Raw genomic sequence first — 115,343 nt, 5'->3', positions numbered from 1 at the left:
GGGAATGACTCCTAAAGAAGCTGATTCAGTTTTAGGAAAAGGCCCTCAAATTATTATTTTTGATGCGTCTATGATTCCTCACAAAAAATTACGTGATTTTGTGATTGGCGTTGCAGAAGAATTAGAAATTCCATTCCAATATACTGTGATCACAGGTGGAGGAACAGATGCAGGTACTCAACATATCACAAGAGATGGAATTCCTTCATTAGCAATTACTGTCGCAACTCGTTACTTACATTCACATACATCAATTATCCATGAAGATGACTACTTAAACACAGTTAAGTTAGTGACAGAAGTTGTGAAACGCTTAGACGACGAAAAAGTAAAAGAATTACGTGGTTATTAATAAATAAAACTAAAAGCTCAAATTTCTATAAATGAAATTTGAGCTTTTTTTGTTTAAAATAATAAACTATATTGACTTTAAAATATTTTAAAATTGTTGAATAACTATTTATTAAACTTTATTAAACAGTTGTATGTTATTGATATAGAAAATAACATAAGTTGATGATATGATGAAATTGTTAAATAAAAAAAAGGAGAATGAAGGATGAAAAAAGTTAAGTTTTATTTGGTTGTATCTGGCTTATTTCTTAGTGTATCTGTTGGTAGCGTTTACGCAGAAGAGTTAAAAATTCCAGAAATAGGAGAAGATGAGGTTGAAATCACTAGTTTAGATGTTGCTAATTATTCTTTAGCTGAAAGTTCAAGTGAAGCAGTTTATTTACCTAAAAAAGAATTAGCTAAAGTTAAATCGCTTCAAGAAAAATATAAAAAAGAAGTAACTTATTATGCAAATGATATGTTTACTGAATACCCTGTTTTTGAAAATGGAACATATAAACTAGGGAAATTTAATAAGGAAGCATTGATATCAGTAGAGAAACAATTAAACTTTTATCGAAATTTAGCTGGTCTTTCTAGTATTCCACTTACTGAAAAAGATACGGAATTTGCACAACATGGAGCGATTGGTCTAGCTGCTACTAATCAATTTACACATTATTTAGGAGAGTATGACAAGCCGGCTGATATGCCTCAGAGTTTTTGGGATATAGCAACAAGTGCAACAGAATCCTCTAACCTTCATTATTTTAGTGGAACAGGTTATTGGTATTCATTGAATTATGTTTTAGATTCTTTTATGGAAGATTCAGGGTCTAATAACCGACAAACAGGACATAGAGCTCATATTATGGGATTACCTATAACGTCATTTGGTGTGGGATACGCCTCAAATTCAGCAACATATTCATCTTTGTATCCTAACCTAAATTATGGAACAATTGATAGTCACTATAGTAAAGATTTTGTTACTCAATGGCCATCTAGTGGTTACTTCCCAATCCAAACTTATAATAAACAAAGTAGTACAAATATGAGATGGTCTGTTTTTTTCAATACAAAAGAATATGAGGTTGGAGATAATGTTTCTGTAGAAATTAAAAATAATAAAACAGGACAAAAGATGAATGTAGTTGATGATTCAAATGGTGGTGAATTAACAGCATTTAATTCTGATTCTGGTTACTATTCATTAGGTGGTTATGCAATTGTTAACTTTAAGCCTAATGATAATTTTAAAATTGAAAAGAATACAGAATATACTGTAAAAGTTGCGGGTATGTTAAGGGATGGCAGACCTTCTAATTATGAATATAAGATTCATATGATTGATGTTGAAGGAGAGTACCGAGATGAAGAGCTATTAGTTAAGGAATTAGAGGCATATAAAGTTTCATCAAAAGCAGCATTAAAAAATTACAAGAATCCTAAAGAGTATCGTCAAACTCAACAGAATGAACTAATTGCTATTTTGAATGAAGCAAACAGCAAGATAGAAGCATCAAAAGATAAAGCAGCTGTTGATGTTATCGTAAAGGCAAGTAAAAATAGAATAGATAAAATAAAAACAAATAAAGAATTAACTGAAGCAGAGAACCAATTAAATAAAAAAGAGTTAGAGAACTACAAAATTACATCAAAAAAAGCATTGTCTAGCTACAAAAATTTAGCCAATTATCGCTCAGCTCAACAAAATGAAATTAAAACTATCTTAAATGAAGCAAACGGTAAAATAGAAACAGCAAAAGATAAAGCATCAATCGATACAGTTTTAAAGACAAGTAAAGCGAAAATGGATGCAGTAAAAACAAATCAACAATTGACTGAAGCTGAAAAAGAATTAACTGCAAAAGAATTGACGAATTACAAAGAAAAGTCTAAAAAAATATTATCCGGTTATAAAAATCCAAATGACTATAAAGAAGAACAAAAACAAGAATTAGCAAAAATTTTGAGTGAAACAAATCAAAAAATTAATAAAGCTTCTTCAAAATTAGAGGTTGATTCAATAAGTAAAGAGGCCAAAATAAGACTAGATAAAGTTAAAACAAATAAAGCAGAAGGACCATATATCGAAGATGGTCGTTTTGTGACAATTAGTAAAAAAGGCTACAGTACTTGGTCTAACTTTAATTGGAAAAAACGAAATGAATCGACTAAATTATTGAATAAAACATATCAAGCAAGAGGTAAATATATTCATAACAATGGTTCAACTTACTTGTCGTTATATGATAACCAAGGTAAGTGGCAAGGTTATATTAATGAAAAGGCTGTTAAGGCAGGAAGTGGCAAGCAAGGAGCCTATATAAATGATGGAAGATATGTCACAATTTCTAAAAGTAACTATGATGTATGGTCTAATTTTAGTTGGAAAAGAAAAATAAAAAGTAAAAGCATCTTTAATAAAACTTATCAAGTCAAAGGTCGTTATGAACATTTCAACGGCTCAACATATTATTCTCTATATGATAGTAAAGGAAAATGGCAAGGATACATTAATTCAAATGCTACAAAGATGGGACAAGGTAAACAAGGTGCATATATTAGCGATGGACGTAAAGTAAAAGTTACGAAGACTAATTATAATACCTGGTCTAATTTTAATTGGAAAAAACGTCACTCATCAAAAGACATAGCAGGTAAAACATTTATAGCACGCGGCAAGTATAATCACATAAATGGTTCAACATATTATTCTCTATATGATAATAAGGGTAAATGGTATGGTTATATCAGTCAACACGCGGTAAAATAAAACTAAAATCAGCACACTTCTTAAAAAGGTGTGCTGATTTTTTTGAGTTTATTTATTTAATTCCTTTAGTAATCCATTTAACTCGGTAGCGATAATCCTTAACTAGTTCTTCTGTGGACCAATCATTGGCTATGTAACCAGTTAAGGCGTTCATAACCAACTCCATAATGAAAAAGAGAAAAGCAATAGATTCATCGTAATCTTCCATCATAATCTGATTAGCTTCCAAGATGTCTGTCCATTTAGTCAAAAGAGGAGAATCTTCTGTTAAAGGAAATCTTTTATAGGCTGATAGATCATTTGATTCAGTTAAAAGGCGTAAACTTTTCCAATAGTCACTCTCATGATTTAGTTCACTACACCAAATTAAGTATTTTTCGATTCCTAAAAAGAATTGATTTTTATCATTTTGGATGTAGGTAATAATATCTTGATGGATAATCAAGGCATACTTGTTTATTACGTAGGTATAAGCATCATCTAAATCAGTGAAATATTTATAAAAAGCACCACGAGACATTTTCATTTCACTTACAATTTCAGATACTTTAACTTGGCTAATTGGTTGTTTGAAAAAAATATTTAATAAAATGTTTTCAATCGAGTTTTTCTTATCATTAGATAGGTTTAAAAAGGTATCGTGAGGCATTCCTTAAACCCCTTTCTATGTTCCTTTGATTTTCTTCACTCTCATTTTAACATAAATTGAATGACTAGAAATCTTTAACTTCTATCAGTTCTCCGTCTTTCATTTCAAACACACGGTCACTCCATTTTATCATTCGATGATCATGAGTTACCATAACAGTTGCTTTATTTTTTTCATGAGCTTCCTTGACTAGTAATTTAACAACCTCATAAGCATGTTCAGTATCAAGGCTAGCAGTAGGTTCATCTGCTAAGATAAGATGGGGATCGTTATACAATGCTCGCCCAATTGCAACTCGTTGTCTTTCACCACCTGATAAATCTTTTGGATACTTATCCTTCAAGTGGCTAATATCAAGAGATGTCAGCAATTCCTCAATTTGTTGATCTGTTTTTTTATTTTTATTGACTTTATCCACTAAATGAAATTGCTCCTTAATCGTTAAAAAGGGAATTAAGTTAGAAGCTTGTAAAATAAAACCAATCTCTTTAAACCTTAGTTTTGCTCGTTCTTTTTCAGATAAGTGAGAAAAAGAGATATCGTTGATTCGAATGTCACCACTTGTGGGTTGCTGTAGACCTCCTGAAATAGTTAAAAAGGTACTTTTACCAGAACCAGAAGGACCAATAATACTAATAAATTCACCTTGTTTAACTGTAAAGTTAACATTTTTTAATGCGTGAATATCAGAGGTTCCTTGTTTAAATGTTTTTCTAATATCTTTCATCATTAACATATCTTTCATGTTCTTAACCTCCAATTGCTTTCATAGGATCAACTTTTGTTACAGTACCAATAGAGAATAAACTACCTAGAATTGTTACCACTAGTAAAATAAGACTATAAATTAACCACAGAGTCATAGCAACATTAAATGGCATAGCGCCAGGTAAGATGAAACTTGTTCCGTAAGCTAAACCAAAACCAATAGCAATTCCTAATAAGCCAATCATGAATGATTGTTTAATAATTGATTGAATGATGAAGCTATTTGAAATTCCCTGAGCTTTCATAACACCAAAAATACTTGTTTTTTGAAGCGTCATGACATACATGAAAATACCGATGATTGCAGTGACGATAAAGAATAGAAAGTAAATCATCGCATTTAATGTTAAATTTTGTGCAGAATAACCAGGTAAATTTTCAATGAAGTCTGCCGTAGCTAAGTGTTTAAGTTGCGGTTTACTATCTTTATTAATTGAAGTAACATTTTTCTTAGTAACAATAGCGTTAACTGGTAATTCTTCAGGGTTTATCGAGAAATCTTTGCCATATTTGATTTTAGCAGTATCTTCCACAGAAGCATAAATGACAGGAGTTACTGTATAAAATGTTTCAGGGAATATACCAACAACCTTCATTGACATGTCATCGCTACCTATTTTTATCTTATCCCCAATAGAAAAGCCTTTATCAGCAAGATTTTGAGAGATAATCATTTCATTTTTTTGTTTAAAAATGTTTCCTTTAGTTAGTTTAGGAAGTAAAAAAGCATTGGATGTGGTACCAAAAAGAGTAACATCTAATTTTTCTTTTTGACTGTCAACAGCACCACTGTAAATAGATAAAGGGGCTTTTGATGAATCAGTAGAAACGTCTTTTAGATTTTTAAGACTTAATTGGGAAGCCGCTAAGTTTTTGTTACTATCCTCAGAAAGAACAATAGTCTCACTATTCCAATCGACAATAACCTGTTTAAATTCATTTGCTAATCCATTTGCTAAACCAGAAAGCATGAAAACTGCATAGGAAATTAACACAATAATCCCAACAATTAATGTGTATTTTAATTTTGAATAATTCATTTCTTTTAAAGCTAAAAACATAAAAATTCTCCTTTACTAAAATAAATTAATAGTGACGAATTGTCACTTTTTTAAAGTATAAAACAAAAGTGACAATTTGTCACTAAAAAAGATTTGAAAAATAAAATAAAGTTTTTGGTAAATACAAGATTGTTCCAAAAGAAGCATTTTAAGACAGTATTTTCACAAAAAAAGGGTGTTCAATCTCTTTTAATTGTGGAATAATCATAATACAAGTAAAGTATAAATAGATTGATTGTTATAGGAGTGACAAAATGAAAGTAACAGTACTTGGCTATTGGGGTGGTTTTCCTTTTAACAATGAGGGGACGTCATCTTATTTAATAGAATCTGATGGTTTTTCTTTATTATTAGATGCTGGAAGCAGTACGTTGATTCAATTAGAAAAAGTAATGGACCCGCTAGAATTAGATGCAGTCATTTTAACGCACTACCATCATGATCATGTGGCAGATCTTGGCGTCTTACAGTATTTAAGACAGTTAAAACCAAAAGAACCTGTAGCAGAATTACCAATTTATGGGCATCAAGAAGATCAAAAGCATTTTGAAGAATTAACGATGGCAGGTATTTCTCTAGGCGTACCATATAATCCAGAAAAAACATTAACAGTTGGTCCTTTTAGTATCAATTTTATTAAAACAATCCATCCAGTCCCTTGCTACGCTATGCGGATTGAGGAAAACACAACTGGAAAAGTTTTTGTATTCACTGCTGATACGGGATATTTTGCTGAATTAGACTCTTTTTGTGAAAAAGCAGATTTATTGATTACAGATACTTATTTTTTAGAAGGAATGGAAAATCATCATGCCCATTTAACTTCTAGAGAAACAGGAGAGTTAGCAAAAAAAGCACAAGTTAAAAAGTTAGTTTTGAGTCATTTAAGACAAGATATTGATTTAGAATTATTAAAAGAACAAACAGAAAAGTATCATGAGAGCAGTATTGAAACATTACTAGCATCGACTCAACTACAAATAATAGTTTAAAAGGAGAATGAATGATGATTTTTGTATCAAATGAAGAAATTACAGACCCACGAATTAACTTAGCAATTGAAACTTACCTAGTACAAGAGATGCCGGTTGAGGAACCAATTCTTTTATTTTATATCAATGAACCGTCTATCATTATTGGACGTAATCAAAATACAATTGAAGAAATCAATACAGATTATGTAGAAAAACAAGGAATCCATGTTGTTCGTCGCCTTAGTGGTGGAGGAGCAGTTTATCATGATGCTGGGAACTTGAACTTTAGTTTTATCATGCCTGATGATGGTGAATCGTTTAGAAACTTTGGAAAAGTTACTCAACCAATTATTGATGCGTTACATGATATGGGGGTTGATGGAGCTGAGCTTAAGGGTCGTAATGATTTAGTAATCGATGGTAAAAAATTCTCAGGTAACGCCATGTATTCAACTAATGGCCGTATGTTTGCTCATGGAACATTGATGTTTGATAGCGATGTGAATGAAGTTGTTAATGCGTTAAAAGTGAGAAAAGATAAAATTGAATCTAAAGGAATTAAATCAATTCGCTCACGTGTAACAAATATCAAACCTTACTTAACTGATACTCATCAAAATATGTCGACTAAAGACTTCAGACAAGAAATTTTATTGAAGATTTTTGAAACAGACTCATTAGATGATGTTAATGTTTATAAATTAACAGATAAAGATTGGGAAAGAATCAATGCTATTTCTGATAAATTATATAGAAATTGGGATTGGAACTATGGTCGTTCACCAGAGTTTGATTTAGTAAGACGAAAAAGATTTACGATTGGTTCAATTGAAGCTAAAATGAATGTTTCAGAAGGTGAAATTAAAGAAATTCGTATCTTTGGAGATTTCTTTGGACTTGGTGAAATTTCAGATGTGGAAAACGTGTTGCGCGGCATAAAATATGATAAAGAAGCTATAAAAGAAGCTGTAGCAACGATTGATGTGAAGAAATATTTTGGAAATATTGAAGCTGAAGATTTAATTGAGTTACTTTATTAAATTTGTACAGTTAAAAGAAGAAACTAGATTTAATAGTTTCTTCTTTTTTTTGATGTGAAATAAATGATACAATTATAATAAAAAATGGAGATTAATCAAAATGGACAAATCATATGCTGAATTATTAACTGGATTGGAAATACTAGAAGTTTCTCCTTTTTTTAATGAGCGTTTAGACAAAGAATATCAAGTGTATTGTCTTTCGACTCGTGAGGGAAAATCGGTCGTGTTAAAAAAAGTGAGTAAAGAAGAATGTGATGCGTATCAATTATTAAATAGAGTTGAAACTTTTCCAGAGTTTATCAATCAAACGAAAGATTCAAGTGGAGAGTACTGGTTAACAACTGAGTATTTTCCAGGGGAAGACTTAAGTATTTTAAAGAAAGAAGCAGCTATCAAACTAGGAGAAAAACTAGCTAAGTTAGCCAATTGTTTTTTTGAAGAAAATGATAGTTTAAGAACTTTTTCTCCTAATCTAAAAAAACAAATAGAATCTAAATATCAATTGCTAGAGAAATTAAAAAGCAATTTAAACTTATATAAAACTTATGAAGAGTACATTATTCGTTTTAAAGAGATGCCTAAAACGATTTGTCATGATGATCTATTACCAATTAATGTTCTTTTTGATGAAAAGGGTACTCAGATTAAGATTCTTGACTTGGAACATGTTAGGTTAAGTAGTTATATATGTGATGTAGCTCGTTTTGGTGCTTTTTATTCAGGTGATGAAGTATCTTTTAAAAAAGGGTTCTCATTTTTAGATGAAGAAGAAAATATTCAGCTATTCTTAAAGACTTATTATTCTTTTTTAACGCCAAAAATAAACAAGCGATTGTCCTTTGATCAATTTATGCAAGATTACGATTTGGAATGTTTGAATCAGTATTTACTCAATATTAGTTATTTAGAAGAAATTTCTGAAGAAGGATTAAAAATAGACTGGGAGTTTTATTTCTATCAATTGGCTATTGAAAGAGTAACGCTTATAAACAAAGGAAGAAAGAAATGAAACTACTAATCGGACAACCTAAATTTGAAGTGGGCGTTAATCAACTTAGAAAAGATTTAGAACAATTTTTTGAACAAACTCTTGATTTGGTGATTTATCCAGAGGGATACTTTAATTCAGAAGCAGCCTTAAAAGAAGCCAGCTTATTAGCAAAAGAGTATTCAGTTTCTATTGTCAGTTCGGTTAGAAAAGATGGTAAAGATATAGCTGTTGCGATTAATTCAAATGGAAAACTAGTCTATTTTAGGGAAAAAACAGAAGCTGATGATCAGTCATGTTTGAGAATGCCTTTAGTTTTCTCATTGGAAGGAAGATCTATGGGGTATTTACTATGTATGGAAGTTTTAAAAGGAATACGGGATTTTCCTAAGGTAACTAATATGGATTTAATCGTGCATCCGATTGGTGTAGGAATGTTTAGTGAAGAACAATTGAATGAATGGGTAACTGAGGCTAAAAAAATAGCGATAAAGAATAAGTGCTTTATTGTAGGGACAAGTCACGCAGATGGCTCTTATAAAAATTGTGGCTACTCCATACCAATAGCTTATTGTTTTGATCAAAACGGAGATGAAATCCTTTTACAAACCAATAAAGTAACATCTAAAATAGTAGAAATTACATACTAAAAAAAAGGAAGACTCTTATGATAAAGTCTTCCTTTTTTGGGGTTATTTAACTTGTTTTGATTTTTCAATAATTTTTGAAACGATACCATATTTAACGGCTTCATCAGCACTCATCCAGAAGTTACGATCAGTATCTTCTGAGATTTTTTCATATGTTTGACCAGTTGCTTTTGCGATTAAGCGGTTGATACGTTCGCGCATTTTAATAATTTCTTGTGCTTCAATTTGGATTTCAGTACTTTGTCCTTGAACGCCGCCAGCTGGCTGATGAATCATGTAGCGTGTGTTAGGTAAAGAATAGCGATCTTTTTTGTTAGCTGCTAAGTAAATAGTAATACCAGCACTGGCTACATAACCAGTACCGACTACCTTCACGTCTGGTTTGACGAATTTAATCATGTCATGAATTGTGTCACCAGCTTCTACATGTCCGCCTTGGCTGTTGATGAAAATGGTAATAGGATCATCACTTAAAGAAGCTAATAATAGCAACTGACTGCTAACTTCTTTAGCTAAATCTTGGTTAATTTCTCCGTAAATTAAGATTGTACGGTTATCAATCATTTTTTGTGTTAATAATGCATTTGCATCTTGTTTTTTTGTTTCTTCCATGGTAGAAAAACCTCCAATATATACTAAATCTATTTTAACATAATTCAAAAAATATGCTCTTTTTAACGCTTTGGTTTACGTCCTAGTCCAACAGCATTCTTCATACGTTGTAATGTCTTATTAGCTACTTTTTGAGCTTCTAGTGCGCCATTATCAAGTATCTCATGTAATTCTTCAGAATTAAGATAGTGATTGTAGCGTTCATGGATAGGTTCAATCCAAGTAACAACAGCTTCTGCTAAATCAGATTTGAATTCAGCATAGCCACTATCTTTGTATTTTAGAGCCAATTCTTCAATAGAATAATCGGTTACTGAAGAGAAAATAACTAAAAGATTTGAAATACCTGGTTTTTCTTCAGGATTATATTCGATAATGCCGCTTGAATCTGTTACAGCTGAGCGAATTTTTTTAGCGATAACTTTAGGCTCGTCTAACATAGAAATGTAACCTTTAGCATTATCATCAGATTTACTCATTTTTTTAGTAGGCTCTTGTAGACTCATAATACGACCGCCACTATTTTTTTCAGGAATTTTAACTTCAGGAACCGTCAAAATTTCTTGGTTTTTACCTGCATAACGAGAATTGAAGCGTTCAACAAAATCACGAGTTAATTCGAGATGTTGTTTTTGATCTTCTCCAACAGGTACTAAATTAGTATTATAAAGAATAATATCAGCAACCATTAATGGTGGATAAGTTAGAAGTCCAGCGTTAACTGAAACTTGTTTTTGAGATTTATCTTTAAATTGAGTCATTCTTTCTAATTCACCAAGAGAGGTGTTACATTGAACGATCCATGCAGCCTCAGCATGAGCTGCTACCTCGGATTGGATAAAGATATCCGCTTGATTAGGATCAATGCCTACAGCAAGGTATAATGCGGCTAATTGTAAAATCTGTTCTCTAAGTTTTAGTCTATCTTGAGGAACTGTAATTGCGTGTTCATCCACAATACAGAAATAGCATTTGTATTCTTTTTGCAAATCAACAAATTGCTTCATTGCTCCGATATAGTTTCCGATAGTGGGAATACCACTTGGTTGGATACCAGAAAAAATTACTTCCATGAATTATTCCACCTTTTTAAATTTGTCATAAGTACATTATACTAAAAAAGTCAGATAAAGACAGAAAATCATCATAGAACATGGGAGTTTAGTACAGCTTACTTAAAATCGGTAGTACACATCTCATAGCTGTTTCATTTTTTTTCTTAATTGTGAATTATTTGTAAATAATGTATTAAGAATTAACTACAGTATCGGAAACGTGGATATGACAAGGTTTTACACGACTATAAAATAGACGTTTTTTGCAAAAAAAATTAAAAAAAATCTAGTATTTTAGAAAGTGTTATAGTATAATTAACTTAAAGTCAAAAACAGCGAATAAAAACTGTTAGTCTGTTAATTTTGAAAGGAAGTGAATCGTATGTTGAAATTATATACTTCACCTAGTTGCACATCATGTCGAAAAGCAAGAGCTTGGCTACAAGAGCACCAAATTCCATTTGTCGAAAGAAATATTTTCTCGGAACCTCTAACTCAAGATGAGCTAATTGAGATTTTGCGCATGACTGAGGATGGAACAGAAGAGATAATTTCTACTCGTTCTAAAGTATTTCAAAAGTTGGACGTTGATTTGGATGAACTATCGCTTCCTACGTTATTGAAGTTAGTTCAAGAAAATCCAGGATTGTTACGTCGCCCAATTATGGTAGATGAAAAACGCCTTCAAGTTGGATTTAACGAGGATGAAATTCGTCGATTCTTACCAAGAGAAGTCAGAGCAATTGAATTAAAACATGCTCAAATGATGGCAGGTATCTAAGTAGATTATTTATATAAACTTCAGCATGTTGATAAAACGATATCGAACATGCTGTTTTTTCGTTTGTTTCTATTAAAGAGTAGCGTTTACTTTACTTTTTAATTTTTTCCGATACAATAAGGCTAAAGATAAAATTAAGAGAAACGAGGTGTAGCGAGATGGAGATGGAGAGGATTAATGAGAATACCATTCGTGTTTCAATTGGAAATGACGACTTGGCTGAAAGAGGAGTTACTTTTTTAGACTTGCTTGGTAATCAAAAACAGATAGAAAGTTTTTTCTACAGTATTTTAGAAGAAGTAGATGTGGACGAACAATTTCAAGAGACAGATTCTGTAACTTTCCAAGTGCTACCCAATCATGACGGACTAGAATTATTCATTAGTAAAAATCTACCGATGAATGATGATGATAATTTAAACATGATGCAAGATAATGTTTTAGGAGATGGCTTTACAGATTTTCTAAAAGAACATATTGCAGGAAATGGCAAACTAAAAGAAGATGTCTTAGATGAAGAAATTGATTTTTTAGGAGAAAGTTTAAACAATGTTTTTGAAACAATCTTCAGATTAGAATATTTTGAAACGATGATTACATTAGCTAAAAATATCCAATTACAAAATGTCTTCAGTTATCTTTATAAGTTTAAAGATGAATACTTTTTAAGAGTTTCTTTTTTCACCGAAGAAAACAATGAAGCACAAGTGAAAAATGATATGGCTCAATTATATGAGTATACTAGTAAAACAAATGTGACAACAGATATTTTAGATGAATATGGTGAAATCATCATGGATCGAAATGCGTTAGAGTTAACAAGATATTACTTTAAGTAACAAGAAAATAAAAGAACGAGTCGGGGAATGTTTCTTAGACATTCCCTTTCTTTATTTGAAGAAAGAGGGTGAGAAATTTGATCAATAGAAAAGAGTTTTTATTGTATACAATCGCAGGGACAACAGGAACGTTCATTTATTTCTTTGCTAGATTTACATCAAAAGGCTTAACAGATAGTGTTTTAATACCTGTTATTGTTGGTCAAATTTGCGCCATCGTTTTTTCTTTTTTTGCGAATAAGTTTTTTGTTTTCAAAAATACAGGAACAGGTTTTAAAAAAGCATGCCATCAATTTTTTGAGTTCTGTATTGGTCGTGCTTTAGTATTTTTACTTGATTTAGGGATAGCTTTCTTTTTTGTGGATAAATATGGAAGATTTTGGATTAATCATTTGGGGCTTCGGTATATTAACTATCAAAATGCTTTTTTTGCTAATCCAATGTTTGCTAGATTTATTGGAAGTGAGAAGTTATTAAATGAATTTATTTTCACTGTCATATCTCAAGTGTTAGCAACTATTATTAATTACTTTTTCTCAAAAAAAATCGTCTTTAAAATACAAAAGAGCCAAGAAGCAATTGCTTCTTAGCTCTTTTTTTTACATACCGATTAAATAATCATCATCGTTCATTGCTTCAACTGTTCCAAGTAAGTAGCCGTTACCTACTTGAGAGAAGAAGTCGTGGTTACTTGTTCCAGTCGATAATCCGTTCATAACGATTGGGTTAACATCATTTGCTGTATCAGGAAACAGTGGATCCATCCCTAAGTTCATTAATGCTTTGTTGGCATTGTAGCGAAGGAATGTTTTTACTTCTTCTGTCCAGCCTAATTTATCATATAAAAGCTCAGTGTACTTTTCTTCATTCTCATAAAGAGTAAAGAGTAAATCATACATCCAGTCTTTTGTTTCTTCTTGTTCTTTTTCAGATAATTCATTAAATCCAACTTGGAATTTGTAACCAATGTAAGTTCCGTGAACAGACTCATCACGAATAATTAATTTAATAATTTCTGCCACATTAGCTAATTTATTGTTTCCTAAGTAGTAAAGAGGTGCATAAAATCCTGAATAGAAAAGGAAAGTTTCAGCATAAACACTAGCTACTTTCTTTTGTAAGTGATTACCATTTAAGTAGATTTCGTTAATGATTTCTGCTTTTTTTTGTAAGTATTCGTTTGTATTAGTCCATTCAAAGATTTCTTCAATTTCAGCTTTAGTATTTAATGTACTAAAGATAGAAGAATAGCTTTTCGCGTGAACAGATTCCATAAACTGAATATTATTTAAAACAGCCTCTTCATGAGGAGTTCTAACATCTGGTCTTAGGGCATCAATAGCACTTTCTGATTGAATTGTATCAAGTAAAGTTAAGCCGCCAAAAACTAAACCAATATTTTCTTTTTCATCTTCTGAAAGGGTACGCCAATCATCTAAATCATTTGATAAGGGGATTCGTGTGTCTAACCAGAATTGTTCCGTTAGTTTTTCCCAAGTTGATTTATCAATAATGTCTTCAATGGCATTCCAGTTGATTGCCTTGTAATAACTATTTGTCACAGTGATTTTCCTCCCTTATTAAATAACGCAGCTTTCACATTGATTGCTACCGATTTCCTCAGCATCATCTGTAAAGGTTCTAACGTAATAAATTGATTTAACACCTTTATGGAAAGCATAGTGACGTAGAATGTTTAAATCACGTGTTGTTTGTTTGGTTGTATCTTTTTTCCATTCGTAAAGACCTTCTGGCATTTCAGAACGCATGAATAACGTTAAACTCATTCCTTGGTCGATGTGTTTTTGTGCCGTTGCGTAAACATCAATGACTTTTCTCATATCCATGTCATAAGCTGATGTGTAATATGGCATGCTTTCATTTGAAAGATGAGGTGCTGGGTAATAGATTTTTCCAATTTTCTTTTCTTGACGTTCTTCAACAAGACGAGTGATTGGATGAATACTTGCACTTGTATCATTGATATATGAAATAGATCCATTTGGTGCCACCGCTAATCGATTTTGGTGATATAAACCAAATGTTTGAATATTTTCTTTTAGACGAGTCCAGTCTTCAGCAGAAGGAATCTCAATTCCTGTGAATAATTCTTTGATTTTATCTGAAGTTGGTAAGATTGGTTCATTAATATAAGAATCAAAATATGAACCATTCGCATAATCTGATTTTTCAAATTGATAGAAAGATTCTTTTCTTTCTTTTGCAATATTGTTACTTTCTACTAAAGTCCAGTAGTTTAATAACATGAAGTAAATATCAGTAAATTCTAAAGATTCTTCAGAACCATATTCCATTTGGTTTTTAGCAAAATAAGTATGTAAGCCCATAGCACCTAAACCAATGGTATGATTTAAATGATTTCCGTTTTGAATAGAAGGCACTACTTCGATATCAGATGCATCTGTAATATAAGTTAAGGCACGAGTCATTGCACGAACAGATTTACCAAAGTTAGGGCTATCCATTAAGTTAACAATGTTAGTAGAGCCTAAGTTACAAGAAATATCAGTTCCTAATTCTTCGTATTCTTGACGATCATTAATCATTGATGGTTCTTGTACTTGTAAAATTTCTGAACATAAGTTACTCATAATAATTTTTCCATAAACTGGGTTAGAACGGTTAGCTGTATCAATATTAATGATATATGGATAACCTGATTCTTGTTGCAGTTTACTGATTTCATTTTCTAAGTAACGGGCACTAATTTTTTGTTTACGAATATTAGGATTTTTCACTAAATTATCGTATTCTTTTGTGATGTCGATGTAAGAAAATGGCACGCCATACTCACGCTCAACACTATAAGGACTAAATAAATACATATCTTCGTTTTTACGAGCTAATTCGTAAAATTTATCAGGAACAACTAATCCTAAAGAAAGAGTTTTGACACGAATTTTTTCGTCTGCATTTTCTTTTTTAGTAGAAAGGAACATTTCAATATCTGGATGGAATACGTTTAAGTAAACCACACCAGCACCTTGTCTTTGACCTAATTGATTACTGTAACTAAAACTATCTTCGAATAATTTCATAACAGGAACAACACCACTTGCTGCTCCTTCAAAACCTTTGATAGGTGAGCCTGCTTCACGTAAGTTTGAAAGTGTAATCCCAACACCACCACCGATACGAGATAATTGTAGAGCACTATTAACCGTTCTACCAATACTATTCATATCATCTGTTACTTGGACTAAGAAACAAGAAACTAGTTCTCCGCGGCGTTTACGACCAGCGTTTAAAAAGGAAGGTGTTGCTGGTTGATAACGTTGATAGATCATTTCTTCAGCTAAATCCATAGCTAATTCTTCATTGCCGTCTGCAAAATAAAGAGCATTGAAAGCTACTCTGTCTTCATACCTTTCTAAATAAGCACTTCCGTCATTTGTTTTTAAGGCATATTGAGAATAAAATTTGTAAGCTGCCATAAATGATTTGAAAGTAAAGTGTTGTTCATCAAGATAAGTATATAAAGATTCGATAAATTCAATAGAGTATTTACTAATGAATTCTGCTTCAATATATTCTTCTTCTATTAAATAGTTTAATTTTTCTTCAATAGAAGAGAAAGTTTTAGTATTTGGTTCTACATTCTCATTAAAGAAAGCAGCTAAAGCTTCTTTATCCTTATATAAAGGGATTTGATCGTTTACTGGCCTGTTAATTTCATTATTTAATTCAAAATAAGTTACGTCTTTAAGGTCTTTTAGACTCAATTTCACTCACTACTTTCTTAAAATTTTCTACATCTTCAGGTGTTCCATTAAATTCAAAACTAAAGACAAGTGGGACATCATAGTCTCTTGCAATATCTTTAGCAGTAAAAATAAATAAATCTGCAAAGTTACGATTTCCTCCACCTGCGACAGCTAACAGGTTGTCTTGATTACTCTTATACTCAATAAAATCGTTCACTACTTCTGTGACTTCAGCGTCATAAGTAGGAACGATTAGAATGTAAGGTTCGTTCAATTCATGAAATGGATTATTTGGATCGATTTCATGGGCAGGTGTAGAGAGGTCTAGTTTTTTGATGAATCGTCTTGTTTGCCCGGTTAAAGAAAAAAAGACTAACTTCATATTAAACAGCCAACGTTCTTAGTTGATCTGGTCTGAAACCTACAATAGTCACTCTTTCATCTGCAGTTGTAATAACTGGAACACTTCTAAAGCCTTGTTCTTTTAGAGTATCTATATATTGTGGTTCATTATCAATGTTGATTTCTTCAAAGTTTAAGTTTTTATCTGCCAAGAATTTTTTAGTCATTTTACATTGTGGGCAGTTATCTTTTGTATATAAAGTAATTGTTTTCATTATTCTCACTCCATTTTTTGTTGATTTCTATAAATATTAGTATAGCTTTTTATAGAAAAATGTCAACGTAAAAACACAAGATATAGTGGCTTATTTTTATGTAAGCACAATCTTTTGTGATTAAGTATTTCACAAAACAATATTATCAAGCTTTCATTTACCTTTTCAAATTAAAAAAAGTTGAAATGAATTTAGAAATGATTATTTTCTGAAAAAAAGCGTTGTTAAATCAATTTTTATGAAATGTGTTAATATTCACAATTAGTTGTTGACTCAAGCTAAGGATGGATTTAGAATGATAATTAATGAGAATGGTTATCAGTATCATTCTAAAAGTGCTGATTAAAAGGAGACTTAATGATGGAGAATGTCACCAATTGTAAAATGAATCACATATATCAGTTTCAGGAGTTTAGGGGATCTAAAAATTATGAGCGTCATTTAAGAAACTTAGGATTAGTGAGTGGAGTAGATCTATATATAGTATCAAAACAAGTTGGTCAACCGATTATTGTTGTTTTTAAAGGGACAAGAATTGGTTTAGATGAAGAAATTGCTCGTGGTATTCAAGTGGTGGAAAAAAGCACAGTTCATGAATCAATGCTAGAGTCAATGGACCAGTTGGGTGTTGGAGACTCAGCTCAAGTCGTGAAAATATTAGGAACAGGTGCTTTGAAAAGAAGATTAATGGATATGGGATTAACTAAAGGAACAAGAATTGAAGTGAAGAAGTATGCTCCTTTAGGAGATCCAATTGAAATTACAGTTCGTAACTATAGTTTGACCTTAAGAAAGAAAGAAGCAGAACTAATTTTAGTAGAAAGAGAGATTAGCTAATGGAGACAGAAAAACATATTGCTTTAGTTGGTAACCCAAATAGTGGGAAAACAAGTTTGTTTAATGAGTTAACAGGTGCTAATCAATCTGTTGGTAACTGGCCTGGTGTAACAGTAGAAAGAAAAAGTGGACGTTTAAAAGAAGATAGTCATGTTGTATTGCAGGATTTACCTGGTATTTATTCTTTATCACCTTATACACCAGAAGAAGTTGTTGCAAGAGATTATTTACTACAGGAACACCCTCATCAACTACTAAATATTGTGGATGGAACTAACTTAGAGAGAAACCTTTATTTAACAACTCAACTTCTGGAAACAGGTATTCCGATGATGGTGAGTGTCAATATGATGGATGTTGTCAAAAAAGAAGGCACTATTATTAATTGCGAAAAATTAGCTTATGGGCTTGGAGTTCCGGTTTATCCAATAAGTGTTGTTAAAAAATTAGGCTTAAAAAAAATAAAAGAAGAGCTAAGTCATGAAAGAGGAGCGATAACAACATCGGATAATTATCCTCTATATGATGATCGTTTAGAAGTAGCTTTAGAAGAAATTAGTCAATTGATTAATAAATACGTACCAGCTCATCAATTACGTTGGTTTTCGATTAAGTTTTTTGAAAGAGATGTCAAAGTTTTAGAAATGACAACTATTACTGAAGAGATTCATAAAGAAATTGAGGAAATCATTCAAATGACTGAAAAAATCATGGGAGATGATAGTGAGAGTATTATCATCAATGAACGCTATGATTTTATCGCTCAATTAGTCGCTCTGAGCACGATTAAATCAAAAGACTTACATTTAACGGCAAGTGACAAAATTGACCGTATAGTGACGAATAAGTGGCTCTCATTGCCTATTTTTGCTGGTATTATGTGGGCAGTTTACTACTTATCAATTCAAACAGTTGGAACTATGGGAACAGACTGGGTCAATGATGTTTTATTTGGAGAAATGATCCCTAATCAAGTAACGCACTACTTAGAATTATGGCAAATTGCTCCATGGCTTCAGTCACTTATTTTAGATGGAATTATCGCAGGAGTTGGAGCGGTTTTAGGCTTCTTACCGCAATTAATTGTTCTGTTTCTATGTCTTTCTATTTTGGAAGATTGTGGTTACATGGCAAGAATAGCTTTTGTAATGGACCGCTTCTTTAGAAAATTTGGCTTATCTGGTAAATCATTCATTCCAATGTTAATCGCAACAGGTTGTGGTGTGCCAGGAGTTATGGCCAGCCGAACGATTGAAAATGAAAAAGACCGCCGAATGACGATTATGACGACAACTTTTATGCCATGCTCAGCTAAGCTACCAATTATTGGTTTAATTGCGGGAGCCTTTTTCCCTAAAAGTAGTTGGGTAGCTCCATCAGCTTACTTTGTCGGAATCGGTGCTATTGTACTATCAGGTATCATATTGAAGAAAACCAAACTTTTTGGTGGTAAAGCAGCACCTTTTATTATGGAGATGCCTTCGTACCATTTACCACGTTTGAAAAATAGTGTGAGACAAACATTTGACCGTTCCTCTGCTTTTGTTAAAAAAGCAGGAACTATCATTTTTGCAAGTTCAGTTATTATTTGGTTCTTAATGGCATTTAATTTTAAACTAGAAATGGTTGATGCAGATAAGAGTATGTTAGCGTTTATAGGTCGCTCAGTTGCCTTTATTTTTGCTCCACTTGGTTGGGGAAATTGGCAAACAACGATTGCGACAGTTACAGGATTAATTGCTAAAGAAAATGTTGTTGGAACATTTGGTATTTTATATGGCCATCAAGAATTAGTAAGTGAAGTAGGACAAGAATACTGGCCACTTCTTAGTGCAAGTTTAACACCATTAGCGGGTTATTCTTTCCTAATCTTTAACTTGTTATGTGCTCCTTGTTTTGCAGCAATTGGTGCAATTAGAAGAGAGATGAATGATTGGAAATGGACAACACTAGCAATTTCTTATCAATGTGGATTGGCTTATATAGTAAGTTTTGTCATTTATCAATTAGGTAGTGTTGTGATTGAAGGAGCACCATTTGGCTTTGGTCAACTACTTGCAAGTCTATGTGTCCTTGGATTCCTAGGAATGTTAGTGATGAAACCACGAGTGAAACGAAATCTAGTCGTTGAAGGAATTGAAATTTTATAGGAGGATTGTTATGGGAACAATTATTTTAGGAGGCATCATTTTTTTAGGTGTAGCTCGAGTAGTTTATAAGTATGGTATAAAAAAAGAATCGACATGTGATTGTTCTTCTGTCGATTGTCCTGTCAAAAAGAAGTAATGTGACAAAATTGTTCGTTCTTTGTAAGCTGAAACTTACGAAAAAACAAGTATCCTTTTGTAAACTGACAGTAATAAATGTCTGTTAATAAAGAGGGAAGAGTTATGAAGAAAAGTCAAAGCTTGTTTTTAGTGTTATTCTTAGCCTTAGGAGGTCTGTTTTTTGGTAGTCCGTTACTAACTAAAAATAGAACATCAAATGCTGCGATGGTGATGGATTTACTTAATCCATTTGTTAAAAATTCAACCGTTTATATCAAAACAACGAATGAATTTATTTCAACATATAAGAGTCAAGGATCAGATGAAGAGAACTATGTCTATGAAACAAATAGTTTTACTGAAAAAGGCAATAATAGAACATTAAAGTATATTTCTTTTGAAAAGAAGTTAACACCTAATAAATTCTTGAAAGTGACTACAAAAGGTCAAGATGTTAGGCGTTGGGAAGAAATAGAAAAGTCAGAAGTTCCAGAAAAAGCATTAAAGAAATTAGAAGAAAAATAATGATTGAAAAAGGAGAAATCGTTGATTTGATGATTTCTTCTTTTTTTGTCGTTTAGTCAGACGAAAGGGATTAAAAAATAGGACGCCATTCATCTTATACTCTTTTTGTAAGCAACACTTTAAAAAGGGAAAGGGATGGTATAAATGATGGAGAATTACAATGAATTAGAAATTGAAGAGATGTTTAATCATGTGATGTCAGTTATTGAAAAGGCTGAAGGTGATTTTGAAAAGACACTTAGTTATAAACAATTAAAATATTCAGAGCAACAAGATGCAAGAGAAATTATCTTAACGTTTGGTGAATGGTTATTTGATTATCATTTAGAAGAGATGGCTTCATGGAGTGAAACTAGCGTAAGAGATATTTTAATCGCTATTTTTCCACATAAAATTTCAGCAGATATTTCATTTTTCAAAAAGATAGTTCCTGTATTAAGTAGTTTCTTAGAATTTGCTTTTTATGCGAATTTACAAAAAAATGGACTAAAATTGATTGGCGTTATTAAAGAGTTAGAACCTCTTATGTTAAATGAAGTTGAAGTATCGCTAAAAGGCAGTTTAGAAGAAAAGCTATATAACTTAGGTAAAGAGATGGGACTTGATCTTTCTTCTTTAGATGATTTAGATAAATTGTATGCTTTTGTTGACCGATTTGAAACACCTGAAAAAAAAAGCTCAAAAAATAATATTATTCAATTATCCGTTGTTAAAAAACAGAAAAATAATGTTTAAATAGCGTTGAAAATAAAAAAAGCAAGTGTTATAATTACCTAGTCGGGGCTGTTAGCTCAGTTGGTAGAGCAACGGACTCTTAATCCGTGGGTCATGGGTTCGAACCCCCTACAGCCCATATACTCGACTATGAAGGAATGTTTAAACGTTGATACATCAATGATGTATGGGTGTTTAAGCATTTTTTATTTTACTTTGAATACGGTTTTGAATACGGTCAGCTAATATCTAGGTATTTAGCGAACTTCAAAGCCGTTTCTTTTTTTGTCTTTTTGGTAACATGCGTGTAGATATTTAACGTTGTTTTTACATCGGTATGTCCAAGTCTTTCTTGTACCTCTGGAATAGCTGCTCCTGCTTCAAAAAGCAAAGAGCAATGAGTATGCCTAAAACCATGAACAGTTATCTTTTTAAGATTGTATTGTTCTTGGATGGCCACTAACCATTTACGAGATTTAGCAGGCGAAAGAAAGCCGTTGTCGATGTTAGTAAAAATAAGCTGGTCTTTACTCATTGTATTAAATCCAACGGTTAAAGCTTCAGTACGTTGAACTTTACGCCAAGTCTTCAAAATTGAAAGAGTACCATCATCAAGTGCCATTGTACGGGCACTTTTTTTCGTTTTAGGAGGTAGCACGATTAAACGTGAGTTTTCCCCCCTTGTGAGTGTCTTACTGACAGTTAAGGTCTTTAGCTCAAAGTTTATATCTGACCATGTTAAAGCTAACAATTCGCCTTGTCTCAGACCAGAGAAAGCTAAGAGGTGGAAAACGGTATAAGCTTTTAAATTGTTACTCTTTTTAATTAAATCCAGGAACTCAATTAATTCTTCTTTGGTGTAATAATTGAATTCTGTTTCCTCTTTCACTTCTTCCATAACCTTTGGACTGTCACCTTTTTAGTTGGGTTATCTGATACTATCCCTAATGAAATAGCATACTCAAATACACTAGAAACATAGTTATGCATCCGTTTATATTTTGTCTTCGTATGATCAAACCATTGATTAATTATCTTCTGACAGTACTTCACATCGATTTTCTCAATTCTTAAATCTCCGTAAGCAGGCAGTATGTGGTTAACAAACATTTCTCCAGTCTTAGCCCAGGTGCTTTCTTTAACAGTATTCTTATACTGAATAAACCACATTTCATAAGCTTCCTTGAATGTGGTTGTGCTTTTCTTTTGAAAACCATTTGTTAAGAAATCATGTTGTACTTTTCTTTCTTCTACTTTGGCTTCTTTTAACGATGAAAAACCTCGTCTAGTAGTTCTTACTTCTTTCCCTGTTACTTCATCGACACCTAAATAAGTTTGGAATAACCAAGCTTTAGTGCCATTTTTCTTTTCATATTGTTCAAATTTTGCCATTTTAATTTCTCCTATCTAACCACGGGCGAGTAGTAGAGGGAGGGAGATTATAACTTGTCTGATATATCCTTCAATTCAGATAATGCATTATTTAAAATTGTATTAATTTCTATAAAAATACTAGGGTCTAAATCATCATATATTCTTTCTGATATTTCATGAATATCAGAAACTTCATACAAGTTTATGTATTCTTCATCAGAAATAGAAGCCTCTTTACTATTATCAGAGTAGTATTCTGGTAAAGAATATTTAATATCTTGTATTGATTCATATACTTGTTCGATAATCCCTTTATCTGTATTACCAATTCCGTTTAAATTTTTAACAGCTTGATATATTAAATCTTGATAGTTGTCTAGAAATCCTGCGTGATTTACACTTTTCATTCTTTTAATTTCATCTTTAATTTCTTCGACTGTATATCCAGATTCTTTGGACCAAAGATCCCATCCTTCCGGATCCTCAATTTCACCCTTAAGATATTCGACTCTAACTTTTAATTTTTTAGATATAGAATGCCAAATTACATCATCGAGTACTCTTGTTACGTTTTCATAATGACTGATTGCTTGCTGGGTAACCATTAGATTTAGACCATCAACGATGGCGAGTATTTTGAAGTGTTAAAAATGTAAAACGGCTATCTGATAGTAGAAGATGACAAACTGTTTAAGTATGATAAGAAAACTAGAAGTTTGGAACCATACACTAGAAAATAGGTAAAGTTAATCAGAGGTATGGATAATAAAAAAGCATTCGCTGATGAACGAATGCTTAAGGTAATTTATTTCTAAAATTTTGCCGTAACTTAGCTAGTGATAATTCTAGAATTATGAATTGTTTTGTTCTAAAAGGTAAATCAGCAAGAATGAATGAAATAATCAAAATTATCACACCTCCCCTTTGGTCAAGAGTAACACGTATTAGATTTAATAGCTCTTAATATCGTTTAAAGGTTATAGAAAGTATAAAACTGTCTGAATTCTGAATTCAACATTCCTAAGTATCTGCTACCTAGAGGAGTTAAAATGCAAGTGTCTTGGTAACTTGTCATATCTGAACCATCTGGTTTTGTTGATAAACTATGTTCCGTTATCATTTCCATAGCAAAAGAAAAGTTATTTCTAGGTGTGTGCATAGGTGATTTAGGACTTGTATACGGTCTGGGTCCAACATTTTTAAATTTATTAATATTGTTGAGCATCATCCTGAGGGTCATATCAATATTATTCATAAAAATCATGTCCTTTCTAGAACAAGTTAAGTGTAACATGAATAACAAGTAATAGCTCGTTATCATAATTATTGATAGATTGAGAAGAGAGAAAATGAGACAAATAAAAAGAGCACTCAACAAATTTCTGAAGAATGCTCTTTCTATGGGGCGCCTCTGTGGTTACGCCATAATTTGGACAGGGATCGATTTAGTGTTTTGAAATTCTTCACCCTGTGTGGAACGATTACAGAGTTTCTAATATTCATCATATCTCCATCTCCTTTCTATACGATAAGTATAACACGAAAACGTTTTAAAAGCTTGTAAATAGACTTTTATATAAAAAATAAGCATCTACCTGTCATGGAAATAGGTAAATGCTCTCAGTACGAATATGAAATATTCATTAGGTAAGTTACTCCTTATGCAATGTTTTGTAATTCAGATACTGCGTTTTGAATCGTTGTACCAGTAGCGAATTTTGATTCATCCTCTTTTGAAAAAACGATGAATAGGTTTAATTCTGTGTCTAGTGTTACACGATATTCTAATTGTTTGTTATTGAATGTCATATACATTCTCCTTTCTGATGTAGATTAAAAGGCGACTTGATAAGTCATAACGAAATTCCATTTATTAATATACCATAAATAAACAAATAATGCAATTTTTAAGAGAAGGACTAACATTTGGAAACAAGAGAAGTAGAAAATATTTTTGATAAGTTGAATTTAAACGAAACGGATTATCAAATTAAATTCGGAGAAGGTTTGCTAATGACGATGTTCTTACAGAATGAATCAGAAGAAGGTTTAGTTATAGCTAAACATGGTGAGGAAACCGAAGCAGGGGAGTTAATCGGTATTGATAGAGCTGAGAGATTATCTCAAAGTAGTGTTCCTCTGACTTTGTTAACTTTTCCCGAGAACCAAGCTGGGTTAAAATCTTTAGATTCTTTAAGTGCGTGGTTGGATATATTGGAGAGAAATATTAAAGGTACTAGAATTGATAACGACTTGATGTTCGATACTATGTGGACGATTGAAACTCATAAAGCGATCAATCAGCTAAAACTTAAAAAGTAAGCTATAACTGAATTGTTAGAAGAATGTGGGATGATACAGAAACAATCATTGGGGAGCTGTATATCAAGAAATTTCCTCAATATACGATACAAGGTTTAGTGAAGCAAAACAAACTAAGTTGTGGAAGGAACAAAGCGTTAGAGTTACGAAAGAAATTTTTCGATGAGTTAGATAAAATGCTTGATATTTAAACACTTTTTAAACTTTTTTGCATATCTAATGGTAGTAAAATAGTATTATCAGAAGTTTAACGATACAGCGACAGTTACACAAATCTAAAAAAAAATTAAAAAACACACTTGTAGGCTGTCGCTTGTTGAAAACTTGGTATTAACACACAGTCGTCGTGACAGGGGAATAGCGATTGTGCTGGTTGGTTAACGAGGTAAAGTTTGCGCTGGTTAAATCGTTGTTAACATTAGCTGTTTTACTGGTATAATGGTTATACAAATGAAACGAGGGGTTAAAAATGAGTATGGCAAGCGCAATAACAAGAATGTGTGAATTAGTTTCAGGAAGTAACGACCCGATTCTATTAAAAGCAGTCATGGAAGTTCAACAAGATTTGATTAAAATACAAGAAGAAAACAGGTTGTTGAGACAACAAGTTTTAGAATTGAAGAACATTGATATAGTAAGAAGTGAATTAGAACATAAAGGTAATGCATATTATCATAAAGGTGATGGACCGTACTGTACGACATGTTTGACAAAGAAGGTAAATTAGTAAGGTTGTCATTGAAAGGTGGAGGATGGGACAAATATAAATCTGGAACTTGTGGTAGTTGTAAAAATAAAGTGTTTACAGATATTATTGATACAGATTTTAGATGGATGTAATTATTTAAAAACTCGCCCGTGATAATGAAGATTTTTTGAATACGTAATTGAATACGGTTAGATATTTATTTATGGTTGCTAGTGGGTAGAAGAAAATGTTAAACAATCAAAAATATAGTAACAAACCACTATTGCTTATTAGTGTAACGTTTCTTTGTAACCCCCTACAGCCCATACGACAAAAACATTGATATATAAGCATTTATTAGGTGCTTGTACATTAGCGTTTTTTCTTTTTCTCTTAATTTCAGCCTCTGGTGGCAGAAAACGTGGCAGAGAATTATTTTTAACCAAATATCAACACATTTTTATACCAAAATTGATAATTAAAATGATTTACAAGAAAATAATCTAATGAGAAAGAAGGATCTCGATGGAAAAGTTTTGTTTGAGTTATAGTACAGGTAAAGACAGTGTTTTAGCCTTAGATCGTATGATTACGGCAGGCTATCAATGTGCAGGATTAGTGACTAGTGTGAGCGAAGATATTAATCGTTCTTGGTTTCACGGTATACCTCTTTCTCTTTTAGAACAAGCGGCTGAAAGTTTACAAATACCATTAGTCATTGTTAAAAATAATCCTGAAAATTATCAAGAACGAATGGTTACCTCATTAAGAAAAATGAAAGAATCTGGAATTGATTATTGTGTATTTGGAGACATTGATATTGAAGAAAACGGGCAATGGGACCGAAATGTTTGTCAAAAGTCTGGTTTAAAACCATTATTACCTTTGTGGGAAGAGTCTCGTGAAGAGATTGTTACAGAGTTTGTAGAAAAAGGGTATCACGCTATTATTAAAACCATTAGTAAGACGTCACGAATTCCTGATAGTTTTTTAGGTCAACCGCTAGATCAAATGTTTATTGATTATTTGAATACTCATAACATTGATGTATGTGGTGAAAACGGAGAATATCATACATTTGTTGTAGATGGCCCCTTGTTTAAATTTCCAATAAACTATCAAACAACAGGAGTTTTTGAGAGTGAATACTCGAAATCTATTATTATTGAAAATTAATCATTTGTTTGATACATTTGTCAATTAATAATACTCAAACATGTATATACTAGAAAACAGCTGTTTTTAAGGCTTTTTTTTAATCATTAGATAACAAAAAATTAATAAAAAAACGAACAAAAAAAGCAGGGACTAGGTCCACTGCTTTTTTGCTTCAGCGCAAGCAAGGTTTTGTAAGGGAAGGGGAAAACAAGACTTGCGCATCAATTATTAGCCGAATAAATTAAATAAATTAATTTATACATTAAGCTTAAAACATAACTGACGAACTGACAATACCAAAATCATTTTATTTATTTGATGCTAAAAAACGCTTCTATAAAAGGCTAGAAATCAACATTTGCTACTTTTCATGTTTTGCATATGCATATGTACTAAGTGATAATAATTATAATTAAAATACAGGGTTAATCAGTTTTTAATAAATTTAATAGAAGGAAAAAAAGAAATATTTTAGAAAGAAGTCAAAATGTTGTATAATAGGTCTGATACAGTAGCATAAAATGTTATTTCTAGGAGGTTCAACATTGAAAAAAATACTAGTTGTTGACGATGAAAAACCGATTTCGGATATTGTTAAATTTAATCTAAGTAAAGAAGGCTATGAAGTATTTACTGCATTTGATGGAGAAGAAGCTGTTGAGATGGTGACAGAAGTGGAACCAGACTTAATATTATTAGATTTAATGTTACCTAAAAAAGATGGATTAGAAGTTTGTCGTGAAGTTAGAAAAAATTACGACACACCTATTATTATGGTAACAGCCAAAGACTCAGAAATTGATAAAGTTTTAGGATTAGAATTAGGTGCCGATGATTATGTCACAAAACCTTTTTCAAACCGTGAATTAGTTGCTCGTGTTAAAGCAAACCTAAGACGTCATGGCAATACAGCAGCAAAAGCTGAAGAAGACAATAACAATGAGTTAAACATTGGGGCTCTTACGATTCATCCAGATGCTTATATTGTGTCTAAACGTGGTGAAACAATCGAATTAACTCACCGTGAATTTGAATTATTACATTATTTGGCAAAACACATTGGTCAAGTCATGACGCGTGAGCATTTACTTCAAACAGTTTGGGGTTACGATTACTTTGGTGACGTTCGTACAGTGGATGTAACTGTCAGACGTCTACGTGAAAAAATTGAAGATAACCCAAGTCACCCTACTTGGTTAGTAACGCGTCGTGGTGTTGGTTATTACTTAAGAAATCCAGAACAGGATTAGAGGGTTTTACAATTATGAATCAGAAAAAATTACGCTTTTTTTCTTCGGTTCACTTTAAAATAGCACTAGTATTCGTTCTTCTTTTGATGATTTCAATTGAGATTATTGGTGCTATTTTTATTCGTGAATTGGAAAGTTCAACCATTAAGACATTTGAGGATAATATGACGTCTCAAGTGGATGCTTTAGCGACCAATTTAAGTAGTGAACTGACGAAGTATCAAGAAAATCCAAAAGAGAATAATTTGAAACGAACTTTAGTTGAGTTTTCAAAAAGTGATATTTTGGAAGCAAGACTAGTAGATGATAAGGGGATTGTGATTGCCACAAGTGATCCTAATTTACAAGGTGATATCGGCAAGAAAAATGACTATGAATCGTTTAATACTTTTACGCAAAAAAGAGAAGAGCGAAGAGATCCGGTAACAGGCGACCGTGTTTACGTGAATATTCAACAAGTGTATTCTCCAACGGGTAACGCAGTCATCGGTTTTCTTTACGTTAAGAGTGACATTGAAAGTAAATATCGCCAAGTAAGTGATATTGCGTTAATTTTCTTTTATGCGTCGATGATTGCTCTTGTATTCTCGCTAATCATAGCACTTTTTGTAGCAAGAACTATAACCAAGCCAATTGGTGAGATGAAGCAACAAGCTGTACGAATTGCGAATGGTGATTACTCAAGGCAAGTGGAAGTTTATGGTAAAGATGAGCTAGGTCAATTAGGAGAAACTTTTAATGAAGTGTCGGCCAGAATTGAAGAAGCTCAGGAAACAATGGATGCTGAAAGACGAAGGTTAGACAGTGTTCTTTCACATATGACAGATGGTGTTATCGGAACTGATCGCCGTGGGAATATTATTTTAATCAATGAAACGGCCCTTAATTTACTTCAAGTTCAAATGGAAGATGTTTTAGGAGAGTCTATACTAACTCTTTTAGATATTGAGGAGGACTATACTTTCAGAACATTATTAGAAGAACAAGAAGAAACATTAATCGATTTTTCTGACAAATTAGGAGAAGCAATGCTGTTACGTGCGGAGTTCTCTATGATACGTCGAGAATCTGGTTTTATTAGTGGTTTGGTTTGTGTACTTCATGATGTAACGGAAAAAGAAAAAGACGAAGAAGAACGTCGTCAGTTCGTATCGAACGTTTCCCACGAATTAAGAACACCATTAACGAGTATGAGAAGTTACATTGAGGCATTAGTTGATGGTGCTTGGCAAGATCCAGAAGTAGCGCCAGCTTTCTTAAAAGTAACACAAGAAGAGACCAATCGAATGATTAGAATGATTAATGATTTACTCCAATTATCACGGATGGATTCCAATAAAATTGAGTTAAAAAAAGAATTGGTTAACTTAAATGAATTGTTTAATTATGTTATTGATCGATTCGATATGGTGATTAAAGATAGTGAGAAAAATTATGAAATCAAACGAGAATTTACGAAACGCTCTATTTGGGTTGAGTTAGACACAGATCGAATGATTCAAGTGTTTGATAATATTTTAAACAATGCAATGAAATATTCCCCATCAGGAGGAACCATTACGTGTCGTCTTCTTGAGACGCACAAAAATGTCATTATTAGCATTTCTGATGAAGGTTTGGGTATTCCAAAACAAAACCTAGGGAAAGTATTTGACCGCTTTTACCGAGTGGATAAAGCCCGCTCACGTGCAATGGGTGGCTCTGGGTTAGGTTTAGCTATTTCAAAAGAATCAGTCAAAGCTCATGGTGGTAATATTTGGGTTGAGAGTGAGGAAAATAGAGGGTCAACATTCTTTATTTCGTTACCATATGAACCCTATGAGGAGGATCTTTGGGAATGAATCAAATAACCGATAAAATAGTTAAAATTAGTCTAATCAGCATGATTTTGCTTAGTTTATTTCTTTCATGGAAAATCTGGACAAAACCAGCCAATCGTTCATTAGCAGAAAAAGATAAGGACAACACCTCAGAGCTAGTACAAACAAAAAAGATGACGGATGTGTATGTACCAACAAAACTTTTTTATCATAAAGATAAAGAAGAGTTACTATACTCAAATAAAGAAACTACTATCGTAGGCGTTCACGATAAATTAAGAAGTTTCGAATTTCAATCAAATAAAGAATTGGATGAAAAAGCAACAAGAGAAGCAATGTATACAACAAATTCTTTTAATCTATTCTTTCCAAAAGAACTTCCGATTTCTGTTTATGCTAGTATTTATGGTTTGAAGCTTAATCTTCCAGGTAATTTAGAAGATTTTAAATTCAACCGAATTCTTTATTCTTTTGAAACTGAAAAAGTAACCTTTACGAATGATTCTTTAAAAAAAGGAATTTCATTTGAAGTAAAAGGTGATAGTAAAAGAATCCAAGACCTTGTTGCTAATGAGAAAAAAAATAATTATTATGAAGTAACTTTAGAACCTGAAAATGTTTCAGGTATTTATTACATGAAAGATGATGTGAAGTTAAAAACATATAGTTACATTGTAGCCACTCAATCTTTTACTACTTTTTCAAAAGCATTTTTCAATCAATCTAATGATTTGTATTCAAACGAGAGTAGTAATGTTAATTTGTCAAATGGTGAAGGAGAATCATTAACAATCCAATCAGATACAGGAGAAGTTAATTATTTTGGTAAACTAAAAACAACTGAAAAAAAACAAAAAAATGCGTTGTATTTTGATACATTCCAATACGTTGAAAATATTGGGAATGCTATGGGAACATTACGTTACTTTGACGCAAAAGATGGAGACGTAACTTATCGTAATTATATTGAAGGATTTCCTGTTTTTGGGAAGAATATGAAGGGACGTTTGGAAGTTGTTGTTCAAAATAAAAATGTCTTTGTTAGAACGAATCAAGAGATGATTCAAATGCCCATCCCATCAGATGAAACGATAACCCTTGTTTCAACAGAGAAATTAATGAGTGAACTTGTAAATATTGGTGTTGAATTAAGCCATGTGGAAGATGTCCAAATAGGTTATGAATGGCAAACAAACTCAGAAACTAAGCAAGCTGTTGACTTAGTCCCAACATGGTACATTAAATATGATGGTATTTGGTTTTCTCATGCAGATTTAGTCAGTAAATTGGAAAAAGGAGGCCTCTAGGAGATGGATTTTAAACGAGTCGAAGGTATTTTTCTAGTAGTCTTCTTATTCTTAAATATGTTTTTATTTTATGTGTATCAAGAAGGAAAATCAGCTCAAGATACAGTATCAACAGGAACGATTTCAGATAATATTGAAAGTCGATTATCAGCTGATGAAATTAAAATCCCTCATGATTTATCTCAAAAACACAAACAAGGGTACTATTTATCTGCTGAAGAAAGTGAACTAGTTGTTGAAGCTAAAGAAGATTTAAGAAACATTGAATGGCAAATTAACGATAATCAATTAACAGCTCGTTTGATTCGAAAAAACGATATGGAAATATCTGATTCAGATGAAGCTAAGAAAATCGATAATTTCGTGTCACAAAAAGAAAATGTTATTAAGGGAAAAGATTATGTTCTTAATTCATACGAAAGTAAACCTGGTAAACAATATATTTATTCTCAAAAATGGGAAGGGATTCCTTTTTATGATGAGACATCTAGACTTGCTGTAAGTGTTTCAAAAAATGAGCTTAACAGGCCAATCATTGAAAGCTATGAGCAAACTTATTTGAATAATATTGAAGCTTTAAGGGAACAACAACCGTTAATTTCAGAAAGAGAAGCAATCATCAGTTTATATACTAATAACAGGTTGCAACCAGGAAATAAAGTAAAATCAATTAGTCTTGGCTATACGCGTATTTTTACGGTTAGAGGAAAAAATGTGTATATTCCAGCTTGGTTTGTTAACGTTGAGTCAGGAAAGAATACAGCACAAGTGGAACGAGTTAATGCCTTCTCAAGTGCTGTTATCTCTTCGAACGTGTCTGAGGTGAAAAATTAAAGGATTTGAGATATACTGTTTGTCAGTATATGGGTTATTAGGAAGGAAGAGTTTTTGTGGGAAATAATGGATTTAAGATAAGCGTTCTTGCCAGCGGTAGCTCTGGAAATTCACTTTATATTGAATCTGGTCAAAAACGATTATTAGTAGATGCTGGATTAAGTGGAAAAAAAATTACGGGACTACTCGCACAGATTGACCGCAAACCAGAAGATTTAGATGCAATTTTAGTGACCCATGAACACCGAGATCATATTCACGGGGTTGGGGTGTTAGCAAGAAAATATAAATTAGATGTTTATGCCAATGAAAAAACCTGGCAAGCAATGGATCCTTTAATTGGAGATGTTAGTTTTGAACAGAAAAATATTTTCAATATGGGCGAAGTTATGACATTAGGGGATTTAGATATTGAAAGTTTTGGTGTGTCTCATGACGCAGCAGATCCTCAATTTTATCAATTCCATAAAGATAATAAATCATTTGTTGTTCTAACAGATACAGGCTATTGTAGTGACCGAGTGCGTGGCATTATTAAAAATGCTGATGGTTACTTAATGGAAAGTAATCATGATTTAGGCATGTTGCGAATGGGGAAATATCCTTGGAGCACAAAGCAACGTATTTTGAGCGATAAAGGTCATTTATCCAATGAAGATGGGGCTCTTGTAGCAACTGATGTTATTGGTGATAAGACAAAACGCATTTATTTAGGACATTTAAGTAAAGAAAATAACTTAAAAGAAATAGCACATATGACCATGACAGATACATTAATGAAACATGACTATGATGCGATTAACCAAATAAAAGTAATGGATACAGATCCAGAAAAAGCTTGCTCATTATTTGCGATATAAAAAAACCATTAGATTTTCGAAAAGTTGAAAATCTAATGGTTTTTATTTGGTCGTTTTATTGTTGGAAATTACTTTGGTCTAAACTTTCTTTTTCTTTTTGTTGTTTTTGTTGTTTTTCTAGCAATTTAGCTGAATCTTGGTCAAGTTTAACTTTTTTAGTTTGTTTTTTACCTTCGTGATAGAAAGTTATATCCATGTCATCACCGATTTTTTTGCGATATAAAACAGATTGTAATTCTGATTTATTATTGATGGCTTTACCATCTAATTCTGTAATGACATCATATTTTTTAATACCAGCTTTTTCTGCAGGTGAATCTTTTTCTACACCACCAACAACTACACCGTTAGTGATATCTTTATCTTTTAATTTAAGAACACTTTCACGTTCTTCAGCACTAACAATGTTTAGGTCAATCATTGACACACCAAGCATTGGACGAGCAACAGGTTTACCTTTTTCAAGTTGGTTAATAATAGAAACAACATCGTTACTTGGAATAGCAAATCCCATACCTTCAGCAGACACACCAGAAGCTGCTTGAGCTATTTTGCTTGAGTTAATACCGATGACTTGTCCACTTGAATTAATTAGAGCACCACCAGAGTTACCAGGGTTAATGGCAGCATCCGTTTGAATCGCGTTACTACTAATTAATTGACCATCTTCAGTTTGGTTATTAATCATACGGTCTTTCGCAGAAACGATACCTTGAGAAACTGAATTAGAGAAGGTAGAACCTAATGGAGATCCCATAGCTAATGCAGGCTCACCAACTTTGATATCATTAGAGTCAGCAAATTCGGCCACAGTTGTTACATTTTTAGATGAAATTTCTAAGACAGCTAAGTCACTATAAACGTCAGTTCCAACAATTTTGGCTTCTGTTTTTTCACCGTTATTAAATAGAATACTTACAGCGTCAGCATTTGCGACAACGTGATTGTTTGTAACGATGTAGGCTTTATTACCATCTTTTCGGTAAATAACACCACTACCTTCACTAGCTTCAGCTAATTCACCATCATTTTTATTATTGTCAGAAGGACCAAAAATACGTTCTAAATCAGATAGCTGACTTTGTTGTTTTTGAAGAGTAGTAACAGAAACAACTGCATCCTCTACATTTTTAACAGCTTTTGTAACATCAGTTGAAACATCTACTTTTGCATTTTGAACTTTTGTTTTACCTGTATCGTTAACTTCACTTTTTGAAGGAGTGACAGAAGTTACTTTGTCGCTACTATTGCTGTTATGATTAATAGCAGTATAGCCACCAACAACTAGCATGCCACCTAGAGCACCAGCTAATAAAGAAACACCAAAACGTTTCATGTAAGAATTATTTTTTGGTTGATTATAAACAACCTTTTCTTTATTTGATTTTGAAGAATTAGGGGTTACGTCTTTTCTCATAATTTTCGGTGATAAACACCTTTCCTCCTTTAATTACTTATCTATATTTATTATAATTTGTTTATTGACTATAGTCTAACCCTCAATTTTGAAAAAAAAGTGAAGAACTTTCGTTAAATTTCAATTTTTTAACTTAAAAATAATGAATTAAACATGAAAAATTAAGAAATAGATGGTCAAATTTATCTAGTTTTCCACACGGTTCATCCACAGTGCGGTGGATAAGTCCGTTGATAACTAAAGAAAAAGGGATATTTATGTGGATAAAACTGTGGATAGATGTGTATAACTTTCCAATTAATAAAAAATAAGTGAAAAGGACGAACATTCATGAAAATAAAAATTATTGCCGTAGGAAAACTAAAAGAAAAATATTTAAAACAAGGAATTGCAGAGTATGAAAAACGATTAGGCAAGTATTGTAAGTTTGAAATCATTGAAGTGCCAGATGAAAAAGCACCAGAGAATCTAAGTGAATTAGAGATGATCCAAGTAAAAGAAAAAGAAGGACAAAAAATACTAGCTAAAATATCAGATAATGATTATGTATTTGCTTTAGCTATTCAAGGAAAAGAAATCACTTCAGAAGGATTCGCCAATCAAATTGACCAACTAAGTACAAGGGGAACAAGTTCATTCACATTTGTTATTGGTGGCTCGCTAGGATTATCAGATGAAGTTATGAAGAGAAGTGACGCACAAATATCATTTGGACGATTAACTTATCCACATCAATTGATGCGATTGATACTGACAGAGCAAGTGTATCGGGCGTTTAGGATAATCCATGGACATGCGTATCATAAATGATGAGGTTATTCTAAAGTTTTATAAATAGGAAGGAATTGATGTATAGATGATTATATTAATTACAGGAACTACGCATACTGGAAAAACTAACTTAGCTCAAAAACTATTGACAAAGTATCACTATCCATATTTATCTATGAATCATTTGAAAATGGGTTTGATTCGTAGTAATCAAACTAATCTGACTCCAGTAGATGATGTGTTACTAATTCCTTATTTATGGAATATTACTTTGGAAACTATTAAAACAGCTATAGAAAACAAACAGAATTTAATTGTAAAAAAATGGGATTAATTGACGCAACCTCTTATAAGATTGATATTGATACATGTACGATTAAATAGAATAATATATATATATAAATTCAAATAATATTGAAGTGAAGCAGAATTTTTATTCTATGCTTCTTTTTATTTTACCAAGATATGTTAATTTTTTTGCTGTGAATATTAGAATGATAATAATAATTATAGTAAATACTGACATAACAAGGCCTCCTTCCAGACCAAAATCTCCTCCGCTTAAAGTAGTTTTAAAGGGGTAGATATTGTACGAAAGAGACTGTTTTCAATAACTTGCCCACTTATTTCAGTTCCAATAAATACTCCAAGAACAATGTTCCAGGCTCCGTGAGCGAAACCTGTCAACCACATGTTGTTTGTAGTGTAATAGATTAAAGAGAACATTATGCCAAACAGAAATAAATTAATTACTGGCAAAGCTGTTACACCAGGAGCAGATAGATGGAATAGAGAAAATATCAGAGAGTTGCTAACTATGGCAATTATGAGATTAGTTTTATTTTGAATTTCTTTCATTATAATCGAACGCATTAAAACTTCTTCAGCCATTCCCTGAAAAAAGAAACCTATGATAAATAGAAGGATGATTAAAGTGTTGGAGTTGCTATTTACCGATATAGTAACAGTTGATAATAGTGTTGAAGAAAGATACAAGCTCATCGCTAAAATAGTTCCTATTACTATACCTTTAGCAATTTTTGAACCGATATTTTTAGTTGAAAAGCCAAATTTAGTGAGATCTTTTTCATACATTTTATTGTTGATGATAATCAAGAAATATAAAATAATTGGATATCCTAACATGCTAATAATCATGTTATATGGTGTTGTTATAATCAATTCACTAAGTCCCATCTCGATGTTTAAAAAAGTAGTAGTTCCATAGACAAGAAAGAGTGATACGATAGGTCCCAATATAAAAGCTGCTAAAGATAGGATGATTATTGTTGTTGTTCTATTAGGTCTAAACCTTCTTTTATTCTGTATTTTAGTTTGTTTTACGCTCATTTGTTACACTCCTTTTTTATATAATGAGTAAACTATACTCTTAATAGTGGTTTAAATTCAACGTTTTAATTTAATTTTGTTTAAAAATTTATTTATTATGCCGAATGTTACATTTAGGTTGTCAGTTATTACCAGACAAGAATATTGATGATTATAAAAGGTATTATAAATATATCGAAAGAGAAATTAACTTTCTGTTTCGCAAAAAAACTTTATAAGAGGTTTAGGAAAGGAGGAAAATATGATGAAAAAAGTTAATGTACGTAAAGCAGACACAGTTGACGCAACAGCATGGTGGATTGTTATCTAATTTGATAACCAAATAACTATTAGGCGAGATAGAGATATCTCGCCATTTTTCTAAATAAGGAGAGAAAAGAATGAAGTATGAATATCCAAGAATTAAACCAATTTATCCGCTGTACCAATTAAATAAAGAGAGATTCAGAGTAGGGGCCCAGCTTGGAATTACTACTGAATTTGATGACGTGGAAGGGCAATTCTGGACATTGTCAAATACTCTTGATGGCGTTAGATCATTTAATGACGTTGTAGTTGAAATGAAAGAAAAATATCCAGAATTAACGGCTAAAGACGTTGAAGAAGGAATAGATTTTTTAAATGAGGAAGGCTTAATTGAAGAAACATACCCTAGTCTGTCGGTTGAAGATAGATACATAGCTAACGTGAATTATTTCAGTAGATACTGTAAAGCTGAAGATAATAGATTCGAAATTCAAAATAAAATTAATAATTTAAATATTCTATTATTAGGACTTGGTGGCGGTGGTTCTAACATTGTAACGTTGCTTGCTGGTCTTGGTCCTAAGATGATCAGAATGGTTGATTATGACCGAGTTGAATCGAGTAATCTTGGACGCCAATTACTATATAGAGAGTCTGATGTTGGAGAGAAGAAAACAGTGGTGGCTAAAAGAGCCATTAATGAAATGAACTCAAACATAATAGTTGAAACTGTAGATAAGAAAATAATGGATGTAAATGATGTTGTTGAGCTAACGGAGGGAATTGATATTGTGATTTGTGCAATTGATGAACCACCTTTTATCATTCATAGAATTGTTAATGAAGCCATTGTTAAAGTTGGACTTCCTTGTGTGTTCGGAGCTTCCCAGGTTAGTAGAGGAAGAGTTTATACAGTAATACCACAAGAAACAGGATGTTTTGATTGCATGAATTTAAACTTTAGTAAAAATGACCCAAAATTCATAGAGCAATTTGTAGGTTTTAGAAACATTCAATTTGACCCACCTTCAATAGCATATGGACCAGGTATATTCCAATTAACAGCCTCTATTGTCGATGAATTAATAAGAGTGACTACTGGGTATACTGAACCGAAAAGTTTAGGAACTCAATACGAAATAAACTATGAAGATGGAAATTCGTTTACTCACAAAACTTGGCCAAGATTCGAAGATGAATGTCCAACTTGCGGTAAAGGAGATGTCTCCCAATGGGAAATATTCCAATACTATCAAGAGAAAAAGTAGAACCAACATATGTTGAAGCTCACTCATTAAAACGCAAGTTAAAGAATGGTGATTGGGTGTACATATCAGAAGGAAATCAACTCTTGATATTAAGTGATGAAGTGGTAAGACAGCTTAATTCACTCGAATTAATTGACGAAGAATCATTCTTGGAGTTGGTCGAAAGTGGAATTTTGGTAGAGAGAAGTTCCTCGATTGATGATAAGATCAAGCTATCGCAAGAACCTAAGGGTGGCCTATTCAAAGCATTGTCCCTCTTAATAATTATTTGCGGTATAGTTGCTTTTTTTATTAGTGTCATTGAAGTCTTTACTAAAGGATTTCCTTTTGAAAGTGCAGTAAATATATTATTTGCAAATCCCTTAAAGTTCTTTCTAATCGCTATTCCTATTTCAATTGTATCAACAGTTTTTCATGAATTTATGCATATTATATTCTCGGGAAGTTCAAATAAAATCAATATTAACATAACCAAAGCCGTTGCGACGGTTCCTATGACTCATGTCTGGACATGGAGCAAACTTGGGAGGATTACTGCTATTGTATCTGGGATGTCATTGGATATAATTTTTTTGGCAGTATTCTTAGTTGCATTTGGTAGTGGTAGTGGATTAGCTTCAATTGGAGCATCAATACTAATAACAAGACTAATATGGCAATTTATCATAACTAAGAAAACTGATATTAATATATTGACATCTTTCCTCGCAGACAATCCGTTTTATTTTGAAGATATTGGTCAAGGAGTGTCATTTATAGTAGAGATAGTTAGTCTTTCTTCACTGATAATGATGTTATTGTTATGGATAATCCCGATTTTCAATCAATTCAATTAAACCAAATTATAGGAGGTCAGTTTTGAATAAACAATTGGAGTTACATTCACTAAGTAAAAAATATAAAAAAGCAAATCATTATGCAAATGAAAACATTAATTTGACCTTTAATCAAGGTGAGATATCAGCTATAACTGGTCATAATGGTGCTGGAAAAACGACAATGTTAAACCAAATAATTGGAATAACAAAACCTACAAAGGGTTCCATTACATTTGATGGAGTGTCATTTGCAACAGATAGCAAAATGGCAAGGGAATACGTATCTATGATGCCTCAATTACACGCCCCATTAGATGGTGTAACAATGGCTCAGTCAGTCGAATCTATCTTAAAGATAAGAGGACTTAATCAGAAAGAGGCAAAAAAAGAATGTAATAAAATATTGGAAGAATTGAAAATAGATGAGTGGAAAGATACACCAGGACAGAAGCTTTCGGGTGGCCTTAGAAGGCTTACGTCATTTGCAATGGCTGTTGCATTTCCATCTCCAATTATAGTTCTTGACGAGCCAACTAACGATGTAGATCCAATTAGAAGACAGATAATATGGAAGCATTTAAAAAAACTCTCAAATGATGGACATATAATCATTGTTGTCACACACAACATATTAGAAGTCGAAAAATATGCTGACAGGTATATTTTGATGAATCGTGGGAAAGTTCTGGAGGATAAAAACTTAAAAGAACAATCAATTGAAATAAGTGAACGAAACCACATGGTCGTAAACTTTATTAATCTAAATGATTTGAAGGATGTAATTATACCGAATGCAATAAAAACAAATATGGACAATGAAGAGTTGGTGATAGCGATGGAATTAACTAACGATCAAGTATCAGATGCTATTAACTGGGTCATGAATTTGATAAGAGAAAGAAAGGTTCAAAACTATAAGATTTCGCCGAAATCCTTAAATGAAACATATGGAGAGATGATAGATGGAGACGATGAAAACTCACGGAAATAAATCAATAATTAAAGAATTATTTGCATTAATAAAATGGAGCTTGTTAAGACACAAATCTTTACTACCTGTTTTCACTTTAACTCAAGCCTTTTTATCAGTAGCGATAGTTTATGGGTTAGCTTTACTCATACCTGATGTAGATAAAGAAACAGCAGTCTATTTATCATCTGGAGCTACTACCCTTGGAATTATTGCAGTTGGGTGCGTACTTGCTGCTCAAATAATAAGTACTGCTAAACAAGATGGAATTGTAAGCTATCAAAGAACTTTGCCTGTTTCAAGGATTAACATTTTGATTGCTGATTTTCTGATTTGGGGAATGGCCTCTCTTCCAGGAGTGTTTATGTCATTCTTAGCAGCGTACTTTAGATTTGGAGTTAAAATTAACTTTTCTATAGAAGCAATAATAATTCTTATATTAATTCAATTGTGCATGATTTCAATAGGTTTTGTATTAGCTTATTGGTTATCTCCAAATGTTGTTGGATTGGCAACTCAGATCATTATGATAGGTGGACTGCTGTTTTCTCCTATTACATACCCTACGGAGAGATTGCCTTCAGGTTTAGTAAGCTTTTTTGAATTTTTACCATTTGTTCCATCCAGTAATTTGATAAGGGCAATGTTTTACGGACAAGGAACTGTTAACGTTAGCAACATTTTAATAATTTGTTTTTGGCTAATATTAACAACTTCACTGTCACTTACTTCACTGTCAAGAAGGGATTGAGTAATACAGTGCAAACAATTAAAATAAATAATTTACATAAAAACTTAAGTGATTCGTTCAATTTAATCGTTAACGATTTGAATTTAGAGGTTGGCAAGATTTACGGGTTGGTTGGGCCAAATGGGGCAGGTAAAACAACTTTAATGAAGTGTTTGTGCGGACTGCTAAGGCCTGATGACGGTATGTTTGAAATAGATGACGAGAAAGTAGAGGTAGCAGATTCAAAAATCTTATCTCAAGTTGGAACAAACTTCGTTAATTCAGATAGTTTAAAGGGATTTAGTTTAGAAGATATTTATAATGATCACGTATTTTATTATGGATTAAATAATTTAATTACAATTGAAAAGCTTTTGGATGAAGTAGGTTTAAGTGTGAATAAAAAAATGAAATTTAATACAATGTCATTAGGAATGAAACAGAGATTTCTGTTGGGGCTATCAACGGTACATAATCCTTCATTGGTTCTTTTAGATGAGCCATTCAATGGTTTGGACCCTGATGGTGTGGATCTATTTATAGAGAATGTAAGATCCTTGTCGAAAGGAAGAGTGCTAATCGTAAGTAGCCATGTATTGAGAGATATGGAAACTTTTCTCGATGATGTAATCTTTATTGAAAGAGGGAAAGTTTTGAAGGCCAAGCCAATGCATGAAATAAGAAATGAGTATAAAGAGGGGTTGAAAGATTATTATGATGAACAAAAACGAAAACGTGATTAATGATGAAAAGGTAAATATATTTAAGTATGAAATGTCTAAAATCAAAAGCACCTGGTCTAAAGTTTTTTTAATCACAATAGTGATTCAATTACTATCATTTATGTTCTTTTCTGTAGTGGGGAAATTTGATGGTAGTTCTGATACCATATCTTCTTTCCAGGGAATAATTGCTCTATCTAATACAGTTACGATGTGCGGAATATCTATTTATGGAGCAGTGCTTCTGAGAAAAGAGTTAGTAAGATTCTATATAGGCGATCAAAGAAATAGAACGTTCTTGTTTCCAGTAGACAGGAAAGATCTAATCATGAAAAAAACAAGTTCATTTTTCACTATTATTTTAACCAGCTTTGGTAGTGCACTCTTCGTTTCATTTATTGTAGAAGTGGTATTAAACTTATTTTTGAAATTTGATAGTTCAAATATAATCTTTGAAATGTATCTTGGTTTTGTAGTGATTGTAACAAGTTGTATCTTATTATTTTTAATTTTGATATTATCAGAATTAATATCAATTTGGAAACAATCAGAAATTACTACTGTAATAACAGCAGTGGTTCTTATGTTAATGTTTTCTAATTTCTCTGCAATGGGGTTGATGAATTTTCCAACTGTTACTTTTGTATCATCTGTGATGATGGGTTTGCTGTTTTCTTGGATATTTATAGAGTTTTCTAAGACACTAAATAAAATGGAAGTATATTAAAAGCGGTGATCTATTAGATCTTACCGCTTTTTTATTTTTTTTGGTAAACATTAAAAATGATCACTGTCACAAAGTATTTATTTTCTTCAGTCCAATGGCGATATATTCCTCCGATTTGTTGCAAAAGACCATCTATATTTTTCATTCCTAATCCTTCATTTTTTCTATGAATTCTTGTGGATACTTCTTCGGGATTAAAGTTGTTTGATACTTCTACTAGGAGATCATTATTAAACTGCTTGATTACAATGTTGAGTTGCCTATTATTAGGGCCGATTCTCATAGATGCTTGAATAGCGTTATCGATGATATTTCCAATTACAATCGTTAAAACATCGTTGTTAATTCTAATGTTTTTAGAGATAAAAATTTGATGATCAACATTTATTTGATTTTTTTCTGCTTCTGCAAGTTTTTCGTTTAATAAATAATTCAAAACACCGTCTGAAGCATAGGTTTTGGTAGAAGGTTCCAAAATATCAAAACTGCTCTTAATGTAGTCTATAGCTTCAGGTAGTTCTTCATTTTCAATAAGTCCAAGTATTATTAAGTATTGGTTTTTTAAATCGTGTTTTAGTTTTAAAACGTTAGTTCTATTTTTTTTTATTTCATTTAGAATTCTATACTCAGATTCAATATTTTTCTTGTTGAGTGATATGTCATATTTTTGTTTTTGATGCTCTATTGTTATTTTGTATAAAAATATTACACAAACGTTTAATATAATGACGCTACTGGTAATTGCGGCTTCTGATACTTGGTTGCTTCCAGAGTATTCATTTTTCATTAACAGTCCAAACAAAATGAATATTGAGAGGATAGGGATGGAAATTAAAAACAGTGTAGAAGTTAGGCTTGTTGATAGCTTAGAATTATTTCCTTTTACGATTGAAAATTTTATTATTATTATTCCAATTAATTCGATTAATGTTGTAAATGTTATTGATACAATAGCGAAAGTAGGGTTATCATACGTTGCAGAATCTGTACTGATTATTATTTTTGTGAGATATAGTGACAATACCTCACATATTAAGTTCATTGAAATGAGTGTTATAGTCCAAACCACAGAATCTAGGTAGGGGACAGAGTTCAACATTGCTACAGAGTAAATCAAGATGACACTTAGTAATAAGTTTATATATGGTAAATTCGTGTTAGTGAAATAGGTACTTGATAAAGTACTGGTAAGTACGACTAAAAATATCAAAGACACCCAGATAACTTTATAAAATTTACTGTGTTTTTTGACAGTTTTTGACCAATTGGAAAAAAAGTAAGAAACAATAAATATGTAAGCTAATAAGCTTAAATTTCGAAGTATTAGGCTAAACATTATATTTTACCTCTCATGGACATTACGATGTTCTCATGTGAAGATGCTTTAAATCTTCTACTAATCGGTATTTCGATGAATTCGCCCTTGAAGTTTAACAAAAGAAAGTTATTCCCCAATTCCTTTATGAAAGAGCAGTTTATTATGAATGAAGAGTGAATCTGAACGAAGTCAGCATCCAGTTGTTCATTCACTTGATTTGTAGACATATATGGTTTATAAGTTTCATTAGTTGTATGAATGATGACCTGCCTTTTGTCTTTTTCAAAATACACAATCTCTTTTGTGGGCACTTTATGAGTTACTTTGTTTATGGAGAAGACAAAATAATTTTCATACTTACCTATATGTTGAATTAGTTTGTCTAAAACTTGGTTCATTCTATCTTCAGACGGGGGCTTTAGTAAGTAATCAAATGTTTGAACTTGAAAAACTTCTTCCATATATTCCTTGTAACTTGTCAAAAATACTATAGGTGATAGGATTCCACGTTCACGGATATTTTTCGCAAGATCGACTCCTTTCATTTCATCCATTTCTATATCTAATATAAAAAAATCAAAACTCTCTGTATCAAGTTGGTTGATTAATTTAGTTGGGTTGTAGTATGTATATGTTTCAAACATATTGTGGTTATAATTAGACAGCATGGTATTTATTTTTTCTGTTAGTGATGGATTGTCATCACAAATAGCAACTTTCAACAATCAAACCTCCATTTTTTTATTTCATAGGTCTATTATGGATTAATTTGTATATAAAAACAATCCTTTGTTAATGGATAGTGAAGTAATAAAGCTGTATATTTTTTTAATTGATTGACTATAAATTTGTTACTTATTTTATATTTTAAGACAATAAGAAAGAAACTAAATTTAAATTATTCATGAAGAATAGGATAGCGTAAAATATTTTGTGTAAATAGAAATTTAGGGTAGAAAAAAAGAAAGTCCATAGGGTTTACGATGTCTGAAATCTCTGAACTGATTGAAAAAATGTACGGACATCACTACACACCACAAACTATTTCTAATATTACTCAAATAGTATCTGAAGATGTTATCGCCTTTAAAGAAAAAAACTTAGAATCTAAATACTCAATTATTTTCATGGATGCCACTCATATTCCTTTAAAAAGACAAACTGTCTCGAAAGAGGCGGTTTATATTGTGATTGGCATTCGATTAGATGGAACCAAAGAGGTTCTTGAATTCAGCATTGCTCCAACTGAATCTGCATATGTTTGGAAAGAGATACTTCAAGACCTAAAGGACCGTGGTTTAGAAGAGGTTTTATTAGTTGTAACTGATGGTTTAAGTGGCATTAACGATTGTATCCATAGTATTTATCCAAATGCTCAGTTTCAACAATGCTGCGTTCGTGTCTCTAGAAATATTGCTCATAAGGTTCGCATTAGTGATCGACAAGAAATCTGTAATGATTTCAAATTGGTTTATCAAGCAAATTCAAAAGAAGAAGCAAGTAATCAAATAAGTTTCATGATAGATAAATGGAAAAAGCAGTACCCACGAGTGGTTAAATTACTCATGAATCCTGCTATATTAACTTTTTATAATTTTCCTCCGTCAATCAGAAGAACCATTTACTCAACTAATTTGATTGAAGGATTTAACAAACAATTAAAGAAATACACCAAAAGAAAAGAGCAATTCCCTAATGAAGAATCTCTGGAGAGATTCTTAGTTACTCAGTTTAACAACTATAATCAAAAATTTTTATGCCGAGTTCATAAGGGATTTAAAGATATAGAGGATACATTAGAATCAATGTTTTAACTTAAATTATAGAATGGATTTTCCATTTACACATAATTCTTGACGCAACCCATATCACGAGAAGATATGGCTATTTTTGAGTTTAGAAGAGAGATTAAAATTGAATTATAAACATTTAGATGTAGCAAATATATAAATGAAAATAAAAAAGTATTTTTATCTGTAGTAACTAGAACAATGTACAGATATAAGCGTAATTGTTATTTTTTCTTGTAATTCTTTTTTGAAATTGATGAGAACGCACGTTTGTGGTAGGATTGACTTAATATAAAATTTTGGAGGTTTGTATGAAAAAAAATATTAAACTTTTTTCTTTACAAGAGTATAGATTGCTGCAATTAAGTTCAATAATTTTTGAAACCCAAAGTTACCATTGGTTAAAACCATTCTTTCGGGAAGTTAGAAATAGTGGTGTGAATGAAGATTATTTTGTTAAAAAAAATATTACTAGTGATCAATTAGTTTCCATTAAGGCAAATAAAGATCTTTGGATACAGCAAGCTAGATTGGAATGGAAATATAAAAATGCCAAAGTTTTTACTGAAAATCAAGAATGTAATTTGTGTAATCAACCTCATCTAGAAACATGCTATTTTGAGAATAAGAGGAATAAAAAAATTATTCAAGTAGGAACAACTTGTTTATACACATTGGGTGATGAATATGAAAAATCTCGTAATCGAGAGTTAAAGTCTGAAAGAGAATTAAATAATATATCGGAAATTCAAAAAAGTATTCCAGATATTAGAAATATAGTTGATGATTGGTCGTTGTATTTGAGCAGAACTCCAGTGGTTGTTTCAAGGGATTTGGAAAAAGAGTATAGGGAAGTTTGCAAGAAGTTAGTTAACTTATACAATAAAACAGTTAAAAGTAAAAATATTAATGAAAACCTTTTAAAATTGTTGGAAGTGTACGAACAGTTATTGTTAGTTAAACTTAAAATTAATACCTTTATAGAAAATAACAAAAAAAGAAAATACGTTTTGAGTAGAAGTATTTTTGATGAAATGAAGTTTAATCAGTTAAATTATGCCAATATCATAGATGTAATAACTGGACAATATAATAGTGTTATAACTATACAAACTGCTCATAAAATTAAAAGTAAAACTTTTTATGAGTGTTTTGTGGGTGATTTTAACAAATTAAATAAAGATATAAAAATTGAATCAGTAAATGATTTTAGTTTTAAGATAAGCTTTAAACATGCTAAAGGTATCAATTTTTTAATAAATGGTGAGGCGTTTATCTTTTCTTTTAGTGATTTAGTTTTAGATAAACCAGTATATGATTCGGATAGTGAACGTTTAGAGGATATGTTGAAAGACATTCGTTTTTTTGATAGTAGTAATAGTGAGGAAGCTATTAATCGAGTTTTAAGAGAAACAAACATTAAATATAAGGCATATAATTTTAAAAGAGATTCTTCCATAAATAAAGAAGTTAAAGAAGAATTAAGAAGTATAAAAAGAATGATAGATTCAAAAAATGATTATAATCGCATTTTATATAATATAAATTCAATACTTTATGAATTTGAGGAATGCCAAAAAATAAATAAATACTATAGTTTATACGCAAGTGAAGTAAATCAGAAAAATAAAGATGATTACAAAGAACAAATACGCAAAAAAATTAGTAAATTAGATAGAAGTAATATAAAAATTTTAATTGGATTAAATGACAAAGAAACTTTGGAAGTTAATGAGAGACAATCGGTAATGGTTGAATTTAATTCAACAAGACTTAATAGAGAATTGCAAGAGTTGAAGAAAAAATTGATATTTATATCAAATGCAAATACAGATAAACTTGTAGATGAAGTCAATAAGTTAATGGAAATCAGTATAACAGAAAATTCGAAAGATTTTTACGGCAGGTTCGGTGTAATAAAAACCTACTCTTTGCCTAATGACACAGAATTAGAAACGTTAAAAGAAGAATTGATGGAAAAAATTATTGATGTATCGAGAATGAAGAATAGTTTATTTGAATTTGTCTACGAAGGAAATATAGTAAAAGTTGAACGAGAAAAACTAGCTGTAGAAACTATTCGGTATCTATTAGTAAATGATAAGGATAAGAAAAAGAAATTTGAAAAAGCAATAGAGACGTATATAGAAAATAAAAAATCTGTTTCAAAGACTATATATCATGCTGAATTGTTAAAAAAATATCAAGCAACTAAAAGTAGATTTTCATAATATAAAACTTGTAGCATTTAAGGTCTAGTATAAACTTATTAAATTCTTATATATATGTTTAAAATAGCACTAACTATGATAAGTTATTCTGTTTATAGTTGATGCTGTTTCTGTTAGATGATTAATCTCACCTATTTATGATATAGACACATTGAAATGGTCTTAAAAAACCTCATTAATTTATGATACGGAGAACCTTATCATAAATGATGAGGTTTTTGGAGACAAAATAGCAAAAATTATCAAAATAATCTCTATAGTTAATAGTAAGATTAATGTATGACGAGGTGATAATATTGGATTATACAGTGGATATTCAAAATGCGTTGATCTATATTGAAGAGAATTTGTACAATGAAATTTCTTTGGAAAAACTTTCTAAAGAAGTAGGATTATCTCAATTTCATTTTCAAAGAATCTTTAAAAAGCAGTTAAATTGTGGTGTATATAAATATATTCAAACAAGGCGTATATCTAATGCTTCATTACTTTTATTAAATAGTAATTTAAAAATAATTGATATTGCTTTGATTAGTGGATTTTCTTCACAAGAAGCATTCTCAAGAACGTTTAAATTACATTATCAATTGCCTCCTCGTCAGTATAGAATCCAGTTTAAAAAACTATTTAGGAGGAAACTAGAGATGGATGAATTAAAAATTAAAGGTTGGCTTGTTTCTGGTAGTAATTTTGATAAGTATGATGTAACCATGGATCATACTATCTTTCATAGTGGAACTAAATCGGTCAAACTTAGTCGAAAAGATAGTTTATATACTGAAGATTTTATAACAATTATGCAACAGGTGAATGCTAAAAACTATATCAACAAACGAATTAGATTTAGTGGGTATTTCAAAACCAAAGAGGTTGATGGTTGGGGTGGTCTCTGGGTAAGAATTGATGGAAAACAGTTTGAGCAGCTGAAGTTTGATAATATGCAAAATAGACCTATTGTTGGAACTAACGAATGGAATTATTACTCATCAGTGTTAGATGTTAGTAAAGAAGCAGAGGTGCTAAATATCGGATTTTTATTGCAGGGTGAAGGAGAACTTTGGGCAGATGATTTTTGTTTAGAAATCGTTTCTAAAGACGTAGAGACAACTGACTTTGACAGTGCAGATTCTCATCCAGATGAACCACAAAATCTTTCTTTTATGGAATAAGTAATGTTGATTAAAAAATTGTTACATACATATTCTAACCATAGGTCCAATGACATTCTGTGTAATTGGACTTTTTCTGTATTCAAAAAAATAGAAGGTTATTGAATGTTCGAACAGAAAACTATTTTATTACACATAAGTTTGATTTAAATGTACCATAAGCCCAACGACAGCCACTTGCCGTTGGGCTTTTTACATCCTAAAAAAATCTTATAAAAATAAAAAACCGACAAAAGAGCACATAAATACCTCTAGCATCAAGATTAAGTGACAGGTATAATGAATTATCAAAAGAGATAACCAAGTTTTGCCAGTTATCGTGTATACTTAATTGTAGTGTTTACTAGAAATACAACTGAAAAAAATTAGTAGAGGTAAAAAAATGAAAACTAAAAAATCTAAAAAGAATAGAAAAGAACTAAGCCGTAGACAGAAAATTGTTTACGCTATTTATCTACTAATTATTGTACTAAGTTTTTATTTCTTCTTTAGAGCGTATCGGTATATTAGTGATATACCAAAAGCGAATAATATCACTCAAGAAGAGATATACGATTTAACAAAAATTGGAGAGTCAGACATCAAGCTCGTCCGTGCTTTGAAGAATGATGCATTTGATTCGTGGCTCTATGAAGCAAATGATGATAAAGTCAAAAAGTTAAAGAAAACACAAGGAACTATATCAAGTGTTGTTGAGGGAAATGTTAAAGTATCAAAAATTGATGATGTTATTGCAGGCTTAAAGAAGAATGTTGATACAATTAGCAACGCTGATATTGAAGAATTGTATGTTTTATATTATAAGAAAGTATTACCAAAGCAGTATAAAAAGGCTGATGAATCTTTCCAAAAAATGACAGTTGAACATCCGGAAGCTGAGTATAAAGATATATTTGCCTTACTTGATTTATTAAATAAAATTTATAATCAAAAAGGGATGTTGACTGTTACTAATGACGATAACTTTAAAAAATCTGTCAGTTTGTTAGAAGAGATAAATAGTAATTTTACTGAAGTGAATAAAATAAAAACGTTGGTTGCTGACTACGATACATTACAAGAACCGATACCTGATCCTGAAACGAGACTAGGTATGGAATTAGATGATTATGTTTCTAAAGCGAATGATTACTTGCAATCCAGTTTAGTTGTTACGGCGTTTGAACAAAAATATGATGAGCTTCAGTCTAATTTAGCTTACAATAAAAGGTTAATTAAAAAGTCAGTTGAAGTTCCTGATTTGGTTGGATTAACTGTTGAGCAAGCTCTAAGAGAATTAAGTAAAGAAGATTTAAATTTTAACATTCGAGGTTATACAAATAAATTATATAGAAATGGTGAAAGAGTTCTGGAGATTCAAAGAGGTATAGAAACATGGGATGATGATAAAAAGGATAAAATTTTACGTCAGGAACCGTCTCATTTAGAATATGATTTTATTCTCCAAGGTTCCACTATTAAGTTGGTAGTTGAAAATAATCCAATTGAAAAACCAAAGGAATCAACTGAACCAAGTAGCAGTTCAACATCTGATACCTCAACAACTACCACTAGTAGCAGTGAAGAAACATCAACTACTACTACGACAAGTAGCAGTGAACGTGAACAGGCAGATTAAAAATTAGAAGAAAAGGAGTTTTCAGATGTTTAATAAGAAGAAAAAAAAGAAGAAACGTTCAAAATCTAATAAACGTCGCCAACTAGTATGGCATATACTAGGTATGATAGCTCTGCTGCTTGTCTTATCTGCATCAATTGGTGGATTTATTATCAGCAAACGATATAGTCCCTATAGCTCTCTTCTTGAAATACAAGATATTGATCAAAAGATTACTCAATCTTTTATTATTTTAGATAGAAATGATCAACCTTTAGATAAAAATACAGAGATAGTTAAATTTGATCCTATCCAATATGAACCAAAATGGAATATTGATGAGCTATATTTAGACACACTTTTAGCCGTTGAGGATAATACTTTTTATACAAGAAAAACAAAAGGTTATTCAATTAAAGGAACAATGGGGGCAGCTATGTCCCAAGTAAAAAGAAAAATGGGAAAAGATGTCGTATCTAGAGGTGGTTCTACAATTGAACAGCAATTAGTCAAAATTATGGTGTTTGGGACAAATAATAAAAATTCGGTATCTGATAAAATTGTCCAATTAATTGATGCTAGAAAACTTGCTGTAAAGTATGAACGAGATGATATTTTGAAGGCCTACTTAAATGAACTACGTCTAACGCCTAATACAGTTGGTGTTAAAGCAGCATCAATTGAATTATTTGGTAATGATATGTCAAAAATCGATGCCAATGATCCAAATCAAGTGGCTCAAGTTGCCTTTATGGCCGGACTGGGTCAATCTCCTTCTGTTTATATCCAAGATTTCAATAAGAGTGGAAAGGCTCGTACTAAAACCATTCTATCTATTATGAAAGAGAATACTCTGATTAGCGAGGAAATGTATGACAAAGCTGTAGCAGTTGTTAATAGTGACAAGGAAGAATTTACCTTAAAAAGTTATAAACAAAAAGGGACACCAAAGGAATATCAAGCATATGTTTCTAAGGTAAAAGATGAGTTGAATCAGTTGAATTTACCTAAAAACATGACGATTACAGTGAAAACTTATGCCGATGGTAATCAATTGAAAGAATTACATAATATAACCATGGGAACATATCCACAGGATGATAGACTTCCAAATGGTTATATTGAGCATAAAGAAAGTTTGACAGCTATTTCTGTGATTGATTCTCAAACTGGGCATATTATTGGACTAGCCACCAACTCGGATAATCCTTTAATTCCTTATACGTCAACAAGATCATCAGGTTCGACTATTAAGCCATTACTAGATTATGCACCAGCCATCGAATATGCAGGTCTTACGCCAAGTACGATTCAAAATGGGTCATCATTTACTGTTGGTGATTGGAAAGTTAAAAATTACGGAGATGAAAATTATGGCAATGTAACAGCTTCGTTTGCATTAGGTTTATCTCTTAATACGGCAGCTGTAGAGGCTTTTCAGATGACAAACGACCAGCAAAAAAATAGTATGATGGAACCGTTTGGCTTAAATTCTTATAATCCAAATGGAGCTAGTTATACGGCTGAACAGTCTATTAATTACCCAACAAACGTTCTAGCTTTATCTTCAGCATTTAGTACGTTTGGAAATGATGGAGTCAGAGTAGAGCCGACAACTGTTAAAAGCATTCAGACAGGTTCGGAGCACATTAAATTGTCAGAGCCTGAAAGTAAACGAGCAATGAGTTCGTCAACTGCTAAAACGATGGTTAGTATGTTGAAAGAAGCAACAGGGGCAAGTGGTTCAGAGCCATATGCTGGACCTAAATATACAGGTTTTAAGCAGGATACTTACGTAATGAAATCAGGATTAAGTAATTTTGAAAGTTCTGTTCCAGATAGTAAAAACAAATCACCGGATGCACTTTTAGCCATGGCTTCACCAGAACTTTCGATTGCCACATGGATAGGCAGTCCTTCTTATGTTGACGCCACTTACGCACCGACTAGTTATCCGCATAATACGGCTAACCAAGGAAGAGTCTATTTAATGAATAGTGCTTTTAAAGTTATGATGGAAGGTAGAGAGGCTAAGAAATTTAAATTTGGAAATGAAAGATTAATAAATGATGGGCAAACTAATCAACTTATTCCAAAACTTGAAGAAATGTCAGATATTGATATGGATGATATTTCAATTGAAAATAAGGAAATAGATAAAAAAGATGAAGCGAAGTACAATTCCCTTGAAAAAGAGTATTTGAAAACAGAAGAAAAACTTAATCGAACTTATCAAGATTGAGAAGATTAATATATTCACTGTTACTTTTATTTTTTTAATTTATTTAAAATATGATCACTTTCAAATGAATGTGTTGACTAGTTTACTTTAGCTTGTTATACTTAGAAAGTAGTAATTTGAGCGTTATGGGGTCATTAAGTTAAATCCTATTAGCATCACTTTTATTGCAATAATTTAAGAATAGGAGGAAACAAACATGGCACAAGGAACAGTTAAATGGTTTAACGCTGAAAAAGGTTTTGGTTTTATCACTCAAGAAAACGGTGAAGATGTTTTTGCACACTTCTCTGCTATCCAAGGTGAAGGATTCAAAACTTTAGAAGAAGGTCAAGCAGTGACTTTCGAAGTTGAAGAAGGACAACGTGGACTTCAAGCAACTAACATTGAAAAAGCATAATTAAATTCAAAGTTAAAAAGACATTTAGTGGATTATCTACTAAATGTCTTTTTTTTATTTTAATAAAAAGAATCCATTAATCGATTTAGCTCTTTCTCTCCATTACTTATAATGAGGTCTTCTGGTAGAAAAGCAGTCCCTTCAAGTCTAAGGAATTCAACAGCCGAAAATCCCATTATTTCTTCAAAGATCCCCTTAATATATAAACTACTGATATCTAAGGATTTATATCTGTCTTCTTTTGTATAAATGGAACCACTTGCTTGTATAGTAAGTAATTTGTAGTCATCAGTCATTAGTCCGACAGAACCATCTTCTGTGTATTTGAATGTCTCTCTTGCGATTAAAAGATTATCAATATAATCTTTAGTTTTTGATGTCACATTAAAATTATGTAAGGGAGTTGTTAAAACGATACGATGATGATTTTTAAATTGATTTAATAGATTTAACGAAATTTCTTTTAATCTCTTTTCCTCAAAATTTAGTTCTTCATTTTTTTCTTCCTTATCCCATATACTCAAAAGTTGTCCATGTTCAATTCTTGGAATGTCATCCTCGTACAAATTTATTATCGTTGGTAGTTCTTCAGGAAATCTTTTTTTGAAATTAAATAAAAACTTCTCTTGGAATAATACTGAATAATGTTTCTTATTTGTATAATCAGGATGTGCATTTATTATTAGTGTTTTCATATACAGCCACCTCTTTCATTTGATATATTGATTATATAAAAAAAGGGTGTCAATTCCTGTCACCTTAAGAAGGGATAAATATGAAAAAATCTGAAAGGCTCAACCAAGAAATGATTTTTCTCAAAGGGAAAAATTCATTTCAATTAAAAGATTTGATGGAACAGTTTGGTATTTCAAAAAGAACGGCTATCAGAGATGTGCAGGAGCTTGAAAGCATGGGACTAGCTTTATATACCGAACAAGGCAGAGGTGGAAGCTATCAATTACTTCAACAAAATCTATTGGTACCCATCTATTTTAGTGAGGCTGAAATACAAGCTATCTTTTTTGCGATTAAGGCTTTAGATCTTGTTTCATCAACCCCTTTTGATAAATCTTATCCACAAATCAGAAAAAAATTATTTGAAACTCTACCGCAAAATCAGCAAATAAATGTAAATAAAATACTTGAAGTAGTTAGCTACCACCATGTATCTCCCATAAACAAAGTAGATAATTTAACAGATTTATTAGAATCCATCCTTCATAGAAAAGTGATTTCATTAACTTATACTCAATTTACAAATCAAAAAATGACTCTTCAAATTTTTGATTTGTTTTATAGAAATGGACTTTGGTTTTGTAATGCAATTAACATGGACACTGAGAGATGGGGAGTTTTTCGATGTGACTATATGAAAGAGATTAAAAAAGCTAGTTTATCCTATAAGCCATATTCAAAAAATGAAATGAATCAATTTCTTACTATTTATGAAAATGAATATCCTGATATCAAGTTTAAATGTAAGTTGACATCGTATGGTAAGGAACTTTTTTTGAAAAGACATTATCCAAATATGAGATTAGTAATTGAAAATAACGATTCTTTTATTGTAGGTAGCTACAACAACGAACATCTGGATTATATGGTTCAGTATTTAGTGTCTTTAGGAAAACACGTTGAAGTCCTATCTCCTAAAGAACTTAAAGAATCCTATCTGAGTGAGTTAAGATTAATATTACAGTCTTATGATTAACTATTTCTTATACCATTTGAAATTCAAAATGTCTTTTTGTTTACACAAATCATAAGTTAAATTATAATAAATTATCTTATGAAAAAGGAATGATAATGATGTCGACAATGGTATTCGTAAATTTTCCTGTTAAAGATGTAAAAGCATCAACTGTATTTTATGAAACATTAGGTTTTACGTTAAATCCAGATTTTTCAGATGAAGAAACAAGTTGTATGGTTTGGGATGAACATTTTTTTGTGATGTTGCTGGAGCATAATAGATATCAATTTTTTACACCGAATAGAACGATTGCTGATAATACCAAAACAAGTAGCGTGTTGATTGCTTTTTCAATGACAAGTGCAGAAGCAGTTAAAGAATTTGGAAAAGTAGCTTCAGAAAATGGTGGAAATGTGTATAAAATTGAAACTAGTATTTCTGAGGAATTTATGTTTGGATTAGAAGTACAAGATTTAGATGGAAATACGTTAGAACCGATGTGGATGGCTCAACCTTAAAACTAAATAGATAATAAAGTATACTACCTGTTTTGTATTAATAATTGACAGGTAGTTTTTTTATGCTATTTTGGCTAACAGATAATAGAGTTTTATATCGTAATGATACGAAAAATATTATTTTGTAAATTTAATTATTTGTTTTGTTTTATTTTTATATCTTTATATCGTTAAATATGTTTATTTAAGCTTACTAGAGTTTTAAATGTGATATAAGTTATTTTTTGAGATGATTTAGTTATCATATGTTTATTAAAAAAACGCTATCTATGTTAGTATGAATGTATTATGTAAATAGATAATATTTTGTTATTATTTCATAAAATAAACGTTTATTTATAATATAAGGAGAATAGTTTATGAAGAAAAGTAATTGGTTGACAGGTAGTATCGTAACAATGACGCTAGTAAACATGGGAACCTCATCCGTAAGTGCTTTTACAGAACCTCTCAAGTATAATAAAGCGCGTACTGATTCATTTGTTCATCAAAATAGTCGGAAAAACCAGCTAGATAGTAGTATTTATATGGATAAATTATCTGAGTATAATCAGAAAAAAAGTGATTATGAGGATAAAATAAAAGAGTTAGAATTAAAAAAAGTTAATCTTGAAAAAAGCAAAAAAGATTATAAAAAAATGAAAGAGACTTATGAATCGGAATTATCTCTTTACCAAGAAGAATTGAACAAATATAACAAAGAGAGTAAAAATAGTTTTGATGAAGCATCGATTATGATATTACCCAAACTAAAAAATTACGAACAAAAAATAAATAATTATAAAAATACGTTATTTAATTATGAGTCAATGTTATTTGAATACAAAAAAATGATATCTGGTTACGAAGTTGATTCTAAAAGTTATAAAGAAGCTATTACAGATTACAACGTTCTTTTAGATAACTATAATATAGCAAAAGAAAATTATAATGAAATTATGGAAGGTTATAATACTAAATTAACTGATTTTAATCAAGAGATAATTAGTTTTGAGTCAGAATCAGAAACATTAAAAAACGAAATTACCTTATATGAATTTGAAATTAGTAATAAATACAAAGAAGATTTAACTAAATATGGACAAAATTTATCAGCCTATGAATTGAAACTAAAAGAACAGACAGAACAAGCTGCTCAGTATCAAGAACAGTTAACGACATATCAAGAAATTCTTTCAACTTATCAGGCTGATTTAGCAACCTATGAATCACTTCTGAGTACACAATCACCTTTGTTAAATGATTACCAGGTAAAAGCTAAAATTTATGAAGAAAAAATTTCAAAATATGACCCTCAAATATTAGAATACAATGCAAAATTAGAGCAGTATCAAAAAGAAAGAAATATTTATCAAACAACATTAGAAGAAACACAAGTAATTGTTAACTCAGCTCAAGAAAAAATCAATGACTACAATGGAAAAAAAGAGTCTTATGAATCTAGGCTAGCTACTTATGAAGAAAAAGTAGCTAGTTATCAGGTGCTAGTAAATAATTATGAGCTAGAAAAGAAACCTTATGAAGAGAAGAAAGTTGCTTATCAGAATAGTTTGACAGAATATAATCAGAATTTGTTAAATATAAACCAAACATTAGGAAAATATGAGGTAGATAAAAATAATTACCTAAATCAACTTTCTGAATATGAAAAGCAACTTGAAACGTACCAAAAAACGGATCAACCTGCTTATGAAGAAATATTGATTAAGTATAACGAGGTTAAGGCAGCATACGACCAAGTAACTATTTTATATAATCAGGAAAAGGTTAAACAAGATAATGCGCAAAAAGAGTTGAATAAAATTAATCAAGAGTTTATTTATTTCAACGATACGTATCAACCTTTAATTGAAAAATACAACCAAGCTAAAAAACAATATGTGGAGGCTAGCATCCAATTTTCTGAATTAGCAGAAGAAGCAAAATTGATGGAAGAAAATCATCAACAATTATTAGTTATTGTTAAAGAGAGTCAACTTGTTATCACAACAACTGAAGAATCATATGAAACAGTTGATAAGCTATATCAAGAAACAAAAGAAGAAGTAGATGGTTTAAAGAAAGAAAGAGAAGTATTAATGGCAGAGTTTAACTCTTTAAATTCAGACTATCAACCTCTTAAAGAAAACTATGAGCAAATAAGTAATGAAAGAAAAGAGTTGCAACAAAAGTACGATAAACTCAAAAAAGTATATGATCAGTTAGAGCTCAACTATGATTTAACAACTAGCGAACGTCAAGAGATGATGCGTGAGTATGAAAAAGTAAAAAGTACTTATGATGAAACAACAGAAAAATATCAGTCTGCTATGGCTAGTCAGAAGAACTTAAAGGAAAAGAAAACCTTACTAGAAGAACAGATTGTAGTATTGAAAACTGATTCTCTAAATCTGAAGCAAGAAAAAGAACAAGTTTCATCTGAATTTGATGTAGTGACAAAAAATTATCATAACACACTTAATGAATATAATAGTGTGCGTAAAAAGTTAGAAACCATTAATGGTAAAAATGAAACGATTCAAATTAAATGCGATGAACTTTTTTTAGAATATAAGAATATGGAAACGGTTTATAATAATCAAGTTGATGATTATAAAAATTTACTGTCCGAGTATAATGAAGCCAACAGCCGATATGAAAAAATGAAGCAAGATTATGACAAAATAAAAGTAGCTTATGATGATACTTTAAAAAAATATAACGATTTAAAAATATCAAGTGAAGCTATTAATCAAGATGTAGAAACTATTTCAGAAGAATTATCTAAATTGAGATTAGAATACAAAGATATTAAGAAAATGTATGAGGAAACAAAAGAAGCTTATCTGGAAGTACTCACTGAACATAATCAGGCATTAACTGATTATGAAGTAGCTAAAAAAGAGAAAAAAAGAGTAGAAGAAGAATTAGAGAAAATTTTAGAAGCTTACGGAGAAGTAACTCAAGAGATTTCAAGTCAGTTAGAAACAATTAATCAATTAGCAAAATTAACGAAAGAATTCCCTGTGGAAGAAAGCAAAGAACCCAAAGATATGACACTTAAAAAAGATCAGTTTGTCAAAGAGTGGACAGAATTATACACTGAATCTTTAGCAGCGAAAGAAAAAATTGAAAGTGCTATTGATACCTATCAACTAGCCTTAGATAAATTTAACGAATCAAATAGCCAAGCTGAAAATTCGCCGAAAGAAGCTTTATCAAGTTCATACTCTAAAGATAGCTTGAGGATTTATTTTGAAGAAATCTCAAGTTGGTATACTCAAGCGTTAAAAGTATATGATAATAATAAAGTCATTATGGAGATCCATCAGGAATTAAGCGAAAAGGCAGAAGAGCTGAATCAGCTCATGGTGACTAAAGTTGATATCACTCATAGAGAATCTTTAGAGACTGTAAACGCATTGAACGAAGTAAGCACACGACCAGAAACCTTGTATAATAATTATAGAAAGAAACCATTTTATACAATACCTCAAGAAGAAGTAAATAATATTATTAAACAATTTGAGGAACACGAAGTTGATGTTGAAAGAGAATTCTTTCGATTAACTCAAGATACGTCATCCCTTGAAAATAATTTAGAAGAACTTAGAAGTCAGGTTGATGTATTTAATCGACAATTAGATCGACTGAAAGAGATTGATGAAACTTTTCCAATGGAATATCTTGACTTAGAGAATGGTTATAGAGCTATTGAAAACACCTATAGAGATTTAAATGAGTATTTAACAGATAATATTATGCCAGATACTGGAGGAAACAATTCTTTTGATGTTCAAATTAGAAAGAATACAGTAAATAATATGGAGGTTTATCATAATGTAAAAGAAGCTGCAAGTGGAATTGAAATGGAAAAATTTTTAGAAAAACATAAACGTGCCATGGAGACTAATAGTCTACCTGGGAGAGCACCAGCTAATTTCAATGATATTATTTATCAAGAATACATGTTTAAAAGTAAAACCTTTTTTAATGTTTCAATTTCTGATATGGATGCTTATTTTGATGAAGATGATTTAGAGATTCCAGATGTGGTTTATCAAAATATAGAAGGTTTAAATGGAATTAAACTGGAAGTACAACAACCAATTGGAAAAGAAGTTATTTTACCCGAATTACCAATTTTACCTCCAGAAATTGTTGAACCGCAACTAGTACAAGAAATTACTATTGATGTTGCGCCGGTTTCTCTTTCAGATAAGCCGGTTGAACCTTCTTATAGTGACAGATTAATTGCTCCAGAAGAGATTATCGTACCTGAATTAGCAGAGAAGATAGATCAAGAGAAACAAGAAATAGTCAAACCAGAAGAAGTTTCAGATGTTGTTTACTCTAGAGATATCGCTGAAAACGAATGGGAATTGGATGAATTAGTAGAACCAGTCAGTCCTCAAAAACCAGGTGAAATCGATCGTGGTGAACAAGTAATTTCACCAAATGAACTGCCTAATCAACCCGTTGAAATTCAGTTGCCTAAACAACTTATAGATCCAAAAGAAATTGATAAAAATCAAGATGATATAAAAGTACCGGAAAATATCATTTATCCAATAGAAATTGGTGGTATAGAAGGTATTACGAAACCTGTTAAACCAGAAGAATTGACAGATATTGAGAGAGTACCAGAACCAGAAAAACCTAAACAAAAAGAAAGTCCTGAGACACCAAAAAAACCGGAAGTTCCAGGAGAATCAGAAGAGCCAGAAAAACCTGGTGAGCCTAACGAACCTGAAATATCTGAAGATCCGGAAGAAAAAAGTAAACCTGAAATACAGGAAAAACCAAAAGAGATTGGAAAGGAAAAAAGAAATTCAAATCCTACAATAAGTAAGAATCCTCAAGTTAATAATTTACATTATGTAAAAACTTCAACTGCTAATAAATTACCACAAACTGGGGAAAAATCATTTGTTGTAGAGATTTTATCAGGGACATTAGCAATGATATCAAGTGCCTGGATTTTTAGAAGAAAGAAATAAGCTATTAAAATTAATGTGTAAAGAATAATAGAACTGCCTGTTTAGTAGCAACTTGAAACAGGCAGTTTTTATTTAAATATTATTTCCATGAATAAAGATGTCCATTCCTAAAGAAGTTGCAATTGAGAAAAAATCATCAATAAATGACGGTCCTTCGATATTTTTAATAAAAGAAATAACTAGGTGTTCTTTAGATGAAATAATACCGCAACTGACAGGAGCTTTAATAGTCGGATAAGGTATGGCTTCAAAATGACTCACTTTATTTTCAAGTTCTTGTGGAAGCTTCATTATTCCCAAATTTGAGACGGTGATAGTTTTATTTGATTCACTAAAGTATCTAAAACCTAGTTTCAATATTTTTTCTTTTAAAATAAGAGGTGTATTCTTAGCAAAATAGTTTTTTTGAAGAGCATCATTATCATTAATTCGATCTAAAAGAGAATGTTTTTGTAGTTGTTCTTTTAATTGCGTATCAACTGCTATGAGTAAATCAGAAAAACTTTGCACGTCAGAATGGCCTATAATAACGGTAGTAATACCAAAAAAATTTCTTGTCGTGGTAGATGGAAAGAATGTTCTCAGATTAACAGGAATTGCTATTTTGATTTTTTTATTTTGTTTGTGTCTTTCTTGTTTTTGAGTAGCTAAAATTAAAACAGCAATTACAACAGTGTTGACAGTAACCTGATATTTTTTACTTATTTGTTTTAGTGATGCTAAATTAATATGCCCATGTATGACACTTGTTTGGTTGAAAGGGTAACGTTTACCAGTTAAATGATAGGTATCGTGATTAAATTGGTTAGAGTATCCTTTGTATTGATGGTCACTAGTTGCATATTTCATGTAGGAATCTTCAATATCCTGAACGAAATAAGTGTTATTTTTATTAGAATAATCAGTATCAAAATAACGGGCTAGGAGAGTCTTTAAAAAATTAGTCAGGCTTAGTCCATCACCAAGTGTGTGGTGAACTTCAATAGAAATTCGATTACCATAGTATAAAACTCTCATCAAATGTGTTGTCAATTGATTATCATTCATATACTGACAAGGAGTATCCTTCTCTTTTTCCACTTGAATGGGAAGGGGAGAGTACTCAAAATATCTTTTAAAGAACCCTTTTCTTAAGCGGAGATTTAAAGACGGGATTGCTTTTAAAGCGTTTTGAGCGGCATTTTGTAAAATTATTTCGTCAACAGGTTGATTTAAGACAACTGATAGTCTGAAAACTGAGCTATTAGTTGGGCTTGAAGTAGCAGGGAATAATTGAGCTGCTGTATCTAACTTTAGCCATTTTTGACTGGTTCTCTTTTTTTCAACGTTATTAAAATACATAGATACTCCTTAAAAAATTTATTTATAGAAACTGCTAGATAAATAGACTTGTATGGTTTTCAACTTAATTAGAAATATAGCTAAAACTGTAATTAAGATAAAAGTTAAACTAAAAATAATTGTTGGAACAGTTATTTTAAAAGTCAGGTAAAAGAAAATAAAAAAGTAGCATGAATTACCTAAAAAAGTAAAAATAAGATACCAAAAATCTTTATAAATAGTTGTTTTATCACCAACTGATAAAAAGGAGATAAAAATAATCATTGAAACAATCATAATAGGAAACAGAATGTTCATGACTAAATTAAATGATTTAAAGAGGAAACTACTTATAGTAATTAAGGCAACAAGATAAGAAAAGTTAATCCATAAAAATTTACCTATTCTTTTGTAAGATTGATCAAATAAAATCCAGATAAGTACTCTATATATGTAAACTGCTCCTAAAGAGATGGGTATTGACCAAAGAGTCGAATATATATGCCAAGTAATAAAGTTTAGAATAAAACTCAATAAACCAATTGATATAAGTATAAAACTAAGAATTTTTTTCCAATAATATAATTCAGTTTTTAAGTGATTGTAAGCAGGATAACTAAAGATATCCTGCTTATTTGTATTTTCATTCATTTATTTAGAACCAATATGTTTTGGAATTGAAATAAGTTGATACCAGTGATCGTCGTTTGTTTGATATTTAGTAATATCAAACCCAGATAAACTGAAACCAATAATCGATAAAAAAGAACCTAACAGAATAATGCTAAAAGCTATTTTTATGTTAATTTTTTTCATATGATTATTTGCCATTTTTTTTACCTACTTTTCGTGCTAGTAAAATGATGGAGCTTACACCAATCACACCTATAGTTCCTACAATAATTCTTTTCTGTTTAATAGTTGTATTCATAATTGAATTCCTGCTTTCGTTTAATATTTTATAAAATTTATTACGTGTTTTGTAGTTAGAGAGCTAAGTTTAGCAGCTACTTTAATGATTTCAACTGCTAATATCGAGAATAAGAGACCTAATCCAAGTGATAAGAAAGAAATGCCTGATTGAGAAATTAAATAGTAAACCTCACTATTAAAAGGAATACCGATTAAACCGGTCACACCTAAAATGAGACTAGCTATACAAAGACCAGAGAATAATAAATTCAAACACCAAACAACAATGTAAAAAGCAACAACGACAATAAAACTTGCTAGTAGAATGGGAATCCAAAGTGGAGCGCTAATCATTATTAAAATGAGGATGAACCACTTATTATCAGTTAAAGAATTAAATTTTTTATAGATACCTTTTTCTTTTTTGAATTTTGAAGCCCTAAAGCTCTTTGTGTTTTCCATTTTTTCTTTTCCTCCTTGAGTTAGGTTAATGCCTCTTTACACGTCATACTATATGTGACATAGTATCGTGTGTCAATAAGGAGAAGTGAAAATCAGTCTAAAGGCTGACGGGGAAAAGTTTTAGTTTTTCTCATAGTTACAAATATAAAAAGTATAAGTTTATAACCAAAAATTTTTATTTTAAGATACAATAAAGATATCGATATTTAGTTTAGGGGGAGAAAGATGAAAAAATCGTTCGTAAAAATCATATCAATCGGATTACTATCTTTTTTATTGGTATCATGTGGTAAAAATGACACCTATGATCAATCCATGCAAAAGGCAAAAGAGGCAATTAATGAAGAGAAGTTTGAAGAAGCAGAGAGTTTTGTTGATTTAGCATTAGAGAGTAGGCCTAAAGAAGAAGAGGCTAAAAATTATCAAAAACAAATTCAGTCTTACAACAAAGCAATGGCATTTAAAAAGAAAAAAGAAACCAAAAATGCTGTTATTAAACTAGATGAAGTCATTAAAGTAAAAGAGGGATCCATTCAACTAGTTGAATATGCCAAAAAAGAAAAAGAAAAATTAGCAGAAGAAAAAGATAATTCTAAAAAAGAAAACCAAAAAGATAAAAAGCCAAAAAAAGATAAAGAGACTCGTGATACATTATGGAACACATCAAAAGCAGATAAATTAAGAGAGTTCATGGTTGGATTTAGTCAAGCTATGGATCAAGACTATAAAGAGTATAATCCGTCTCAAAATGTTGATTTGTATGGAATTAAGTTACCGAATGTAGTTTTAAATGGTGAGTGGAAAATGGCTGTTAATGAACAAGAAGTTCAACTAGAATGGTCTGAAACAGGTGAAGGAAATAAACCTTATCAATTAGTAGCTGTCTACTCAGATGCTGATACGCAACCATATTTAAAGAAACATGTTTACTTTTTCGTATTTGAAAATGGAACACCTAAAGTCTTTGTAACGCAACAAAATCAAGGTAATGATAAAAATTATCTGTACTTTAATGAAACCCAAAATGCAGATATCAAAAATGGATTTACTCAAATCGTAAATGGTGGACAAGCTGCTAAAATGCCGGAGAAAAGTAGCACGAAAGAGTATAAAGATAATAAATTACTTGCTGCAAAAGTTTTAGTGAAGCAAATCGAGTCACATGGTGGTAATCCTAATGATGCTATCGCTAACTCACCTGATACTACTTGTAGTCTAATGAAAAAATCTTCCATGGAAATCTGGACTACGGGAGTTTATCTACCAGAAGATGTGACAGTGATTTCAGGGAACCCATTAGCTGCAGGATTGTTTACTTATCATAATAATGGTGATGGAACAGTAACGATGTATCCAGTACCAAGTCATTACCAAGATAAGGATTGGGATGACCCAGAGTTAGGAAAACAAATGGCTCAAGAGGTTATTGCTAATAAAAAAGTAGTTGATATTTCTAATGTATCCGATGAAATGGCAAGTAAAATGGCTACTATAATAGAGAATGATATTTAAAAGGAAAATTTTTTGAGAGGAGAAGAAAATGAAAAAAATAGGAATGAAAATATTTTCGATAATTTTTTTGACTTTGTCTCTAGCATCATGTGGTAAAAATGATACTTATGATCAATCTATGCAAAAAGCTAAAGAAGCGATTATTGAAAGAAAATTTGAACAAGCAGATGGATTTGTAGAAATGGCTTTAGAGAGTAGACCTAATGAAGAGGAAGCAAAAAAATATCAAAAACAAATTAAATTATATTCAGAAGCTCTTACATTAAAAGAAAAAAAGGAAATAGATGGGGCTATAAGTAAACTTGATGAAGTTATCGAAGTAAAAAAAGGCTCTGAGAAATTAATCGAGTATGCTAAGAAAGAGAAGAATGATTTAGAAACTCAAAAAGATGAACCTAAGAAAGATGATTCAAAAAAAGAATCCGGAGAAAAAGAAGAAAGTAATGATTTGTGGAATTCTTCAAAAGCTGATAATTTAAAAAGGTTTATGAGTGATTTTAGTCAAACAATGGGACAAGACTATAAAGAATATAGTCAATCGAAAGACGTTGATTTATATGGTATAAAATTACCAAGCGAAGTCTTAAAAGATAAATGGAAAATGGCTGTTAATAATCAACCAGTTCAACTGGAATGGTCTAAAACAGGAAAAGGAAAAAGTCAGTATCAGTTAGTAGCGGTTTATTCAGATGCTGAAACGCAGCCTAATATGGAAAAGCATGTTTATTTCTTTATCATTGAAGAGGGTCATCCTAAAGTTATGGTAACTCAGCAAAATCAAGGTAATGAGGAAAGTTATTTACATTTTAAAGAATCTCAAAATGTGGATTTAAATGATAGTTTTCAAAGTATTGTTGAGGGAAAAGAAGTGGTTAAAAAGGAAACAAGTACTCAATCAAGTGGTATATCAAGTTTTCCTGAAGCTAAGGATTTTGTTTTAAATCACAAAGCTTCATGGACATATGGATTAGAAGATAAAAACGAATCTAATATTGAGGTAATAAGTGTTAATGAAAATCATCAAGAAATAAGCGAAGATGACAATGGAAGCTATTATATGATAGTCGTCTCAACAGATGATGATGATGGATCTATAACTGGTGGTGGAAAACAGTTTAAGGTCTACACGGATGAGAAATTATTTCAAAGAGTCGGAATGCATGGCTTTGATCAAATCTATCCATAATAGTTATAAAAAACAGCTACTTATTTAAAAGTAACTGTTTTTTTTATTTAAGCATTTAATATTTCAAATAAAACGAAAAGTTCCCAGTCAGATATTTGGATACGATAGAACTGCTCTAATGTATAGACAATATCTTTCATATTTTGGTAAAAGAATTTTTGATTGAGTTTTAAATCTAGTAGATTTTCAGGAACTGGATAATCAGTGTCACCTAGCATCATTCTTTCAACCATGAGAGCTAGGTGCATGGTTAAATTGAATTTCATTTTAGCACTTAATTGAAGATTAAATCGTTTCTCACATTTTTCAGTGATTGTTTCAACTTGTTTAATAATGACATCAGGATTTAGAAATTCTAGTTTTTCAGACAAACCTTCCTTAGAGAAGAAGTGTATGAACTCATTTAAAATATTTGGAATATTGTTTGGATGAATTAAATTTTTAAATGAAGTATTCAATTGTTTTTCTGCATCTTCGTCTAGAACATCGAGTAAGTTAATACTTGGTACATCGGTTTTATTATCTAAATAGGATGTGGTTAAAATCAGGGAAGTTTCTTTTAAATAATTTTGGTCAGTACTTGCTCGGTCTAGAATATTTCGTAATTCATTAAAGTTTAAAACAATCAATTTGATATCAGGATTTACATTCTTTTCACAAATTTCTTTTAATTTTTTAGAAATATCGTAGCCTGAGATACTCGCAATAATAATATTTTTTTCAACAGAAAACCCTTCAAAATATTGAATATTTGTTTTAAATGTTTTTTCTGCATTTTTGGCAACATCATAAAACATTTGTCCATTGACTAGCTGTTGCCCAATTTCTAGAGCATAAGATGTAGTCAGGTTATTAATAACGAGTAATTCACCTAATATTTGTGGTTTTAAACTCTTGTAAAGGTGTGTTAACGATCCCATATCTACCAACATAATCACACCTTCTGAAGTATCTCGTTCTGAAAGCCATAATTTAACTTGAGCTACGACATCTCGAATAGAAGAAGTTAAAGGCATATTGATTGCATCAAAAACATACTCACCACATAATTTATTAGCAACAGCTTGAATACTTGATGCTGTTGTATTTCCATGAGCAACTAGTAAAGCATGATACCTTATTTCTTCAGATATTTTTTCGACCAGTAATACACTCAGAATAACTTCAACAAACAATTTTATTTCTGGAGATAAGTTATTTGTTACATAATGAGAAAATAGAGCAGTCCTTGGGTATTCTTTTGAGACTTTTCTTTTTAACTCTTCGAGAGTTTTTATGGATAGAGTGTTTTTATTTACTTGTAATAAGCGAAGAGTACATTTAATAGGAGCTTGTGTTATTGCTTTGTTATCAATGATTTGTTTGTTATTATCTTCAATTTGTTTTATTAATTGATTTCCTAAAAAATCACTAGAAACATGAAAATTACCCTCTAAAAAATGAGAATCAAACTGAAAAAGTTCTTCTTTTAGTTCTAAAATAGATGAATTAGAATTGATTAATGTAGTGAAAGTTTCATTTAATTGACCTAAGTAGTCGATTTTACTTTCTGTTATATTTTGAGTATAAGAAACAGTTGTAAAAAGGGTTGCATCATCTTCGCTAATTTCTAACATATCATGGTCCGAGTTTTTTCTCAAAGCGTCCGCACAATACATTTGGATTTCATTGATTAAGCTACCAACGTTGCCTGGAATTTGTTGATCTAGTAATTGTTTAAAAATTTGATTATCTATTTTTAAATCTCGTTTCAAACGAATTGCCTCTCGAACAAATAGGTGATTGACTAAGGAAATTCTTTCAAGGATTGGGCGATCATGTAATGCTGGTAAATTAACAACAACTGAGAGCCGTCTGTAAAACGTTGGAAGTAAGACTTCCTTAGGATTTTCTGTTGTAGCAAAAAGTAAGCGAACTTGAGATGATACTATTTTACTTTCTTCTCCCATAGGTCTAAATTGTCCGCTATCCATAAATTGAAAGAGTTTCTCTTGATTTTCTTTTGATAAGCGATGAACTTCGTCTAAAAATAAAACACCACCATCAGCCTGTTTAAGCAATCCTTTTTTTTCGCTTTCAGCACCTGTAAAAGCTCCTTTAGTATGTCCGAATAAAATGGAAGACAACAGTTCAGGATTATTAGCATAATCTGCACAGTTAAAAATGATAAATGTTTTTGCTTCTTCTTTTTTTTGCTCTTTTAAGTAGTCAAAAATTAGCTTAGCTAAAAAACTTTTACCTACACCACTTGGTCCACATAATAGTAACGGTAGACCAACAGGTGGGTAAAGAATCGCAGCTTTACATTTTTCAATAGCTTCATGAGCACTTCCATCAAATCCTATATACTGTTGAAACACGTCTTCTTGATTTGTTAAATGACTACTTGTTGAAGTCTGCCAGTAGACAGGGCGCGTTCCTTTTTGAGTCACTTCTTTTTTTTCTAATAATTTATTTAAATATAAACTCGTAGCAGAACGGCTTAAAGCTAATGCATCAGCAATTTCTAATGTTGTTAATCCGTTCTTTTCGTTTTCTAAAATTTTTATTATTAAATCATGGGTTTCCCTTTTCATGATAATCCCCCTAGTATTGCTTATCCAAACTATTTTTAGTAAAAAAAACCAAAATTATTTTTTCAAAAAAGCAACACAAACTAGTTTTAAAAAGAGTTTGTATTGCTTTTGTCTTTTAATCAAACGTGTTTTAAGTATAACCTAAAAATGCATAGATGTTTTAAAATACTAAAAGGTTTTAACAAATACCTAGCAAGCCTAAGATAATACCTAAGAACATAATACCAAACATCACAACGTTAACGTTTACTTTTTTACGAAGTAACCAGAAGGCAAGTAGAGTAACTACCAATGGAACAATTCCTACAAATAATTGATCTAAATATTCTTGGATTTTAATGGCTTCTTCGCTACCTTTAACACTAACTTCTAAAATTGTTTTGAATTTAACATTTGATGCTGTCATACTTCCCATCATCATTAACCCTAACATGCTAGAAGCCTTTGTCAAAATTCTCATGCCACCAGATTCGTACATTCGTTGAATAAAATTAGCCCCAACTGAATAGCCACTATAAAGTGCATAGTAGTGAATTAAAAATGCAGGAACATTATAAAGAAGTAGGAAGACAACCGCTCCTAAAGGAGAACCGGTTGAAGCAAGTGAAATCCCAATACTAGCTGCGATAACTCTTAAAATCCCCCAAAAGAATGAGTCACCAATACCTGAAATAGGTCCCATAAGAGAAGCTTTTACGGCCGTTATTGAACTAGCATCAAATGTATCGTCTTCGCTATTTTGTTTTTCCATTGAGGCAACAAGCCCCATGATAAAGTTATTAATATGCATGGTCGCATTGAACCAAGTTGTATGTCGAACAATGGCATCAGCTTGTTCTTCATCAGTTTTGTAAAAACGATTAATGACTGGTAGTAATGTATAAATAACACCTACAGCGTGATATTGAGTTGCCCCTGTACGACTAGCATTCATTGTCCATGAACGCCAAAAGACAGAACGCATCATTTTCTTTTCTTCTTTATCTAAATTTTCTTGGAATTTCATGCGAAAAAGTCCTCCTCTTCATCTTCTTTTGTTGAAGCACCACCACTTGCTACTTTAGCACCACTTGTTGGAATTTCTTGGATTTGTATGTCGCGTTGTGCACTAACAATACAAATAACAACTCCTAAAACAGCGACTGCAACGGCTGGTAAGTTTAAATAAGCGGTTAAAACAAAACCTAAAATATAAAAGACTGATAATTTTTTATCCCATAACAATTTCATTAACATAGCAAAACCAACTGCTGGAAGTAGGCCACCTGCAGCACTTAGTCCGTTCATTAAACGTTCAGGAATGTTTTCAACGAATGTATTAACTGGTCCACTACCAGCTAAAATTCCTATAAATGTGATAGACGCAATGATGAGATAGTAAATTACCCACGTTCCGTAGTGAAGAGCAACAATCATTTTTTGATTATTTTCTCTAGCTGCTTTATCAAGCATTGGTGCAAAAATATTCATAAAAACATTTTTTAAGAACATAACAACAAATGCTGCTAACATTCCGATTGGAACTGCTAGTGTCATAGCTGCATTTTGTTCTAGATTAGAAATGATAGCAAAAGTTGTTGCTAGTGCAGTTGCTGTTACGGGTTCAGCAGCAATTACGCCACCAATATTAACGTTACCTAAGAAAACAGCTTCTAGAGCGGCTCCCATTAGAACCCCTGTTTTCATATCACCTAATAAGAGACCTGTTACTAGACCAACAACTAAAGGTCTCTCCATCATACTTTGACCTGTTAAATAGTTACCTGCAAAACAGATAAATACGGCTAATGCCGCCATGGTTGCTTCCATTACCATTACTTTTTTTCCTCCTTTTAAAATTTACTAATTGTATCTTTTAAATCTAATTGTGGGTTTGTTGGCAGTACTTGATTGTAACTTTTTACATGATCAAGAGCGGCCAACTCTTTTGCTGCTGAAATTTCCTCTGGATTTAATTGAACACTTGGGAAAACCATTTTTTTGCTAGCAGGATCTGATTTATCAAAACGCCCAGCATTAGCCACATTAACAGCTTCAATATCTTGCACATTTTGGGCTATTTTATTAGCATCAGAAACACTATTAACGATGACAAAAATACGTTTATCTTTTCCTCTAGGGTCATTAAACAATTCAATTGAATCTTCCACAGAACGAATTAGTAACTTCATTCCATTAGGGACAGCCATTTTTAATGTCATTTGCATAACATTATTTTTAGCAGCCTCATCATTTGCTACGACTAATAATGGTGCGTTTAACTCTTTTGTCCAAACCACGGCCACTTGTCCGTGAATTAATCGGTCATCTACTCTAACTTGTGTAATCATTTCTTTTTCCTCCTAAAAAATATCTTCTTCATCAGTGTTATCTTGTGTTGTCTGTACTAATGTTACTTGACTCTCGTTAATAGCATTTTGAATAATTTCTTGCGTTAGAGGAGTTTCCTCTGGTAAAAATAAAATTGATAAAATAATAGCTAAATTAACATTCGACAAAATAAAAATATTGTCACACTCAGCAGTTAAAACTTCTGTAACGACTTTTTGATTAACACTACCGCCAAATAAATCAGTAAAAACAATACCTTGTTCATCAGGACTTACTTGTTGAATGAAATCTACTACAACAGGTGTGTAGTCTTCGTCTGTCATATAGGCATTAATGACAGTGAAATCATTCCCTTTTCCTGCAAGAATATCAAGTGAACTTTGAAATCCTTTTGCTAATTCACCGTGTGTTGCAATTAAATAATTTCTATTCATTTATTCCTCACCTCATTTATATATAAGCAAGTATCATGCCAACTTTTAAAACCTTTTAAAAGTTGATAAAATAAGCTTTGTGATAAAAAAATAAGTGTTTAAACAGATATGAAATCTGTTAAACACTTATTTTATCTTTCACGTATTTGCCAAGTAATAGTATGACCGTCCATGTCGCTAGTCCATGAACTAAATGAAATTCCCTGATCATTAATAGTGTAAGGAATATGATTGTCTCGAATGATTAAGGTATCTTTTGTTAGCGAATAAGTATCATCAAAGTCAGGTCTGTAGTTACCGAGTAATCCAATATGGACTTCAGTATCATTAAGGAACTCAATATCTTGAGCACCATCATGAATCAAGTTTTGTGGTGCTTTGTTGTCGTCCATTGCTTGAGTAGCATCTTGACCGTCATATAGTTCCGGGACGATTGTATATTTCTTTCCAATTAGTATCTCTCTAGCTTTATTAATATTAGAATTATTACTAGTTATTTTCTTATCTCGTTCTTTAAGAAATTCTGAAGCAATAGTTGTATCCAAATATTTATCTGACATTAAGGTCCAATTTTCTTTTCCTAAAACACCAGTAATAGCAACACTGGCTTCTAATTCACCTCTATGGTTTACTCTAAAAATACTTAGATTATCTGATTGATCGACCCCAACTCTAATATAGACTAAATCATTTTCTGTATAAACGTCTAGAACGTATCTCGTTGATGGTGGAGGAAGCAAATCTAAAATAGACATTACCCATTTTTTCAATTGTTCTTCTGTTAAATTTGTTTCTGAAATGCTTGAATCAGTCGTGGTTGATACAGTGCTTTCTTCTGTACTCATACTTGTTTTAGCTTCTATTGAGCTATTAGGCTGTTTTTCTTTTGTTTCTTGGGTACCTAGATATAAAAGTAAAAGAATAATTCCTAAAATTAGGGCACCGACAAAAGCCCATCTTCTAACTTTTCTTTTTTTCTCTTCGTTCTCAATTTCTAATAACATTTTAGTTAGTTCAAGTCTTACGTTAGGATCTGTGGCATTATTAATTTCAGTTCGTAATAAATCTTTATTACTTCTATCATTTTTTAAACTTCTAGTTTGATTTTTATCTTCTTTATTCACTTTTAATACTCCATATCATACGTTTTTACTTAATTATATCAAAGTGTAGCTATTTTTAAAGCTTCTAATAGGAAAGAAGAAATTAGGTTAAATCAAAAAACTAAATCATACTTTTCTTTACTTTTTCAGGAATCATTACAACTTCGGTACTTAAATCAATGGGTTTAAAGTTTTTATCAATACATTCTTCCCAATATTCTAAGTGTTTTTTGTCAATCCAGTGCTCAGATTCTTCTACCTCTTGGCCATTTTCTTCTTGAACGGAGTACCAATAAAGATACTCATCACCATTAAGAACTTCTCGAAAAATAGTTTCTACATACATTTTTTCTTTTTCAAGAGTAATCAACGTTTCTTTCATATTTTCGTTTAGAAATAAAAGCCATTCATCCACAATTTTTGATTTACCTTCTTTTACTTTAAATCTTGTCAGTTCAACGTTCATTTTGAATCCTCTCCTTAATGAAAACTAGTTGCTAATATTATAACATTCTTAATTGAATCTCTAGTCCGTTTAATGAGATAATTGGTTGAAAACTAAAATGTTAGGAGAGAAACATCCGTGAATATACCTATAGAAGTTGCTAAGCAATTAGTAAAAGAACAATTTCCTGAATGGAAAGATTTGCCAATTTCCCCTGTTTTAAAAAACGGTAATGATAATAAAACTTTTCATTTAGGAGAAACGATGACGTTACGTCTTCCAAGTGATAAAAGATACGTAGCTCAAGTAGAAAAAGAAGCTAAATGGTTACCTTTTTTAGCTGAAAATTTAGATTTACCAATCACATGCCCAAAAGCACTTGGAAAACCTAATAAAGACTATCCTTATTTTTGGTCTATTAATAGCTACATTGAAGGTGAAACGGCTGATCCTGCTAATATTTCTAATCTGGATGTATTGGCAAATGATTTAGCTAAATTTTTAAGACAACTTCAACGTATTAATCCCGAGGGAGCTCCTGTTTCAGGTGAACATAATTTTTACCGAGGTTCGAGTCCTGTTGTTTATAACGAAGAGGTGGAAAAGGTATTAGAAAATTTATCTGATGAATTACCAGTCAAATTAATTGAGAAAATTTGGAGTGAGTCAATTGAATCGAAATGGCAAGAAGAGCCAGTTTGGATTCATGGTGACATTACTCCAGGTAATTTATTGGTGAAAGAAAATAAATTATCTGGTGTAATTGATTTTGGTATCATGGGAATCGGGGATCCATCTTGTGATTATGCAATGGCGTGGACTTTTTTTGATAAGAGTAGTCGAAAAGTTTTCTTACAAGATCTAGATCAGGATACTATTAATAGAGCTAGAGGATGGGCTTTATGGAAAGCCTTGATTACTTATGACAAACAAGAATCTAAAGAGGTTATTAAAACAATTATAGATGAAAGAGCCTGACCCAAAAGTCTCTTAAAACAAAACAAGAATTCTAAAATGAGGTTTATCATTTTGGAATTCTTGTTTTTTCTTATTTTTCTGTCTATATCCTTCCTAAATTTACTTAATTTTCTCAAATTTAGAGCCATAAAGGCAAATCCTAACTCCTGTGTTACTTTATCTTGACCTCTAACCGAGAATCGATTGAACGACAAATTAGCCTTTAGGTTTCCAAAGGCTGGTTCTACGTCAATTTTTCTTCGACGGTAAATCGCTCCTGTTACATCATCGCTCAAAAGCTCTCTTGCGTGAGCTTTAAAATATTCCCAGTTACCATTTTTTTGAATGACTCTACTTTTATTACTTTTTGCTCGGGTACACAAAGATCTGACAGGGCAATCTATACATGTTTCACATTCATACATTTTTAACTGTTTTGTAAATCCCTGTTTATCATTGCGAGTAGAGTAATTTCTAAAATGCAGTTCTCTATTGTTAGGACAAGTATAGCTATCTGTTAATTCATTGTATTTCCAATTATTAGTAATGAATGGGTTTTGTTTATATTTTTTGGTCTGTTCTTTTTGATACATAGTGTAGGTGATTAATGGTGTTCTCTCAAAATCATCCAAGATGGCTTGATAGTTTTCTTCACTTCCATAACCGGCGTCAGCTACAATATAATTAGGTAACTCAAAATAAGATTCTTTGATAGTGGTCAAAAAGGGAATCATCGTTTTAAAATCTGTTGGATTTGAAAAAGTATCATAAGCTAGAACATATTGATTGTTGGTTGCGATTTGGATATTGTATGCCGGTTTCAGTTGACCATTCATCATATGATCTTCCTTCATTCTCATAAAAGTAGCGTCCATATCTATTTTTGAAAAACTATTTCTCTCTTTAAAAATCTGATATTGTTGCTTATATTTTTTCTTCCTATCACTGAATTCTCGAAAAGCCTTTAAGGCTTTTTTAGGTTCCTTTCTTTGACGACGGAGTTCTTTTCTAAGTGTAACGTCTTCTGTATCATCTATTTGTTCAGTCAACTCAGATACTTTAGTTTCAATAGAATCGGCAATGAGATTCAACTGTTTATCATCCCATTCCTCATCTTCATTATGAATCGACGGAATGATTTTTTCTTTGACTAATTGTTTATAATATATTTTTGATTTTTCTGTTAGAGAATCGTCAAATCTGGTCGTACTCTTTCTCCAAACAAAACTATATTTATTGGCATTAGCTTCTAATTTGGTCCCATCAATAAAAATAGCATCTTCTTCAATCAATTTCTGCGAAACTAATTGATTTCTAAATTGAATAAAACACTCTTGAAGAATCGGCTGAACCAAAGGATTCACTCGAAAACGATTAATGGTTCTGAAGTTAGGAAATTGTGATTGAGTCAACCATCTAGTACGAATACTATCTTTAGTCATCGCTTCAATTTTTCTACCAGAAAAATTTGACTGTGTGTAGCCACATAAAATAAGTTTCAACATCATTCTTGGGTCGTAAGATGAGGTTCCCATTTGATGATCAAAAACAGAAAAAACGTGACTTGGAATACTCTCTACTAATTCATTAATCGCGAAAGCGATGTCATTTTTTTCTAAATAAATTTCTAAATCTAGTGATAATGTAACTTGTTTCATGTTATAATTTTTATACATAAATAGCACTCCCTTTTGATTTGGTTTAGACGCTTTAATTATAAAGGATAGTGCTATTTTTTTCGTCAAAAAAAGGAACAAAATCGTAAAAAGATTCTGTTCCTTTTATTTTATTTAAGAGACTTTTGGGTCAGCCTCTTTTTTCATTCATTTTAATCAGTTTATGTTGTAGTTTCTCAATTAAGATTTTGTATGCATCATGAAGTTCATTTGGCGAAATAGAGATTATATCTGTACCGAATCCTAATAGATAGTTAGCTAAAAAGGAAATTTCATTTGGATTAATAAAACCAGTCAAAAAGTATGATTCATCATTTTGTTCAAATGAAATATTAGGATAATTATTTTGTTGATAAAAGGTTCTAGCATCTTTAGTTACTTCTACTTTGAAATCTAGGAATCGATAGTCATTTTGCTGTTGAAGTAAACCTTCATTGATTTCTTCTTGAGATAAGTTAATTTGGTGATTATCATTAATCTTTATCTGACTAATGAAGTCACAACGGAAGGTACGGTAAGCTTGTTTATGAATGTCAAAACCAAGACAGTACCAGTAGCCATTTCGAGTAACTAACTTAACAGGTAGAATGGTTCGTTCACGTGTTTCTCCTCTGGAATAGTTAAACGTTATGACTTGTTGTTTTAGAATATTTTCAAAAAGAGTATCTAAATGATCAATATATTCAGTATGAAGCAGGCTGTTATATTGAACCACATCCATTGTTTGAGTGATTAGTTTTTGTTTTTCTTTTGAAAAGGTATTAAGTAATTTATTGTTTATTTGCTGATAAGTGTGTCCAAAGGGAGAATTACTGGTTGACTTGAGCAATTGTAGCGAAAAGAAAATAGCGAATATTTCTTTTTCATTAAAATAGACAGGGGGCAAAAGACTTTCTTGAATAATATGATAACTTCCATAACGACCATTTGTTGCATAGATAGGAACACCTAAACTTTCCAGCTCAGCAATATCTCTTAGAGCAGTGCTTTTTGAAATGTTAAAGGCATGCATTAAATCTTTCAAGTTAAACTCTGTTTTATCGTTCAAGTAGAACAATTCTTGATTAATTCGTTCTGATTTTTTCATAAACTCCTCCAATGGTGTCATCTTTTGAAACCTTTAAATGATACATTAAATATATCAAATGAAGGGAGAAAAACAATATGAAAAAAACAGAAATTGCCATATTTTTAACACTTAATGGAAAAGCAAATGAGGCTATTGAATTTTATCAAACTTTATTTAATGGAGACCTGCTTTTCAAAATTACTAATAAAGAGTTTAAGGAGAGAATGAATCCAACGATAGAGATACCAAAAGAAGAGGAAGCATTTATTTCCCACTCAATCTTAATGATTGGAAATCTTCAACTTCAAATTGCAGATAATCCTGTTTATCCATCGATGACTTTTGTAGAAGGAACTACAATGTCGTTTAGCGTCTTAACCAAAAATATTGGAGAAGCTCAAACACTTTATGAGGATATAGTTGCTTATAAGGACACAGTAATTCTACAAGAACCAACAACAAACGAGTTTGCTGATTTTTATGCAATTGTTAAAGATCCTTATGGTGTCATTATTCAATTAACTAATGAACGTGAAGCAGATCCAAGCAAAAAAGGAAACCAATAAAAATACCTTCATTCTTGACTTTCTAACAGTAACTCTTTAAGATAGGCCACATAGAAATGGACAGTGAAGAGGTAGAAGAGTGAATTATTATTATGCATGGGGATATACTCAGAAAATCATTAATGAATAGATGGAAAGGAGAGGATAAAAAACAAATAAAGGAGAAATTAACATGTTAATTAAACAAGAAGCAACTGAAAATAACTATGAGGCGATTCTTAATATATGGGAAAAATCAGCAAAAGAAACACATCATTTTTTATCAAAAGAGGATTTTGATTTCTATAAAGAAGTCATTCCACAACATTTAGATTCTGTGGATTTATTACTATGGTACGATGAAGGGAATCTAATTGGTTTTAGTGGTATTAGTGATACTGAATTAGTGATGTTATTTCTTGATCCTGATTTTATTGGAAAAAGATATGGAAGTCGCATCTTACATTGGCTGATGGAAAATAAAGGAATCAATCAAATTGACGTAAATTCTCAGAATGAAAATGCTAAAAATTTTTATTTAAAACACGGGTTTGAGGTTTCCTCAGAGGATGAGATAGACGGATTTGGCAAACCGTATCCAATTACCCACTTAGTAAAAAAATAGTAATTATAAAGCTTTCTCTTGAAAAATAGAGAAGGCTTTTTTGGATCATAGCATGCTATAATTTTATTAATAAAAAATAAGGAGTGACTCAAATGCGTGATTATTTTTTAACAACTGAAAGACTTGGTTTTTCGATTTGGAAGAAAGAAGACATCGAGTTAGCCATTCCATTATGGGGAGATCCAGAAGTCACTAAGCATATTAGCGCTAAAGGTTACTTCGATAGGCGAGAAATTGAGGATAGATTAGATTTAGAAGTAGCTAATTATGAAGCGTTTCATGTTCAGTATTTTCCGATTTTTGAAATTAGTAGTGGTGAGTTAGTAGGATGCTGTGGACTGCGTCCTTGTGTAGGTGAAGATTCAGTTTTTGAAATAGGATTTCATTTGAAAAAAGAGTACTGGGGAAAAGGACTAGGATTTGAAGCAGCTATAGCAATCATTGACTATGCTTTTGAAGAGAAACAAGTAAGTATATTACGAGCAGGACATAATCCAGAAAATGTGTCCTCACGAAAGATGTTGGAGAAGCTAGGCTTTCAATATGAAGCAGATTATTATTATGAACCGACAGGATTGAATCATCCAAGTTATGTGTTGAAAAAGTGAGAGATTGCGACAAGTGTTGACGCAATCTCTAGTTAGAAAAGATTCTTATAGAATAAAAATAGCAAGAATAAAAATAGTTAAATCAAATATTAACAAAGCATATATTTTTCTTTTGATTTTAATTATTTTTTCTTGATCGTCAGTATTCAAAAAAATTAATGTGTTTTTTCGCTTAAAGAGATACATAGTAATACCTGCTCCATTTTGAGAAGAAGAGGCAAGAAAGGCCCAAAATTTTGGCTTAGGGATGTTTCTGCTTTTGGCATCGATTAGAACTAATTGGTACATATAGTAAGCAAGACAAATAGCTGTAAAAGAAATTATTGCTACAAGTAAAAATAAGAGACTAGCTTTCATGATGAAGACCTCCTTAATTAACTAGATTTTTTTAATAATTAGAAAGAAAATACAAACCGTGTTAAAGGCTATCAACGTAAGTAGAATAGGTGTTAATAGGGTGTTTTTTATTAGTGCTATTGTTATTATCAATACGATATTAATTAAAAGTAATGCACAAAATAGTTTTAAAAATTTGTTATTATCTGAGAGATTTTGTAAATGATTCACCATCTCGTTATCCTCCTTCAATAATGTATCTAAAGAAATGTTATAAATTTCACTTATTAGTATCAAACTTTTGATATCAGGTAAAGTTCTACCTGTTTCCCAGTTAGAAATAGTTTGTCTTGAAACATGGATTTTTTCAGCTATTTCCTCCTGAGTGAGATTCATCTCTTTTCGCTTATTTTGTAATTTTTCCGATACCTCCATAGTGTCCTCCTTTATTAAAGTTTATATGATTTATCTTAAGCTATCAGTCAAAAGTCTTTATAAATAGTGAAATTAAGTAACTATAAACTCATTTTACATTAAGAAATTAAAGGTTGTTTATCTAATTAAGTTATATAAGTCTATTATATATTTTTAGATGAAGTATAGAAATATAAATCTTTTAATCATAAAAAAATCACGATAAACGCAAATGTTGTTTATCGTGATTTTTATATAGATTGTTCTAATTAATGTAATAACGGGGCATCCTATCTGTGAACCGACAAAGAAGCTCTGCGCAAATTGTGTTTGCGTGATCAGCCATATCTTGTAGTGTATTAATCTGGTCACCATTTTTCCCAACAATCGTTACTTTTGTTCCGATAGGATATTCTTTCGGTAGTCTAATCATGCATTGATCCATACACATGCGGCCGACAATCGGAGTTTTTTCTCCTTCAACAATGACTTCAAAACCTTGAAGCGTACGAGGAAAACCATCTCCATAACCAAAAGGAAGGGTACCAATCCATTCATCAGACTTCGTGTAGTAAGTAGCTCCGTAACTAATAGATTCTCCCTTTTTTAATTGTTTAACATGAGTCAGAGCAGTTTCAATTGACAGCGCATCAGCAACAGGATAGGGCATTTTTAAGTCTTTACCTGTAGGGTTCATTCCATACATACTAAAACCAAAACGAACCATATTTGAGCCCCAAGCATCTCTAAAAATAACAGCAGCAGAATTTGATGTGTGAACATATTTGATAGTGTCAGAGAAGAAACGTTTCATTCGAGTGAATCGTTCCTTTTGTAAATTAAAGTGAGCTAAGTCTTCAGAATCAGCTTTAGCAAAATGCATAAATAAACCTTCTAAGTTTAATTGAGAGTTTTTATCAAAAATCGCTAAAGTTTTCTGAATATCATCTTCTTCAATTAAGCCAATCCGTCCCATGCCAGTATCTAATTTAACGTGAACGTTAAGTGGTTTTTCTAATTTTTTTGAGGATACTTCTTCTAGCCAAGCAACAGAAGGCATAGTCAAAGAAATATTTAGTTGACTTGCTAGGATAACATCATTAATATCTGTTACCCCCATAACAAGAATAGGTTCTTTAAAACCTGCTTCTCTTAAAGCAATAGCTTCATCTAGAATAGCCACACAAAATCCTTTAACGCCACTTTCTTTAGCAACTTTAGCAATTTCTAAAGTACCCATTCCATAAGCATTGGCTTTTAGTACAGCAAAAATCACTACATCTTTTCCTAATTTTTCTTGTTCTCTTTTGATATTTTGTCTGACAGCGTTGCGGTCAATAATTAAGCAACTCGGTCGGTGATTACCTACAATCATTTAATTTAACAACTCCTCTCATATCATTACTATAAGTATAGCGAAGTTTGATAGATAAAAGGAGGTTTATCCTAAACAAATTAAGCGTTTTCAAAAAGAGGGGATGATTGATTTTTAAATACTCAATTTTTCTTTTAATTGTTCTAATTCGTTTGGGTCGTTTATTTCAGATAAGAAGCCATCTTCAATTTTTAAAACACGATCACAAGAAGCGATCATTCTTAAATCATGGGTCACCATGATAGTAGCTTTTGCTTTCTCTTTTGTTTCTCTAGCTAAAATTTGAACAACTTCGTAAGCTCTTTTGGTATCAAGACTTGCGGTGGGTTCGTCAGCTAAAATAATAGAAGGATTATTATATAAAGCACGAGCTATGGCGACACGTTGCTTCTCACCACCAGATAAATCTTCAGGGTACTTATGTGTTAATTGTTCAATACCAAGATCTTTAAAGAGATGAGTCATTTGTGGCGTTTGTTTTTTGATTTTATCAACAAGAATAAGCTGCTTTTCCACAGTTAAGAAAGGAATCAATTTTGAACTTTGTAAGATAAAGCCAATCTCCTCAAAACGGATGTTGGCTCTTATTTTTTCTTTATTATTACTAAGAGGTTTGCCATTTACTAATACTTGACCTTCACTAGGGGTTTGTAAGCCACCAGCAATCGTTAAAAAAGTACTTTTTCCAGAACCAGAAGGGCCAATAACTGCCACAAACTCACCTTGTTTAACTGAAAAATTAGTTGTTTTTAAGGCTTCAATTGTCTGATCACCATCTTGAAATGTCTTTTTAACATTTATAAATTCAATAGCATTCATTTTTTTCACTCCTATCCAATTGCTTCTAAGGGATCAATTTTAACAATTGATTTAACTGAAGAAAGTGCTCCGATTAAGGCAAATATAACCATTAAAAATCCAATAACTAAGTAAAAAGAAGGATTAATTGCAAATGGAACTTTTTTAGGAAGAACTAAAGAAGTTAAGAAAGTCAGGAGCATTCCAGTTCCAACACCAGTAATAGAAAGAATAAAGGTTTGGCAAACAATTGAAAAAGAAATATAACGATTAGAAACACCTTGAGCTTTCATGACACCAAGGATATCTATCTTTTGCATTGTTAAAACATAAATGAAAATACCAATTACAATGGCAGCAATTAAAATAAGAAAGCCAATCATGAAACCAAATGTTAAAACTTGGGCGTTGTAGCCAGGTAGGTTTTGAATGTAGGTTTTGATTGGAATTGTTTTGAGTGTACTTGGAACGTCTTGTGGTTTACCACGCGTAACAATAGCATTTAGTGGTAAGTTAACATTTTTTGAAGAACTATCATTTTTAAATTTGACGGTTTTAAAGGTGTCCATTGAAACGAAAATGACAGGAGAGATATTGTATTTAGCATCATCAGTAAAACCAACAACTTTAATCTTAGCGGTGCTTCCTGAAAGTTTTAAAGTATCCCCAATGTTGATATTGTTGAGTTCTTTTAAACTTTGGTCAAGAACAGCTTCATTTTTTTCTTTAAAAAGGTGTCCTTCAATAATGTTAGGCGTTAAAAATTCTGAGGGATCAATACCAAAAAAGGCAACATTAATGGTTTCAGAGTTACCACTTTTAGAGATGATATTAGGTGTTTGTCTTAACTGAGCTTTGTCAGTTGATTTAATGTGTTCAAAGTTTTCAGGAGGAATCATGGACATGTTTAAGTTTTCATTGGAATCTTTGGATAGAATAATATGATCAGCTTCCCATTTGTCGATGGCAGTTCGGTTGTCTTCAGCAAGTCCATAAGCAAGTCCTGTAAGAAAAAAGACAAGATAAGCAATTAAAAACATGACGCCAGTTACTAAAAAATAACGAAAAAGGGAATGTTTAATTTCATTAATGGCTAAAAACATATAAGTCACTCCTTCCTTTTTATCTATATAAATTGTATCATGTTTGTAATTAAAACAGACTTTTAGAAGTATTATGAATACAATTTTTTTTCGTATAAATGATTGGAGGAGATATGATTATGGAAGAGTTAAAAGTTGTTGTCGGTTCAGGAGGATATAACAATAATCCAGGATGGATACATACAGAAGAGAATGAACTGAATTTATTAGATGAGACGACTTGGGCTAAACTGTTTAAAGAATGCTCAATTAGTGCGATGTTAGTAGAGCACGTTTGGGAGCATTTGACTTATGAAGAAGGAGTAGTAGCTGCCAAAATAGCTTACAACTATTTAAAGAAAGATGGCTACATTCGTTGCGCAGTACCAGATGCGTTCTTTCAAGATGAGGTTTATCAGAGTATTGTTAAAGTTGGTGGTCCAGGTCCTAAAGATCATCCAGCTGCTGACCATAAAATTGTTTATGATTACCGTCTATTAACTGCGATGTTTGAAGAAGCAGGATATGAAGCTAGATTACTAGAGTATTGTGATGAAAATGGTCGGTTTCATCACAATGAATGGGATATAAGAGATGGCTTAATTTATAGATCTAAAAAATGTGATCCTAGAAATCAGGGAGAGAGTTTGGTGTTTCCTTCATTGATAGTGGATGCGGTGAAAATTGGATAATTAAAATATTTTATTACAGGTTTATAGAAAATTAGATGGAAAGAACTTATTTTTACTTGATATTAGGCAGTAATAAAAATAGGATGGCAAAGAATTAGTTAGCCATCCTGTTTTTTTGGTTATTTTATAATATCTATACGCTGACTATACTGCTTGTAAACTTCAGGGCTAATTTTTTTATCAGTAATAATAGCATTGATATCAGACAAGTTTCCGAATTTAATGATTGAATTTTTATTAAATTTAGTATGATCAATTAGAGCTACAGTTTTTAAAGAAGACCTTATTAATTCATTTTTTAAGTTTGCCTCATGTAAGCTAAAATCAGATAATCCTTCATTAATTGAAATGGCATAGCTAGAGGTAAAAAATATTTTGATGTTAAACATTTGGATTAAACTACTGGATAGATTACCCTCAACAGCATTAGATTTTGCTTTAACAATTCCTCCTATAATGATAACAGTTAGGTTATTAGATTCTTTTAAAAGGTTAGCTGTTCTCAAACCACTTGTTAAAACAGTAATTTTTTTATCACTATAAAAGATCAGTTTTGCTAATTCATAACAAGTAGAGCTTGCATCTAAGCAGATACAATCGTCGTCTTCAATAAGTGATAAAGCTTTTTTGGCAATTTCTTTTTTGTCTTCGATATTTTTTAGTTTTCTTTCATCATATTCAGAATCTTTTAATGGGAAGTCTAATTCTTTTTTTTTGGCTCCACCGTGGGTTCGATGGATTAATCCTTGTTCATCTAATTCATTTAAGTCAGCACGAATGGTTGGTTTAGATACGTTGAATTTTTTCGATAACTCAGTAACGCCAACCTCATTTTTTTCATTTACAATAGATACAATTTCATCCCTTCTTTTTTTCATCTTGATCAAATCCTTTCACAATTTAGTATATAACACACACAAACGAAAATCAAAAGAAAGATAAAACGAAAGAAACGAAGTTAATATACTTTCTAATATAATGTTTTTATTGCCGAATATAGAATTATGACTTACGATATGTTTGTAAACGAAAGGAGAGTTATTCATGAAAATTGGAATAGGCTCAGATATTAATGGTTATGAATTAAAAGATATGCTAAAAAATTATATTGAAACACAAGGTTTTGATGTAGTTGATTACGGTGTTAAAGCTGATGGTAAAACTGATTATCCAAAGATTGCAGAAAGCGTAGCAAATGATATTATTAATGATAAGCTAGACCGAGGAATACTCATCTGTGGAACAGGAATAGGTATGGCAATTTCAGCTAATAAAGTAAAAGGAATTAGAGCCGCTCAAACGCATGATGTTTATTCAGCAGAAAGAGCTCAATTAAGTAATAATGCGCAAATTATAACGATAGGCTCTTTGATTGTTGGACCAGAGTTAGCTAAAAAAATTGTAGATACTTACTTAAATAATACATTTACTTTAGACGATAGAGGAAAAAGTTCAGCTAAAAAAATAGAACAAATTATAGCAATGGAAAGTGGGGAGTAAAGATGAAATTTTTTGTTGATTCAGCAGATGTTGAAAGTATTCAAGCAATAAATGAGATGGGGTTAGTAGATGGTGTGACAACGAACCCATCAATTATTGCTAAAGAGGGAAAAGATTTTGAGGAAACAATCAAGAAGATATGTCAAATTACAGCAGGACCGGTAAGTGCAGAAGTAGTTGGAACTAAGGCTGATGAAATGATTGAAGAAGCAAAAGAGTTAGCTCAATGGTCATCAAATGTAGTCGTAAAAATCCCGATGACTAAAGAAGGATTAAAAGCTGTTTCGGTGCTATCCAAATTAGGGATAAAAACAAATGTTACTTTAATTTTTAATGTGACACAAGCTTTATCAGCTATTAAAGCAGGAGCAACATTTATTAGTCCCTTTTTAGGAAGATTAGAAGATATTGGAACTGACGGATTTGATTTAATTCATTCATGTCGTTCAATCATAGATACTTTTGGCTATAAATCAGAAATTATAGGAGCTAGTGTTCGTTCGATAAAACATGTTGAAGAATTGGCTTTAGCAGGCTGTGACATTGCCACAATACCACCAGCATTATTTGACAATATGTTGACTCATCCATTAACTGAAAAAGGAATTGAACAATTTGAAAAAGACTGGGAACAGTTTACTAAATAAAGGAGACGAATAAAAATGAAAAAACCTATTGTAGCAATAACTATTGGAGATCCAGCAGGAATTGGACCAGAAACATGTGTGGAAACATTATCTCAAAAAGAAGTTTATGAAAAAATGAATCCGCTTTTAATTGGTGCTGAAGGAACTATTAAAAGAGCTATGGCACTAAAAGAATCTAATTTTAAATTAAATGTTATTACTGATGTGAAAGAAGCCATTTTTAAATTTGGTACAATCGATTTATTAATTACTGGTGAGTACGATTGTGAAAGCATCGAGTATGGAAAAGTTCAAAAATTGGCAGGTCAAATGTCAGTTGATTTTGTTCTAAAAGCAATTGAATTAGGAAATGAAGGTATTGTAGATGTTGTCGGGACAGCACCTATTCATAAAGAAGCTATCAAACTAGTAGGTATTAAAGAAGAAGGTCATACTGAAATTTTTGAAAACAATACAGAATCAGACTTTGGTTTAACAATGTTTCATGTAAGAAACTTGAGAGTGTTTTTCTTAAGTCGTCATATGTCTTTAAGAAATGCGTGTGACCATGTGACAAAAGAGAGATGTGTTGATTATTTAGAAAAAATAAACCAAATTTTTGAATCAATTGGTTTTGATAATCCTAAAATTGCTTTGGCTGCGTTAAATCCACATGCATCAGATAACGGATTATTCGGAAATGAAGAAGAATTGGAATTAATTCCAGCTGTAAAAGAAGCACAAGAAAAAGGTTTAAATGTGGTTGGACCGGTTCCAGCAGACTCTGTTTTCCATCTTGCTTTACAAGGTCATTATGATTCGATTTTATCTTTATATCATGATCAAGGACATATTGCTTGTAAGACTTTAGATTTCGAAAGAGCAATTACGATAACATGGGGATTACCATTTATGAGATCTTCTGTTGATCATGGAACAGCCTTTGATATTGCAGGTAAAGGAATTGCTAATTATATTAGTTTATATGAATCAGTTATGGTTGCAGCTGATTATTGGGATATGAAAAACAATCGATAAGGGGGAAAATGAATGAATAAGGTAGGGATAATTGCAGATGATTTAACAGGCGCAACAACAGTAGGTGTTTTACTTGCGCGAAATAATATTAGAACGGCTGCTTTCTTCTCTGATTTTTCTAAAACAGACGTCGCTGAAATGGAAGCAATTGTTCTAAGTAGCGATAGCCGTCATCTGTCACCAGAAAATGCCAAAAAAAGTATTCATCATAATTTAGAAAAACTTGTCTCTAATGGTTGTAACATGTTCTCTAAAAGAATAGATACGACTTTGCGTGGAGGAATTGGGCATGAGGTAGATGAGTTTTTAGATAATCTTCCAGACGATACGATAGGGGTAATGGTTCCATCCATGCCCCAATCAAATCGCATCTTGGTAGGTGGTTATTCAATTATAGATGGAATTGCTTTATCAAAGACAGATGTTGCTAATGATGTTAGAACACCAATTAAAGAGACGTATGTTCCAGAAATTATTGGAAAGCAAACAAGACATAAGATTGGAATGGTTGGTTTAGCTTCTATACTTGGTGGGAAAGAGTCAACTAAAGCAGCTTTAGCGTATCAAAAATCATTAGGAGCACGTATTATTATTTGTGATGCAGTTTCAATTGAAGAAATTGAAATGATTGCTGAAAGTGTTTCTGAATTAAATTGGCGTGTGTTAGCGATTGATCCAGGTCCATTTTCGACAGCTTTGGCTTTAAATAATGGATTAGGCCGAAAGAATATGACAGACTCTAATCTTCCTAGTGGAGATCAGATTAAAAAAGACGGAAAAGTGATAGCGGTTGCAGGGAGTGCGACAGCTGTTACACGAGATCAAATTAAATATATTCAAGCATTCAAAAATGTCGAAAGTTTATCTATTGATCCAATAGTAAGCGCTTTAGATGGTGGAGATACTCAAAGACAGGCATTAGAAGTAAAAATAGCTGAAAAAGCTAAAAAAAGTATGTCTAATGTAGCGACAAACGTTACTGTACTTGAAACAGCAGTCAGTTCAGGTGCTACTAATTTAGACGAACTCGATGCCAAAAATGGTTTTGAAAAAGGAAGGTCTGCTGCTAATATCAATGATATGTTAGGGACAACTGTTTTATCATTACTTGAAGATCGTGAAGATAGCTCAATAGATGGTTTATATTTAACAGGTGGCGATACTATGGTGACTGTTCTAAAATCAATTGGGGCAGTTGGAATTGAGTTAATCGATTACGTTATACCTCAAACTGACTTTGGTAAAGTAATAGGTGGTAACTATTCAGGTCTGAAAATTATTGGTAAAGGTGGATTGACTGGCAAGTTAGACACCGCTGCAGTAGCTATTAATAAATTGATTGAAGAAAACTAGTAAGAAAGGGAGAAAAAAATGAAGTTTCTGAAAAAAGTTCCAGGAGGATTTATTATAGTACCCTTATTAACTGCTATTTTAGTTAATACATTTTTCCCATCTCTTTTAGAAATCGGCGGACCAGCCACAGCTTTATTTAAAAATGGAAATGCAGCTATGATGGGATTGTTTTTAATTGTTTGTGGTTCGGCCATTAACTTTAAAGAAGCGGGATTACCTCTTTATAAAGGGTCAGTTTTACTTCTTTTGAAATTTATTGTAGGTGCTGGAGTAGGTTATATTGTAGGAAATATTTTTGGGCCAGCTGGTGTCCTTGGACTAACACCGTTTGTTTTAATTTCAACACTGACTAGTTCTAATAGTTCTCTTTATATTGCTATGTCATCAGAATATGGAAATGCTAGTGATACAGGAGCTATTTCAATCTTTTCAATTAAAGATGGCCCGTTTATAACGATGGTAGCAATGGGAATGACAGGTTTAGCAGATATCCCGTGGCAACAAATTGTTGCTATGATAATACCTTTATTACTGGGAGCTATCTGGGGAAATTTAGATAGTGAATTCAAGGATCTTTGTAGTAAAGCCCAACCTCTTGTTATCATTTTTATGTCGTTTGCTATAGGTGCTAATACAAGTATTGGTACTATCTTACAGGCTGGATTTTCGGGTGTATTACTAGGTATTATTTCTTTAGTAATTGGTATTTTATATTTCTTCTTATACAATTTATTCTTAAAGAAGAAGACGGCATTGGGTGTATTACTAGGAACAGTTGCAGCTAACTCAGCATTAACACCAGGAATCGTAGCAGAAGCAGATCCTTCTCTTCAACCTTATGTGGAAATGGCAACAGCTCAGGCAGCTACAGCGAGTATTATTACATTACTGATTGCTCCTGTTATGCTAACGTACTTTGACAAATTCGTGAAGAAAAAATATGGTCCTGAGAGATTAAATGAACAACCAAATCTAAAACAGTAAGGAGTGAAAAAGAAATATGTCTGAAAAAATAAAACTTTCTTGTCAAGTGTTAGAAGTTGGAGATAGGTATCAAGATTTTTTAAGCGAAGGAATGATTTTACTATTTCCAGCTGAAACAGTAATGACTCAAATTAAAAATTATAGTCTAATGGTTTCTAAAATGGTTTTACAATCCGATATTGAATTGGGTGATACATTAAGTATTGGTTCATCAGAATTTAAAATTACGGATGTGGGACATTTGGTCAACAGCAATATCGAACAGATTGGTCATTTTACGATAAAAGTTGAAAATAAAGACCAAGCTAAATTACCTGGAACACTTTACATTGAACCAACTACACTAAATGAAATAAAGGTTGGGGAAAAAATAATCATTAGAGGAGAATAAACATGAGACGACCAATTATAGCAATGAATTTTAAGAACTATATCAATACAGAATCAGAAACAACTACTCTTTTTAAACAAATGAAGCAAGAGTTAACATCATTAGGTAATTTAGATGATATGGATGTTTATTTATTTCCAAGCATGGGTAGTTTACATGTAGCAAGAGATATTTTTGAAGGAAGTTCTATTTCATACGGTTCACAAAATATTGCACCAGAAAAAAATGGCGCATTTACTGGTGAGTATTCAATAGAATCTTTAATTGATATAGGTGGAGATGTCGTTGAAATTGGTCATTATGAAAGAATTACTCTATTTAATGAATCGAGAGAACTAATTAATAAAAAAATAAAACTAACATTAGAAAATGAATTAACCCCATTAATTTGTGTTGGTTCTGAAGAGACTATTCTCGAAGGAAATGCTTTTAAGGAATATATGCAAGATCAGTTAAAAAGTTACTTCAAAGGTATTATTATTAACGAAACAGATAATATTGTACTTGCTTATGAACCTGCTTGGGCAATTGGCAAAAAGGAAGCAGCACCAGTAGAAATTGTTCATAATAATCACCGATTGATTAGAGAAGTTTTATCAGAATTAATGGGAGAACAAGTAGCACAATCAATCCATTTAATTTATGGTGGATCAGTATCCAAAGAAAATGCAGGAGCTTTAGTAGCTTCAAAAGAAGTTGATGGCTTATTTATTGGACGTTTTGGTCATGATCCTAAAAACTTTAGAGAAATATCAAAAGAAATTATTATGAAAAAAAGGAGTGAGTGAATTGAGAAAACCGATTGTTGTAATGAATTGGGCAATGCGACAAAATAAGAATCAAGATGCGATTCAATTTTCAAGAGAACTAGTAGAAATATTGAAAAATAGTAATCAGGTAGAAAAAGTCATTCTTCCTTCAATGGGAACGATTCATTCAGTTGCTGAGGTAACGAAAGAAACCAATATTAAAGTAGGTGCACAAAATATTGCTCCTATCGAGCATGGAGAAATGTCTGGAGAATATTCGATTGAGTCATTAATCGATATTAAAGGTGAATTTGTTGAAATAGGTCATTGGGAAAGACGATTAATTTTTGGTGAAACAGAGGAATTGATTAATAAAAAGCTATTATTAACCTTAAATAATAACTTGACCCCTATTTTATGTGTGGGTGAAAAAGAAAAAACAGATGACTTAGAAGAAGTTTTAAGTGAAATTGAGCGTCAACTTTATAATAATTTATATCAAGTAAAGAGTGAAGAACTTGAGAATATTGTTATTGCTTATACACCTTATTGGACAGTAGGGCAAACATATGCTTCTAATTACCCTCATGTTCATGAAGTTGTCAAAGGAATAAGGAGCAGACTAAATAAATATTTTAATTCCTCTGATATTGAAAAACTGAGAATCATTTATGGTGGTTCTGTCAGCCCAGAAAATACTAAACTAATTATCGACAATGAAGACATAGACGGTGTTCTTGTTGGCAGATTTGGGAGTGAACCAAGTCGATATGCTGAAATTGTAAAAATTATAGAAAGTAATAAATAACTAGTAGGAGATAAGATAATGAGATTCGATTCAATAGATCAATTAGGTGTTAACACCATTCGTACACTAAGTTTAGACATGATTCAAAAAGCCAATTCAGGACACCCAGGTTTACCAATGGGAGCTGCTCCAATGGCTTATACGTTATGGACAAAACATTTAAAAGTAAACCCAAACACATCAAGAAATTGGGCAGACCGTGACCGTTTTATTCTTTCTGCTGGACATGGTTCATCTATGTTATATAGTTTACTTCATTTATCTGGTTATAACTTACCAATGTCAGAATTAAAAAATTTCCGTCAATGGGATAGTTTAACACCAGGACATCCAGAAGTATGGCATACAGACGGAATTGAAGCAACAACAGGTCCTCTTGGACAAGGGATTGCAATGAGTGTTGGTTTTGCTATGGCAGAAGCTCACTTAGCTGCTACTTACAACAAAGATAACTTTAAAGTGGTTGATCATTATACTTATGCTTTATGTGGAGATGGCGATTTAATGGAAGGTATCTCTCAAGAAGCTGCTAGTTTAGCTGGTCACTTAAAATTAGATAAATTAATCGTTCTTTACGATTCAAATGATATTTCATTAGATGGTCCATTAGATAAATCATTTAGCGAAAGTGTTAAAAATCGTTTTGAAGCAACAGGTTGGCAACATCTTTTAGTAAAAGATGGCAATGATTTAGAAGCTATTTCAAATGCGATCGAAGAAGCTAAAAAAGAAACAGGTAAACCAACTATTATTGAAGTAAAAACAATTATTGGTTTTGGAGCAGAAAATCAAGGAACAAACAAAGTTCACGGAGCTCCTCTTGGAGCTGAAGGTTTGGCTCATGCTAAAAAATCTTACGGTTGGGATTACCCTGAATTCACTGTTCCAGAAGAAGTAGCTACTCGCTTTAACGAAGATATGATTGTTAAAGGTGAAAAAGCTGAACAAGAATGGAATGAGATGTTTGCATCATATAAAGCAGCTTATCCTGAATTGGCAGCTCAATTTGAAGCAGCCTTTAAAGATGAAGTAACAGTTGATTTAGAAAAAGCTTTACCAGTTTATGAAGTAGGAGATTCTTCTGCTAGTCGTATTACAAGTAAAGAAGCTATCCAAGAATTAGCTAAAGCAATGCCTAATCTTTGGGGTGGTTCAGCAGATTTATCTTCATCAAACAATACAATGATTGCTGGAGAAAAAGACTTCGAACCAGGTTCTTATGAAGGCCGTAACATCTGGTTTGGTGTTCGTGAATTTGGAATGGCAGCAGCGATGAACGGAATTGCTCTTCATGGTGGAACACGTGTTTATGGTGCAACATTCTTCGTGTTTGTTGACTACTTACGCCCAGCTGTGAGATTATCAGCTATTCAAAAAGCACCAGTTACTTATGTCTTAACACATGATTCAATTGCCGTTGGGGAAGATGGCCCAACACATGAACCAATTGAACAATTATCAAGCTTACGTAGTATGCCTAATGTAAACTTAATTCGTCCAGCAGATGGTAACGAAGTAGCAGCCGCTTGGAAGATAGCAGCAACTTCAACAGAAACACCAACTGTTTTAGCTCTTTCTCGTCAAAACCTACCAGTTCTTGAGGGAACAAAAGAGAAAGCTTACGAAGGGGTAGCTCGTGGTGGTTATGTCTTATCAGCATCAAAAGCAGACACACCAGCAGGTATCTTAATTGCAACAGGTTCAGAAGTGAACTTAGCAATGGAAGCTCAAAAAGAATTAGCAAAAGACGGAATTGATGTATCAGTTGTATCAATGCCATCAACAGCAGTCTTTGATGGACAAGAAGCTTCTTATAAAGAATCTGTTTTACCTAAATCAGTCACAAAACGCGTTTCAATTGAAATGGGAGCAACATTTGGTTGGGAACGTTATGTTGGATTAGATGGAAAAGTGATGGGAATTGACCGTTTTGGAGCAAGTGCTCCAGGTAATACAGTGATTGAAAAGTACGGCTTTACTGTTGAAAATGTGGTTAAAACATTTAAATCTTTATAATTAAAATTGAAAAAGATAACGCATTGAAATTCAGTGTGTTATCTTTTTTATTATTAAAAGCAAAATAAGAAATGAACTTAAATTAGTCTGTTTACGCATAACTCTTGACGCAACTTTATATAAAAAATAGAATGAACTTATAAAAAGAAAGGAAGTTAATATATTATGAATCAACTTATAAAAAACGTCCGTCTTGAAGTTTCTTATAACTATAATGACAATCAAATTGTTACCAAAACAAATACAGAAATTTTTGATATATTAATAAAAAATGGAGTTATCTCAAAAATAGATAAAAATATTGATTGTCGTGACGCAACTATTATTGATGCTAAACAACAGTTAATGATTCCAGCATTCAAAGAAATGCATACTCATTTAGATAAAACATACTTTGGCGGAGAATGGATTGCGCCAATGCCTGCTGAGAATGGTGTTTTTAGTCGTATTAAAGAAGAAGAGGTACTATTAAAAGATTTAGAATCAGTTACCGAAGAAAGAGCTAGGCACTTAATCAAACACTATATCTCATTGGGACATACTCACATTCGGACACATGTTAATGTGGATCCAACAGTTGGAATAAGTCATGTCGAACTAATAACTAAACTTCTTAAAGAATATGATGACGTCATTACCTATGAAATTGTTGCTTTTCCACAACATGGTTTATATAGAAATGGTCAAGAATTTATCACTCTTTTTGAACAAGCACTAAGTCTTGGTGTTACACATGTTGGTGGTTTAGATCCAGCAATGGTTGATAAAAATATTCATCAATCACTAGATACTATTGTTTCTTTAGCTAAAAAATATGACTTAGGTATTGATATACATCTACATGATGCAGATACTTTAGGATTGTTTGAAATTCATCATCTCCTAGATTTAGTAGAACAGTATGATTTTACAAATAATATCACGCTAAGCCATGTATTTGCGCTTGCTGGTATTTCTGATGAGGAGTTAAAAAAACTGTCAGAAAGATTGAAAAAGCATAATGTGCTAATTGCCAGTACTATTGCTATCGGAGAAGCTCCAGTTACTTTACCAATTTTCGATTTAGATCGATACGGAGTTAAAGTTGCTGTTGTTCATGACAGTTTAATTGATCATTGGTCTCCTTTTGGAAGTGGTGATACGATTCGAAAATTAAACGCCTTAGCGCAACGTTTTGGCTTAATTGATGAGTATAGCCTCTCTCAAACATTGAAATTTTCTAATGGAGGCATTAACCTTTTAGATGAAAAAGGGCAAATGATGTGGCCAAAAGTTGGCGACGAAGCAAATTTACTGTTAGTTGATGCTATTAGTAGCGCCCACATGATTGCAAGAAGAGCACCTATATCAACAGTTATCTCTAGAGGAAATATTTTAAAAGAAGAAGAACTAGAATTGAAAGGAGCTTATTGGGGATGAGATGGATTTGGAATGCGCGACTTGAAGTAGGAGAAAGTTTAGATCATCTAAATAGAGTTAAGACAGATACTAAGCTCTTTCATTTAAAACTCAAAGATGGAAAAATAGAGAAAATTATTGAAGCAAGTGCTATGTCCCCTTTATCTGAAGGATACGATGCTAACGGTCAGCTATTACTGCCAGCATTTAAAGAAATGCATAATCATTTAGATAAGACTTACTTTTCTGAGCCATGGAAAGCATGCGTACCTGCTAAAGATTTAGAACAACGTCTAGAACTTGAAGCAGATGAATTAGTTGCTTTATCAAAAACAGTAGAAAAACGGGCAAGCACAATGATTGAGCGTCATCTTCATAATGGTGTTAATCATATTAGAACCCATGTTAATATTGATCCTTTTATTAAACTTGAGAATTTTTATGGCGTTAAAAAAGCTTTAGAGAATTATAGTGATTATATTACTTATGAAATTGTTGCTTTTCCTCAACATGGGCTTTTAAAACATGAGGAAGTTCCTGATTTGTTAAGAGAGGCTTTAAGTAATGGTGCAACAATACTAGGTGGGCTTGATCCAGCTGGTATTGATAAAAATATTGAGGAATCTCTTCAGGTCACTATGGCTATTGCGAAAGAATTTCAAGTCGATGTAGATATGCATCTACATGACCTTGGTCAATTAGGGATTTATACAATGGAAACCTGGTTAGATATGATTGAGTTACAAGATTTCAAACAAAAAACTAGCTTCAGTCATGCTTTCGGGATTGCGAGTTTAAAAGGAAATACATTAAATAAATTTACTCAAAGACTTAAACAACACAATGTTCAAATCTTAACGACTGCTCCAATTGGCTTAAAAAGCACGTTAATTCCAATTCAAGAATTACAAGAAAATGATATTTTTGTAGGCTTAGGTTGTGATGGATTTTATGATTCATGGAGTCCTCTTGTATCTGGAGATATTGTGGATAAAGCAAAAGATTATGCGGAATACACTGGGAGAACTTCCGAAAAGGCTCTTAGAGAAACTCTAGGGCTAATTACAAATAACATAACTCCTTTAGATGATAAGGCTACTCAAGTTTGGCCTAAAGAGGGAAATGAGGCTAGTTTTACTTTAGTTAACGCCGCATCGAGTGCAGAGTTAATAGCACAAGCTACTGATCAAAATAATCGTGTTTTAATTCATAAAGGAAATCTTTTTCAATCATAAATAAATAAGATTTGTCTATAGTTTAGTTTAATTAAAAAGCTATCAAATAAATGATTTTAATCATAAATTTGGATAGCGTAAAATATTTTGTGTAAATAGAAATTTTAGGTAGATAAAAAGAAAGTCCATTCTGTAAAATTAAAGTTACCACAACCGAAATTTTATAGGAGGACTTTCTCATGACTAATTTTACTACAGAAATTATGGAAACACTAATCAATAAAGGTGATTTGGATGACTTATTCCGTCGTCATCTAGAATTAGCTATCAATACACTGCTACAAGCTGAATTAACGGCTTTTCTTGATTATGAGAAATATGATCGCACTGGTTTTAATTCAGGTAATTCCCGAAATGGGAATTATTCTCGTTCATTTAAAACAGAGTATGGAGAATTAAATTTGGCAATTCCTAGAGATAGAAATGGAGAGTTTTCTCAACAAACGTTGCCTGCTTATAAAAGAAGTAACGACTCTTTAGAAACCACCATTATCCAATTATTTCAAAAAGGAATCACTATGTCTGAAATCTCTGAGTTGATTGAAAAAATGTATGGTCATTACTATACACCACAAACCATTTCCAATATCACTCAAATAGTATCTGAAGATGTTGTTGCTTTTAAAGAAAGGTCCTTAGAATCCCAATACTCAATCATTTTTATGGATGCTACTCACATTCCTTTAAAAAGACAAACTGTCTCAAAAGAAGCTGTATATATTGTCATAGGTATCCGACTGGATGGGACCAAAGAGGTTCTTGGGTTTAGTATTGCTCCAACTGAGTCTTCGTATGTTTGGAAAGAAATACTTCAAGACCTAAAAGACCGTGGTTTAGAAGAGGTTTTATTAGTCGTAACTGATGGTTTAAGCGGCATTGACGATAGTATCCATAGTATTTATCCAAATGCTCAATTTCAACAATGTTGTGTCCATATCTCTAGAAATATTGCTCATAAGGTTCGTGTTAGTGATCGACAAGAAGTCTGTAATGATTTTAAATTGGTTTATCAAGCAGCTTCAAAAGAAGAAGCTATGAATCAAATAAGTTTTATGATAGATAAATGGAAAAAGCAGTATCCACGAGTAGTTAAATTACTCATGAATCCTGCTATATTAACCTTTTATAATTTTCCTCCATCAATCAGAAGAACCATTTATTCAACTAACTTGATTGAAGGTTTTAACAAACAATTAAAGAAATATACAAAAAGAAAAGAACAATTCCCTAATGAAGAATCTCTAGAGAGATTCTTAGTTTCTCAATTCAACAACTATAATCAGAAATTTTTGTGTCGGATTCATAAAGGTTTTAAAGAAATACAAGATACATTAGAATCAATGTTTTAACTTAACCGACAGAATGGTTTTTTCCATTTACACATAATTCTTGACGCAACCTAAATTTGATAGCTTTCTTTTTTTATTTATTATCTACTTTTACGAAATTGATGCTTTATAAATAGCAGAAATTGATTCTTCTAATGTATGATCAAATTCTTCAGCTGTTTGTTGATGTGTTAAACCTTCAGCTAGAGCACGTGAAAAGCTTGCGATTAATTGATGGTTACGAGCTAATTTTTCATTAGCATCTTTTCGTGAGTAACCACCTGAAAGAGCCACAACTCTAACAACATGAGGATCATTTGCTAAATCTTCGTAGTAGTTATCAATGGTAGGAATAGATAACTTCAACATTACTTTTACATGAGGCTCTAAAGCAGCTAATTGCTTAATGATTTCCTCTTTCATCATTTTCTCAGCTTCTTCTTTTTCAGGGCTAAAAATGTCAATTTCTGGTTCAATAATTGGCACTAAACCAGCAGCTGCCACTTGTTTTCCTAATTCGAATTGTTGAGCCACAACTTCTTTAATTCCTTTTGGATTAGCTAATTTAATTAATGAGCGTTCTTTTGTCCCAAATATATGATGACGATTTGCTTCTTCAAATATTTCACTTAAATTTGGTATTGGCTTCATTAACTGAACCCCATTTTCTTCTTCGCAAAGACCTTTATCAATCTTTAAGAATGATAAAATCCCCTTTTTATTCCATAAATAATCAGCGGTTGGCACTCCGTCAATCTCTCGTAACATGGTACCTTCAAATAGAATAGCTCCTAAGATATGTTCTGAATTAAAAGCCGGGCTTTTAATAATTCTTGAGCGCATTTCGTGAACTAAGTCAAACATTGCCTCATCTGTATCGTAGCTTGTTTCTTCAATGCCATATGCTTTTAGAGCTTTTGGTGTACTACCACCACTTTGGTCTAGTGCTGCAATAAATCCTTTACCACTTGTCATTCTAGTCAATTGTTCTTCATTCATCAAATAATCCTACCCTTTCTGTATTATGTTCAATAAAAAGAATGGTTAAAAATCATTCCTGATAATAGTATACATCATTTGTGAAATAATACATACCATATATTTGTAAAATAGGTCTTATTTAATAATTTTATTAGTAAAAACTAACGAACTAATAGTTATCCATCAATTGATAAATATATATTTCTGTTAAAAAACCCTCGTTTATAGTAATATGAAAAGTATTCTGTTGAGAGATTAAAGTATCAGTAAAACAGGTGTACAGGGGAACACCGTTTAATGAGCTATTATAATTGGTCTACTTGAAATGAAAGAGATGGACTAAACTATTAAGTGAGGGTGATAGTTATGGGAGAAAATTATAATTTAACAAGTAATGAACGTAGGAATCAAATACTAAAACGTTTGATTGATGGTGAAAGAATAAGTTACCAGATGCTTTCAGAAGAGTTTTTTGTTTCAAGAAGCAGCATTGCTAATGATATTATTTATATTAAAAAATTATTTGCTAAAGAAGGCCTATCATTAAAATTTGATAATTCTGGTACTTATTTTGATGGAAGTGAAGTAGATATTCAACGGGTATTAAAAAGAGCTGTATTAAGTAATGTCGATCAACTCCAATTAGTTGCTGATTTAATCAATGTTGATTTGTTTCAAGAAATCTATGAGTCATTTATTTTGGCGATTGAAAAGAAAAAAATCGATATGCCTGAAAGCTACATTCAAAGCATTGCGGTATCTATACTACTTATCATTGAGCGGTCTAAAGGTGGAAACGCCATAGTTTTTGATGAGCACTCAAAAGGAAGTCATGATTTTTTAGAATTTGATCAGTATCCACTCGTTTATGAATTGTTAAAAGAGTTAGAGAAGAAACAAATTTATCAATTTTCTCCTGAAGAAGTTCAATATTTAACATCACTTATCATAGGAAGCGGATTTAAATTCTTTGTAAAAGAAAAAAATATTCCGTTTTCGTTTAGAGGAAAGACAAGGCATTTGATTCAAAAAATTAGTGAAGGCTTGCAGACGGATTTAACTCAGGATAAACGATTAGAAGAAGATTTAATCATTCACCTTTATCAACTTCTTTTAAGAGTTGAAGCAAAAAGTACAGTTGTTAACCCGTTAATTGATGATATTAAACAGAATTACCCGACTGTTTATGGTGTTGTATGGTTTTCATTAAATGATTTTTCGAAATCTTATCATGTGACGTTTTCTGAAGATGAAATTGGTTTTGTGGTCATCCATATTCAAGCAGCAATTGAACGAATTAGCAAACTGAAAAAAATTCTATTTGTTTGTCCTAATGGTATTGGAACAAGTTCTTTTGTTTCAGCCAAAATTACCAAAATACTACCAGATATTGATAGTGTTGAGACTATTTCAGTTAATGCTTTGAATCACATGGATTTATCTGAAGTTGATTTTATTATTTCAACGATTGATATTTCAGTTGAAGGTATTAAAGTGGTTAAAATTTCTCCACTTGTCACAGTGAATGATATGAAAAATATTATGAATCACTACATTGATTTGATTGTTGAAAATGACGAGAAGATGATGCAAGGCATTAGTATTTCCTCTAAGACAGCTGAAACCATAGCCAAAAATATTCTGTTTGGCTGTTTCAAGGAAAAAAACGAGACTTTGGAGTATTTAATCGACAAGCAACCATTTGAAAATGATGAGTTGAAACAAGCGTTCAAGCAATCTGTTTATGACAGAGAAACGATTCAATCAACTTATCTAGATAATGGTTTTGCCATCCCACATGGAAACCCGACGTTGGTTGAAAAAACAAATATCAGTGTTTTAATTTTGGATAAACCGATTCCTTGGGGCAATCAAAAAGTAGACGTTGTTGTTCTATTAATGATTCGAGAAGAAGATATGAAAGAGGTAGAAGAAATAATGAAATTGGTTATGGCAGGCATAAAAAATAAAGAGTGGTTTATCACAAAGATGTTGGAGGTGAAGGAATAAATGATTCAAAATATGTTGACAAAAGACCATATTCAAGTTGTAGACAGGATGAGTAATTGGCAAGAAGCAGTTGATTTAGCAAGTCAACCACTTTTAGATAAGGAGCTGATTACGCAAACTTATGTTGATAATATGAAAAAAAGTGTGGCAGATAATGGGCCATATATGGTGTTAACGGATTATTTTGCTTTAATGCACGCTAAAGCAGGTGAAGGCGTAAACACACAATCTATGAGTCTACTGGTGACTAAAGAAGAAGTGTCACTGGAAGGTAAACCAGTCAAAATTTTCTTAGTATTAGCAGCAGAAAACAGCGAGAGCCATTTAGAAAGCCTTCAAAGTATTATGTCTGTTTTTATGGACGAAACAAAGTATCAAACAATTATTAGCGGGAATAAAGAAGCAATAAATAAATTATTTAACTAGGGGAGAGAAAACACATGAAAATTTTAGCCGTATGTGGATTTGGAGTAGGGAGTTCAATGGTTTTAAAAATGACAATTGACAAAGTTGCTAAGGAAATGGGCATTGACGCTGTCGTAGAAAATACAGATATTTCAACTGCAAAAGCAAGTGTGGCTGATGTTTATTTTACAAGTCAAGAATTAGCTGGCGAATTAAAAGCGTCTGTCACAAATCCAGTTTATCCGATTAAAAAGTATATGGATAAAGAAGAAATTAAAGCACAAATGGAAAAATTCTTAATAGAAAGAGGTAATTAATCATGGATTTTATTACTAATTTTATTTTGAAAAATCCCCCTGTTTTATTAGGGTTAATTGCAATGATTGGTTTGATTTTACAAAGAAAATCAATCTCTGAAATTGTTAAGGGATCTTTATCAGCTGCATTTGGTATGGTTACTTTAACAGCAGGTGTTAACATGTTGGTTGGAACCATTGCGCCAATCAACAGTGCTGTACAATCACAATTAGGAGTAGAAGTAACTGAAGGTTTATCAGATGTAACTTTTACAGCAGAGTATGGTGGAACAGTTGGTTTGGCAATGTTTGTCGGCTTAATTATTCACTTATTAATTGCTCGTTTTACACCTGTTAAAACAATTTTCCTAACAGGTCATATGCTTTGGTGGTTCCCATTTGTTATTGTGGCTGGTGGAGTAGAAGCTGGCATGACAGGGACTAGTCTAATTTTCTTTGGGGCTATTTTATCTGCTTTGTATTGGTCATTTATGCCATGGATTATGAGAAAATACGTCTGGGATGTTATTGGAGATGACTCTTTCTTAATCGGTCACCCAACAGGTATTTTATCTCTGATTTCAGGTTTTGTTGCTAAACGCGTTGGTAATAAAAGTAAATCAACAGAAGATTTAAAAATTCCAGAAGGTTTATCTTTCTTTAGAGAAATTTCAATCACTGGTGCTTTAGTTATGTTTATTATGAATATTGTTGTAGGGATCATCGCTCCAGCTTTAGTACCAGAAGGTGGTAACTTAGTGATGTTTTCAATTGATGCAGGACTAAGTTTTGGTGCTGGATTATTAATTATGCTTTACGGTGTACGTTTATTAATCAATCAAATTGTACCCGCTTTCCAAGGGATTGCAGAAAAAGTTGTACCAGGAGCAAAACCGGCTTTTGATGTACCAATTTTATTTAACTACCGTCCAAACGCTGTTATTATCGGCTTTATTGTAGGAATGATTACTTCAACAATTGTAGTTGTATTAGCTAATTCATTTAATGTCTTTGGTGTTCTTTTAGTGCCACTAGTTATTACAAGTTTCTTTGAATTAGGTGGAGCAGCTGTTATTGGTGAAGGACAAGGTGGTTTAAGAGGATCGATTATCGGAACGATTACAGCTTCTGTTGTAATGGTTGGATTAGTTGGACTCTCAGCAGCTTTCCTAAATACAACTATTCAAGGGTGGATTTTAATTTTTGGTGGTAATGATTTATCTCTATGGGGAATCATTGCTAAACTTATCGGTAGCTTGTTTGGAGGTTTTTAGAAAATGTTTCAATACATGGATAGAGTAGAATCAATTTTAAATGTGGTAAAAAAAGAAGAAGCAGAATCAATGAATCAAGTGATTGAATTATTAACGACTGCTAATTTGGAAAAACAATCTATTTTTATCTTTGGAGCAAGTCATGCTGGTATCTTAATGGAAGAGATGTATTATCGTGCAGGTGGGATGATGACAATTAATCCAATTTTTGGTAAAGAACTAATGTTAGACCGCTCACCAATTACTTTTACAAGCCAAATGGAAAGACTGGAAGGATACGGTGTTGCTTTAGCTAAGACAGTTGACTTCAAAGAAAATGATGTTTTAATTTTACACTCTGTTTCAGGAAGAAACCCAATTATTATTGATATGGCACTTGAAGCGCGTAAAAAAGGGGTTAAAATTGTAGCCCTGACAAACGTTACTTATTCAAAATCTGTTACGAGTCGTCATTCATCTGGAAAATGTTTATATGAAGTAGCAGATATTGTTATTGATAATCATGGTGATATTGGAGATGCGACTTGTGATATTCAAGGAATTGAGCAAAAAGTTGGTCCAACTTCAACAGTTATCGGTTCAATGATTTTAAATAGCATCATGGTTGAAACTTGTCAAAAATTAGTAGAATCAGGTATGACCTACCCGCCTATTTTCTACTCAGCTAATCTTGATGGTGGAGATAAATTGAATCAAGAACTGTATGAACAGTACAAAGATTCAATTCATTATCAATTTTAATCATTAAATCAATTATTGAATTTTGTTATTAATCATGATAATATATTTGAAATAGTGTCGGAGGATCTAGAAAAGATCGGATAAGATAAATTCTTATCCGGTCTTTTTTTGTCTATATGTCTTCTGTCCTATAAAAAAAGAAAAAGGGGAAATAAAATGAATAAAAATTGGCTGTATGTTATTTTTGGCGGATTAATAGAAATATTTTGGGTGTTATGTTTAAAAAAATCTGAGAGCTTTCAAGTATTACCTTATTCAATCGCTACAATTATTTTAGTTATCTGTAGTTTTTATCTTTTTGCAAAAGGAATGGAATATTTACCAACTGGGGTTGCCTATACTGTTTTTACGGGAATTGGTGCTGTAGGGACAATTATTTTTGGCATTTTATTTTTAGAAGAGAGTATTTCAACTGGTAAAATTCTTTTTTCTTCCTTTTTAATATTAGGTATTTTAGGTTTGAAACTGACAACGGAGGAAGCGTAGAATGGATATCATGTATTTATTATTATCAGGGTGTGCAGAAGTAATGATGGTCTTTTTTCTCAAAAAGTCTCAAGGCTTTAAGATGAAACTCTGGGGAATACTTACTTTTTTAATGGCTGCTTGTAGTTTGCTATTATTATCAAAAGCCATGTTAACTTTAGAAGCAGGAGTTGCTTATAGTATATGGGTTGCATTTGGTTCAGTTGGTTCTTTGATAATTGGTGGTTTATTCTTTAAAGAAACAATTAAATGCCAACAAAGCTTATGTATGGTTGTCATCATCATCTCTGTTATAGGATTAAAATTAGTTGGCTAGAAAATAAGCTGAATTTCCAAATAGTCGTCATTAAAGTGTATAATCTCTTTATGAAGTATTTGGAGGAATATCTATGATCATTTTTATAAGCATAATCGCATTTGTAAGTAGCAATGTAGATGATATCATGCTACTTACTCTTTTATATGCACAATCAAAAAATAGATATGAACGTAAAAATATCTTAATAGGTCAATACATAGGTATATTTACTCTTGTATCTATTAGTTTGATTATTTCCACGATACTAGTAAAAAGTACGGATATACCGGTTAATTGGCTAGGGATAATACCAATTGCTTTAGCAGTCAAAGAAATGACGCAAAAAGATACAGGTACAGATCAAACTACTATAAAGATAACTTTCCTGCAAGTAGCCATGCTAACGGTTGCTAGTGGTGCTGACAATATTGGTGTCTATGTGCCAATAATAAGTCAGCAATCACCAAAAGAAACTTTTATTTTTTGTATCATATTCGCTTTAATGGTTCCACTATGGTCATTGCTAGGTTATTTAATTGGGAATATACCAGTTATTCAAAAAACGATAAGAAAACATGAGCACCTTATCATCATTTTAATTTATTTGTTATTAGGTATTTGGATATTAGTGAATTAAGTAAAAGGAGTCTTGATTGAGACTTCTTTTTTTTGATTTCTAAACTCAGTAGGTGATATGCCTTTGTATCGTTTGAAAAGAGTGCTGAAACGACTAGCTGAGTTATATCCGATAGCTTTGGCAATATCTTTTGAATCAAAGTCAGTTGTTAATAATAAATTTTCTGCAATGTTCATTCGTTTTCTTTGTGTAAATTCAGTAATACTCATGTGATAAACTTTTTTAAAAGTTTCTTTTAATTTTGTTCCACCCATTGCAGCAATATTTTCTAATAAATCTTGAGGAATATCAAATGGATAGTGGTCTTCAATATATCTAGCCACATTTTCAATTCCATTTTGGTCTTCAAAAGAAAGTTCTTTTCTATCTTGATGTTCTTTGTAAGCGTCAATAGCAATAGATAGCCATTCATCTGCTTTTTCTTCAAAAAACAATTTTGCTTCTTCACCTGTGAGTCTACAATCGATAATTTCTTTAGATAATTTACTAATAGGTTGTGTCATATAGTTTTGGGTTCCAAAAAAGATAGTTGATATATTAAAATCTTCTTCCCCTGTTTTTTTGATGTAGTCTTCAACCATTTTTTGTTTAAATTTGATTCCTACACCTAGAAATCTGGAGTTTCCATGGAGTAGGTAACGTTTAAAAGGTGACGTTGTATCCATGATAAACATGGAGAAAGGCTCAATTGTCTCGTAAGGATTTAACCATTCACCACTGCCAGAGATGATGTAATTATTAACGAGTAAAATATGTTGTTTGAAGTAGTGTGAATCTGTTTCAATGAAATCTTTTTTGATAAAAAAATCGCTAATATCGACGACAAAATTATCTGTTTCGTAAAACCAATAATATCCCTCATAATGTTTTTTATTTTCATAATAAACTTTTCCTATGGGACTATATTTTGGATAATCTGGGCAAATATTAGACATATGGTGTTGTATTAATTTTTCGTAATCAGTCAAAGTAAAATCTCCAATTCTTTCTATCACGATTAGACGCAAATATAGTGAAGTGATTGTATCATAATTTTACGAGTGCTACAATAAAACTAAATTATTAGTGAGAATAATTATCAGTTAGATGATTGTGATCTTTTTTTTCGTCTAATACAATTATAAGGAGGAAGAGATGAAGGTTTATAAGAAACTTTTTAGTTATGTACCAAATCAACTCTATTTTGGATGGGTTGCTATTTTGTTTTCGGTTGTATCAGTTTGTTTAACAGTCTGGGGATATCAGGTGATTTATCATTTTTTAGAAATGTTGATAGTTCAAAATCAAGTTAATATTGCGGAGACTTATGCTTTAAAAACAGTTATTTTATTAACAATAGGTGCTTTTCTATATGTATTCTCAGGTATTTTTTCTCATGTGCTAGGGTTTCGCTTAGAAACTAATTTGAGAAAAAAAGGAATTGAGGGATTAACTCAAGCGAGCTTTCGTTTTTTTGATTTAAACTCTTCAGGTTTAATTCGAAAAACGATAGATGATAACGCAGCAAAAACACATGTATCTGTTGCTCATTTAATTCCTGATAGTGCCCAAGCAGTGTTAACACCGATATTGGTTATTGTACTGGGTTTTTTTATTAGTATTCGATTAGGTATTATTTTATTATTGATGCTTTTTTTAGGTTTTTTTTTATTTAAGAAAATGATGGGAAATAATAATTTTATAAAAGATTATCAAAATGCTTTAGCAACGTTAAGCTCAGAAACAGTTGAATATGTAAGAGGCATACAAGTGATTAAAATTTTTGGGGCGAAAGTAACTTCTTTTAAAGCTCTATATCAAGCAATCCAAGACTACTCTAAGTATGCTTATGACTATTCTTTGAGTGGAAAAAAACCATTTGTTTGGTTCCAATGGTTATTTTTTAGTGTAGTTGCGGTAGCAATTCTTCCAGTCATTATTTTATTAGATAAAGTAGCTGCACCTGAAATGATGGCTGTTGAACTAATGATGCTTCTTTTTTTAAGTGGTGTTATGTTTGTGTCTTTTATGCGTGTTATGTACGTAAGTATGTATTTATTTGAAGCTAACTATGCTGTAGAAAATCTTGAAATACTTTATAAAGAAATGCAGCAAGATCAGTTAACTTATGGTAAAGAAACTACTTTTTCATCGTATCAAATTGAGTTGGAGGATGTTTCTTTTAGTTACCGAGAGGATAATGTATTGACGGATTTTAGTCTGACCTTTGAAGAAGGTAAATCTTATGCATTAGTTGGGAGTTCTGGTAGTGGTAAAAGTACTATTGCTAAGTTAATTTCAGGTTTTTATCAAGTGGATAAAGGGTCGATAAAGATTGGTAACAAGAAAATAACAGACTACACCAAGGAAGCAATTATTGAAACCATAGCTTTTGTTTTTCAAGACTCTCAACTGTTTTCTAAGAGTATCTATGATAATGTCGCTTTAGCTAATCCTAAAGCTTCTAGACAAGAAGTTTTAGAGGCCTTAAAGTTAGCAGGATGCAATCCTATTTTAGATAAATTTGAAGACAGAGAAAATACAGTTATTGGTAGTCAAGGTGTTTATTTATCAGGTGGTGAAAAGCAGCGGCTAGCAATTGCTCGTGCGATGTTAAAAAATAGCAAGATTGTGATTATGGATGAAGCTAGTGCCTCTATTGATCCGGATAATGAATATGAGCTTCAAAAAGCGTTTCAACATTTGATGAGAGAAAAAACAGTTATTATGATTGCTCATCGATTATCTAGCATTAAAACAGTAGATAAGATAATTGTTCTAGAAGATGGACAAGTGATTGAAGAAGGAACTCATGATGAATTGATAGAGCAAGGAAAAACTTATAAAGAATTAGTAGAACAATATGAAGGAGCAAATGAGTGGAGGTTTAACAATGAAGCAGTTTTATAAAAATAAGTTTGGTTTAACTAAAAGAGGGGCAGAGGATTTAGTTAAAGCAACTTGGGCGAGTTTTTTTGTGTATTGTATTAATATGATGCCAGCATTCTTACTTATGTTCTTTATGGATGAGTTGATATTGGGACATACTAAATCAAGAGGTCTCTATATTTTATTGTCTCTAGCAACACTAATTGGAATGTATATTCTGTTAAGTAAAGAGTATGAAAAACTTTACAATAGTACTTATAAAGAAAGTGCTAACTTAAGAACTCAAATTGCGGAAGATCTATCTAATTTGCCTTTATCTTATTTCTCAAAGCATGATTTATCTGATCTATCTCAAACCATAATGTCTGATGTTGAGGGAATAGAACATGCGATGAGTCACTCTATTCCAAAAGCTGGAGGAATGGCTTTATTTTTCCCGATTATTTCAGCCATGTTATTATTCGGAAATATCAAAATGGGATTAGCAGTAATTTTACCAACACTAATTAGTTTTGCCATGATTCCTTTATCGAAAAAAAATCAAGTTAAAGGGAATAGTAAATACTATCAAGTTTTAAGAGAAAATTCTGCTTCTTTTCAAGAAACGATTGAGTTGCAACAAGAAATTAAAAGTTTTAATTTATCTGAAAAAATTAAACAACAACTATTTAAACGAATGGAAGAAAGCGAAGCAATTCATTTGAAAGTTGAACTTAGCACTTTTTACACAATGGCCATTTCAACCATTTTTTCTTTTGTTGGTTTAGCTATTGTTATCTTGGTAGGAAGCCAGCTAGTAATAAGGGGTGAGATAAATGCTTTGTTAGTCCTTGGTTATTTGCTTGCTGCTATCAAAATTAAAGATACTTTTGATGCTACTAAGGAAGGTATACTCGAAGTCTTTTATTTAGAACCAAAAGTAAAACGATTGAAAGAAATGAAAAATACCAAAATACAAGAAGGACAAGAAGTTGATTTAAATGAGTTTGATATTGAATTAAAGAATGTTTCTTTTTCTTATGACCAAGCAACACCAGTTTTAAAAGAGGTTAATTTTATAGCTCGTCAAGGTGAAGTAACAGCATTAGTTGGTGCAAGTGGCTGTGGTAAAACAAGTATTTTACGTTTAGTTTCTAGGTTATACGATTACGATGATGGAAAAATTCTGATAGATAAAAAAGATATTAAGGAAATATCGACTGATTCATTATTTAGTAAAACGTCTATTGTTTTTCAAGATGTTACTTTATTTAATACAAGTGTTATGGAAAATATTAGAATTGGTAGACAAGAAGCCAGTGACGAAGAAGTTATTCAGGCTGCGCGTTTAGCTCACTGTGATGAATTTATTGAGAACTTACCAGATGGTTATAACACAATGATTGGAGAAAATGGTAGCGAGCTGTCTGGTGGACAAAGACAACGTTTATCAATAGCTAGAGCCTTTTTAAAGGATGCTCCAATTTTAATATTAGATGAAATTACAGCTAGTCTTGATGTAGAAAATGAGAAGAAAATCCAAACAAGCTTGAATCAATTGATAAAAAATAAAACAGTTTTAATTATTTCACATCGTTTAAAATCAATTGAAAATGTTGATAAAATTGTTGTGATGGATAAGGGAAGAGTGGAAAATCAAGGAACTCATAAAGAGTTATTGTTATGCTCTCCTGTCTATCAAAACTTAGTTAAAAAGAGTCAAATGGCAGAGGAATTTGTTTATTAAGTAAATAAAAATGATTTAAATTGTTTGACACTATTTTGATATTCTGATATATTCCTATTAACAAATTAACTAACCAGAGAAATGAGTGAACTTTTTGAGTGCAGAGATTATCTAAAACAAAACAATTGAACAACAAACATGCCAATAATTTATAGAAATGACGGTCTATTTGTTGTACCCATTATTTTAGTTTGAGATATCTGTTAATATTGCACCTAAAAATTAGGGCTCTTGAAAAGGCATAGTTAATAATTGCCTTTATTTAAGGACGTTTATTTTTGAGCAATTTAAAAAGATAAGATTAAAAGCTATGGGAGATATTCTTTCCATGGCTTTTTTATTTTTAGTTGATTTGTTAAGAAGCAGGTATCTCTTTTGATATTTAAGAAAGAGAGATAAGAAAAATGAAAAAACAAGCAATAGAACAAACACAGTTTAACGAAATAAAAGAATTGATTAGTAACTACGCTATCAGTAATACAGTGAAGACAAGGATAATTGAATTAGAACCAATTAGCAAAATAGAGGTAGTTAGAAAGTATCAAAAAGAAACAGGAGAAGCGCTAGCTATTTTAGAAACGAAACAAAGTATTCCATTTATGGCAAGTGAACAAATCGACCGCCTATTCGAAAAAATTGAAAAAGGATATGTTTTAGAACCAAAAGAATTATTAGAAGTATCAGAGTTTTTAAGAACCATTAGAAAATTAAAAGAATTCTTCCATAAGAATGCTGAATTAGCACCAACACTAGCTGTTTCAGCAAGTAAGTTACAATCATTTAGATCAATCGAAGAAACAATTAATATTTCTATCAAGCATAATCAAGTTAATTCAGAAGCTTCAAGAGATTTGAAAAAAGCTAGACAAAGTATCCAAAAATATAAGTCAGATATTAACGACCGATTGCATAAATTTATTAATAATGCAGGAAACAAATCTAAAATCCAAGAATTTATGGTAGTTGACCGAGATGGCACATTAACAGTACCAATTAAAAGCTCATTCAAACATAGTATTAAAGGAAGAATTGTTTCGGAATCTGGCAAGGGTTCAACAGTTTACATGGAATTAGACAACACAAGAGAATTAAATCAAAAACTACAAATGGCACAAGCAGAAGAGATGTCAATTGTTTACCAAATCCTAGCAAACTTAACGGAAAGTATTGCGACAGAACTAGAAACAATGAAGAAAACAATGAATATCATCTTTTCATTAGAATTAATCGTTGCTAAGGCGAAATATAGTGAAGAAATTAATGGTAAAAAAGTTAATATTAACGACACTGGATACATTCGACTAGTGAAAGCTAAGCATCCATTACTAGGCGAAGCAGCAGTCCCACTTTCAATCGAATTAGGAGAAACAGAAAGAGGGCTAGTTATCACAGGTTCAAACTCTGGTGGTAAAACAGTGGTATTAAAAACAGTCGGATTACTTACCTTAATGACAATGATAGGTGTCTTTATTCCAGCAGAAACAACTAGTCATATTAGCGTATTCGACCATATTTTAGTTGATATCGGGGATTATCAAGATTTCGATAACGCACTTAGTACATTCTCAGGACATATTAATAACATGCGAGAAATACTAACCACCGCAGATGATCGCTCTTTAGTATTAGTAGATGAAATAGGTAGTGGAACTGAACCAACTGAAGGCGCAGCACTGGCTACTGCAATGTTAGAAAGTTTAGTCAATAGAGATGCGGTTGTTTTAGCCTCTACTCATTACGGAGAAATTAAAGATTTTGCTGTTAAAGATACTAACTTTATTACAGCAGCGATGGCATTTGACAAAGAAACATTGAATCCATTGTATCAGCTACTGATGAATGAAGTAGGAGCTAGTAACGGATTCTGGCTAGCTAAAAAGATGAATATTGGAGAAGAAATATTAGAAAGAGCTTCATATCATCTATCTAAAAATAATTAATTTTTTACATCTTAAAGTGACATTCTTGTCATTTTAAGGTGTAAATCAATTGTTTTTTATTGTCTGCTAATTTTTTTTGTGTTAAAGTGACAACGATGTCACTTTTGTGATTAAAAAAATTAAAATGGGGACTTTAATGTGAAAGTGGAAGAAACAAAACAAAAAATTATCGAAAATTCAAAATCAGTTTTTATTAAAAAAGGTTTAAAAAATGTGACTATGACAGACTTAGTTGAAGTAAGTGGTTATAGTCGTGGCGGTGTTTATCGCTACTTTAAGAAACCTGAGGAAATATTTAGTGCCTTAATGCGTCAAGAAACAAAATCATTAAAAGAAGACCTGACACAAATAACTTTCGAAGATTATTTAGCTCTTGAAGAAGAGGAGCTTTTAAATATTAATAATACATTGAGTTTAGCCGGCTATGAATTTATGACAAGTTTTTCTGACTCTAATGAGTTAGGTACTTTTATTTTTGAAACACATGTAGAAATGATAGAAAAAATAAAAGGGTGCTCTCAAGTTGAAGCACAAAAAATATTTATTACTCTTGAAGGGTTAAGAGTCATGGCATTAGCAGGTATTCTTACTGAAGAAATTATGAGAAATATGTTTAAGACGTTTACTGATTGAGGATAAAAAGAATTGGTAAAGAAGGAAAGAAAAATGGAAACATTAGAAGAAATTAAAGAAAAAATAGGGCTAGCAGATTCTATAGAGCGTTTAAAAGTTGGTTTAATCTATAGCTATTTATATAAAACTATTTCGACCAAAGCGTTGGCGAAGAAAATGGAAGTACCAGTTCCAATTGCGACTGCCTTTAAAAAAGAATTAGTTAAAGTTGGCTGGATGAAACGAGAAAGTTTTTATTGCTTAACACCATTAGCTAAAAATTATGTAGTGAATGAACTTGGTTATAAAGGTATAGCAATTGATTTGTACAAACAACTTTTAGAAGATGAATCAATGAAGCAAGTTTTTTTGGAAAAAATTAAAATATCATTACTACCTGTTTTTGAGAAGCGGCCAGTTGTTAAAAGAGAGCTTGATCAGGCTCATGCGACATTAGAGACAGTTATTAAACGAGTCGCCCTCCTACTAGCTGATCCACTCATTTTTTCTAAAAAAATAGCTTTTGTAGGAGATGATGATTTAGTCTCTATCTTTTTATCAAAAGCTTTAGTTGAACTCGGTTATGAAGGGGATTCTACACTTTATGTGTATGATATTGATACTGATTTATTGATGTATATTAAAGAAAATGAATCTCTAAAAGTTATGATTAATGTGGTTGAACAAGACTTTAGAGTACCTTTTGAAATAATTGAAAATCAAATGGATGTTATTTTTACTGATCCACCATATACACCAGAAGGAATTATCACTTTTATTCATTCGGGAGAAAAGTTGTTAAAAAATAAGGGAAAGATGTATGTTTCTTTTAATCATAAAACACCGGAAGTTCAAGGATTCATTCAAAATGAAATTAATCGTAGAGGGTTTAATTTTATCGAGGTGATACCTAATTTTAATCATTATTTAGGTGGATCAATCATTGGAAATGTCAGCAATTTGTATGTCATTCAAAAAAATAATAGCATTCAAATGCATCACTCTACTGAAAGTTTATATACCAGAAGTTTGAAGAAAAAAGAAGCTAGTAAAAGATTAGGTTTTCATACCTTGTATGATTTAAGAGGGTGTCGTAAAGAATTATTGACCGATGTAGAAATCGTTAGTAACAAAATGCGTTACATGTCTCAACGGTTTAAGTTAAATGTAGTAGAAGAAGAATTTCATCAGTTTAAACCTTATGGTGTAAGTGGTGTTATGGTATTACAAGAATCACATTTTACAATTCATACATGGCCAGAACACGGTTATATTGCAATAGACTTGTTTGTCTGTGAAGAGATGATTGACGAACAAGAATTTTTAAGAGAGCTTCAAAAAATGTTTGAACCAACTAGTTGTGAAATGAAGAAGGTTTATAGAGAAAGTTAAAAAAGTGAGGAGAGCAATTATGCAAAAAATTAAAGTAGTACCTTATAAAAAGGAATGGCCAGAGTTTTTCAAGGAAGAAAAAGAAAAAATAAAATCTTTTATGACTGATAATTTAGTAGAAATCTATCATATAGGTAGTACTTCTGTTCCTAATCTAGCGGCTAAACCGGTAATTGATATTCTTTTAGTAGTAGAAAATATTTCTGAATTGGATAATTTTAATGCTAAATTTGAGGCAATTGGTTATGAAGCTTTGGGAGAATTTGGTATGCCAGGAAGACGATATTTTAGAAAAGGTGGAGATGATAGAACCCATCAAATACATGCTTTTCAATATGATTCGATTTTTGATATTGAAAGACATCTAGCCTTTAGAGATTATTTAATTCATCATGAGAGAGTTGCTAAAAAGTATGGTGAATTAAAAGCTGAGTTAGCTTTAAAATATCCTGAGAGTATTGATTCATACGGAGATGGCAAGGATGCTTTTGTTAAAGAAACAGAAAAGAAAGCTTTAATTTGGTATTGGAAAAACAGGAAATAGTATTATTAAACTTTATTTGAATAAATTTAATTAAATAAATTGACTGTGTAGTAGCTTCATAGTTTATGATTTATCTATTAATTAAAAGGTATGCGGTGAGAAGGCAAAAAAATGGAGTATATGGGTGAGTTTAATATTTTACAATGGACAGGTGAGTATTTTATTCAGATTCCTTCTGGATTTAAAGAGACGGGCTTAACTAAAAATAATCTTATGGAAATTGTAAAGGATACATTAACATCAAAAGAAATAGAGCAACTAAAAGATATGGAGTCTTTATCAACAAGTTTTCCACTCAAGAAAAAAACAGCCAAAGAGGTTATGAAAGAAATAGCAGAAGATGCCGCTAATCAAGGAATGAATTTTTTAGTAGATACATTGATTGAATCAGTAACTGGATTGGATATGGGAACAGATAAAAAAGGAAGTTTATTTGGTGAGTTATTCACGATGGTTATGGATGAGGAAGAAAGAAGTTACATAGCTTCTGTCGGTATATATGAAAAGAGTGAGTTGTTTTTTGAAAGTATCCTACCTACTTCTGAAGTAATTAGACCGTATTTTAAAACAGAGTATGAAGCTGATTATTTTGTTGCCCATGTGGTACTGAATACATTTGAGAAAACAAAGGAATTTGAATTGGATATCTTAGAAGAAGCTTTTGAGAGTCAGATTATGAAGCTCGAACAGACGAAAGAAGAATTTATAGAGTTTTCTTTTCAAAATAAAATGTATCAAATAAAGAGATTAGAATCAAACAAATTAAGTTACAATCCTTTTAAGATGTCAATAGAGATTTAAATAAGAAGAGGAAAAAAATGATTAAAATTAAAGAGATAACAAAAGACAACTATTTTTTAGCTTGTGAGCTAACGACAAATAAAACAGGTGAACCAACACTTTATGAAGAGTTTATCTGTTCTAATGCGATGTCATTAGCAGAAGCTAAATATGATTTAGAAATGGAACCAAGGACAATACATTGGAATGATACGTTAATTGGCTTTTTCATGTATAAAGAAGTAACTGAAAAACAAGTTATGATTTATCGGTTCATGCTTGACTATCGTTTTCATCAAAAAGGTCTTGGGAAAAAAGCAATGGCGGCTATTTTAGAGTATTTAAAGAATGAGCAAGATGTCTTATTAGGAGTTGATCCTAAAAATGATATCGCAAAAAGCTTATATCAGTCCTTTGGTTTTCAGTTTACTGGAGAAATAAACCATGGCGAACATTACTATTTATTAAAGAGGTAAAAAAATGAATGATCATGTAGACGAAATTTATAAGACTTATTCAATAAAAGAAAAAGAAAAGCTGAATGAATTAAGTCACTTTATTAAAGAAGAAGCAAAAAATCTAAATATTGAATTATCAACTAGTTTGAAATGGGGACAGCTTACCTTTTCATCTAAAACAGGCACACCTATTCGCATTGATCGGTTTTCTGAGGATCAAGTGGCACTATTTGTTCATTGTCAGACCACTTTAGTAGAAGAGTGGCGTGAGATGTTCTCTGATGTTCTGTGTTTTTCAAAAAATAGAGCTATTCTTTTTGAAACTGCATCAGATTTACCTAAAGAAGAACTGAAAATTTGTATTCAAATGGCATTAACTTACAAGAAAAAATAAAAAAAGATATTGACTTTTAAGTCAGCATCTTTTTTATAACAATACTTTTTTTAAGAATCTTTAAATTGGCTTTGATAAAGTGTACGATATAAGCCTTTTTTATTTAATAATTCTTGGTGATTACCTTGCTCAACAATATCTCCAGCATCCATCACTAAAATCAAATCAGCTTTTTCGATAGTTGATAAACGGTGGGCAATAACAAAACTTGTTCTGCCTTTTGTCACACTTTCCATCGCTGTTTGAATTTCTGCTTCAGTTCGAGTATCTACACTTGAAGTTGCTTCATCTAAAATAACAACAGGAGGATTTGCTAATACAACTCGGGCAATCGTCAATAACTGTTGCTGTCCTTGAGATAAGGAACCATTTTCACTGGAAATGATTGTATCATAACCATCAGGAAGTGTTCGAATAAAGTGATCACATTGAGCAATTTGAGCAGCTTGAATGATTTCTTCTCTAGTTGCTTGCTTATTTCCATAAGCAATATTATCTGCTACAGTTCCTTCAAATAGCCAAGTGTTTTGTAAGACCATTCCAAATTTTGAACGCAAATCTTGTCTAGTTAATTGTGTTATATCTTGTCCATCATAAGTAATAGCTCCGCCATTTATTTCATAAAAACGCATTAAAAGATTAACCAAAGTTGTTTTACCTGCACCAGTTGGACCAACAATCGCAATCATTTTATGGGATTTTGCAGTAAAACTTACATCGTTCATAAGTAAATTATCTGGTGTATACCCAAATTTTACTCCTTTAAACTGAATTTCTCCTTGAGAATCATTGATACGTAATGGCTTTTTAGGTTCTAATCTTTCTTCTGGTTGATCTAGAATATATAAAACTCGGTCAAAAGAAGCCATTGCACTTTGAATCGTATTGATAACATAAGAGAAATTAGTAATAGGTTCTGAAATCTGATTAACATACTGTAAATAAGCTTGAATTAAACCAATTGTCAGACTTCCTTGAATGACAAGACCAGCTCCAATAATCGCACTGACAATGAAAGCTAGTTGATTTAGAAATCGAATAGCTGGATAAATGGCAAAGTCAAAAAACTGTGACTGCTCAAATGCTTTTTGATGTTTTTTATTAGTTTGATCAATTTGAGTAGCAGTTTGTTTTTGTTGGTTAAAAGTTTTAATTTCTAAATTACCAGAAAAATATTCTTCAGCTTGATTATTTAAAATACCAAGTTCATGTTGGTTTCTATCAGCTAACTTTTTATTTTTACTAGCAACCCATGTCGTTACAACTGAAGAGAAGACAATTAGGATAACAACAATTCCTGTTAATTTTAGATCAATGTAAAGCAACATAAGAAGACCGAAAATAATATTAACGATGGAAGAAAAAAGTTGATTGATTCCAGTTAGCAACATTTCAGCGATTCGGTTAATGTCATTAGTTGTTCTGCTTAAAATATCACCTACTTGATGGCTATCAAAAAAGGACATAGGTAGTCTTTTAAATTTTTGAGTAATTTCTTTTCTAAGACGTAAGGTAACATCTTCACTTAAAGAAGCCATCATTCTTTCTTGCACATAGGAAAAGAAGGCACTAACAACTGCAATAATAATCAAAATAACAACCGGGAAAATGATGATTTCTTGAATAAAGCTGCCTGTTAAAATAGTTCCATTAGCATCTTTTATAGCCTTTAATAAATCATCAATGGCAACGCCCATAATAAAGGGCATCGAGGTCACTAAAATATTACTAATGACACTACATAAGGCAAGTAGATAAAACTGATTTTTTTCAGGTTTAATAAATTCTAAAAAACGTTTAGTACTTGATTTATTAGTCGTTTGAGTCATTTTTA

Annotated in this window: 115 protein-coding genes, 1 tRNA gene and 2 pseudogenes (2 of these 118 only partly in view); 77 read left to right on the top strand and 41 right to left on the bottom strand. The window is 31.7% G+C overall.

Annotated features, from left to right (window positions below):
- Window positions 1-352, top strand: the 3' portion of a protein-coding gene (locus tag H9L18_RS12890) for a M42 family metallopeptidase (protein ID WP_126792686.1). Its footprint begins 734 nt before the window's first position; the window shows 352 of its 1,086 coding nt (coding positions 735-1,086); the start codon falls outside the window, past its left edge; the stop codon is at window positions 350-352.
- A 207-nt stretch (window positions 353-559) separates the two neighbouring features.
- Window positions 560-3,112, top strand: coding sequence for a hypothetical protein (locus tag H9L18_RS12885; RefSeq protein ID WP_126792684.1), 2,553 nt, complete (start codon window positions 560-562; stop codon window positions 3,110-3,112).
- Window positions 3,113-3,164: 52 nt separating this feature from the next.
- Here the strand turns inward: H9L18_RS12885 and H9L18_RS12880 are convergent, their stop codons facing one another.
- The 3 genes from H9L18_RS12880 to H9L18_RS12870 all read right to left on the bottom strand — a co-directional run bounded on the left by H9L18_RS12880 (window position 3,165) and on the right by H9L18_RS12870 (window position 5,590).
- Window positions 3,165-3,761, bottom strand: a complete 597-nt coding sequence (locus tag H9L18_RS12880; RefSeq protein WP_126792682.1) for a TetR/AcrR family transcriptional regulator — start codon at window positions 3,759-3,761, stop codon at window positions 3,165-3,167.
- Between the two features lie 64 nt (window positions 3,762-3,825).
- Complete coding sequence (locus H9L18_RS12875; protein ID WP_126792680.1) at window positions 3,826-4,506, bottom strand: ABC transporter ATP-binding protein; 681 nt, start codon at window positions 4,504-4,506, stop codon at window positions 3,826-3,828.
- A gap of 4 nt (window positions 4,507-4,510) precedes the next feature.
- Complete coding sequence (locus H9L18_RS12870; protein WP_126792678.1) at window positions 4,511-5,590, bottom strand: ABC transporter permease; 1,080 nt, start codon at window positions 5,588-5,590, stop codon at window positions 4,511-4,513.
- A gap of 254 nt (window positions 5,591-5,844) precedes the next feature.
- Here H9L18_RS12870 and H9L18_RS12865 point away from each other — a divergent pair, with 254 nt between their 5' ends.
- From H9L18_RS12865 to H9L18_RS12850, 4 genes are all read left to right on the top strand, one after another.
- Entirely contained in the window at window positions 5,845-6,582 is a 738-nt protein-coding gene (locus tag H9L18_RS12865) for an MBL fold metallo-hydrolase (RefSeq protein ID WP_126792676.1), read from the top strand.
- A 14-nt stretch (window positions 6,583-6,596) separates the two neighbouring features.
- Window positions 6,597-7,604 carry a lipoate--protein ligase gene (lplA, locus tag H9L18_RS12860; protein ID WP_126792674.1) on the top strand — a complete coding sequence of 336 codons (1,008 nt, stop codon included), beginning with the start codon at window positions 6,597-6,599 and terminating at the stop codon, window positions 7,602-7,604.
- 100 nt (window positions 7,605-7,704) lie between these two features.
- Window positions 7,705-8,616 (top strand): phosphotransferase, encoded by a 912-nt coding sequence (locus H9L18_RS12855; RefSeq protein WP_126792672.1) that lies wholly within the window; start codon window positions 7,705-7,707, stop codon window positions 8,614-8,616.
- The gene (locus H9L18_RS12850; RefSeq protein ID WP_126792670.1) at window positions 8,613-9,245 is read left to right on the top strand and encodes a carbon-nitrogen hydrolase family protein; all 633 of its coding nucleotides are present in this window, start codon (window positions 8,613-8,615) and stop codon (window positions 9,243-9,245) included. Before H9L18_RS12855 ends, H9L18_RS12850 begins: the two co-directional genes overlap by 4 nt.
- 42 nt (window positions 9,246-9,287) lie before the next feature.
- Here H9L18_RS12850 and H9L18_RS12845 read toward each other — a convergent pair whose 3' ends face one another.
- Window positions 9,288-9,857: an ATP-dependent Clp protease proteolytic subunit gene (locus tag H9L18_RS12845; RefSeq protein WP_126792668.1), complete on the bottom strand. Its 570-nt coding sequence runs from the start codon at window positions 9,855-9,857 to the stop codon at window positions 9,288-9,290.
- Between the two features lie 62 nt (window positions 9,858-9,919).
- Window positions 9,920-10,930, bottom strand: a complete 1,011-nt coding sequence (trpS, locus tag H9L18_RS12840; protein ID WP_126792666.1) for a tryptophan--tRNA ligase — start codon at window positions 10,928-10,930, stop codon at window positions 9,920-9,922.
- 364 nt (window positions 10,931-11,294) lie between these two features.
- Between trpS and spxA the strand changes: the two genes are divergently transcribed.
- The 3 genes from spxA to H9L18_RS12825 all read left to right on the top strand — a co-directional run bounded on the left by spxA (window position 11,295) and on the right by H9L18_RS12825 (window position 13,122).
- The gene (gene spxA / locus H9L18_RS12835; protein ID WP_126792664.1) at window positions 11,295-11,693 is read left to right on the top strand and encodes a transcriptional regulator SpxA; all 399 of its coding nucleotides are present in this window, start codon (window positions 11,295-11,297) and stop codon (window positions 11,691-11,693) included.
- A 158-nt stretch (window positions 11,694-11,851) separates the two neighbouring features.
- Window positions 11,852-12,532: an adaptor protein MecA gene (locus tag H9L18_RS12830; protein ID WP_126792661.1), complete on the top strand. Its 681-nt coding sequence runs from the start codon at window positions 11,852-11,854 to the stop codon at window positions 12,530-12,532.
- Between the two features lie 77 nt (window positions 12,533-12,609).
- Complete coding sequence (locus H9L18_RS12825; protein WP_185847442.1) at window positions 12,610-13,122, top strand: GtrA family protein; 513 nt, start codon at window positions 12,610-12,612, stop codon at window positions 13,120-13,122.
- Between the two features lie 9 nt (window positions 13,123-13,131).
- Here H9L18_RS12825 and nrdF read toward each other — a convergent pair whose 3' ends face one another.
- From nrdF to nrdH, 4 genes are read right to left on the bottom strand one after another with little or no spacing between them, the layout of a single operon-like run.
- Window positions 13,132-14,094 carry a class 1b ribonucleoside-diphosphate reductase subunit beta gene (nrdF, locus tag H9L18_RS12820; protein ID WP_126792657.1) on the bottom strand — a complete coding sequence of 321 codons (963 nt, stop codon included), beginning with the start codon at window positions 14,092-14,094 and terminating at the stop codon, window positions 13,132-13,134.
- Window positions 14,095-14,112: 18 nt separating this feature from the next.
- Window positions 14,113-16,275 carry a class 1b ribonucleoside-diphosphate reductase subunit alpha gene (gene nrdE, locus H9L18_RS12815; RefSeq protein ID WP_126792655.1) on the bottom strand — a complete coding sequence of 721 codons (2,163 nt, stop codon included), beginning with the start codon at window positions 16,273-16,275 and terminating at the stop codon, window positions 14,113-14,115.
- Window positions 16,256-16,639 carry a class Ib ribonucleoside-diphosphate reductase assembly flavoprotein NrdI gene (gene nrdI / locus H9L18_RS12810; RefSeq protein ID WP_126792653.1) on the bottom strand — a complete coding sequence of 128 codons (384 nt, stop codon included), beginning with the start codon at window positions 16,637-16,639 and terminating at the stop codon, window positions 16,256-16,258. Before nrdI ends, nrdE begins: the two co-directional genes overlap by 20 nt.
- A 1-nt stretch (window position 16,640) precedes the next feature.
- Window positions 16,641-16,874, bottom strand: coding sequence for a glutaredoxin-like protein NrdH (nrdH, locus tag H9L18_RS12805; RefSeq protein WP_126792651.1), 234 nt, complete (start codon window positions 16,872-16,874; stop codon window positions 16,641-16,643).
- A gap of 360 nt (window positions 16,875-17,234) precedes the next feature.
- Here nrdH and H9L18_RS12800 point away from each other — a divergent pair, with 360 nt between their 5' ends.
- The 6 genes from H9L18_RS12800 (at window position 17,235) to H9L18_RS12775 (ending at window position 21,356) form a co-directional block, all read left to right on the top strand.
- Window positions 17,235-17,711: a FeoA family protein gene (locus tag H9L18_RS12800; protein ID WP_185847441.1), complete on the top strand. Its 477-nt coding sequence runs from the start codon at window positions 17,235-17,237 to the stop codon at window positions 17,709-17,711.
- Complete coding sequence (gene feoB / locus H9L18_RS12795; protein WP_126792647.1) at window positions 17,711-19,861, top strand: ferrous iron transport protein B; 2,151 nt, start codon at window positions 17,711-17,713, stop codon at window positions 19,859-19,861. Before H9L18_RS12800 ends, feoB begins: the two co-directional genes overlap by 1 nt.
- Window positions 19,862-19,871: 10 nt before the next feature.
- The gene (locus H9L18_RS12790; RefSeq protein WP_126792645.1) at window positions 19,872-19,997 is read left to right on the top strand and encodes a FeoB-associated Cys-rich membrane protein; all 126 of its coding nucleotides are present in this window, start codon (window positions 19,872-19,874) and stop codon (window positions 19,995-19,997) included.
- Window positions 19,998-20,101: 104 nt separating this feature from the next.
- On the top strand, window positions 20,102-20,503 hold the full coding sequence (locus H9L18_RS12785) for a YxeA family protein (RefSeq protein ID WP_185847440.1): 402 nt from the start codon (window positions 20,102-20,104) through the stop codon (window positions 20,501-20,503).
- Window positions 20,504-20,647: 144 nt separating this feature from the next.
- The gene (locus H9L18_RS12780) at window positions 20,648-21,238 is read left to right on the top strand and encodes a hypothetical protein (protein WP_126792641.1); all 591 of its coding nucleotides are present in this window, start codon (window positions 20,648-20,650) and stop codon (window positions 21,236-21,238) included.
- 45 nt (window positions 21,239-21,283) lie between these two features.
- Window positions 21,284-21,356, top strand: a tRNA-Lys gene (locus tag H9L18_RS12775).
- A gap of 99 nt (window positions 21,357-21,455) precedes the next feature.
- Here the strand turns inward: H9L18_RS12775 and H9L18_RS12770 are convergent.
- From H9L18_RS12770 to H9L18_RS12755, 4 genes are all read right to left on the bottom strand, one after another.
- Window positions 21,456-22,115, bottom strand: a complete 660-nt coding sequence (locus tag H9L18_RS12770; RefSeq protein WP_185847439.1) for a site-specific integrase — start codon at window positions 22,113-22,115, stop codon at window positions 21,456-21,458.
- Window positions 22,103-22,609: a tyrosine-type recombinase/integrase gene (locus H9L18_RS12765; RefSeq protein WP_185847438.1), complete on the bottom strand. Its 507-nt coding sequence runs from the start codon at window positions 22,607-22,609 to the stop codon at window positions 22,103-22,105. Before H9L18_RS12765 ends, H9L18_RS12770 begins: the two co-directional genes overlap by 13 nt.
- 47 nt (window positions 22,610-22,656) lie before the next feature.
- On the bottom strand, window positions 22,657-23,196 hold the full coding sequence (locus H9L18_RS12760) for an XRE family transcriptional regulator (RefSeq protein ID WP_126792639.1): 540 nt from the start codon (window positions 23,194-23,196) through the stop codon (window positions 22,657-22,659).
- A gap of 1,054 nt (window positions 23,197-24,250) precedes the next feature.
- Entirely contained in the window at window positions 24,251-24,400 is a 150-nt protein-coding gene (locus tag H9L18_RS12755) for a hypothetical protein (RefSeq protein ID WP_185847437.1), read from the bottom strand.
- 117 nt (window positions 24,401-24,517) lie between these two features.
- Between H9L18_RS12755 and H9L18_RS12750 the strand changes: the two genes are divergently transcribed.
- From H9L18_RS12750 to H9L18_RS12715, 8 genes are all read left to right on the top strand, one after another.
- Entirely contained in the window at window positions 24,518-24,913 is a 396-nt protein-coding gene (locus H9L18_RS12750) for a hypothetical protein (protein ID WP_126792635.1), read from the top strand.
- A gap of 469 nt (window positions 24,914-25,382) precedes the next feature.
- Window positions 25,383-25,640 carry a hypothetical protein gene (locus H9L18_RS12745; protein ID WP_126792633.1) on the top strand — a complete coding sequence of 86 codons (258 nt, stop codon included), beginning with the start codon at window positions 25,383-25,385 and terminating at the stop codon, window positions 25,638-25,640.
- Between the two features lie 486 nt (window positions 25,641-26,126).
- Window positions 26,127-26,777: a Dph6-related ATP pyrophosphatase gene (locus tag H9L18_RS12740; RefSeq protein ID WP_126792631.1), complete on the top strand. Its 651-nt coding sequence runs from the start codon at window positions 26,127-26,129 to the stop codon at window positions 26,775-26,777.
- A 527-nt stretch (window positions 26,778-27,304) separates the two neighbouring features.
- Complete coding sequence (yycF, locus tag H9L18_RS12735) at window positions 27,305-28,009, top strand: response regulator YycF (RefSeq protein WP_126792629.1); 705 nt, start codon at window positions 27,305-27,307, stop codon at window positions 28,007-28,009.
- Window positions 28,010-28,023: 14 nt separating this feature from the next.
- A complete protein-coding gene (walK, locus tag H9L18_RS12730; RefSeq protein ID WP_126792627.1) occupies window positions 28,024-29,850 on the top strand; it encodes a cell wall metabolism sensor histidine kinase WalK in 1,827 nt (608 codons plus the stop codon).
- Entirely contained in the window at window positions 29,847-31,136 is a 1,290-nt protein-coding gene (locus H9L18_RS12725; protein ID WP_126792625.1) for a YycH family regulatory protein, read from the top strand. The genes walK and H9L18_RS12725 overlap by 4 nt, the downstream gene beginning before the upstream one ends.
- Before the next feature lie 3 nt (window positions 31,137-31,139).
- A complete protein-coding gene (locus H9L18_RS12720) occupies window positions 31,140-31,970 on the top strand; it encodes a two-component system regulatory protein YycI (protein ID WP_126792623.1) in 831 nt (276 codons plus the stop codon).
- Between the two features lie 56 nt (window positions 31,971-32,026).
- The gene (locus H9L18_RS12715) at window positions 32,027-32,830 is read left to right on the top strand and encodes an MBL fold metallo-hydrolase (protein WP_126792621.1); all 804 of its coding nucleotides are present in this window, start codon (window positions 32,027-32,029) and stop codon (window positions 32,828-32,830) included.
- 55 nt (window positions 32,831-32,885) lie between these two features.
- On the opposite strand, the gene H9L18_RS12710 is transcribed toward H9L18_RS12715, so the two are convergent.
- The gene (locus H9L18_RS12710) at window positions 32,886-34,250 is read right to left on the bottom strand and encodes a S1C family serine protease (protein WP_376765013.1); all 1,365 of its coding nucleotides are present in this window, start codon (window positions 34,248-34,250) and stop codon (window positions 32,886-32,888) included.
- Window positions 34,251-34,577: 327 nt separating this feature from the next.
- Here H9L18_RS12710 and rlmH point away from each other — a divergent pair, with 327 nt between their 5' ends.
- Window positions 34,578-35,057, top strand: a complete 480-nt coding sequence (gene rlmH / locus H9L18_RS12705) for a 23S rRNA (pseudouridine(1915)-N(3))-methyltransferase RlmH (protein ID WP_126792617.1) — start codon at window positions 34,578-34,580, stop codon at window positions 35,055-35,057.
- A 46-nt stretch (window positions 35,058-35,103) separates the two neighbouring features.
- Window positions 35,104-35,340 (top strand): annotated as a pseudogene (locus H9L18_RS12700) (adenylate kinase); the annotation flags it as partial.
- A 239-nt stretch (window positions 35,341-35,579) separates the two neighbouring features.
- Here H9L18_RS12700 and H9L18_RS12695 read toward each other — a convergent pair.
- Window positions 35,580-36,368, bottom strand: a complete 789-nt coding sequence (locus H9L18_RS12695) for a CPBP family intramembrane glutamic endopeptidase (protein WP_246433289.1) — start codon at window positions 36,366-36,368, stop codon at window positions 35,580-35,582.
- A 380-nt stretch (window positions 36,369-36,748) separates the two neighbouring features.
- Between H9L18_RS12695 and H9L18_RS12690 the strand changes: the two genes are divergently transcribed.
- The 6 genes from H9L18_RS12690 to H9L18_RS12665 are packed head-to-tail and all read left to right on the top strand — an operon-like array spanning window position 36,749 to window position 41,849.
- Window positions 36,749-37,882, top strand: a complete 1,134-nt coding sequence (locus tag H9L18_RS12690; RefSeq protein ID WP_126792613.1) for a ThiF family adenylyltransferase — start codon at window positions 36,749-36,751, stop codon at window positions 37,880-37,882.
- A complete protein-coding gene (locus tag H9L18_RS12685) occupies window positions 37,846-38,718 on the top strand; it encodes a hypothetical protein (RefSeq protein WP_126792610.1) in 873 nt (290 codons plus the stop codon). The genes H9L18_RS12690 and H9L18_RS12685 overlap by 37 nt, the downstream gene beginning before the upstream one ends.
- A gap of 22 nt (window positions 38,719-38,740) precedes the next feature.
- The gene (locus tag H9L18_RS12680) at window positions 38,741-39,691 is read left to right on the top strand and encodes an ABC transporter ATP-binding protein (RefSeq protein ID WP_126792608.1); all 951 of its coding nucleotides are present in this window, start codon (window positions 38,741-38,743) and stop codon (window positions 39,689-39,691) included.
- The gene (locus H9L18_RS12675; RefSeq protein WP_126792606.1) at window positions 39,663-40,421 is read left to right on the top strand and encodes an ABC transporter permease; all 759 of its coding nucleotides are present in this window, start codon (window positions 39,663-39,665) and stop codon (window positions 40,419-40,421) included. The genes H9L18_RS12680 and H9L18_RS12675 overlap by 29 nt, the downstream gene beginning before the upstream one ends.
- An 8-nt stretch (window positions 40,422-40,429) precedes the next feature.
- On the top strand, window positions 40,430-41,143 hold the full coding sequence (locus H9L18_RS12670; RefSeq protein WP_126792604.1) for an ABC transporter ATP-binding protein: 714 nt from the start codon (window positions 40,430-40,432) through the stop codon (window positions 41,141-41,143).
- The gene (locus H9L18_RS12665) at window positions 41,115-41,849 is read left to right on the top strand and encodes an accessory regulator AgrC (RefSeq protein ID WP_126792602.1); all 735 of its coding nucleotides are present in this window, start codon (window positions 41,115-41,117) and stop codon (window positions 41,847-41,849) included. Before H9L18_RS12670 ends, H9L18_RS12665 begins: the two co-directional genes overlap by 29 nt.
- A gap of 31 nt (window positions 41,850-41,880) precedes the next feature.
- Here the strand turns inward: H9L18_RS12665 and H9L18_RS15440 are convergent, their stop codons facing one another.
- On the bottom strand, window positions 41,881-42,636 hold the full coding sequence (locus tag H9L18_RS15440) for a GHKL domain-containing protein (RefSeq protein WP_126792600.1): 756 nt from the start codon (window positions 42,634-42,636) through the stop codon (window positions 41,881-41,883).
- Between the two features lie 37 nt (window positions 42,637-42,673).
- On the opposite strand from H9L18_RS15440, the gene H9L18_RS15435 reads away from it, so the two are divergent.
- The gene (locus tag H9L18_RS15435; RefSeq protein WP_126792598.1) at window positions 42,674-42,931 is read left to right on the top strand and encodes a hypothetical protein; all 258 of its coding nucleotides are present in this window, start codon (window positions 42,674-42,676) and stop codon (window positions 42,929-42,931) included.
- Window positions 42,932-43,184: 253 nt separating this feature from the next.
- Here the strand turns inward: H9L18_RS15435 and H9L18_RS12655 are convergent, their stop codons facing one another.
- The gene (locus H9L18_RS12655; RefSeq protein WP_126792596.1) at window positions 43,185-43,889 is read right to left on the bottom strand and encodes a LytR/AlgR family response regulator transcription factor; all 705 of its coding nucleotides are present in this window, start codon (window positions 43,887-43,889) and stop codon (window positions 43,185-43,187) included.
- Window positions 43,890-44,141: 252 nt separating this feature from the next.
- Between H9L18_RS12655 and H9L18_RS12650 the strand changes: the two are divergent.
- The 6 genes and pseudogenes from H9L18_RS12650 to H9L18_RS12625 form a co-directional block, all read left to right on the top strand.
- Window positions 44,142-44,981, top strand: a pseudogene (locus H9L18_RS12650) (IS256 family transposase); the annotation flags it as partial.
- A gap of 287 nt (window positions 44,982-45,268) precedes the next feature.
- Window positions 45,269-47,188 (top strand): hypothetical protein, encoded by a 1,920-nt coding sequence (locus tag H9L18_RS12645; protein WP_126792594.1) that lies wholly within the window; start codon window positions 45,269-45,271, stop codon window positions 47,186-47,188.
- A 287-nt stretch (window positions 47,189-47,475) separates the two neighbouring features.
- The gene (locus H9L18_RS12640; RefSeq protein ID WP_246433288.1) at window positions 47,476-48,357 is read left to right on the top strand and encodes a helix-turn-helix domain-containing protein; all 882 of its coding nucleotides are present in this window, start codon (window positions 47,476-47,478) and stop codon (window positions 48,355-48,357) included.
- Window positions 48,358-48,739: 382 nt separating this feature from the next.
- Window positions 48,740-49,975 carry a PASTA domain-containing protein gene (locus H9L18_RS12635; RefSeq protein ID WP_126792590.1) on the top strand — a complete coding sequence of 412 codons (1,236 nt, stop codon included), beginning with the start codon at window positions 48,740-48,742 and terminating at the stop codon, window positions 49,973-49,975.
- A gap of 25 nt (window positions 49,976-50,000) precedes the next feature.
- The gene (locus H9L18_RS12630) at window positions 50,001-52,196 is read left to right on the top strand and encodes a transglycosylase domain-containing protein (protein WP_126792588.1); all 2,196 of its coding nucleotides are present in this window, start codon (window positions 50,001-50,003) and stop codon (window positions 52,194-52,196) included.
- A gap of 196 nt (window positions 52,197-52,392) precedes the next feature.
- The gene (locus H9L18_RS12625; protein WP_086341875.1) at window positions 52,393-52,593 is read left to right on the top strand and encodes a cold-shock protein; all 201 of its coding nucleotides are present in this window, start codon (window positions 52,393-52,395) and stop codon (window positions 52,591-52,593) included.
- Window positions 52,594-52,652: 59 nt separating this feature from the next.
- On the opposite strand, the gene H9L18_RS12620 is transcribed toward H9L18_RS12625, so the two are convergent.
- Window positions 52,653-53,288 carry an FMN-dependent NADH-azoreductase gene (locus H9L18_RS12620; protein ID WP_126792586.1) on the bottom strand — a complete coding sequence of 212 codons (636 nt, stop codon included), beginning with the start codon at window positions 53,286-53,288 and terminating at the stop codon, window positions 52,653-52,655.
- A gap of 80 nt (window positions 53,289-53,368) precedes the next feature.
- Between H9L18_RS12620 and H9L18_RS12615 the strand changes: the two genes are divergently transcribed.
- The 3 genes from H9L18_RS12615 (at window position 53,369) to H9L18_RS12605 (ending at window position 59,783) form a co-directional block, all read left to right on the top strand.
- Window positions 53,369-54,304 (top strand): helix-turn-helix transcriptional regulator, encoded by a 936-nt coding sequence (locus H9L18_RS12615; RefSeq protein ID WP_126792584.1) that lies wholly within the window; start codon window positions 53,369-53,371, stop codon window positions 54,302-54,304.
- Between the two features lie 98 nt (window positions 54,305-54,402).
- Complete coding sequence (locus H9L18_RS12610) at window positions 54,403-54,804, top strand: VOC family protein (RefSeq protein WP_126792582.1); 402 nt, start codon at window positions 54,403-54,405, stop codon at window positions 54,802-54,804.
- 359 nt (window positions 54,805-55,163) lie between these two features.
- Window positions 55,164-59,783, top strand: a complete 4,620-nt coding sequence (locus H9L18_RS12605) for an LPXTG cell wall anchor domain-containing protein (protein WP_126792579.1) — start codon at window positions 55,164-55,166, stop codon at window positions 59,781-59,783.
- Window positions 59,784-59,855: 72 nt separating this feature from the next.
- On the opposite strand, the gene H9L18_RS12600 is transcribed toward H9L18_RS12605, so the two are convergent.
- The 4 genes from H9L18_RS12600 to H9L18_RS12585 all read right to left on the bottom strand — a co-directional run bounded on the left by H9L18_RS12600 (window position 59,856) and on the right by H9L18_RS12585 (window position 62,477).
- Entirely contained in the window at window positions 59,856-61,124 is a 1,269-nt protein-coding gene (locus H9L18_RS12600) for a hypothetical protein (RefSeq protein WP_126792577.1), read from the bottom strand.
- An 18-nt stretch (window positions 61,125-61,142) separates the two neighbouring features.
- Window positions 61,143-61,754: a hypothetical protein gene (locus H9L18_RS12595; RefSeq protein WP_187559347.1), complete on the bottom strand. Its 612-nt coding sequence runs from the start codon at window positions 61,752-61,754 to the stop codon at window positions 61,143-61,145.
- Complete coding sequence (locus H9L18_RS12590; RefSeq protein WP_126792575.1) at window positions 61,755-61,934, bottom strand: hypothetical protein; 180 nt, start codon at window positions 61,932-61,934, stop codon at window positions 61,755-61,757.
- 120 nt (window positions 61,935-62,054) lie between these two features.
- Window positions 62,055-62,477 (bottom strand): hypothetical protein, encoded by a 423-nt coding sequence (locus tag H9L18_RS12585; protein WP_126792573.1) that lies wholly within the window; start codon window positions 62,475-62,477, stop codon window positions 62,055-62,057.
- 225 nt (window positions 62,478-62,702) lie between these two features.
- On the opposite strand from H9L18_RS12585, the gene H9L18_RS12580 reads away from it, so the two are divergent.
- A complete protein-coding gene (locus H9L18_RS12580; protein WP_126792570.1) occupies window positions 62,703-63,989 on the top strand; it encodes a DUF4767 domain-containing protein in 1,287 nt (428 codons plus the stop codon).
- 28 nt (window positions 63,990-64,017) lie between these two features.
- Window positions 64,018-65,175, top strand: coding sequence for a DUF4767 domain-containing protein (locus tag H9L18_RS12575; protein ID WP_126792568.1), 1,158 nt, complete (start codon window positions 64,018-64,020; stop codon window positions 65,173-65,175).
- Window positions 65,176-65,222: 47 nt separating this feature from the next.
- On the opposite strand, the gene H9L18_RS12570 is transcribed toward H9L18_RS12575, so the two are convergent.
- The 7 genes from H9L18_RS12570 to H9L18_RS12540 all read right to left on the bottom strand — a co-directional run bounded on the left by H9L18_RS12570 (window position 65,223) and on the right by H9L18_RS12540 (window position 72,085).
- Window positions 65,223-67,751 carry a sigma 54-interacting transcriptional regulator gene (locus tag H9L18_RS12570; protein ID WP_126792566.1) on the bottom strand — a complete coding sequence of 843 codons (2,529 nt, stop codon included), beginning with the start codon at window positions 67,749-67,751 and terminating at the stop codon, window positions 65,223-65,225.
- A 178-nt stretch (window positions 67,752-67,929) separates the two neighbouring features.
- Window positions 67,930-68,757, bottom strand: coding sequence for a PTS system mannose/fructose/sorbose family transporter subunit IID (locus H9L18_RS12565; protein ID WP_126792564.1), 828 nt, complete (start codon window positions 68,755-68,757; stop codon window positions 67,930-67,932).
- Window positions 68,754-69,566 (bottom strand): PTS mannose/fructose/sorbose/N-acetylgalactosamine transporter subunit IIC, encoded by an 813-nt coding sequence (locus H9L18_RS12560; protein WP_126792562.1) that lies wholly within the window; start codon window positions 69,564-69,566, stop codon window positions 68,754-68,756. The genes H9L18_RS12565 and H9L18_RS12560 overlap by 4 nt, the downstream gene beginning before the upstream one ends.
- Window positions 69,567-69,583: 17 nt before the next feature.
- Window positions 69,584-70,081, bottom strand: coding sequence for a PTS sugar transporter subunit IIB (locus tag H9L18_RS12555; protein WP_126792560.1), 498 nt, complete (start codon window positions 70,079-70,081; stop codon window positions 69,584-69,586).
- A gap of 12 nt (window positions 70,082-70,093) precedes the next feature.
- Entirely contained in the window at window positions 70,094-70,516 is a 423-nt protein-coding gene (locus H9L18_RS12550; RefSeq protein WP_126792558.1) for a PTS sugar transporter subunit IIA, read from the bottom strand.
- Window positions 70,517-70,647: 131 nt separating this feature from the next.
- Window positions 70,648-71,640, bottom strand: coding sequence for a hypothetical protein (locus H9L18_RS12545; protein ID WP_126792556.1), 993 nt, complete (start codon window positions 71,638-71,640; stop codon window positions 70,648-70,650).
- 100 nt (window positions 71,641-71,740) lie between these two features.
- The gene (locus H9L18_RS12540; protein WP_126792554.1) at window positions 71,741-72,085 is read right to left on the bottom strand and encodes a DUF6176 family protein; all 345 of its coding nucleotides are present in this window, start codon (window positions 72,083-72,085) and stop codon (window positions 71,741-71,743) included.
- Between the two features lie 117 nt (window positions 72,086-72,202).
- Between H9L18_RS12540 and H9L18_RS12535 the strand changes: the two genes are divergently transcribed.
- The gene (locus H9L18_RS12535; protein ID WP_126792552.1) at window positions 72,203-73,042 is read left to right on the top strand and encodes an aminoglycoside phosphotransferase family protein; all 840 of its coding nucleotides are present in this window, start codon (window positions 72,203-72,205) and stop codon (window positions 73,040-73,042) included.
- Here the strand turns inward: H9L18_RS12535 and H9L18_RS12530 are convergent.
- Together H9L18_RS12530 and H9L18_RS12525 are read right to left on the bottom strand one after the other, a co-directional pair.
- Window positions 72,985-74,697, bottom strand: a complete 1,713-nt coding sequence (locus H9L18_RS12530) for an IS1182 family transposase (RefSeq protein ID WP_187559346.1) — start codon at window positions 74,695-74,697, stop codon at window positions 72,985-72,987. The two genes, H9L18_RS12535 and H9L18_RS12530, sit on opposite strands and share 58 nt — an antisense overlap.
- Before the next feature lie 130 nt (window positions 74,698-74,827).
- Window positions 74,828-75,784 carry a helix-turn-helix transcriptional regulator gene (locus tag H9L18_RS12525; RefSeq protein WP_185847543.1) on the bottom strand — a complete coding sequence of 319 codons (957 nt, stop codon included), beginning with the start codon at window positions 75,782-75,784 and terminating at the stop codon, window positions 74,828-74,830.
- A 77-nt stretch (window positions 75,785-75,861) separates the two neighbouring features.
- On the opposite strand from H9L18_RS12525, the gene H9L18_RS12520 reads away from it, so the two are divergent.
- From H9L18_RS12520 to H9L18_RS12510, 3 genes are all read left to right on the top strand, one after another.
- Window positions 75,862-76,332 carry a VOC family protein gene (locus H9L18_RS12520; protein WP_126796606.1) on the top strand — a complete coding sequence of 157 codons (471 nt, stop codon included), beginning with the start codon at window positions 75,862-75,864 and terminating at the stop codon, window positions 76,330-76,332.
- Window positions 76,333-76,504: 172 nt separating this feature from the next.
- Complete coding sequence (locus H9L18_RS12515; RefSeq protein ID WP_126796604.1) at window positions 76,505-76,936, top strand: GNAT family N-acetyltransferase; 432 nt, start codon at window positions 76,505-76,507, stop codon at window positions 76,934-76,936.
- Between the two features lie 92 nt (window positions 76,937-77,028).
- Window positions 77,029-77,544 carry a GNAT family N-acetyltransferase gene (locus H9L18_RS12510; protein WP_126796602.1) on the top strand — a complete coding sequence of 172 codons (516 nt, stop codon included), beginning with the start codon at window positions 77,029-77,031 and terminating at the stop codon, window positions 77,542-77,544.
- Window positions 77,545-77,589: 45 nt separating this feature from the next.
- On the opposite strand, the gene H9L18_RS12505 is transcribed toward H9L18_RS12510, so the two are convergent.
- The 5 genes from H9L18_RS12505 to H9L18_RS12485 form a co-directional block, all read right to left on the bottom strand.
- Window positions 77,590-77,901 (bottom strand): hypothetical protein, encoded by a 312-nt coding sequence (locus tag H9L18_RS12505; protein WP_126796600.1) that lies wholly within the window; start codon window positions 77,899-77,901, stop codon window positions 77,590-77,592.
- A 21-nt stretch (window positions 77,902-77,922) separates the two neighbouring features.
- Window positions 77,923-78,315, bottom strand: coding sequence for a helix-turn-helix domain-containing protein (locus H9L18_RS12500; protein ID WP_126796598.1), 393 nt, complete (start codon window positions 78,313-78,315; stop codon window positions 77,923-77,925).
- Between the two features lie 244 nt (window positions 78,316-78,559).
- A complete protein-coding gene (gene alr / locus H9L18_RS12495; protein WP_126796596.1) occupies window positions 78,560-79,669 on the bottom strand; it encodes an alanine racemase in 1,110 nt (369 codons plus the stop codon).
- A gap of 114 nt (window positions 79,670-79,783) precedes the next feature.
- Entirely contained in the window at window positions 79,784-80,488 is a 705-nt protein-coding gene (locus tag H9L18_RS12490) for an ABC transporter ATP-binding protein (RefSeq protein WP_126796594.1), read from the bottom strand.
- Window positions 80,489-80,499: 11 nt separating this feature from the next.
- Window positions 80,500-81,570 carry an ABC transporter permease gene (locus tag H9L18_RS12485; protein ID WP_126796592.1) on the bottom strand — a complete coding sequence of 357 codons (1,071 nt, stop codon included), beginning with the start codon at window positions 81,568-81,570 and terminating at the stop codon, window positions 80,500-80,502.
- A 119-nt stretch (window positions 81,571-81,689) separates the two neighbouring features.
- Here H9L18_RS12485 and H9L18_RS12480 point away from each other — a divergent pair, with 119 nt between their 5' ends.
- Window positions 81,690-82,241 carry a class I SAM-dependent methyltransferase gene (locus tag H9L18_RS12480; protein ID WP_221884910.1) on the top strand — a complete coding sequence of 184 codons (552 nt, stop codon included), beginning with the start codon at window positions 81,690-81,692 and terminating at the stop codon, window positions 82,239-82,241.
- A 119-nt stretch (window positions 82,242-82,360) separates the two neighbouring features.
- On the opposite strand, the gene H9L18_RS12475 is transcribed toward H9L18_RS12480, so the two are convergent.
- Window positions 82,361-83,119 (bottom strand): DeoR/GlpR family DNA-binding transcription regulator, encoded by a 759-nt coding sequence (locus H9L18_RS12475; protein WP_246433287.1) that lies wholly within the window; start codon window positions 83,117-83,119, stop codon window positions 82,361-82,363.
- A 166-nt stretch (window positions 83,120-83,285) separates the two neighbouring features.
- On the opposite strand from H9L18_RS12475, the gene H9L18_RS12470 reads away from it, so the two are divergent.
- The 12 genes from H9L18_RS12470 (at window position 83,286) to H9L18_RS12415 (ending at window position 95,688) form a co-directional block, all read left to right on the top strand.
- The gene (locus H9L18_RS12470; RefSeq protein ID WP_126796588.1) at window positions 83,286-83,741 is read left to right on the top strand and encodes an RpiB/LacA/LacB family sugar-phosphate isomerase; all 456 of its coding nucleotides are present in this window, start codon (window positions 83,286-83,288) and stop codon (window positions 83,739-83,741) included.
- A gap of 2 nt (window positions 83,742-83,743) precedes the next feature.
- On the top strand, window positions 83,744-84,388 hold the full coding sequence (fsa, locus tag H9L18_RS12465) for a fructose-6-phosphate aldolase (protein WP_126796586.1): 645 nt from the start codon (window positions 83,744-83,746) through the stop codon (window positions 84,386-84,388).
- Window positions 84,389-84,403: 15 nt separating this feature from the next.
- Window positions 84,404-85,405 (top strand): 4-hydroxythreonine-4-phosphate dehydrogenase PdxA, encoded by a 1,002-nt coding sequence (gene pdxA / locus H9L18_RS12460; RefSeq protein ID WP_126796584.1) that lies wholly within the window; start codon window positions 84,404-84,406, stop codon window positions 85,403-85,405.
- Window positions 85,406-85,417: 12 nt separating this feature from the next.
- Window positions 85,418-86,758 carry a four-carbon acid sugar kinase family protein gene (locus H9L18_RS12455; protein WP_126796581.1) on the top strand — a complete coding sequence of 447 codons (1,341 nt, stop codon included), beginning with the start codon at window positions 85,418-85,420 and terminating at the stop codon, window positions 86,756-86,758.
- Between the two features lie 18 nt (window positions 86,759-86,776).
- Window positions 86,777-87,742, top strand: coding sequence for a 2-keto-3-deoxygluconate permease (locus tag H9L18_RS12450; RefSeq protein WP_126796579.1), 966 nt, complete (start codon window positions 86,777-86,779; stop codon window positions 87,740-87,742).
- A gap of 16 nt (window positions 87,743-87,758) precedes the next feature.
- Window positions 87,759-88,133 carry a PTS glucitol/sorbitol transporter subunit IIA gene (locus tag H9L18_RS12445; RefSeq protein ID WP_126796577.1) on the top strand — a complete coding sequence of 125 codons (375 nt, stop codon included), beginning with the start codon at window positions 87,759-87,761 and terminating at the stop codon, window positions 88,131-88,133.
- A 2-nt stretch (window positions 88,134-88,135) separates the two neighbouring features.
- The gene (locus H9L18_RS12440) at window positions 88,136-88,921 is read left to right on the top strand and encodes a triose-phosphate isomerase family protein (RefSeq protein ID WP_126796575.1); all 786 of its coding nucleotides are present in this window, start codon (window positions 88,136-88,138) and stop codon (window positions 88,919-88,921) included.
- A complete protein-coding gene (locus H9L18_RS12435) occupies window positions 88,914-89,690 on the top strand; it encodes a triose-phosphate isomerase family protein (RefSeq protein ID WP_376765026.1) in 777 nt (258 codons plus the stop codon). Before H9L18_RS12440 ends, H9L18_RS12435 begins: the two co-directional genes overlap by 8 nt.
- 18 nt (window positions 89,691-89,708) lie before the next feature.
- Complete coding sequence (tkt, locus tag H9L18_RS12430; RefSeq protein ID WP_187559345.1) at window positions 89,709-91,706, top strand: transketolase; 1,998 nt, start codon at window positions 89,709-89,711, stop codon at window positions 91,704-91,706.
- A 165-nt stretch (window positions 91,707-91,871) separates the two neighbouring features.
- Window positions 91,872-93,125: an amidohydrolase gene (locus H9L18_RS12425; protein ID WP_126796644.1), complete on the top strand. Its 1,254-nt coding sequence runs from the start codon at window positions 91,872-91,874 to the stop codon at window positions 93,123-93,125.
- Complete coding sequence (locus tag H9L18_RS12420) at window positions 93,122-94,339, top strand: amidohydrolase (protein WP_126796646.1); 1,218 nt, start codon at window positions 93,122-93,124, stop codon at window positions 94,337-94,339. Before H9L18_RS12425 ends, H9L18_RS12420 begins: the two co-directional genes overlap by 4 nt.
- Window positions 94,340-94,518: 179 nt before the next feature.
- Window positions 94,519-95,688, top strand: coding sequence for an IS256 family transposase (locus H9L18_RS12415; RefSeq protein ID WP_104859673.1), 1,170 nt, complete (start codon window positions 94,519-94,521; stop codon window positions 95,686-95,688).
- 90 nt (window positions 95,689-95,778) lie between these two features.
- Here the strand turns inward: H9L18_RS12415 and H9L18_RS12410 are convergent, their stop codons facing one another.
- The gene (locus tag H9L18_RS12410; protein ID WP_126796496.1) at window positions 95,779-96,666 is read right to left on the bottom strand and encodes a fructose bisphosphate aldolase; all 888 of its coding nucleotides are present in this window, start codon (window positions 96,664-96,666) and stop codon (window positions 95,779-95,781) included.
- Between the two features lie 348 nt (window positions 96,667-97,014).
- On the opposite strand from H9L18_RS12410, the gene H9L18_RS12405 reads away from it, so the two are divergent.
- The 8 genes from H9L18_RS12405 (at window position 97,015) to H9L18_RS12370 (ending at window position 102,795) form a co-directional block, all read left to right on the top strand.
- Window positions 97,015-98,658, top strand: a complete 1,644-nt coding sequence (locus H9L18_RS12405; RefSeq protein ID WP_126796498.1) for a BglG family transcription antiterminator — start codon at window positions 97,015-97,017, stop codon at window positions 98,656-98,658.
- The gene (locus H9L18_RS12400) at window positions 98,659-99,084 is read left to right on the top strand and encodes a PTS sugar transporter subunit IIA (protein WP_126796500.1); all 426 of its coding nucleotides are present in this window, start codon (window positions 98,659-98,661) and stop codon (window positions 99,082-99,084) included.
- Window positions 99,085-99,098: 14 nt separating this feature from the next.
- Window positions 99,099-99,380: a PTS sugar transporter subunit IIB gene (locus H9L18_RS12395; protein ID WP_126796502.1), complete on the top strand. Its 282-nt coding sequence runs from the start codon at window positions 99,099-99,101 to the stop codon at window positions 99,378-99,380.
- A 2-nt stretch (window positions 99,381-99,382) separates the two neighbouring features.
- Window positions 99,383-100,633, top strand: coding sequence for a PTS ascorbate transporter subunit IIC (gene ulaA / locus H9L18_RS12390; RefSeq protein ID WP_126796504.1), 1,251 nt, complete (start codon window positions 99,383-99,385; stop codon window positions 100,631-100,633).
- 3 nt (window positions 100,634-100,636) lie between these two features.
- Complete coding sequence (locus H9L18_RS12385; protein WP_126796506.1) at window positions 100,637-101,374, top strand: sugar isomerase domain-containing protein; 738 nt, start codon at window positions 100,637-100,639, stop codon at window positions 101,372-101,374.
- Window positions 101,375-101,530: 156 nt separating this feature from the next.
- On the top strand, window positions 101,531-101,860 hold the full coding sequence (locus H9L18_RS12380; protein ID WP_126796508.1) for a DMT family transporter: 330 nt from the start codon (window positions 101,531-101,533) through the stop codon (window positions 101,858-101,860).
- 1 nt (window position 101,861) lies between these two features.
- Window positions 101,862-102,176 carry a DMT family transporter gene (locus H9L18_RS12375; RefSeq protein WP_126796510.1) on the top strand — a complete coding sequence of 105 codons (315 nt, stop codon included), beginning with the start codon at window positions 101,862-101,864 and terminating at the stop codon, window positions 102,174-102,176.
- Between the two features lie 73 nt (window positions 102,177-102,249).
- A complete protein-coding gene (locus tag H9L18_RS12370; protein ID WP_126796512.1) occupies window positions 102,250-102,795 on the top strand; it encodes a cadmium resistance transporter in 546 nt (181 codons plus the stop codon).
- Here H9L18_RS12370 and H9L18_RS12365 read toward each other — a convergent pair.
- Complete coding sequence (locus H9L18_RS12365) at window positions 102,792-103,763, bottom strand: helix-turn-helix domain-containing protein (protein ID WP_126796514.1); 972 nt, start codon at window positions 103,761-103,763, stop codon at window positions 102,792-102,794. The two genes, H9L18_RS12370 and H9L18_RS12365, sit on opposite strands and share 4 nt — an antisense overlap.
- Before the next feature lie 166 nt (window positions 103,764-103,929).
- Between H9L18_RS12365 and H9L18_RS12360 the strand changes: the two genes are divergently transcribed.
- The 9 genes from H9L18_RS12360 to H9L18_RS12320 all read left to right on the top strand — a co-directional run bounded on the left by H9L18_RS12360 (window position 103,930) and on the right by H9L18_RS12320 (window position 113,509).
- Window positions 103,930-105,684 carry an ABC transporter ATP-binding protein gene (locus tag H9L18_RS12360; protein WP_126796516.1) on the top strand — a complete coding sequence of 585 codons (1,755 nt, stop codon included), beginning with the start codon at window positions 103,930-103,932 and terminating at the stop codon, window positions 105,682-105,684.
- Window positions 105,668-107,389 carry an ABC transporter ATP-binding protein gene (locus H9L18_RS12355; RefSeq protein WP_126796518.1) on the top strand — a complete coding sequence of 574 codons (1,722 nt, stop codon included), beginning with the start codon at window positions 105,668-105,670 and terminating at the stop codon, window positions 107,387-107,389. Before H9L18_RS12360 ends, H9L18_RS12355 begins: the two co-directional genes overlap by 17 nt.
- A 404-nt stretch (window positions 107,390-107,793) precedes the next feature.
- Complete coding sequence (locus tag H9L18_RS12350) at window positions 107,794-109,329, top strand: endonuclease MutS2 (protein WP_126796520.1); 1,536 nt, start codon at window positions 107,794-107,796, stop codon at window positions 109,327-109,329.
- 138 nt (window positions 109,330-109,467) lie between these two features.
- A complete protein-coding gene (locus tag H9L18_RS12345; protein WP_126796521.1) occupies window positions 109,468-109,962 on the top strand; it encodes a TetR/AcrR family transcriptional regulator in 495 nt (164 codons plus the stop codon).
- A gap of 33 nt (window positions 109,963-109,995) precedes the next feature.
- Window positions 109,996-111,333: an adenosylmethionine decarboxylase gene (gene speD, locus H9L18_RS12340; RefSeq protein ID WP_126796523.1), complete on the top strand. Its 1,338-nt coding sequence runs from the start codon at window positions 109,996-109,998 to the stop codon at window positions 111,331-111,333.
- Window positions 111,334-111,352: 19 nt separating this feature from the next.
- Complete coding sequence (locus H9L18_RS12335; RefSeq protein ID WP_126796525.1) at window positions 111,353-111,877, top strand: GrpB family protein; 525 nt, start codon at window positions 111,353-111,355, stop codon at window positions 111,875-111,877.
- A gap of 111 nt (window positions 111,878-111,988) precedes the next feature.
- A complete protein-coding gene (locus tag H9L18_RS12330; protein ID WP_126796527.1) occupies window positions 111,989-112,678 on the top strand; it encodes a hypothetical protein in 690 nt (229 codons plus the stop codon).
- A 17-nt stretch (window positions 112,679-112,695) separates the two neighbouring features.
- Entirely contained in the window at window positions 112,696-113,133 is a 438-nt protein-coding gene (locus H9L18_RS12325) for a GNAT family N-acetyltransferase (RefSeq protein ID WP_126796529.1), read from the top strand.
- 4 nt (window positions 113,134-113,137) lie between these two features.
- Window positions 113,138-113,509, top strand: a complete 372-nt coding sequence (locus H9L18_RS12320) for a DUF1801 domain-containing protein (RefSeq protein WP_126796531.1) — start codon at window positions 113,138-113,140, stop codon at window positions 113,507-113,509.
- A 50-nt stretch (window positions 113,510-113,559) separates the two neighbouring features.
- Here the strand turns inward: H9L18_RS12320 and H9L18_RS12315 are convergent, their stop codons facing one another.
- Both H9L18_RS12315 and H9L18_RS12310 read right to left on the bottom strand, forming a co-directional pair.
- Window positions 113,560-115,338 (bottom strand): ABC transporter ATP-binding protein, encoded by a 1,779-nt coding sequence (locus H9L18_RS12315; RefSeq protein ID WP_126796533.1) that lies wholly within the window; start codon window positions 115,336-115,338, stop codon window positions 113,560-113,562.
- A protein-coding gene (locus tag H9L18_RS12310; protein WP_126796535.1) for an ABC transporter ATP-binding protein crosses the window boundary here: on the bottom strand, window positions 115,322-115,343 show its end. It continues 1,727 nt past the right edge of the window; 22 of the gene's 1,749 nt are visible here — the last part of the coding sequence; its start codon lies off the right edge, out of view; it ends in the stop codon at window positions 115,322-115,324. The genes H9L18_RS12315 and H9L18_RS12310 overlap by 17 nt, the downstream gene beginning before the upstream one ends.

It is taken from the genome of Vagococcus carniphilus, from assembly GCF_014397115.1.
Taxonomy (GTDB): domain Bacteria; phylum Bacillota; class Bacilli; order Lactobacillales; family Vagococcaceae; genus Vagococcus; species Vagococcus carniphilus.
Note: the sequence above shows the minus strand (reverse complement) of the source record. Positions and strands in the feature narration are given on the sequence as shown.

Excerpts from the sequence above, each read along its gene's own strand:
- H9L18_RS12550 (WP_126792558.1), bottom strand. The coding sequence starts at position 70,516 with ATGAATAGAAATTATTTAATTGCAACACACGGTGAATTAGCAAAAGGA.
- H9L18_RS12615 (WP_126792584.1), top strand. The coding sequence starts at position 53,369 with ATGAAAAAATCTGAAAGGCTCAACCAAGAAATGATTTTTCTCAAAGGG.
- H9L18_RS12500 (WP_126796598.1), bottom strand. The coding sequence starts at position 78,315 with ATGGAGGTATCGGAAAAATTACAAAATAAGCGAAAAGAGATGAATCTC.
- H9L18_RS12445 (WP_126796577.1), top strand. The coding sequence starts at position 87,759 with ATGTCTGAAAAAATAAAACTTTCTTGTCAAGTGTTAGAAGTTGGAGAT.
- H9L18_RS12625 (WP_086341875.1), top strand. The coding sequence starts at position 52,393 with ATGGCACAAGGAACAGTTAAATGGTTTAACGCTGAAAAAGGTTTTGGT.
- H9L18_RS12425 (WP_126796644.1), top strand. The coding sequence starts at position 91,872 with ATGAATCAACTTATAAAAAACGTCCGTCTTGAAGTTTCTTATAACTAT.
- H9L18_RS12455 (WP_126796581.1), top strand. The coding sequence starts at position 85,418 with ATGAATAAGGTAGGGATAATTGCAGATGATTTAACAGGCGCAACAACA.
- H9L18_RS12585 (WP_126792573.1), bottom strand. The coding sequence starts at position 62,477 with ATGGAAAACACAAAGAGCTTTAGGGCTTCAAAATTCAAAAAAGAAAAA.
- H9L18_RS12725 (WP_126792625.1), top strand. The coding sequence starts at position 29,847 with ATGAATCAAATAACCGATAAAATAGTTAAAATTAGTCTAATCAGCATG.
- nrdH (WP_126792651.1), bottom strand. The coding sequence starts at position 16,874 with ATGAAAACAATTACTTTATATACAAAAGATAACTGCCCACAATGTAAA.
- H9L18_RS12780 (WP_126792641.1), top strand. The coding sequence starts at position 20,648 with ATGATGGAGAATTACAATGAATTAGAAATTGAAGAGATGTTTAATCAT.
- H9L18_RS15440 (WP_126792600.1), bottom strand. The coding sequence starts at position 42,636 with ATGAAAAATGAATACTCTGGAAGCAACCAAGTATCAGAAGCCGCAATT.
- H9L18_RS12785 (WP_185847440.1), top strand. The coding sequence starts at position 20,102 with ATGAAGAAAAGTCAAAGCTTGTTTTTAGTGTTATTCTTAGCCTTAGGA.
- H9L18_RS12620 (WP_126792586.1), bottom strand. The coding sequence starts at position 53,288 with ATGAAAACACTAATAATAAATGCACATCCTGATTATACAAATAAGAAA.
- H9L18_RS12720 (WP_126792623.1), top strand. The coding sequence starts at position 31,140 with ATGGATTTTAAACGAGTCGAAGGTATTTTTCTAGTAGTCTTCTTATTC.
- H9L18_RS12595 (WP_187559347.1), bottom strand. The coding sequence starts at position 61,754 with ATGAATGAAAATACAAATAAGCAGGATATCTTTAGTTATCCTGCTTAC.
- H9L18_RS12635 (WP_126792590.1), top strand. The coding sequence starts at position 48,740 with ATGAAAACTAAAAAATCTAAAAAGAATAGAAAAGAACTAAGCCGTAGA.
- H9L18_RS12765 (WP_185847438.1), bottom strand. The coding sequence starts at position 22,609 with ATGGCAAAATTTGAACAATATGAAAAGAAAAATGGCACTAAAGCTTGG.
- H9L18_RS12755 (WP_185847437.1), bottom strand. The coding sequence starts at position 24,400 with ATGACATTCAATAACAAACAATTAGAATATCGTGTAACACTAGACACA.
- H9L18_RS12865 (WP_126792676.1), top strand. The coding sequence starts at position 5,845 with ATGAAAGTAACAGTACTTGGCTATTGGGGTGGTTTTCCTTTTAACAAT.
- spxA (WP_126792664.1), top strand. The coding sequence starts at position 11,295 with ATGTTGAAATTATATACTTCACCTAGTTGCACATCATGTCGAAAAGCA.
- H9L18_RS12415 (WP_104859673.1), top strand. The coding sequence starts at position 94,519 with ATGACTAATTTTACTACAGAAATTATGGAAACACTAATCAATAAAGGT.
- H9L18_RS12315 (WP_126796533.1), bottom strand. The coding sequence starts at position 115,338 with ATGACTCAAACGACTAATAAATCAAGTACTAAACGTTTTTTAGAATTT.
- nrdI (WP_126792653.1), bottom strand. The coding sequence starts at position 16,639 with ATGAAGTTAGTCTTTTTTTCTTTAACCGGGCAAACAAGACGATTCATC.
- ulaA (WP_126796504.1), top strand. The coding sequence starts at position 99,383 with ATGGATTTTATTACTAATTTTATTTTGAAAAATCCCCCTGTTTTATTA.
- H9L18_RS12470 (WP_126796588.1), top strand. The coding sequence starts at position 83,286 with ATGAAAATTGGAATAGGCTCAGATATTAATGGTTATGAATTAAAAGAT.
- H9L18_RS12850 (WP_126792670.1), top strand. The coding sequence starts at position 8,613 with ATGAAACTACTAATCGGACAACCTAAATTTGAAGTGGGCGTTAATCAA.
- H9L18_RS12790 (WP_126792645.1), top strand. The coding sequence starts at position 19,872 with ATGGGAACAATTATTTTAGGAGGCATCATTTTTTTAGGTGTAGCTCGA.
- H9L18_RS12760 (WP_126792639.1), bottom strand. The coding sequence starts at position 23,196 with ATGGTTACCCAGCAAGCAATCAGTCATTATGAAAACGTAACAAGAGTA.
- walK (WP_126792627.1), top strand. The coding sequence starts at position 28,024 with ATGAATCAGAAAAAATTACGCTTTTTTTCTTCGGTTCACTTTAAAATA.
- H9L18_RS12740 (WP_126792631.1), top strand. The coding sequence starts at position 26,127 with ATGGAAAAGTTTTGTTTGAGTTATAGTACAGGTAAAGACAGTGTTTTA.
- H9L18_RS12630 (WP_126792588.1), top strand. The coding sequence starts at position 50,001 with ATGTTTAATAAGAAGAAAAAAAAGAAGAAACGTTCAAAATCTAATAAA.
- rlmH (WP_126792617.1), top strand. The coding sequence starts at position 34,578 with ATGAAAATAAAAATTATTGCCGTAGGAAAACTAAAAGAAAAATATTTA.
- H9L18_RS12330 (WP_126796527.1), top strand. The coding sequence starts at position 111,989 with ATGGAGTATATGGGTGAGTTTAATATTTTACAATGGACAGGTGAGTAT.
- H9L18_RS12610 (WP_126792582.1), top strand. The coding sequence starts at position 54,403 with ATGTCGACAATGGTATTCGTAAATTTTCCTGTTAAAGATGTAAAAGCA.
- alr (WP_126796596.1), bottom strand. The coding sequence starts at position 79,669 with ATGATTGTAGGTAATCACCGACCGAGTTGCTTAATTATTGACCGCAAC.
- H9L18_RS12565 (WP_126792564.1), bottom strand. The coding sequence starts at position 68,757 with ATGAAATTCCAAGAAAATTTAGATAAAGAAGAAAAGAAAATGATGCGT.
- H9L18_RS12590 (WP_126792575.1), bottom strand. The coding sequence starts at position 61,934 with ATGGCAAATAATCATATGAAAAAAATTAACATAAAAATAGCTTTTAGC.
- H9L18_RS12695 (WP_246433289.1), bottom strand. The coding sequence starts at position 36,368 with ATGAGCGTAAAACAAACTAAAATACAGAATAAAAGAAGGTTTAGACCT.
- H9L18_RS12530 (WP_187559346.1), bottom strand. The coding sequence starts at position 74,697 with ATGTATAAAAATTATAACATGAAACAAGTTACATTATCACTAGATTTA.
- H9L18_RS12370 (WP_126796512.1), top strand. The coding sequence starts at position 102,250 with ATGATCATTTTTATAAGCATAATCGCATTTGTAAGTAGCAATGTAGAT.
- H9L18_RS12355 (WP_126796518.1), top strand. The coding sequence starts at position 105,668 with ATGAAGCAGTTTTATAAAAATAAGTTTGGTTTAACTAAAAGAGGGGCA.
- H9L18_RS12505 (WP_126796600.1), bottom strand. The coding sequence starts at position 77,901 with ATGAAAGCTAGTCTCTTATTTTTACTTGTAGCAATAATTTCTTTTACA.
- pdxA (WP_126796584.1), top strand. The coding sequence starts at position 84,404 with ATGAAAAAACCTATTGTAGCAATAACTATTGGAGATCCAGCAGGAATT.
- H9L18_RS12830 (WP_126792661.1), top strand. The coding sequence starts at position 11,852 with ATGGAGATGGAGAGGATTAATGAGAATACCATTCGTGTTTCAATTGGA.
- H9L18_RS12520 (WP_126796606.1), top strand. The coding sequence starts at position 75,862 with ATGAAAAAAACAGAAATTGCCATATTTTTAACACTTAATGGAAAAGCA.
- trpS (WP_126792666.1), bottom strand. The coding sequence starts at position 10,930 with ATGGAAGTAATTTTTTCTGGTATCCAACCAAGTGGTATTCCCACTATC.
- H9L18_RS12385 (WP_126796506.1), top strand. The coding sequence starts at position 100,637 with ATGTTTCAATACATGGATAGAGTAGAATCAATTTTAAATGTGGTAAAA.
- H9L18_RS12800 (WP_185847441.1), top strand. The coding sequence starts at position 17,235 with ATGGAGAATGTCACCAATTGTAAAATGAATCACATATATCAGTTTCAG.
- H9L18_RS12690 (WP_126792613.1), top strand. The coding sequence starts at position 36,749 with ATGAAGTATGAATATCCAAGAATTAAACCAATTTATCCGCTGTACCAA.
- H9L18_RS12325 (WP_126796529.1), top strand. The coding sequence starts at position 112,696 with ATGATTAAAATTAAAGAGATAACAAAAGACAACTATTTTTTAGCTTGT.
- H9L18_RS12870 (WP_126792678.1), bottom strand. The coding sequence starts at position 5,590 with ATGTTTTTAGCTTTAAAAGAAATGAATTATTCAAAATTAAAATACACA.
- H9L18_RS12450 (WP_126796579.1), top strand. The coding sequence starts at position 86,777 with ATGAAGTTTCTGAAAAAAGTTCCAGGAGGATTTATTATAGTACCCTTA.
- H9L18_RS12490 (WP_126796594.1), bottom strand. The coding sequence starts at position 80,488 with ATGAATGCTATTGAATTTATAAATGTTAAAAAGACATTTCAAGATGGT.
- H9L18_RS12510 (WP_126796602.1), top strand. The coding sequence starts at position 77,029 with ATGCGTGATTATTTTTTAACAACTGAAAGACTTGGTTTTTCGATTTGG.
- tkt (WP_187559345.1), top strand. The coding sequence starts at position 89,709 with ATGAGATTCGATTCAATAGATCAATTAGGTGTTAACACCATTCGTACA.
- H9L18_RS12880 (WP_126792682.1), bottom strand. The coding sequence starts at position 3,761 with ATGCCTCACGATACCTTTTTAAACCTATCTAATGATAAGAAAAACTCG.
- H9L18_RS12685 (WP_126792610.1), top strand. The coding sequence starts at position 37,846 with ATGGGAAATATTCCAATACTATCAAGAGAAAAAGTAGAACCAACATAT.
- H9L18_RS12580 (WP_126792570.1), top strand. The coding sequence starts at position 62,703 with ATGAAAAAATCGTTCGTAAAAATCATATCAATCGGATTACTATCTTTT.
- H9L18_RS15435 (WP_126792598.1), top strand. The coding sequence starts at position 42,674 with ATGGAAATTAAAAACAGTGTAGAAGTTAGGCTTGTTGATAGCTTAGAA.
- H9L18_RS12675 (WP_126792606.1), top strand. The coding sequence starts at position 39,663 with ATGGAGACGATGAAAACTCACGGAAATAAATCAATAATTAAAGAATTA.
- H9L18_RS12360 (WP_126796516.1), top strand. The coding sequence starts at position 103,930 with ATGAAGGTTTATAAGAAACTTTTTAGTTATGTACCAAATCAACTCTAT.
- H9L18_RS12420 (WP_126796646.1), top strand. The coding sequence starts at position 93,122 with ATGAGATGGATTTGGAATGCGCGACTTGAAGTAGGAGAAAGTTTAGAT.
- H9L18_RS12885 (WP_126792684.1), top strand. The coding sequence starts at position 560 with ATGAAAAAAGTTAAGTTTTATTTGGTTGTATCTGGCTTATTTCTTAGT.
- H9L18_RS12515 (WP_126796604.1), top strand. The coding sequence starts at position 76,505 with ATGTTAATTAAACAAGAAGCAACTGAAAATAACTATGAGGCGATTCTT.
- H9L18_RS12395 (WP_126796502.1), top strand. The coding sequence starts at position 99,099 with ATGAAAATTTTAGCCGTATGTGGATTTGGAGTAGGGAGTTCAATGGTT.
- fsa (WP_126796586.1), top strand. The coding sequence starts at position 83,744 with ATGAAATTTTTTGTTGATTCAGCAGATGTTGAAAGTATTCAAGCAATA.
- H9L18_RS12575 (WP_126792568.1), top strand. The coding sequence starts at position 64,018 with ATGAAAAAAATAGGAATGAAAATATTTTCGATAATTTTTTTGACTTTG.
- H9L18_RS12320 (WP_126796531.1), top strand. The coding sequence starts at position 113,138 with ATGAATGATCATGTAGACGAAATTTATAAGACTTATTCAATAAAAGAA.
- H9L18_RS12605 (WP_126792579.1), top strand. The coding sequence starts at position 55,164 with ATGAAGAAAAGTAATTGGTTGACAGGTAGTATCGTAACAATGACGCTA.
- H9L18_RS12380 (WP_126796508.1), top strand. The coding sequence starts at position 101,531 with ATGAATAAAAATTGGCTGTATGTTATTTTTGGCGGATTAATAGAAATA.
- H9L18_RS12350 (WP_126796520.1), top strand. The coding sequence starts at position 107,794 with ATGAAAAAACAAGCAATAGAACAAACACAGTTTAACGAAATAAAAGAA.
- H9L18_RS12600 (WP_126792577.1), bottom strand. The coding sequence starts at position 61,124 with ATGTATTTTAATAACGTTGAAAAAAAGAGAACCAGTCAAAAATGGCTA.
- feoB (WP_126792647.1), top strand. The coding sequence starts at position 17,711 with ATGGAGACAGAAAAACATATTGCTTTAGTTGGTAACCCAAATAGTGGG.
- H9L18_RS12440 (WP_126796575.1), top strand. The coding sequence starts at position 88,136 with ATGAGACGACCAATTATAGCAATGAATTTTAAGAACTATATCAATACA.
- H9L18_RS12405 (WP_126796498.1), top strand. The coding sequence starts at position 97,015 with ATGGGAGAAAATTATAATTTAACAAGTAATGAACGTAGGAATCAAATA.
- H9L18_RS12555 (WP_126792560.1), bottom strand. The coding sequence starts at position 70,081 with ATGATTACACAAGTTAGAGTAGATGACCGATTAATTCACGGACAAGTG.
- H9L18_RS12475 (WP_246433287.1), bottom strand. The coding sequence starts at position 83,119 with ATGAAAAAAAGAAGGGATGAAATTGTATCTATTGTAAATGAAAAAAAT.
- H9L18_RS12665 (WP_126792602.1), top strand. The coding sequence starts at position 41,115 with ATGATGAACAAAAACGAAAACGTGATTAATGATGAAAAGGTAAATATA.
- speD (WP_126796523.1), top strand. The coding sequence starts at position 109,996 with ATGGAAACATTAGAAGAAATTAAAGAAAAAATAGGGCTAGCAGATTCT.
- H9L18_RS12645 (WP_126792594.1), top strand. The coding sequence starts at position 45,269 with ATGAAAAAAAATATTAAACTTTTTTCTTTACAAGAGTATAGATTGCTG.
- lplA (WP_126792674.1), top strand. The coding sequence starts at position 6,597 with ATGATTTTTGTATCAAATGAAGAAATTACAGACCCACGAATTAACTTA.
- H9L18_RS12335 (WP_126796525.1), top strand. The coding sequence starts at position 111,353 with ATGCAAAAAATTAAAGTAGTACCTTATAAAAAGGAATGGCCAGAGTTT.
- H9L18_RS12855 (WP_126792672.1), top strand. The coding sequence starts at position 7,705 with ATGGACAAATCATATGCTGAATTATTAACTGGATTGGAAATACTAGAA.
- H9L18_RS12400 (WP_126796500.1), top strand. The coding sequence starts at position 98,659 with ATGATTCAAAATATGTTGACAAAAGACCATATTCAAGTTGTAGACAGG.
- H9L18_RS12560 (WP_126792562.1), bottom strand. The coding sequence starts at position 69,566 with ATGGTAATGGAAGCAACCATGGCGGCATTAGCCGTATTTATCTGTTTT.
- H9L18_RS12480 (WP_221884910.1), top strand. The coding sequence starts at position 81,690 with ATGGAAGAGTTAAAAGTTGTTGTCGGTTCAGGAGGATATAACAATAAT.
- H9L18_RS12375 (WP_126796510.1), top strand. The coding sequence starts at position 101,862 with ATGGATATCATGTATTTATTATTATCAGGGTGTGCAGAAGTAATGATG.
- H9L18_RS12570 (WP_126792566.1), bottom strand. The coding sequence starts at position 67,751 with ATGAAAAGGGAAACCCATGATTTAATAATAAAAATTTTAGAAAACGAA.
- H9L18_RS12540 (WP_126792554.1), bottom strand. The coding sequence starts at position 72,085 with ATGAACGTTGAACTGACAAGATTTAAAGTAAAAGAAGGTAAATCAAAA.
- H9L18_RS12745 (WP_126792633.1), top strand. The coding sequence starts at position 25,383 with ATGAGTATGGCAAGCGCAATAACAAGAATGTGTGAATTAGTTTCAGGA.
- H9L18_RS12770 (WP_185847439.1), bottom strand. The coding sequence starts at position 22,115 with ATGGAAGAAGTGAAAGAGGAAACAGAATTCAATTATTACACCAAAGAA.
- H9L18_RS12875 (WP_126792680.1), bottom strand. The coding sequence starts at position 4,506 with ATGAAAGATATGTTAATGATGAAAGATATTAGAAAAACATTTAAACAA.
- H9L18_RS12485 (WP_126796592.1), bottom strand. The coding sequence starts at position 81,570 with ATGTTTTTAGCCATTAATGAAATTAAACATTCCCTTTTTCGTTATTTT.
- H9L18_RS12410 (WP_126796496.1), bottom strand. The coding sequence starts at position 96,666 with ATGAATGAAGAACAATTGACTAGAATGACAAGTGGTAAAGGATTTATT.
- H9L18_RS12525 (WP_185847543.1), bottom strand. The coding sequence starts at position 75,784 with ATGAAAAAATCAGAACGAATTAATCAAGAATTGTTCTACTTGAACGAT.
- H9L18_RS12845 (WP_126792668.1), bottom strand. The coding sequence starts at position 9,857 with ATGGAAGAAACAAAAAAACAAGATGCAAATGCATTATTAACACAAAAA.